The sequence below is a fragment of the Nitrobacter sp. NHB1 genome, from assembly GCF_036964665.1.
GTDB lineage: Bacteria > Pseudomonadota > Alphaproteobacteria > Rhizobiales > Xanthobacteraceae > Nitrobacter.
The window spans coordinates 1,768,842-1,884,184 of sequence record NZ_JBAMDA010000001.1 but is presented as its reverse complement, the minus strand read 5'-3'; the positions used below and the strand labels follow the sequence as shown (position 1 = coordinate 1,884,184).

91 protein-coding genes and 2 pseudogenes (1 of these 93 only partly in view) are annotated in these 115,343 nt (G+C 61.5%); 44 read left to right on the top strand and 49 right to left on the bottom strand.

Going from position 1 to position 115,343, the window contains the following annotated elements:
- Nucleotides 1–330: 330 nt before the first annotated feature.
- Nucleotides 331–591: a hypothetical protein gene (locus V4R08_RS08785; protein ID WP_335579006.1), complete on the bottom strand. Its 261-nt coding sequence runs from the start codon at nucleotides 589–591 to the stop codon at nucleotides 331–333.
- Between the two features lie 151 nt (nucleotides 592–742).
- Between V4R08_RS08785 and V4R08_RS08780 the strand changes: the two genes are divergently transcribed.
- The gene (locus V4R08_RS08780) at nucleotides 743–2,833 is read left to right on the top strand and encodes a M3 family metallopeptidase (RefSeq protein WP_335579005.1); all 2,091 of its coding nucleotides are present in this window, start codon (nucleotides 743–745) and stop codon (nucleotides 2,831–2,833) included.
- Nucleotides 2,834–3,010: 177 nt separating this feature from the next.
- Here the strand turns inward: V4R08_RS08780 and V4R08_RS08775 are convergent, their stop codons facing one another.
- The gene (locus V4R08_RS08775) at nucleotides 3,011–3,406 is read right to left on the bottom strand and encodes an MAPEG family protein (RefSeq protein WP_335579004.1); all 396 of its coding nucleotides are present in this window, start codon (nucleotides 3,404–3,406) and stop codon (nucleotides 3,011–3,013) included.
- An 88-nt stretch (nucleotides 3,407–3,494) separates the two neighbouring features.
- Between V4R08_RS08775 and hemH the strand changes: the two genes are divergently transcribed.
- The gene (gene hemH / locus V4R08_RS08770; RefSeq protein ID WP_335579003.1) at nucleotides 3,495–4,532 is read left to right on the top strand and encodes a ferrochelatase; all 1,038 of its coding nucleotides are present in this window, start codon (nucleotides 3,495–3,497) and stop codon (nucleotides 4,530–4,532) included.
- A 126-nt stretch (nucleotides 4,533–4,658) separates the two neighbouring features.
- Here hemH and V4R08_RS08765 read toward each other — a convergent pair whose 3' ends face one another.
- On the bottom strand, nucleotides 4,659–5,666 hold the full coding sequence (locus V4R08_RS08765; protein ID WP_335579002.1) for a KpsF/GutQ family sugar-phosphate isomerase: 1,008 nt from the start codon (nucleotides 5,664–5,666) through the stop codon (nucleotides 4,659–4,661).
- A gap of 308 nt (nucleotides 5,667–5,974) precedes the next feature.
- Here V4R08_RS08765 and V4R08_RS08760 point away from each other — a divergent pair, with 308 nt between their 5' ends.
- Nucleotides 5,975–7,564 (top strand): outer membrane beta-barrel protein, encoded by a 1,590-nt coding sequence (locus tag V4R08_RS08760; RefSeq protein ID WP_442935642.1) that lies wholly within the window; start codon nucleotides 5,975–5,977, stop codon nucleotides 7,562–7,564.
- A 185-nt stretch (nucleotides 7,565–7,749) separates the two neighbouring features.
- Here V4R08_RS08760 and V4R08_RS08755 read toward each other — a convergent pair whose 3' ends face one another.
- The 4 genes from V4R08_RS08755 to V4R08_RS08740 all read right to left on the bottom strand — a co-directional run bounded on the left by V4R08_RS08755 (nucleotide 7,750) and on the right by V4R08_RS08740 (nucleotide 13,468).
- Nucleotides 7,750–9,327 carry an FGGY-family carbohydrate kinase gene (locus tag V4R08_RS08755; RefSeq protein WP_335579000.1) on the bottom strand — a complete coding sequence of 526 codons (1,578 nt, stop codon included), beginning with the start codon at nucleotides 9,325–9,327 and terminating at the stop codon, nucleotides 7,750–7,752.
- A gap of 133 nt (nucleotides 9,328–9,460) precedes the next feature.
- Complete coding sequence (locus V4R08_RS08750; RefSeq protein ID WP_335578999.1) at nucleotides 9,461–10,024, bottom strand: DUF2478 domain-containing protein; 564 nt, start codon at nucleotides 10,022–10,024, stop codon at nucleotides 9,461–9,463.
- Between the two features lie 275 nt (nucleotides 10,025–10,299).
- On the bottom strand, nucleotides 10,300–10,683 hold the full coding sequence (locus tag V4R08_RS08745) for a winged helix-turn-helix domain-containing protein (protein WP_335578998.1): 384 nt from the start codon (nucleotides 10,681–10,683) through the stop codon (nucleotides 10,300–10,302).
- Between the two features lie 289 nt (nucleotides 10,684–10,972).
- On the bottom strand, nucleotides 10,973–13,468 hold the full coding sequence (locus tag V4R08_RS08740; protein ID WP_335578997.1) for a DUF3772 domain-containing protein: 2,496 nt from the start codon (nucleotides 13,466–13,468) through the stop codon (nucleotides 10,973–10,975).
- 331 nt (nucleotides 13,469–13,799) lie between these two features.
- Between V4R08_RS08740 and V4R08_RS08735 the strand changes: the two genes are divergently transcribed.
- From V4R08_RS08735 to V4R08_RS08725, 3 genes are all read left to right on the top strand, one after another.
- Complete coding sequence (locus V4R08_RS08735; RefSeq protein WP_335578996.1) at nucleotides 13,800–15,032, top strand: acyl-CoA dehydrogenase family protein; 1,233 nt, start codon at nucleotides 13,800–13,802, stop codon at nucleotides 15,030–15,032.
- Between the two features lie 9 nt (nucleotides 15,033–15,041).
- Entirely contained in the window at nucleotides 15,042–15,584 is a 543-nt protein-coding gene (locus V4R08_RS08730; protein ID WP_335578995.1) for a flavin reductase family protein, read from the top strand.
- A gap of 200 nt (nucleotides 15,585–15,784) precedes the next feature.
- Entirely contained in the window at nucleotides 15,785–17,005 is a 1,221-nt protein-coding gene (locus V4R08_RS08725; protein ID WP_335578994.1) for a citrate transporter, read from the top strand.
- Between the two features lie 88 nt (nucleotides 17,006–17,093).
- Here V4R08_RS08725 and pncB read toward each other — a convergent pair whose 3' ends face one another.
- Nucleotides 17,094–18,398: a nicotinate phosphoribosyltransferase gene (gene pncB, locus V4R08_RS08720; protein WP_335578993.1), complete on the bottom strand. Its 1,305-nt coding sequence runs from the start codon at nucleotides 18,396–18,398 to the stop codon at nucleotides 17,094–17,096.
- A gap of 172 nt (nucleotides 18,399–18,570) precedes the next feature.
- Here pncB and V4R08_RS08715 point away from each other — a divergent pair, with 172 nt between their 5' ends.
- From V4R08_RS08715 to V4R08_RS08695, 5 genes are all read left to right on the top strand, one after another.
- Entirely contained in the window at nucleotides 18,571–19,182 is a 612-nt protein-coding gene (locus V4R08_RS08715) for a LemA family protein (RefSeq protein ID WP_335578992.1), read from the top strand.
- A gap of 21 nt (nucleotides 19,183–19,203) precedes the next feature.
- Nucleotides 19,204–20,067, top strand: a complete 864-nt coding sequence (locus V4R08_RS08710) for a TPM domain-containing protein (protein WP_335578991.1) — start codon at nucleotides 19,204–19,206, stop codon at nucleotides 20,065–20,067.
- Between the two features lie 2 nt (nucleotides 20,068–20,069).
- The gene (locus tag V4R08_RS08705) at nucleotides 20,070–20,567 is read left to right on the top strand and encodes a TPM domain-containing protein (protein WP_335578990.1); all 498 of its coding nucleotides are present in this window, start codon (nucleotides 20,070–20,072) and stop codon (nucleotides 20,565–20,567) included.
- A 202-nt stretch (nucleotides 20,568–20,769) separates the two neighbouring features.
- On the top strand, nucleotides 20,770–21,873 hold the full coding sequence (locus V4R08_RS08700) for a hypothetical protein (protein WP_335578989.1): 1,104 nt from the start codon (nucleotides 20,770–20,772) through the stop codon (nucleotides 21,871–21,873).
- 96 nt (nucleotides 21,874–21,969) lie between these two features.
- The gene (locus tag V4R08_RS08695; RefSeq protein ID WP_335578988.1) at nucleotides 21,970–22,137 is read left to right on the top strand and encodes a hypothetical protein; all 168 of its coding nucleotides are present in this window, start codon (nucleotides 21,970–21,972) and stop codon (nucleotides 22,135–22,137) included.
- Nucleotides 22,138–22,180: 43 nt separating this feature from the next.
- Here V4R08_RS08695 and mnhG read toward each other — a convergent pair whose 3' ends face one another.
- From mnhG to V4R08_RS08665, 6 genes are read right to left on the bottom strand one after another with little or no spacing between them, the layout of a single operon-like run.
- Nucleotides 22,181–22,540, bottom strand: coding sequence for a monovalent cation/H(+) antiporter subunit G (mnhG, locus tag V4R08_RS08690; protein ID WP_335578987.1), 360 nt, complete (start codon nucleotides 22,538–22,540; stop codon nucleotides 22,181–22,183).
- A complete protein-coding gene (locus V4R08_RS08685; protein ID WP_335578986.1) occupies nucleotides 22,537–22,815 on the bottom strand; it encodes a K+/H+ antiporter subunit F in 279 nt (92 codons plus the stop codon). Before V4R08_RS08685 ends, mnhG begins: the two co-directional genes overlap by 4 nt.
- Nucleotides 22,812–23,300 (bottom strand): Na+/H+ antiporter subunit E, encoded by a 489-nt coding sequence (locus tag V4R08_RS08680; RefSeq protein WP_335578985.1) that lies wholly within the window; start codon nucleotides 23,298–23,300, stop codon nucleotides 22,812–22,814. Before V4R08_RS08680 ends, V4R08_RS08685 begins: the two co-directional genes overlap by 4 nt.
- Nucleotides 23,297–24,892 (bottom strand): monovalent cation/H+ antiporter subunit D, encoded by a 1,596-nt coding sequence (locus V4R08_RS08675; RefSeq protein ID WP_335580223.1) that lies wholly within the window; start codon nucleotides 24,890–24,892, stop codon nucleotides 23,297–23,299. Before V4R08_RS08675 ends, V4R08_RS08680 begins: the two co-directional genes overlap by 4 nt.
- Before the next feature lie 8 nt (nucleotides 24,893–24,900).
- Nucleotides 24,901–25,245 (bottom strand): Na+/H+ antiporter subunit C, encoded by a 345-nt coding sequence (locus V4R08_RS08670; protein ID WP_335578984.1) that lies wholly within the window; start codon nucleotides 25,243–25,245, stop codon nucleotides 24,901–24,903.
- A complete protein-coding gene (locus V4R08_RS08665; RefSeq protein ID WP_335578983.1) occupies nucleotides 25,245–28,187 on the bottom strand; it encodes a monovalent cation/H+ antiporter subunit A in 2,943 nt (980 codons plus the stop codon). The genes V4R08_RS08670 and V4R08_RS08665 overlap by 1 nt, the downstream gene beginning before the upstream one ends.
- A 416-nt stretch (nucleotides 28,188–28,603) precedes the next feature.
- Between V4R08_RS08665 and V4R08_RS08660 the strand changes: the two genes are divergently transcribed.
- Both V4R08_RS08660 and V4R08_RS08655 read left to right on the top strand, forming a co-directional pair.
- Nucleotides 28,604–29,761, top strand: a complete 1,158-nt coding sequence (locus V4R08_RS08660; RefSeq protein ID WP_442935641.1) for an efflux RND transporter periplasmic adaptor subunit — start codon at nucleotides 28,604–28,606, stop codon at nucleotides 29,759–29,761.
- A 3-nt stretch (nucleotides 29,762–29,764) separates the two neighbouring features.
- On the top strand, nucleotides 29,765–32,908 hold the full coding sequence (locus V4R08_RS08655; RefSeq protein WP_335578982.1) for an efflux RND transporter permease subunit: 3,144 nt from the start codon (nucleotides 29,765–29,767) through the stop codon (nucleotides 32,906–32,908).
- A 24-nt stretch (nucleotides 32,909–32,932) separates the two neighbouring features.
- Here V4R08_RS08655 and V4R08_RS08650 read toward each other — a convergent pair whose 3' ends face one another.
- The gene (locus V4R08_RS08650) at nucleotides 32,933–33,385 is read right to left on the bottom strand and encodes a hypothetical protein (RefSeq protein ID WP_335578981.1); all 453 of its coding nucleotides are present in this window, start codon (nucleotides 33,383–33,385) and stop codon (nucleotides 32,933–32,935) included.
- 146 nt (nucleotides 33,386–33,531) lie between these two features.
- Nucleotides 33,532–36,915 (bottom strand): IPT/TIG domain-containing protein, encoded by a 3,384-nt coding sequence (locus V4R08_RS08645; RefSeq protein ID WP_335578980.1) that lies wholly within the window; start codon nucleotides 36,913–36,915, stop codon nucleotides 33,532–33,534.
- A gap of 315 nt (nucleotides 36,916–37,230) precedes the next feature.
- Here V4R08_RS08645 and V4R08_RS08640 point away from each other — a divergent pair, with 315 nt between their 5' ends.
- The 4 genes from V4R08_RS08640 to V4R08_RS08625 are packed head-to-tail and all read left to right on the top strand — an operon-like array spanning nucleotide 37,231 to nucleotide 39,489.
- Nucleotides 37,231–37,761 (top strand): phage tail protein, encoded by a 531-nt coding sequence (locus V4R08_RS08640; protein WP_335578979.1) that lies wholly within the window; start codon nucleotides 37,231–37,233, stop codon nucleotides 37,759–37,761.
- A 33-nt stretch (nucleotides 37,762–37,794) separates the two neighbouring features.
- The gene (locus V4R08_RS08635) at nucleotides 37,795–38,325 is read left to right on the top strand and encodes a phage tail protein (RefSeq protein WP_335578978.1); all 531 of its coding nucleotides are present in this window, start codon (nucleotides 37,795–37,797) and stop codon (nucleotides 38,323–38,325) included.
- Between the two features lie 44 nt (nucleotides 38,326–38,369).
- Nucleotides 38,370–38,912: a phage tail protein gene (locus tag V4R08_RS08630; protein ID WP_335578977.1), complete on the top strand. Its 543-nt coding sequence runs from the start codon at nucleotides 38,370–38,372 to the stop codon at nucleotides 38,910–38,912.
- A complete protein-coding gene (locus V4R08_RS08625) occupies nucleotides 38,899–39,489 on the top strand; it encodes a GNAT family N-acetyltransferase (protein WP_335578976.1) in 591 nt (196 codons plus the stop codon). Before V4R08_RS08630 ends, V4R08_RS08625 begins: the two co-directional genes overlap by 14 nt.
- Here the strand turns inward: V4R08_RS08625 and V4R08_RS08620 are convergent.
- Nucleotides 39,482–39,775 carry a DUF6916 family protein gene (locus tag V4R08_RS08620; RefSeq protein ID WP_335578975.1) on the bottom strand — a complete coding sequence of 98 codons (294 nt, stop codon included), beginning with the start codon at nucleotides 39,773–39,775 and terminating at the stop codon, nucleotides 39,482–39,484. The two genes, V4R08_RS08625 and V4R08_RS08620, sit on opposite strands and share 8 nt — an antisense overlap.
- A 310-nt stretch (nucleotides 39,776–40,085) precedes the next feature.
- Between V4R08_RS08620 and V4R08_RS08615 the strand changes: the two genes are divergently transcribed.
- The 5 genes from V4R08_RS08615 to V4R08_RS08595 are packed head-to-tail and all read left to right on the top strand — an operon-like array spanning nucleotide 40,086 to nucleotide 48,457.
- On the top strand, nucleotides 40,086–42,242 hold the full coding sequence (locus V4R08_RS08615) for a multicopper oxidase family protein (RefSeq protein WP_335578974.1): 2,157 nt from the start codon (nucleotides 40,086–40,088) through the stop codon (nucleotides 42,240–42,242).
- Nucleotides 42,229–44,229: a tyrosinase family protein gene (locus V4R08_RS08610; RefSeq protein WP_335578973.1), complete on the top strand. Its 2,001-nt coding sequence runs from the start codon at nucleotides 42,229–42,231 to the stop codon at nucleotides 44,227–44,229. Before V4R08_RS08615 ends, V4R08_RS08610 begins: the two co-directional genes overlap by 14 nt.
- A gap of 39 nt (nucleotides 44,230–44,268) precedes the next feature.
- A complete protein-coding gene (locus V4R08_RS08605) occupies nucleotides 44,269–46,917 on the top strand; it encodes a LodA/GoxA family CTQ-dependent oxidase (protein WP_335578972.1) in 2,649 nt (882 codons plus the stop codon).
- Between the two features lie 3 nt (nucleotides 46,918–46,920).
- Nucleotides 46,921–47,337, top strand: a complete 417-nt coding sequence (locus V4R08_RS08600) for a hypothetical protein (protein WP_335578971.1) — start codon at nucleotides 46,921–46,923, stop codon at nucleotides 47,335–47,337.
- The gene (locus V4R08_RS08595; RefSeq protein ID WP_335578970.1) at nucleotides 47,318–48,457 is read left to right on the top strand and encodes an NAD(P)/FAD-dependent oxidoreductase; all 1,140 of its coding nucleotides are present in this window, start codon (nucleotides 47,318–47,320) and stop codon (nucleotides 48,455–48,457) included. Before V4R08_RS08600 ends, V4R08_RS08595 begins: the two co-directional genes overlap by 20 nt.
- Here V4R08_RS08595 and V4R08_RS08590 read toward each other — a convergent pair.
- The 6 genes from V4R08_RS08590 to V4R08_RS08570 form a co-directional block, all read right to left on the bottom strand.
- Nucleotides 48,423–48,608, bottom strand: a complete 186-nt coding sequence (locus V4R08_RS08590; RefSeq protein ID WP_011509566.1) for a hypothetical protein — start codon at nucleotides 48,606–48,608, stop codon at nucleotides 48,423–48,425. The two genes, V4R08_RS08595 and V4R08_RS08590, sit on opposite strands and share 35 nt — an antisense overlap.
- 817 nt (nucleotides 48,609–49,425) lie before the next feature.
- Complete coding sequence (locus tag V4R08_RS08585; RefSeq protein WP_335578969.1) at nucleotides 49,426–49,923, bottom strand: TlpA family protein disulfide reductase; 498 nt, start codon at nucleotides 49,921–49,923, stop codon at nucleotides 49,426–49,428.
- Nucleotides 49,920–51,128 carry a sialidase family protein gene (locus V4R08_RS08580; protein ID WP_335578968.1) on the bottom strand — a complete coding sequence of 403 codons (1,209 nt, stop codon included), beginning with the start codon at nucleotides 51,126–51,128 and terminating at the stop codon, nucleotides 49,920–49,922. Before V4R08_RS08580 ends, V4R08_RS08585 begins: the two co-directional genes overlap by 4 nt.
- Before the next feature lie 16 nt (nucleotides 51,129–51,144).
- Nucleotides 51,145–53,556 (bottom strand): TonB-dependent receptor domain-containing protein, encoded by a 2,412-nt coding sequence (locus V4R08_RS08575; RefSeq protein WP_335578967.1) that lies wholly within the window; start codon nucleotides 53,554–53,556, stop codon nucleotides 51,145–51,147.
- Between the two features lie 96 nt (nucleotides 53,557–53,652).
- Nucleotides 53,653–54,018, bottom strand: a complete 366-nt coding sequence (locus V4R08_RS18210; protein ID WP_442935640.1) for a DUF2946 family protein — start codon at nucleotides 54,016–54,018, stop codon at nucleotides 53,653–53,655.
- A 150-nt stretch (nucleotides 54,019–54,168) separates the two neighbouring features.
- Complete coding sequence (locus tag V4R08_RS08570) at nucleotides 54,169–55,332, bottom strand: GNAT family N-acetyltransferase (protein WP_335578966.1); 1,164 nt, start codon at nucleotides 55,330–55,332, stop codon at nucleotides 54,169–54,171.
- 340 nt (nucleotides 55,333–55,672) lie between these two features.
- Between V4R08_RS08570 and V4R08_RS08565 the strand changes: the two genes are divergently transcribed.
- The gene (locus tag V4R08_RS08565) at nucleotides 55,673–57,187 is read left to right on the top strand and encodes a CYTH and CHAD domain-containing protein (RefSeq protein ID WP_335578965.1); all 1,515 of its coding nucleotides are present in this window, start codon (nucleotides 55,673–55,675) and stop codon (nucleotides 57,185–57,187) included.
- 390 nt (nucleotides 57,188–57,577) lie between these two features.
- Here the strand turns inward: V4R08_RS08565 and V4R08_RS08560 are convergent, their stop codons facing one another.
- From V4R08_RS08560 to V4R08_RS08535, 6 genes are all read right to left on the bottom strand, one after another.
- Nucleotides 57,578–57,709 carry a hypothetical protein gene (locus V4R08_RS08560; protein ID WP_335578964.1) on the bottom strand — a complete coding sequence of 44 codons (132 nt, stop codon included), beginning with the start codon at nucleotides 57,707–57,709 and terminating at the stop codon, nucleotides 57,578–57,580.
- A 42-nt stretch (nucleotides 57,710–57,751) separates the two neighbouring features.
- Nucleotides 57,752–59,959, bottom strand: a complete 2,208-nt coding sequence (locus tag V4R08_RS08555) for a xanthine dehydrogenase family protein molybdopterin-binding subunit (RefSeq protein WP_335580221.1) — start codon at nucleotides 59,957–59,959, stop codon at nucleotides 57,752–57,754.
- A gap of 166 nt (nucleotides 59,960–60,125) precedes the next feature.
- Nucleotides 60,126–61,142 carry an FAD binding domain-containing protein gene (locus V4R08_RS08550; RefSeq protein WP_335578963.1) on the bottom strand — a complete coding sequence of 339 codons (1,017 nt, stop codon included), beginning with the start codon at nucleotides 61,140–61,142 and terminating at the stop codon, nucleotides 60,126–60,128.
- Nucleotides 61,139–61,645 carry a (2Fe-2S)-binding protein gene (locus V4R08_RS08545; protein WP_335578962.1) on the bottom strand — a complete coding sequence of 169 codons (507 nt, stop codon included), beginning with the start codon at nucleotides 61,643–61,645 and terminating at the stop codon, nucleotides 61,139–61,141. Before V4R08_RS08545 ends, V4R08_RS08550 begins: the two co-directional genes overlap by 4 nt.
- Before the next feature lie 85 nt (nucleotides 61,646–61,730).
- Nucleotides 61,731–62,660, bottom strand: a complete 930-nt coding sequence (locus V4R08_RS08540) for a hypothetical protein (RefSeq protein ID WP_335578961.1) — start codon at nucleotides 62,658–62,660, stop codon at nucleotides 61,731–61,733.
- Between the two features lie 148 nt (nucleotides 62,661–62,808).
- Complete coding sequence (locus V4R08_RS08535) at nucleotides 62,809–65,145, bottom strand: Tex family protein (RefSeq protein WP_335578960.1); 2,337 nt, start codon at nucleotides 65,143–65,145, stop codon at nucleotides 62,809–62,811.
- Nucleotides 65,146–65,385: 240 nt separating this feature from the next.
- Between V4R08_RS08535 and V4R08_RS08530 the strand changes: the two genes are divergently transcribed.
- From V4R08_RS08530 to V4R08_RS08515, 4 genes are all read left to right on the top strand, one after another.
- The gene (locus V4R08_RS08530; RefSeq protein WP_335578959.1) at nucleotides 65,386–66,642 is read left to right on the top strand and encodes an Hsp70 family protein; all 1,257 of its coding nucleotides are present in this window, start codon (nucleotides 65,386–65,388) and stop codon (nucleotides 66,640–66,642) included.
- 144 nt (nucleotides 66,643–66,786) lie between these two features.
- Nucleotides 66,787–67,029 carry a hypothetical protein gene (locus V4R08_RS08525; protein WP_335578958.1) on the top strand — a complete coding sequence of 81 codons (243 nt, stop codon included), beginning with the start codon at nucleotides 66,787–66,789 and terminating at the stop codon, nucleotides 67,027–67,029.
- A 192-nt stretch (nucleotides 67,030–67,221) separates the two neighbouring features.
- Nucleotides 67,222–67,392 carry a hypothetical protein gene (locus tag V4R08_RS08520; protein WP_335578957.1) on the top strand — a complete coding sequence of 57 codons (171 nt, stop codon included), beginning with the start codon at nucleotides 67,222–67,224 and terminating at the stop codon, nucleotides 67,390–67,392.
- Between the two features lie 99 nt (nucleotides 67,393–67,491).
- Nucleotides 67,492–67,704, top strand: coding sequence for a hypothetical protein (locus V4R08_RS08515; protein WP_335578956.1), 213 nt, complete (start codon nucleotides 67,492–67,494; stop codon nucleotides 67,702–67,704).
- A 37-nt stretch (nucleotides 67,705–67,741) separates the two neighbouring features.
- On the opposite strand, the gene V4R08_RS08510 is transcribed toward V4R08_RS08515, so the two are convergent.
- Nucleotides 67,742–67,936, bottom strand: a complete 195-nt coding sequence (locus V4R08_RS08510; RefSeq protein WP_335578955.1) for a hypothetical protein — start codon at nucleotides 67,934–67,936, stop codon at nucleotides 67,742–67,744.
- Nucleotides 67,937–68,585: 649 nt separating this feature from the next.
- The gene (gene pabB, locus V4R08_RS08505; RefSeq protein ID WP_335580220.1) at nucleotides 68,586–70,697 is read right to left on the bottom strand and encodes an aminodeoxychorismate synthase component I; all 2,112 of its coding nucleotides are present in this window, start codon (nucleotides 70,695–70,697) and stop codon (nucleotides 68,586–68,588) included.
- A 667-nt stretch (nucleotides 70,698–71,364) separates the two neighbouring features.
- Here pabB and V4R08_RS08495 point away from each other — a divergent pair.
- Together V4R08_RS08495 and V4R08_RS08490 are read left to right on the top strand one after the other, a co-directional pair.
- Nucleotides 71,365–71,634: pseudogene (locus V4R08_RS08495) on the top strand (methyl-accepting chemotaxis protein); the annotation flags it as partial.
- Nucleotides 71,635–72,587: 953 nt separating this feature from the next.
- Nucleotides 72,588–72,983 carry a transposase gene (locus tag V4R08_RS08490; RefSeq protein ID WP_335578954.1) on the top strand — a complete coding sequence of 132 codons (396 nt, stop codon included), beginning with the start codon at nucleotides 72,588–72,590 and terminating at the stop codon, nucleotides 72,981–72,983.
- Nucleotides 72,984–73,028: 45 nt separating this feature from the next.
- Here V4R08_RS08490 and V4R08_RS08485 read toward each other — a convergent pair whose 3' ends face one another.
- Nucleotides 73,029–73,670, bottom strand: coding sequence for a nucleotide-binding protein (locus V4R08_RS08485; protein ID WP_335578953.1), 642 nt, complete (start codon nucleotides 73,668–73,670; stop codon nucleotides 73,029–73,031).
- A gap of 492 nt (nucleotides 73,671–74,162) precedes the next feature.
- Between V4R08_RS08485 and V4R08_RS08480 the strand changes: the two genes are divergently transcribed.
- The 5 genes from V4R08_RS08480 (at nucleotide 74,163) to V4R08_RS08460 (ending at nucleotide 82,227) form a co-directional block, all read left to right on the top strand.
- Entirely contained in the window at nucleotides 74,163–75,311 is a 1,149-nt protein-coding gene (locus V4R08_RS08480; protein ID WP_335578952.1) for a calcium-binding protein, read from the top strand.
- 385 nt (nucleotides 75,312–75,696) lie between these two features.
- Nucleotides 75,697–76,302, top strand: a complete 606-nt coding sequence (locus tag V4R08_RS08475) for a class I SAM-dependent methyltransferase (RefSeq protein ID WP_335578951.1) — start codon at nucleotides 75,697–75,699, stop codon at nucleotides 76,300–76,302.
- Between the two features lie 312 nt (nucleotides 76,303–76,614).
- Nucleotides 76,615–78,849 (top strand): peptidase domain-containing ABC transporter, encoded by a 2,235-nt coding sequence (locus V4R08_RS08470; protein ID WP_335578950.1) that lies wholly within the window; start codon nucleotides 76,615–76,617, stop codon nucleotides 78,847–78,849.
- Nucleotides 78,839–80,188: an HlyD family type I secretion periplasmic adaptor subunit gene (locus tag V4R08_RS08465; protein ID WP_335578949.1), complete on the top strand. Its 1,350-nt coding sequence runs from the start codon at nucleotides 78,839–78,841 to the stop codon at nucleotides 80,186–80,188. The genes V4R08_RS08470 and V4R08_RS08465 overlap by 11 nt, the downstream gene beginning before the upstream one ends.
- Entirely contained in the window at nucleotides 80,188–82,227 is a 2,040-nt protein-coding gene (locus tag V4R08_RS08460; protein ID WP_442935639.1) for a tetratricopeptide repeat protein, read from the top strand. Before V4R08_RS08465 ends, V4R08_RS08460 begins: the two co-directional genes overlap by 1 nt.
- Before the next feature lie 509 nt (nucleotides 82,228–82,736).
- On the opposite strand, the pseudogene V4R08_RS08455 reads toward V4R08_RS08460, so the two are convergent.
- The 3 genes and pseudogenes from V4R08_RS08455 to rfbA form a co-directional block, all read right to left on the bottom strand.
- A pseudogene (locus tag V4R08_RS08455) lies at nucleotides 82,737–83,366 on the bottom strand (nucleotide sugar dehydrogenase); the annotation flags it as partial.
- Between the two features lie 72 nt (nucleotides 83,367–83,438).
- Nucleotides 83,439–84,506 (bottom strand): dTDP-glucose 4,6-dehydratase, encoded by a 1,068-nt coding sequence (gene rfbB, locus V4R08_RS08450; RefSeq protein ID WP_335578947.1) that lies wholly within the window; start codon nucleotides 84,504–84,506, stop codon nucleotides 83,439–83,441.
- 25 nt (nucleotides 84,507–84,531) lie between these two features.
- Complete coding sequence (rfbA, locus tag V4R08_RS08445) at nucleotides 84,532–85,407, bottom strand: glucose-1-phosphate thymidylyltransferase RfbA (RefSeq protein ID WP_335578946.1); 876 nt, start codon at nucleotides 85,405–85,407, stop codon at nucleotides 84,532–84,534.
- A gap of 105 nt (nucleotides 85,408–85,512) precedes the next feature.
- Between rfbA and rfbC the strand changes: the two genes are divergently transcribed.
- Together rfbC and rfbD are read left to right on the top strand one after the other, a co-directional pair.
- Nucleotides 85,513–86,067, top strand: a complete 555-nt coding sequence (gene rfbC / locus V4R08_RS08440) for a dTDP-4-dehydrorhamnose 3,5-epimerase (RefSeq protein WP_335578945.1) — start codon at nucleotides 85,513–85,515, stop codon at nucleotides 86,065–86,067.
- Nucleotides 86,067–86,981: a dTDP-4-dehydrorhamnose reductase gene (gene rfbD, locus V4R08_RS08435; RefSeq protein ID WP_335578944.1), complete on the top strand. Its 915-nt coding sequence runs from the start codon at nucleotides 86,067–86,069 to the stop codon at nucleotides 86,979–86,981. The genes rfbC and rfbD overlap by 1 nt, the downstream gene beginning before the upstream one ends.
- A 15-nt stretch (nucleotides 86,982–86,996) precedes the next feature.
- Here the strand turns inward: rfbD and V4R08_RS08430 are convergent, their stop codons facing one another.
- The 4 genes from V4R08_RS08430 to V4R08_RS08415 all read right to left on the bottom strand — a co-directional run bounded on the left by V4R08_RS08430 (nucleotide 86,997) and on the right by V4R08_RS08415 (nucleotide 93,396).
- On the bottom strand, nucleotides 86,997–89,348 hold the full coding sequence (locus V4R08_RS08430) for a glycosyltransferase family 2 protein (protein WP_335578943.1): 2,352 nt from the start codon (nucleotides 89,346–89,348) through the stop codon (nucleotides 86,997–86,999).
- Nucleotides 89,349–89,350: 2 nt separating this feature from the next.
- Complete coding sequence (locus tag V4R08_RS08425; RefSeq protein WP_335578942.1) at nucleotides 89,351–91,807, bottom strand: glycosyltransferase family 2 protein; 2,457 nt, start codon at nucleotides 91,805–91,807, stop codon at nucleotides 89,351–89,353.
- Between the two features lie 157 nt (nucleotides 91,808–91,964).
- Complete coding sequence (locus V4R08_RS08420) at nucleotides 91,965–92,858, bottom strand: hypothetical protein (protein WP_335578941.1); 894 nt, start codon at nucleotides 92,856–92,858, stop codon at nucleotides 91,965–91,967.
- A 307-nt stretch (nucleotides 92,859–93,165) separates the two neighbouring features.
- Nucleotides 93,166–93,396 (bottom strand): hypothetical protein, encoded by a 231-nt coding sequence (locus tag V4R08_RS08415; protein ID WP_335578940.1) that lies wholly within the window; start codon nucleotides 93,394–93,396, stop codon nucleotides 93,166–93,168.
- 257 nt (nucleotides 93,397–93,653) lie between these two features.
- On the opposite strand from V4R08_RS08415, the gene V4R08_RS08410 reads away from it, so the two are divergent.
- Nucleotides 93,654–95,063 (top strand): glycosyltransferase family 4 protein, encoded by a 1,410-nt coding sequence (locus tag V4R08_RS08410; protein WP_335578939.1) that lies wholly within the window; start codon nucleotides 93,654–93,656, stop codon nucleotides 95,061–95,063.
- A 56-nt stretch (nucleotides 95,064–95,119) separates the two neighbouring features.
- Here the strand turns inward: V4R08_RS08410 and V4R08_RS08405 are convergent, their stop codons facing one another.
- Entirely contained in the window at nucleotides 95,120–95,869 is a 750-nt protein-coding gene (locus V4R08_RS08405; RefSeq protein WP_335578938.1) for an HAD family hydrolase, read from the bottom strand.
- 570 nt (nucleotides 95,870–96,439) lie between these two features.
- On the opposite strand from V4R08_RS08405, the gene V4R08_RS08400 reads away from it, so the two are divergent.
- From V4R08_RS08400 to V4R08_RS08385, 4 genes are all read left to right on the top strand, one after another.
- Entirely contained in the window at nucleotides 96,440–96,850 is a 411-nt protein-coding gene (locus tag V4R08_RS08400) for a hypothetical protein (RefSeq protein WP_335578937.1), read from the top strand.
- Between the two features lie 125 nt (nucleotides 96,851–96,975).
- A complete protein-coding gene (locus V4R08_RS08395) occupies nucleotides 96,976–97,173 on the top strand; it encodes a hypothetical protein (RefSeq protein WP_335578936.1) in 198 nt (65 codons plus the stop codon).
- A 738-nt stretch (nucleotides 97,174–97,911) separates the two neighbouring features.
- Nucleotides 97,912–98,130 (top strand): hypothetical protein, encoded by a 219-nt coding sequence (locus tag V4R08_RS08390; protein WP_335578935.1) that lies wholly within the window; start codon nucleotides 97,912–97,914, stop codon nucleotides 98,128–98,130.
- 373 nt (nucleotides 98,131–98,503) lie between these two features.
- Nucleotides 98,504–98,905 carry a PadR family transcriptional regulator gene (locus V4R08_RS08385; protein ID WP_335578934.1) on the top strand — a complete coding sequence of 134 codons (402 nt, stop codon included), beginning with the start codon at nucleotides 98,504–98,506 and terminating at the stop codon, nucleotides 98,903–98,905.
- 658 nt (nucleotides 98,906–99,563) lie between these two features.
- Here the strand turns inward: V4R08_RS08385 and V4R08_RS08380 are convergent.
- The 4 genes from V4R08_RS08380 to V4R08_RS08365 all read right to left on the bottom strand — a co-directional run bounded on the left by V4R08_RS08380 (nucleotide 99,564) and on the right by V4R08_RS08365 (nucleotide 105,912).
- On the bottom strand, nucleotides 99,564–100,382 hold the full coding sequence (locus tag V4R08_RS08380) for a formate/nitrite transporter family protein (protein WP_335578933.1): 819 nt from the start codon (nucleotides 100,380–100,382) through the stop codon (nucleotides 99,564–99,566).
- 263 nt (nucleotides 100,383–100,645) lie between these two features.
- Complete coding sequence (locus tag V4R08_RS08375) at nucleotides 100,646–103,909, bottom strand: tetratricopeptide repeat protein (protein ID WP_335578932.1); 3,264 nt, start codon at nucleotides 103,907–103,909, stop codon at nucleotides 100,646–100,648.
- Between the two features lie 797 nt (nucleotides 103,910–104,706).
- Complete coding sequence (locus V4R08_RS08370) at nucleotides 104,707–104,994, bottom strand: hypothetical protein (protein ID WP_335578931.1); 288 nt, start codon at nucleotides 104,992–104,994, stop codon at nucleotides 104,707–104,709.
- A 288-nt stretch (nucleotides 104,995–105,282) separates the two neighbouring features.
- Nucleotides 105,283–105,912, bottom strand: a complete 630-nt coding sequence (locus V4R08_RS08365) for a DUF2478 domain-containing protein (protein WP_335578930.1) — start codon at nucleotides 105,910–105,912, stop codon at nucleotides 105,283–105,285.
- A gap of 350 nt (nucleotides 105,913–106,262) precedes the next feature.
- Between V4R08_RS08365 and V4R08_RS08360 the strand changes: the two genes are divergently transcribed.
- Complete coding sequence (locus V4R08_RS08360) at nucleotides 106,263–107,249, top strand: NAD(P)H-dependent flavin oxidoreductase (protein WP_335578929.1); 987 nt, start codon at nucleotides 106,263–106,265, stop codon at nucleotides 107,247–107,249.
- Nucleotides 107,250–107,403: 154 nt separating this feature from the next.
- Here V4R08_RS08360 and V4R08_RS08355 read toward each other — a convergent pair whose 3' ends face one another.
- The 5 genes from V4R08_RS08355 to V4R08_RS08335 form a co-directional block, all read right to left on the bottom strand.
- Complete coding sequence (locus V4R08_RS08355) at nucleotides 107,404–108,720, bottom strand: DUF3422 family protein (RefSeq protein ID WP_335578928.1); 1,317 nt, start codon at nucleotides 108,718–108,720, stop codon at nucleotides 107,404–107,406.
- A gap of 169 nt (nucleotides 108,721–108,889) precedes the next feature.
- On the bottom strand, nucleotides 108,890–109,102 hold the full coding sequence (locus V4R08_RS08350; RefSeq protein WP_335578927.1) for a SlyX family protein: 213 nt from the start codon (nucleotides 109,100–109,102) through the stop codon (nucleotides 108,890–108,892).
- On the bottom strand, nucleotides 109,095–109,862 hold the full coding sequence (gene trhO, locus V4R08_RS08345) for an oxygen-dependent tRNA uridine(34) hydroxylase TrhO (protein ID WP_335578926.1): 768 nt from the start codon (nucleotides 109,860–109,862) through the stop codon (nucleotides 109,095–109,097). The genes V4R08_RS08350 and trhO overlap by 8 nt, the downstream gene beginning before the upstream one ends.
- Nucleotides 109,863–110,118: 256 nt before the next feature.
- Nucleotides 110,119–110,334 (bottom strand): CsbD family protein, encoded by a 216-nt coding sequence (locus tag V4R08_RS08340; RefSeq protein WP_335578925.1) that lies wholly within the window; start codon nucleotides 110,332–110,334, stop codon nucleotides 110,119–110,121.
- Between the two features lie 203 nt (nucleotides 110,335–110,537).
- On the bottom strand, nucleotides 110,538–112,634 hold the full coding sequence (locus V4R08_RS08335; RefSeq protein WP_335578924.1) for a methyl-accepting chemotaxis protein: 2,097 nt from the start codon (nucleotides 112,632–112,634) through the stop codon (nucleotides 110,538–110,540).
- A gap of 510 nt (nucleotides 112,635–113,144) precedes the next feature.
- Between V4R08_RS08335 and V4R08_RS08330 the strand changes: the two genes are divergently transcribed.
- Both V4R08_RS08330 and V4R08_RS08325 read left to right on the top strand, forming a co-directional pair.
- The gene (locus V4R08_RS08330; protein ID WP_335578923.1) at nucleotides 113,145–114,269 is read left to right on the top strand and encodes an efflux RND transporter periplasmic adaptor subunit; all 1,125 of its coding nucleotides are present in this window, start codon (nucleotides 113,145–113,147) and stop codon (nucleotides 114,267–114,269) included.
- 14 nt (nucleotides 114,270–114,283) lie between these two features.
- On the top strand, nucleotides 114,284–115,343 hold the 5' portion of the coding sequence (locus tag V4R08_RS08325; protein WP_335578922.1) for an efflux RND transporter permease subunit. 2,075 nt of this gene lie beyond the right edge of the window; 1,060 of the gene's 3,135 nt are visible here — the first part of the coding sequence; its start codon is at nucleotides 114,284–114,286; its stop codon lies beyond the right edge, outside the window.

The following is a 115,343-nucleotide window of genomic DNA, read 5'->3' as shown; positions in this document are numbered from 1 at the left end:
AGATGCTGGCCTCTCAGTTTCGATCGATCCGACCGACCTGAGCGACCCTCGGCTGCTTCACCCTTGGCGGCTGTCCGGCCTCTTGTCCGGATACCCACCGACTGACACACGACCACAGGCACGTGCGAAATTGGGCAGGAGCGGACATAAGTGTTTTGATCCGGCTTCGCAACAATTTTCTTGGGAGCGCGACGCGGTTTCCCCACGCTGCGGTCGATATGACGCGCAAGCGCGCGCCGGAGATGAACGGATGTTAAAGTTGTTTAATGAAACGACAAGTGAGCTTGGCACGCAGGAAGCAGGGTTAGCCCTGTGCCGCAGCGGTTTCCGTCAGGCGCGCCGCACGAAGGGTTCGACGCGCTGGGCAGCGCGGATGAAGTTGATCATCACGAACACACCGATCGCGAACAGCACCGCCTGGAGGATGTGCGTCTCCGTTACGCTGAGCCCGAACAGGATGGCGAGCGCCCAGCCGCCAGCGAAGGCGGCGCCGAATACTTCCGCGCCGATCAGGATCGCCGCCGAGATGACGGTGACTACGCTGGACCAGACGATCCGGCGCGAGGCGGATGGGGTAGGTTGCGAACTCATGTCAAGAAATCCCGTTGCGGGCGGCAATCTCTCCGAAAATGCCGGCCGCGGCAAGCGCCAAAGGCCCCCAAAGACCTCGTCGCGTGTTATAGTTTTGATGTCTTCCGGATAGCGGCAAAAATATGCAGCAACGGACAAAAGCAGGACGCTCATGTCAGACACACCTCAATCGCCGCCCGCCGCTTCCGGCCCGGACAACCCGCTGCTGGAGCCGTGGCTGACGCCGTTCCAGACCCCGCCATTCGGCGAGATCGCGCCGGAACATTTCCTGCCGGCCTTCGAGCAGGCGTTCACCGACCACGCCGCCGAAGTCGCGGCCATCACACACGATCCCTCGGCGCCGGACTTCGCCAACACCATCACCGCGCTGGAACGCTCCGGCAAGCTGCTCGCGAAGGTGTCGGCGGTGTTTTACGATCTGGTGTCGGCGCACTCCAATCCGGCGCTGCTCGAGATCGACAAGGATGTCTCCTTGCGGATGGCGCGGCACTGGAACCCGATCCTGATGAACGCTGTGCTGTTCGGCCGCATCGCGCAGCTTCACGAGAATCGCGCCACGCTCGGACTGACGTCCGAACAGGTGCGTCTGCTGGAACGCACCTACACCCGTTTCCACCGGGCCGGCGCTGGCCTCGACGACACCGCGAAGGCGCGGATGGCCGAGATCAACGAACGGCTGGCCCATCTCGGCACCAGCTTCAGCCACCACCTGCTCGGCGACGAGCAGCAATGGTTTCTGGAACTCGGCGAGGGCGATCTCGACGGCCTTCCCGACAGCTTCGTCGCCGCCGCGCGTGCCGCGGCTGAGGAGCGCGGGCTGCCCGGCAAGGCGATCGTGACCACATCGCGCTCCTCGATGGAGCCGTTCCTCAAGAGTTCGGATCGACGCGACCTGCGCGAGAAGGTCTACAAGGCCTTCACCGCACGCGGCGACAACGGCAACGCCAACGACAATAACGCGACCATCGTGGAGATTCTCACGCTCCGCGAGGAGAGCGCAAAACTCCTGGGCTACCCGACCTTCGCTGTCTACCGCCTTGAGGATTCCATGGCCAAGACGCCGCAAGCCGCCCGCGGCCTGCTGGAGCGGGTCTGGAAGCCGGCCCGTGCGCGGGCGCTCGCCGACCGCGACGCTTTGCAAGCCCTGATCGCCGAGGAGGGCGGCAACTTCACACTCGCGCCGTGGGACTGGCGTTACTACGCCGAAAAGCTGCGGCAGATTCGCGCCGATTTCGATGACGCCGCGATCAAGCCGTATCTGACGCTGGAGGGCATGATTGCCGCCGCCTTCGACTGCGCGCATCGGCTGTTCGGACTCACCTTCTCCGAGCGCAAGGACATCCCGGTCTGGCATCCGGACGTCCGGGTCTGGGAGGTGAAGGATGTCTCGGGCAAGCATCGGGCGCTGTTCTACGGGGATTACTTCGCCCGCGCCCCGAAGCGGTCCGGCGCGTGGATGACCTCGCTGCGCGACCAGCAGAAGCTCGATGGCGAGGTCGCGCCGCAGGTCGTGAACGTCTGCAACTTCGCCAAGGGCGCGGAAGGCCAGCCCGCGCTGCTGTCGCCGGACGACGCGCGCACCCTGTTCCATGAGTTCGGGCATGGCCTGCACGGGATGCTGTCCAACGTGACCTACCCGTCGCTGTCGGGCACCAGCGTGTTCACCGATTTCGTCGAACTGCCTTCGCAGCTCTACGAGCACTGGCAGGAACAGCCGCAGGTGCTGCGGCAATTCGCAAAGCACTACCAGACCGGCGAGCCGCTGCCGGACGATCTGCTCACGCGCTTCCTCGCGGCGCGACAATTCAACCAGGGCTTTGCTACCGTCGAATTCGTCGCCTCGGCGTTGATCGACCTGGAGTTCCACAGCCAGCCGGCCTCAGAGGTTCGCGATGTCAGGGCTTTCGAACGTACTGAACTGGAGAAGATCGGCATGCCCGCCGAGATTTCGCTGCGGCACCGGCCGACCCAGTTCGGCCACATCTTTTCCGGCGACCATTATGCCGCAGGCTACTATAGCTATATGTGGTCGGAAGTGATGGACGCCGATGCCTTCGGCGCCTTCGAGGAGACCGGCGACATCTTCGACCCGGCCACCGCGAAGCGGCTGCGCGATGACATCTATTCGTCAGGAGGTTCGCGCGATCCGGAAGAAGCCTACGTCGCGTTCCGCGGCCGCAAGCCGGAACCGGAGGCGCTGTTGCGGCGTCGTGGGCTCGTCGAAGAGCCGCAGGCGGCATAGGGCGCTTCAAATTTTGACGAAAACTCATCATCGGAGCACCGCAAACGCTAATGCCGTCATGGCCGGGCTTCGTCCCGGCCATCCACGTCTTTCTTGGCTGACTGGAACAAAGACGTGGATGCCCGGCACAAGGCCGGGCATGACGGTTGGTTTATTAGTTGCGCTTAAGCCGGACTCCTAAGGCAGCCAGTGCCGGATCGCCGGCAGAAAGAAGATCGCGGTGTTGATCGCAAAGCCGATGCTCCAGAGGATCGAGCGCAGCGTCGGCCGGTCGCCGATATAGGTCAAAACATAGGCGGCGCGGACGATCAGGAACAGGATAGCCAGCTCGTCGATCAGGTGCTGGGGCGAAGCGCGAAATTCCGCAAGCAGCACGGCCGCCGCGAAAAACGGAAAGGCCTCGATGCCGTTCAGGTGCGCCCCAAGCGCGCGGGCGCGCAGCGGTTGGTCGTAGAACCCGGGATCGCGGGGGCGGGCGTTGTCGAAGCCGGGAGATCCCAGCGCCTTGAACGGCACGATCGTCAGCAGGTACAGAATGACCGCCCCGAAGACACACCATTCGGCGACCGTCATGGCAAATCCCCTCCGCGGTCAATGTCGCAACAGTATCGGCAGATACGCGGGCTTGACAAGAAGGGGCCGGCGCGCGAATTCAGACGGTATGACGGTCGTTATTCCTATCGGGAAGGCCCGGACCACGGCGGGTGCGCCGCGCGAGCGCGTCGGCGTTTTGCTCGTCAATCTCGGCACCCCCGACACCGCCGATGCCCGCGGCTTGCGCGTCTATCTGAAGGAATTCCTGTCCGATCCGCGCGTCATCGAGAAGCAGGGCCTGGTCTGGAAGCTGGCGCTGAACGGCGTCATTCTGAATACCCGCCCGCGCCGCAAGGCCCGCGACTACCTGAAAATCTGGAACACCGAGCAGAACGAGTCGCCGCTCAAGACCATCACGCGGGCGCAGTCAGATAAGCTCGCGGCTGTGATCGCCGATCACGACCATGTCGTCGTCGATTGGGCGATGCGTTACGGCAATCCGTCGATGCGCTCGCGCATCGCGGCGCTGACGGCACAGGGCTGCGAAAAACTGCTGGTGGTGCCGCTCTATCCGCAATATTCGGCCGCGACGACGGCCACGGTGTGCGACGAGGCGTTTCGCGTACTCGGCGAGATGCGGGCGCAGCCGACGCTGCGGGTGACGCCGCCATACTACGACGATTCTGATTACATCGACGCGCTGGCGGTTTCGATCGAGAGGCATCTCGCCTCGCTCTCGTTCACGCCCGAAATCATCATGGCGTCGTTCCACGGCATGCCGCAGGCGTATATCGACAAGGGCGATCCTTATCAGGCGCAATGCGCTGCGACCGCCGAAGCCCTGCAAAAGCGGATGGGGCTTGATGCGTCAAAATTGATGCTGACGTTCCAGTCGCGCTTCGGCTTCGATCAGTGGTTGCAGCCTTACACCGACAAGACCGTCGAGAAACTGGCGAAGGACGGCGTGAAGCGTCTGGCCATCGTCACGCCCGGCTTCTCGGCCGATTGTCTGGAGACGCTGGAGGAAATCGCGCAGGAGAATGCGCATATCTTCCACAACAACGGCGGCGAGGAGTTCAGCGCGATTCCTTGCCTGAACGACAGCGATCCGGGCATGGATGTGATCCGGAAGCTGGTGCTGCGCGAGCTTCAGGGCTGGATTTAGAGCGTTTTCGGGCGAAGCACGTCCTCCGGCTTGACCAGGGAATGGGATGGATACCGGTTCGCGTGAAGAAAATGCGTCAAAACAAAAGCTGGAGCCCCGCTTTGATTCCATCAAGCCGGATTGGCTCTAGGCTACGCCGGCGCGCAGCAGGTCGTGCAGATGCACGATGCCGACCGGTTTCTTCCCGTCGGTCACGATCAGCGCGGTGATCTTCGACGAGTTGAGGATTTCCAGCACCTCGCCGGCCAGAAGGTCGCGTCCGATCGTCTTTGGATTTCTGGTCATGACGTCGTCGACGCGGGCGGTCATCAGGTCGGGGCGCATGTGACGGCGCAGATCGCCGTCGGTGACGATGCCGACGAGGTGCCCGTGGCCGTCGATGACGCCGACGCAACCGAACCCCTTCGATGTCATTTCGACCAGCGCATCGGACATTTTGGTGCCGAGTGGCTTCAGCGGGACGGCGTCGCCGCTGTGCATCAGGTCACGGGTGTATTTCAGCAGCGCGCCGAGTTTGCCGCCCGGATGCAGAACGCTGAAGTCGACCGAGGTGAAGCCGCGGCCCTCCAGCAGCGCGATAGCGAGCGCATCGCCCAGTGCGAGCTGCATCAGCGAAGACGTCGTCGGCGCGAGGTTATGCGGGCAGGCTTCGCGCGCCCTGGGCTGCACCAGCACGATATCGGCGGCGGTGCCCAGCGTGGAGTCGCGGTCAGCGGTCATGGCGATCAGGGCGATACGAAAGCGCTTGGCATAGGTGATGAGGTTTTTCATCTCCGGCTGCTCGCCGGACCACGACAGTGCCATGATGACATCGTCGGCGGTGATCATGCCGAGATCGCCGTGACTGGCTTCCGCCGCATGAACGAAGAAGGCTGGCGTCCCGGTCGACGCGAAGGTCGCCGCGATCTTGCGGCCGATGTGGCCGGACTTGCCGAGGCCGGTGACGATCAGCCGCCCTTTGGCGTTGCGGATCGTGTCGGCCGCTGCGGCGAATGCAGGGCCGAGATCGGATTTGAGCGCTGCGGCGAGCGCAGTCACGCCGCCAGCCTCCGCCTCGAATGTCCGCAACGCGGACTCGATCGCGGCGTTGGCCTGATCGGTCATGGCCGATGTCACGATTTTTGATGAGGTCATGCCTGATTCCGTGGTGGGACGGAGAAGCGCCGTTCCGGTCCGCTGGCTGTGCTTAGCACGGCTGCTTGTGCGATGCGATGCAGGCTGCCGCATTCTCAACGGCCCGTTAACCATAATTGTTTTAACTCCATTAACGATAGGGTCCGCCGCGCCTCCGGCGATCTTTTGTAAATATATGTTCCTGTTGGAGTTTCCGGATCGTGACTTGGGGTCCAGCGACGGGCCGTCGGCAGCGCGCATCGAAGTGTCGCGCGGTTTTGGCCTGCCTTGCCCTCATCGTTCCACCATGCTCGGCCGCCGAGGCGCAAATGCTCACCGGCGATCGCATAAGTCCGCTTCGCGGCGGATTTTTTCAGCCGCAGGATTCTGGCCTGCGCCGGACCAGCGATGCCGGTAGCGACGACGCCGCGTCGGATTCGCCAACAATAGCCCCGTCGCGCATCGGCAGGATCCCCACCTACGGCGTGCCCGCGGCAGCGGGTGCGGGCGATACCGGTTACGATTCGCTCAATCGCCGGCGCAAGAAGCCGAAACCCTATCCCGGCGCGCCGAAACCGAAGCAGCCGCCGGGGCCGGGCAATTTCGTCGCCGTTCCGCCGCCACCGCCGTTGTCGGTTCCGCCATCATCGACTGCGAACAAGGCTCCGCTCGCACCGGCGATGGCGGGGAGAGTGGAGGGACAGCCCGCGCGCCGCCGCCTGAAGCGGGATGACGATCCGTTCGCCGACGTGGGCAATTATGTCGGCAGCTTCCTCGTCAAATCGGCGGTCGAGTTGTGGGGCGGTTACGACACCAATCCCGGCCGGTTCAACAAGCCGAAGGGTTCCGCGTTCTATATGGTGTCGCCAGAGTTCGTGGCGAAGTCAGACTGGGAGCGCCACTCCCTCCTCGTCGATCTGCGCGGATCGTTCACAGGGTATGGCAGAACATTTCCGCCTGATATCGACAGTTCCGGTCGGCCGATCGTGTCGCCGGTACCGACGAACGTGGATCGGCCGGATTTCACCGGCAAGATCGACGGACGTCTCGACGTTACCCACGATACCCGCATCAATTCGGAATTACGATTGCGGATCGGCACCGACAATCCCGGCAGCCCCAATATCCAGGCCGGCCTTGAGAAGTATCCGCTCTATGCGACGACCGGCGGGACGGCCGGCATCGAGCACGACTTCAACCGGCTACAAGTCTCTCTGAACGGGACCGCAGACCGCACCACCTATCAGAACTCGCAATTGACGGACGGCACATCGACGCCCAACGACGATCGCGACTTCAACCAGTATGGCGCCGTGGCGCGCGCGAGCTACGATCTGCTGCCCGGCGTCAAGCCGTTCGGCGAAGTCGAAGCGGACACGCGCGTCCACGACACGCGGTTCGACCGCAATGGCTTCCAGCGCGATTCCAACGGCGGCTACGCCAAGGTCGGGACCAGTTTTGAGTTGACACGCCTGCTGACCGGCGAAGCCTCCATCGGCTATGCCGCGCGGAGCTATGCGGACCCGCGCCTCAACCAGTTGACCGGCCTGCTCACCAGCGCGTCGCTGGTGTGGTCGGCGACGCCGCTGACCACGGCGAAGTTCATCTCCGTCACCTCGGTCGATGAATCCACGCTGGCCGGCGTCTCCGGTGTGCTGACCCGCACATATACATTCGAGGTCGATCACGATTTACGCCGCTGGCTGACCGCGGTCGGCAGGTTCACCTATGGTACGCAGGATTATCAGGGCTCGACCCGCTCCGACGAGATCTACTCGCTTTCGGGCGATCTCGTTTACAAGCTGACCCGCGAATTCCAGATCAAGGCCCAGGTGCGCCGCGACCTTCTGGCCTCGAACATTCCCGGCGCGAGCTCGGCGTCGACCGTGGTGATGCTCGGCGTCCGGTTGCAGCGCTAGAGTCTTTCCGCTTTCGACGGAATCAATGCCGTCATGCACGGGCTGGATCCGCGCATCCATCTTTTGACGAAGGATGGATTGCCGGGTCAAGCCCGGCAATGACATTGCAAAGCGTGTCTGTCACACATCGGCGTTTGGCACATGGCGACGGGAGGCGTCGATCGTTCATCGCCGTTGCCAGCCCATCACACGAGCCGCGATAACGCCCGGCGATGCTCGTGCATCAATAGAAACGCGCGGTAACGCCGGTCGAAGAAATCGCGCGCCGCAGCGGCTGGCTGCACCGTTCGGCCGATCCGGGTCGTCGCCGCGGCCGCCGTCGTGACCGACGGATAAAGCCCACAGCCGGCGGCGGCGACGCACGCGGTTCCCAGCAGCACGCCGTCTGGTTGTTCGGGCAGAGATACCGCGACACCGGCGGCGTCGGCGTAAAGCTGGACCAGCAGTGGGCTTGCCGCATGGCCTCCGGTCAGGCGGAGATGCGCGATGGCGTAGCCGGCGTCGTTCAGGGCATCGATGATGTGCCGCGTTCCCAGCGCGATGCCCACAGCGGTCGCGAAATAAAGCCGGGTCAGCGAGGCGGGCGAGGCATCGAGACGCAGCCCGTGGATCACGCCGACCGAATCGGGATCGGCGAGCGGGGAGCGATTGCCGTGAAAGTCCGGCAGCACATGCAGGTCCTCGACGAATGCGAATCCGTCGGCGGCGAGCGCCGCTTCGATCCGTGCGGCCATCACCGCATGCCGGTCCGCGCCGAGCGACTTGCCCTCGGCATGGAGGTCGAGAATGTGATCGAGCAACGAGCCGGTGGCGGACTGGCCACCTTCGTTCAGCCAGTAGCCCGGCAGCATCGCGCCGTAATAGGGACCCCATATGCCGGGAATTTGCCTGGGATCGGGCGAGGCCGCCATATGACACGAGGAGGTGCCGGCGATCATGGCGAGGGTCTCGTTGAGGCCGGTTGCGTCGAGCCCGCCGAGCACGCCGATGCCGCCGGCATGGGCATCGATCGCGCCGACGCCGACAACGCAGTCGCGCGGCAGACCAAGCTGGCCGGCGCTTTCTGCAGTCAGCGGGCCGGCGCTTGTTCCGATCGGTCGTGTCGAGGCGGGAAGCGATGCCCGATCCTGCAAATCATCGAGCCCGACGCGCGACAGGAAATCGCTTTGCCAGCCTGGCTTCTCGTGGGCGAGATAGGTCCATTTGCATGTCACCGTGCACGTGGAGATCGCGGCGCGGCCGGTCGCCTTCCAGGTCAGGAAGTCGGTGAGGTCGAGCACAAGCCCGTAGCGGCGCCAGGCATCGGGGCAATGCCGCTTCAGCCAGAGCAGCTTCGGGATTTCCATTTCCGGCGACATCACATTGCCGACGTGATCGAGCACGCGATGGCGGGTGGCGGTGATCTCGTCGGCTTCCACGGTGGCCCGATGGTCGGCCCACATGATCACGTTCCAGCGATCCTCGCCGGTCAGGGAGGCTGTGACCGGCTGGCCGGCGCGGTCAAGGGTGACGAGCGAGCAGGTGGCGTCGAAGGCGATGCCCTTGATCGTTTCGGCGGCGATGTGTCCGGCCGCAACGGCTCCGCGCACCGCCTGGCAGACCGCCGTCCAGATTTCATCCGAGCTATGTTCGGCATGATCGGTTTGGGGATGTGCGGTCGCGAACGGAGCGTCCGCGCGCGCAAGCAGACAACCGCACTTGTCGAACACGCCGGCGCGTGCGCTGCTCGATCCGACATCCACCGCGATCACGAGGTCTGGCATCCGGCATCTACCGATGAAACGCGGCTGTTGTGCTGTGACTGTTGTGTCAAAGGTCGTGCGGGTAGACAAGCGGTGCCGGCTGGCAAACGCGCGCCCTCGGGCCGGCGGTTCGCGGCTTTCCGAAACGAGCAACCTATTTGATAACTTCGCAGACCGTCAAATGATCGGGTCGGCGCAGGCTGCCGGCACGGGCCGACACGAGGCTCCACCACGCATCCAGCGATTCGCGGTCGCAATGCAATTTGACGGTCATGCCGCCGGCGAATGTGATCCAGTCAGCAAAATGGTGGCTCGGCACCGCGATCACGACCGGAATATCGGCGCCAAGCGCGCGCTCGACCAGATGGGCAAGGCCCTTGCCCTCGCGCTCCTGCCGGCCAAAGCGGTTGACGATCAGGATGTCCGCACCTTCGTCGAGGGTCCTTGCAATCCGTTCGCCGGCGCCCGTCAACTGGTCGAGGTCGAGCCGGCACCCCGCCGAACAGGCGTCCATATCCTGAAACAGCCGAAGTTGCTCGCCGGTAGGCACCAGCGTTGCTGACAGGCTCGCATCGGGGTAGTGGCGGCCGAGCTGAACGATGCCCACGGCCCGGTGGCCGTTTGCGTTCAGACCGGAGGCGAATTCATGCAGGACCTGGTCGGGATCCTGGTCTTCCGCATAAACCAAAGCGGCAAGGTCGCATTGAGCGTCGAACACGGTCCGCCTCCGTTCAACAGCGCAGCAGCGCTCGCCGTGATCCCCGGCCTTTATTCGATATATTCAATTGCATATCACGAATGAAAAGACAAAGCCAGAGTGGAGCGCCTCGGACTATGAAAGTAGGGGCATGAGCGTCAGGGCGGGCCGGCTGGTCCGGCGTGACGCCCGTCGACCGCTCCAGCCCTGGCGCCTTTGTCGATGGCAAAAGCGGCCGCCAGAGCATTTTGCGGAATATGCGCCAGTCTGCCGCAGTCTTGCCGCGCGCGGGCTTGCTATCGTTCCGCGCTTCTCTTTGCGTGCTTGATATCGTTCCGCAGCGCCTCAAGGTCCTTGCGGGCCGCACTGGCGGCGTCGCGCTCGATCTTGCGATAGCGCGCGACCAGGGAGATGCCGAATGGGGTGAGGACTGCACCGCCGCCGTTCTTGCCGCCGGTCTGCCGGGCGACCGCCGCCTGCCGGCAGATGCGGTTTATTTCATCGACGAGATCCCAGGCGCGCTTGTAGGACATGTCCATGGCGCGTCCGGCGGCCGAAATCGAGCCGCAAGCCTGTATGCTCTCGAGCAACTCGATTTTGCCCGGTCCAATACGGCCTTTTGCGTCAAGATCGATCCGCACGCTCAATGAGGGTAGTGATCTGTTGGATGAGGCCTGCATGACACGCTCAATGGAATCTGGAGAATGAAACCATACATCATTCCATATTGAACGTCAGCTTTCTTGAGCGCAGTCGGCTTGAATCTGACCCGCGGAGCGGTCCGCCGGAAAGGCGGCTCTCCCTGGCGGTTCTTCTCAACAACGCGCGCGGCCGTGGATACGCTAACCTGTTCGGAAGGAGAGTGGGCGGCGTTCGTCCACGATCATTTTGCCGTGATTGGGGCGCGATCCGGGCGCGACAGGTTCGACCGTGCCGCCAGCTTTGCCCCGGAGGGGGCCGAATCAAGCGCTATGATGGGCTGGAGCGTTCGGCTCCGACCAGTTCGCGCACGAGAGCTTCGATGCGATCGAGATCCCGCACATGCAGGTCCCGTTGAGGGTTTGGAAGGTCGATTCCCTCGTGGCGGAAGCGTTTGAGAATCTCGAGCCTGACCTCATTGGCGGCGCCGGCGTCGATGCCGATATGCGCGACGTGAAAGAACACCATGAACTCCAGCCCGTCGGCGCTGAAATTGCCGAGAATGGCAAACGGCTCGGGCGACTTCAGTGCGCGCGGATGGTGCGCGACGATATCGAGCAGGATTTCGATGACCTTGTCCGGGTCGGCATCACAGCAGGTGCCAACCGTCACCGACAGACGGGCCGAATAGCTGCCGTGCATCCAGTTGACGACCTGTCCGCTGATCAGCTCCGCGTTCGGCACGATCACCGAGAGGTTATCGTATGTCGCGATCTCGGTGGCGCGCACGTTGATGCGTTTGACGACGCCCATGCGGGTGCCGACCTCGATGCGATCTCCGACCTTGATCGGGCGCTCCACGAGGAGAATCAGACCGGAAACGAAGTTGTTGATGATGGATTGCAGTCCGAAGCCGATGCCGACCGACAGCGCGCCGGCGACGATGGCGACGTTTTGCAGGTTGAGGCCGACATACGACAGCGCGATCAGGGTCGCGAGAATGACGCCCGCATAACCCGCGCCGGTGCCGATCGAACTGCGAACGCCGACATCGAGATTGGTTTCCGGCAGGAAACGCTCCTCAAGCCATCGCTTGATCGCGCGCGTGGCCACGATCCCGATGATGAGAACCGCAATCGCGCCGAGAATCGCGGACGGCGAAATGGTGATGTTGCCGATCTGAAAGCTGAAGAATGCCGAAGACATTGACGTGACAACGTCGTCGGAACGGATCCCCCACGTCGTGAGCACGACGAAGGCCGTCAGCCCGATCAGGGACAGTTGGGTGAGGCCGCCGAGCACCGCGGCGATCTGCCGGACCGCGCCGCTCCCGAGGCCCGCGGTTTGCCGCAGAAAGCGGCCGATCGCGCCATGAAAGGCAAACGTCGTATTGATGAGAACCGCGGCGAACCGGCTCAGCAGCACGAAGCTCATCAGCGCGGTGATCACCACACCCATTTCGATGGTAACAAACCGGGCAAACGCGACATATCCCCCGAGCGGTGCGAGAACGGCGGCCGTGGCCATCACCCAGCCCACCGGAATCAGCAGGCGCCACGCGGACTTTTTCGCGGAGGAAGCAGCGGTGGTTTCGTCGTCGGCTTCAGTGGCGGCCGCGACTCGCAGAGCGCCCATGAAGAGGAGCGCCTTTGCAATGGCGATCATACCCCGACTTGCAATCGAAAGTTCGAGGGGCGCCCCGATCGCGAGGTTTGTGGCGTCCACAACCACGCCGAACGCGATGACCATGGCGAGCAGAACCGAGAAGGATATCATGCCGTCGGCCGCGGCATTGTCCAGTTCGATCAGACGCCACGTCGGACGGCCCGGTGCGAGGACCGCAATGGTCAGGCGGACAAAGAAGAAGCCGAAGGTGATGCCCAGGAACAAGGCGCGAATGACGGGGCTCACGTCGTCGGGCAGGACCCCGAGCATCATGAGCGCCTGGTAGAGCACGAGCAGCGCGACGGCCGTGAGCGCGGTGTCCGCAAGGACGATGACGGCGGCGGAGCCGGTCTTCCGCAGCGGGCTGGGATTGGCAATCTCGGGATCGCGTTTTGTCCAGCGCGACCACCAGCGCCGGCCCGGTGACAGGAAGAACCCGAGCACCACGATGGCTGCGATAACGAAGCCGGACGCGGCGCGAAGCGGTTGTGACGCCAGCACCCGGCCCCACTTGGAGAGGAGCTCGACCAGGTGGCCCGCGGCAACCGGAACGGCGGTTGCGGCTGTGATCCAGAAAGTGGGGCTGACCAGGCTTGGAGAGCGTTGCAGCACGGAATCGTTGAATATCGCGCGCCGCCGATCGGAGATCGCGTCGATTGTTTGCTGAGCCCGCACGTTGATGAGCTTGGCCTGCTGAATGATACCCTGACGGGCGGCAACTTCGGCCACCAGTTTGGCGCGCTCGAGCTTCACGTCGTCCGGCGGCGGAGCCGTCGCTTGGGGACTTGGCGCGAGTTCGGCGGCCCGCGCGGTCGCCGCTTCGAGCGGAGGCGTCATTCCCGATATCAACTCGCGCGCTTGGCTCTGCGCCGCTGCGGCCCGATCCCGGAGATCGTTCAAAATGACATCGTCGATACCGCGGGCGCGCAGCGCCGATTCGACCTGATCGAGCGTCTGCTTCCAGCCGTCGAGTTTCGACTGTGCTTGAGGAAACTGCGGCGCCGGAACCGGCGGCAGATCTTCAGCCGGCGCCGCCGCGGGTGCGGCAACCGGGCTTGTCGGTTTGGCATTCCCGGCATTACCGGGTGCAGGCGTCGCGGCGTGCAATGGCATCCACGATAAAAAGACGATGAAGCAAATTGCCGCGCGGATTGTCTTCATGGCTCTCTTGCCTATCGAAACGGTGCGGGAATTGACGATGCAGCCTTCCGGAACGGAATGGCGGAGCCGGCCGTGACGGTTTTTCGCCGCTGGACCGGCTATGCGATGCGCGTGAGCGCGCCGTCTTGATTTGCGAAACGATAGGCAGAAATCCGCCTATTGTATGTATTTCAGTTTAACCGCTTTCCTTCAATTCCAACATTCGCAAGAAGGCTCGCTGAAACGGGATGCGAATGGTAGAATTGGACCACTAGGCCATGCCGGGCCGGATAGAATCAGCCAGCATCGCAACGTAGTCCGTTGCCCAGCGGACAGTGAGGGGGTTTGTCAAATGGCAGGAATCGGTTGCAGCCCGCCTGCGGATCCGTTGTCAGACCCTGATCCGAACGATAACGCCTATGCCGTCATGATGGCCCGGGCCCGGGCGCTGGTGCCGGAATTGCGTGACCGGGCTGACAGGACCGAGGAGTTGCGGCGGCTGCCGCCGGAGACCGAAAAGGACTTTCAGACGGCCGGATTGTTCGGGATCCTGCAGCCGAAGCGGGTCGGCGGCTCTGAGTTCGACTATGTGGCTCTCGTCGACTTCACTGAAGCGATTGCCATGGCCGACGCATCCGCGGCCTGGACGCTGGCCAACCTTGCGAGCCACCACTGGATGCTCGGCATGTTCGACAGCCGGGCGCAGGATGTGGTCTGGACCAGGGATGCGAACGCGTTGACCGCGTCGTCTTTTGTGTTTCCTTCCGGTCGTGCCAGGAAAGTCGAGGACGGGTACCGCCTGCAAGGCCGCTGGTCGTTTTCGTCCGGGGTGGATTGCTGCGCGTGGAACATGCTCGCCGGAATCGTTTCATCCGATGATGAAGCCGATGGCATCGAATACAGGATTTTTCTGATCCCCCGCAAAGATTACCGGATCATCGACATGTGGAAGGCCGCCGGCTTGAAAGGAACGGGCTCGAACGACGTCGCGGTCGACGATGTCTTCGTCGACAGTTGGATGTCGCTGTCGGTCGCGGACATCGCCGGCGGTCCGTCGCCCGGAAGTGTTGTGAATCCGAACCCCCTTTATGCTCTGCCGGTATTTGCGCTGTTTCCCTTCGTGCTGTCCGGTGTGGCGCTCGGTAATGCCCGGGGCTGCCTCGATGACTACATCGAGGTCGCGCTCCACCGCGCAACCACCTACGGTCGTGCCAAGCTCGGCGATCTTCAGTCCACGCAGATCAAGATTGCCGAAGCGTCCGCGAAGATCGACGCCGCGCGCCTCATCATGCGCTCGACCTGCATCAAGGCGATGCGTGATGCGCGGCGCGGGCTTGTCCCCAACATGGCGGTCAAAACCGGATGGCGTCGCGATGGCGCCTATGCGGTGAACCTGTGTACCGAGGCGGTGTCGTTGCTGTTTGCAGCGAGCGGGGCGCGCGGGTTGTTTTCCGGCGCACCGCTGCAGCGCCAGTTCCGCGATGCGAACGCGATCAATTCCCATATCGCGTTCAGCTTCGATGCGGCGGGCACGGATTACGGCCGGGTTGCCCTCGGCCTGCCGTCTCAAAATCTGACGCTGTGAGGTCGTCAGATGGTTGGCGATCCTGAATTCCCCGGCGCGCCGGATCCGGCCAACGAACTGGCGAGCGGCCAGTCGTCCCTCGATCCGCGCAACTTCCGCAATGCGCTCGGAACCTATGCGACCGGCGTCACCATCATCGCGGCTGCCGACGATGCCGGAAAGCCGCACGGGCTGACCTGCAACTCGTTCGCTTCGGTCTCGCTGAACCCGCCGCTGGTGCTCTGGAGCCTGGTGGTCTATTCCCGGAACATGAGTGTATTCCAGAACGCCAGCCACTTCGCGGTCAACGTGCTCGGCGCCTCACAGCAGGCGCTGGCGGTCAAATTTGCGACGTCGTCGCGCCGCAAGTTCGAAGGGGTCGATTGGACGCCGGGTCTCGGCGGCGCTCCGCTGCTGTCGGGCAGCGTTGCGAATTTTCAATGCCGAACCGTCGATCGCTATTACGGCGGAGACCACGTCATCTTCCTCGGCGCCGTGGAGGCCTATAGCTACGACCGACACGAAGCGCTGTTGTTTGCCCGCGGCGAGTATGGCCGCTTCGTCGGCGAATGACGGCTCGCCGGCTCGGTGGCGGCAACCGCCGGACTGGTTACCCTCGACGTCTCGGGTCGGCATGGGATCATATGCCGCACGGTCGGAGGCGAACAGCGATCGAATGTCGTTGCGGTATCGATCCGCCTCCACTTTCCTTCGGCCCGGTGTGAGTTTGTCGTCAGGTCTGGATCCTGACAGTTTGAATATTTGGGAGCACGATGGCCGATCCGATTCTGATCCTTGGTATCCCCCTCGATTTCATCCTCTTTGGATTTATTCTGTTCGGCATAGCGCTGTTTCACCGGCATACGCTGCCGATCGCCCTGATCGGCCTTGCCGCGATCGTCGGTTACAAGATCGGCTTTACCGGATTCAAGTTCGGCACGGGAGTGGCCGGTCTTGGCCATCACATGGAACACGAGTGGGTCACGCTGGCCAACCTGTTCCTGCTGCTGATGGGATTTGCACTGCTGTCGCGACACTTCGAGGAGAGCCGGATTCCGGATGAGATGCCGGCCCTGCTGCCCGATGACTGGAAAGGCGGGGTCGTCCTTCTCGTCATCGTTTTCGTGCTATCGAGCTTCCTCGACAATATCGCGGGAGCGCTGATCGGCGGCACGGTGGCGCGCCACGTCTTTCGGGGAAAGGTGCATATCGGCTATTTGGCCGCGATTGTCGCAGCCTCCAATGCCGGCGGTGCGGGTAGCGTGGTCGGCGATACGACGACGACGATGATGTGGATCGACGGGATCAGCCCGCTCAGTGTCCTGGAAGCATATGTCGCGGCCATCGTCGCGCTCGTGATTTTTGCGGTTCCGGCGGCGATGCAGCAGCATCGCTTTTCGCCGATCGTGAAGAAGGCCCCAAGTGGTTTGCGCGTGGACGGCACGAGGGTCTTCATTGTCGCGGCCATTCTGGCCGCGGCGCTGGTTGCAAACGTGACCGCGAACCTGAAATTCCCGGCGCTGCTCGACACGCTCCCCGTGCTCGGGCTCGCCGTTTGGGCGGCGATTTTGATGACGGCGTTCTTGCGCGCGCCGGATTGGAAGGTCATGCCCGAGACCTTCAAGGGCACGATCTTTCTTCTGGCGCTGGTGACCGCCGCCTCCATGATGCCGGTGGAAAAATTGCCGGCGGCGTCGTGGCACACGGCGCTCGGCCTCGGCATTGTTTCGTCGGTCTTCGACAATATCCCGCTCACCGCGCTGGCGCTCAAGCAGGGCGGCTATGACTGGGGATTTCTCGCTTATGCCGTCGGCTTCGGCGGCTCGATGGTCTGGTTCGGCTCCTCCGCAGGCGTGGCGCTGTCGAACATGTATCCCGAGGCGAAATCGGTGGGATTGTGGGTCAGGAACGGCTGGCCCATCGCGGTCGCCTACGTTGTCGGTTTTTTCGTGATGCTGGCCGTCGTCGGCTGGCATCCCGACGCGCCCCATTAGCGCGTATTCCGCAAAAGTGGATACCGGTTTTGCGATCAGAGAACAGGATTCCACTTAGCCGAAAATGCTCTCAGGCGCCATTATCGGCTCAGACCTGAACGGGGAAGCGGACACGGCCGGCATTTCCGAACACGCGCAGGTAGCGTTCGATCTCCGACGGCTCGCCGGTCGCTTTCTCGGGATTATCCGACAGTTTCACGGCGGGACGGCCGTTGACCGACGTCACCTTGCAGACGATTGAAATCGGGTCGAGGTCGACGGTGCCGTCGGGTGAGCATCCCACGAAGTCATTGGTCAGGTTGGTGCCCCAGCCGAAACTCAACCGGACGCGTCCGGCAAAATGCCGATGCGTTTCTTCGATCGAATCGACATCCATGCCGTCGGAAAACACCAGCAGCTTCTCTTTTGGATCGCGGCCCTTCTGCTGCCACCACTTGATGATTTCCTCGCCCGCGGCGATCGGCGGCAGGCTGTCCGGGCGAAATCCGGTCCAGTCCGCCACCCACTCCGGCGCGTCCCGCAGAAACGCCCGGGTGCCGAAGGCATCGGGCAGGGCGACCAGCAGATTGCCGCCGTAGGTCTGCCGCCATTGGTCGAGGATACGATAGGGCGCTCGGCGCAACGCGGTGTCGTCGTCGGCGAGCGCTGCCGCGACCATCGGCAGTTCATGCGCGTTGGTGCCGATGGCCTCGAGATCGTTGTCCATGGCGAGCAGAACGTTCGACGTGCCGGTGAAGGCGGGCCCCAGTCCTTCCTTCGCAGCTTCGACGCACCAGCGCTGCCACAGAAAGCCATGCCGCCGCCGTGTTCCGAAGTCCGACAGCCACAAGCCTTCCAGCTTGCGCAACCGTTCGACCTTGGTCCACAGCTTTGCCTTGGCGCGCGCATAAAGCACGTCGAGGGCGAAACGGCCCTGACCATTGGTCACCTGACGCGACCGCAACTCGTTGAGAATGGCGAGCGCCGGAATCTCCCACATCGTGGTGTGGGTCCACGGACCGTGGAAATGCAGTTCGTACTGGCCATCGACTTTTCGCAATTCATATTCGCCAAGCCGGAACGTCGCCAGCCAATCGATGAAATCCGGCGAAAACATCTGGGTCTTGCCGTAGAAGGTGTTGCCCGCGAGCCAGATGAGTTCATTCTTGGTGAAGCGGATAGAGCGGGCATGATCGAGCTGCGCGCGCAGTTCACCCTCGTCGAGAGCTTCGGCGAGGCGGACGTGGCGGCTGCGGTTGATGACGGAGAATGTAACGTGCTCGTTCGGATAGAATTCCCGGATCATCTGCAACATCAGAAGCTTGTAGAAATCCGTATCGAGCAAGCTGCGCACGATGGGATCGAGGCGCCAGCCGTGGTTATAGGTCCGCGTCGCGATATCCGTAACGGTCATGCCTTAAACTATAAGGCAGCGAAAGGTTTGCGAACAGGCCGGTTCCGTGGGACAGGGGAATTGACAGGGTCAGCGCGGCCACGACATCTGCTACCATTCGGGTTGCCCGGCCGAAGAGGTCGCGCGACTTTTCCTTAAAACGCAGTCTTGATTGCCGGGCAGGAGAGATGTGATGCGAAAGCTTTTGACGGTACTGGCGGCGCTCGCCACCCTGAGCCTGACCAATTGCGGCTACAACGCCATCCAGTCGCAGGACGAGCAGATCAAGTCCGACTGGTCCGAAGTGGTCAATCAATACCAGCGCCGCGCCGACCTGGTGCCGAACCTCGTCAATTCCGTGAAGGGCTTTGCGCAACAGGAAAAGGACGTCCTGCTCGGCGTCACCAACGCGCGCGCCAAGGTCGGCAGCATCCAGGTGACGCCGGAAGTGCTCAACGATCCCGCGGCGTTCCAGAAATTCCAGGCCGCCCAGGGCGAACTCTCCGGCGCGCTGTCGCGCCTGTTGGTCGTCACCGAGAATTATCCGCAGCTCAAGTCGGATGCGTTGTTTCGCGATCTGATGTCCCAGCTCGAAGGCACCGAAAACCGCATCACCGTGGCGCGCAACCGCTACATCAAGGCGGTGCAGGACTATAACGTCACCATCCGCTCGTTCCCCACCAACCTGACCGCCATGGCGTTGGGATACAAGACCAAGCCGAACTTCACGGTCGCCAACGAGAAGGAGATATCGACCGCGCCGAAGATCGATTTCAATCCGGCGCCGGCCGCGCCGTCGAAGTAGCCGGCCTAGCTGGTGGCGGTGATGCGCACCCTGAAGGCCACGCTGCTGGCGCTGACGTTGTGCTGGACCTTCGCGGCATTCGCCGATGTCGCGGTGCCGCCTTTGACCGGGCGCGTGGTCGACCTGACCGCGACGCTGAGCAGCGATCAGAAGGCGTCGCTCGAACAGAAGCTGAAAGCGTTCGAGGACCGCAAGGGCAGCCAGGTCGCGGTGCTGATCGTGCCGACAACCGCGCCGGAAACCATCGAGCAGTATTCGATCCGCGTTGCCGAACAATGGAAGATCGGCCGCAAGAAGGTCGATGACGGTGCGATCCTTCTCGTCGCCAAGGACGACCGCAAGCTGCGGATCGAGGTGGGTTACGGCCTCGAGGGCGCGCTGACCGATCTCACCTCGAAGCGCATCATCGACGAAGAGATCGTGCCGAAGTTCAGGAACGGCGATTTCGCCGGCGGCATCTCGGCCGGCGTCGATCGCATGTTGCGCGTGATCGACGGCGAGCCCTTGCCCGCGCCGAAACCGCAGGCGCAGTACGCGAACAATTTCAACATCGGCGATCTCTTCAATCCGTTTGTCATTGTCGGCGTCCTCGTCCTCGGCGGGATATTCCGGAGCGTCTTCGGCCGGCTGTTCGGCTCGGCGGCGGTCGGCGGGATCATCGGTCTCGCGGCCTGGCTGTTCATCGGATCGCTTGCCGTCTCGGGTGTCGCCGGTGCGCTCGCCTTTGCCTTCACGCTGTTCAGCGATGCGGTTGTCTCGGGCGCGGGCCGGGGCGGCGGCACCTGGGTCGGCGGCGGCCGGGGAGGCGGATCGTTCTCGGGCGGCGGCGGCTTTAGCGGCGGCGGCGGCAGCTTCGGCGGCGGCGGCGCGTCGGGGAGCTGGTAGGCATGGGCATCGGGCGCATCGGCAAGCATCTGCTCGGGCATCGCTGGCGGGTGCGAAAGCATTTCCCGCCTGAGGCGATGGCCGCCATCGAACGGGCGATCCGCGCCGGCGAGACGACCCATTCGGGGCAGGTGGTGTTCGCCGTGGAAGGCGCGCTCGACGGCATCCCCCTGTTCCGCAATCAGCCGGCGCGCGAGCGGGCGCTCGATGTGTTCGCGCATCTGCGGATCTGGGACACCGCGCATAACAACGGCATCCTGATTTATCTGTTGCTCGCCGACAGCGATGTCGAGATCGTTGCCGATCGCGGCATTCACGCCAAGGTCGGAGCGGCGGTTTGGAAGACCATTTGTGCCGCGATGGAGGCTGAGTTCAAGCAAGGCCGTTTCGAGGCCGGAGTTGTCGAGGGCATCGCAGCCGTCTCGCGGCAACTTGCAAACCATTTCCCGAAGCAGGGGGCCGGTCCGAATGAACTGCCGGACGCGCCGGTGGTGATTTGAGCTGGGCGCCGCTCAAAGGCTTCGTGGACGGCCGTTCCCCGGCGCGATGCCTCGCTGATATGAGGCTGGCGTTTTTGCCGGCCTTGGTTAAGCCGTTTTGTGGGTCGGAAAAATCCTAAAATTTCCGCAATAGTCCCGAAAGTAAGGATTTCGCAAGCAATGAAAAGTTACCAAATGCTCAACCTTTATTGGAGGTTTTAACGTGAGCGACCATTCGTCTGATCGGACCAATAGTGGCCCTGCCGACAAATTTGCCGGGATGGACATGTCGTTGAGCGCCAAATCTCCAGAGCTTGCACCGGAGCAGGAATTGTCTGCGCCGCCGCCGGACGACGTCAAGCCCGAGGCTCCGAAGACGGACGTACCCCGGATCGAGCCCAAGGTTGAAGCTGGGGCCCCGAAGGCGGACGCATCCCGGATCGAGTCCAAGGTTGAGGCTGAGGCTCCGAAGATGGACGCTCCCCGGATCGAGCCCAAGGCTGAGGCTGAAGCTCCGAAGGCGGACGTACCTCGGATCGAGCCTAAGGTTGAGCCTGAGGCTCCCAAGATGGACGCGCCGCGAGAAACCGGCAAGCTCATGATCGTGGCGCCGTCACGCGACCAATCATGGGATCGCGCGACCATCGATCAGGGTCCGGCGGCCGCCAGCGGTGCGCAGGCGTCAAGCCGGTTCGGCAAGCGGCGTCTCGCCGCAATTGCGGCGGTCGCGGTATTGGTAGCGATTGCCGGTGCGATCGGCGGCTCGCTCGCGACATCCGGCCTCGGCCACGGCGTTGCGGATGAACAGTCGTCCGCGACGGCGAGCCACACCCAGGCCCTGGAGGCCACGATCAAGCGGCTGGAGTCCGAGGTTGCCACGCTGAAGACGGGCATCGATCGCTCCGCCAAGGGCGACGCCGGTAAGTTCGCCAAGGTCAACGAGCGCCTGGACAAGGTCGAGAAGGCGCATGCCGAGTCGGCGGCCGAGCTGACCAGGCTCAATGAGACGTTGGACAAGCAGCGTGTGTCCTCCGCGCCGGCTGCGCCTCCAACGACCGCCGCGACGAACGTGACAGGGTCGATTCCAACCGCTGCCACGCCAGTGCCGCTGCCGGCGGCGAAGCCGGCAATAGCGCGTCTGCCCGCGGTCGAGGGCTGGGTATTGCGCGACGTCGCCAACGGCGGTGCGCTGATAGAAGGGCGCAGCGGCATCTACGAGGTCTACGCCGGCGATCCGGTGCCCGGGCTCGGTCGCGTCAATGCGATTCGCAAGCAGGACGGTCGCTGGGTCGTCGTCACCAGCAGAGGTCTGGTCGTCGCGCGCTGACGACGGTTTCCGCAGCTTCTGACGGACAGAGCGCGCCGGAACTATTTCGTCCCTCGGGATTTGATGGCGCGACCATTCATCCGCAGGCGGTGGGCGATGAGCGAGCCGGAGCAGAGCGAAAAAGAGCGCAATCGCGAGATCGCTCAAAACGAGAGCGAGCGCGCGGCGGTCAGCGCAGTGCGTCTCAGCTCCTGGGCTATCGGCATTGCCGTCATCCTGGGCCTGATCGCACTCGGGCTCGCCTGGCCATGGCTGCTTCGCTAGAGCATTTCCCGGTGAATCGGTGTCCACTTCACCGGGAAATGCTCTAGCGATGCTGGTCTCCTGCTTTTCCTGAAGACGCTCCGTCGTTTTCGGATTTGTCCCGAAACAGCGCAGCGTTGACCAGTACCATCAAGCTGATCGGCGTCGTGACGATGACGAGAACAATGATGAGCAGCTCATGCAGCACCGGGCGCGTTCCTAGCGCCGAGAAATAGATCATGGATGCGATTGCGATGCAGGCCGTACCGAGCGTGGTCCCCAGGGTGGGCGCATGGACTCGCTCGTAAAAGCTCCCGAGCCGTAGCAGTCCTAACGATCCGATCAGAGTGATGACAGCACCGCCGACCAGGAAAACCGCCGTCAGGATGGCTGGCAGCGCTGAAAGTTCGCCTGCGGCATTCACTCGATGACCTCCCCGCGAAGCAGGAATTTGGCAAGCGCCACCGTGCTCACGAATCCGAGCAGGGCAACGATCAGGGCGGCTTCGAAGTAAAACGTGCTGCCTGTTCTGATGCCGAAGGCGAGAAGCAGCAGCATCGCGTTCACATACAGGGTGTCGAACCCGACGACGCGATCCTGCGCCCTTGGTCCCCGGAGGATGCGGAAGGCCGCGCATGCCATCGCGCAGCCCAGCAGGATCTGCGCCGCGGTGACCGACCAGGCGAGCATCATGCTCATGTGAAAATCTCCATCAACCGCCGCTCGTAACGTCCCTTTATAGTGCGGACCCATTCGGTTTTATCGACCAGATCAAGGACATGGATGGTCAAAATGCCGCTGGCTTCGTTGAAGTCCACCCATAGAGTGCCCGGTGTCGACGTGATGATGCAAGCGAGCGCCGCCAGGCCGTAGGGATCGCGGAGTTCAAGCGGGATCTCCACGAAGCCCGGAGTCCGTTCTGTTCGTTTCGGCCCGAGAATGATGCGTGCGACGGCGATGTTGGAGCGCACGATATCCGTGAAGACGACAGCAGCCAGGCGGACGATCGCGCCCGGCCGCCGTGGATGCGCTTTCGGCGGCTGCAACGCTGCGAGCCCCCATCCGCCGATAAGGGCCACGGCGCTGCCCAAAAGAATATGCCCCGGCGAAAGTGTCTGATTGAGCAGCAGCCAGAACGCAAGCAGGCTGGCGCTAACGATGGGAAACGGCAGCAGGCGGGTCATGTCGGCCCCCTCGTGTTACCGGGCTCAACCGGAGAACCGAGAACCCCCCGGATATAGTTGTGAGGAGCGTGCAGCGATTGCGCCGTCGCCTGCATGAAGCGCATGATCGGGCCCGCCTCGACCGTCTGGATTGCGCAAAGCAGCAGGAGGGCCGCGATCGGCGCCATCTCGATAAGGCGCACGCGGGGTACGGTGCGATCCGGTGAAGCCCAGAACGCACGGATGCCGGCGCGCGTCATGGCGATCAACGCCGCCAGCCCCGACACGATCAACAGGAGAAGAAAAATCCAGCTTGCGGTCGGAATGGTGCCGACCGGAGAATTGAGCGCGGCCGTCAGGATCGCGAATTTGGCGACAAAGCCGGAGAGAGGCGGGAGACCCGAAATGACAAGGGCGCAGCCGATGAAGGCCAAACCAAGGATGCCGATCGTCGCCGGGATCGCAATGCCGGTTTCCGGCGAAATTTCCGAATCATCCTCGTCGCCATAGAGTTCCCGTGTCACCGCAAGTACGTCAGCACCGGGCTCACGGCCGCGCTCGACAAGCTCGATCAAAAGAAAGAATGCACCCAGGCCGAGCGTCGAACTGATGAGGTAGAACAGAGCGGCCCCGGTTACACCGACCTGCTCCAGACCGATGGCGGCCAGTATCGTGCCGGAGGATACAAGCACCGAAAAGGCGGCGAGCCGCGGCATATCCTGCGAAGCGAGGCTTCCGATCGTGCCGAATGCCACGGTCGCCATGCCGCCCAGCAGCAGCCATTGGCCGCCGAATTGAGCAGACGCTCCCGCTCCATCACCGAACAAAAGCAGCGATAGCCGCAGGAGGATGTAGACGCCGACCTTCGTCAGCACGGCGAAAATCGCGGCCACGGGAGGCGGCGCGGCGGCGTAGGTGCTGGGCAGCCAGAAGCACAGCGGCCACATTCCGGCCTTGACGAGAAACGCAACGCCCAGGATGCCGGCTCCCGCCTCCAGCAGTCCCCGATCCTCCGCGCGGATCGCCGGAATGCGCACGGCCAGATCCGCCATGTTCAGCGTGCCGGTCACGCCATAGATCAGACTGACCCCGATCAGAAACAACAGCGACGCCGCGAGGTTGACGACGATGTAATGCAACCCGGCCATGACCCTGGCAGATCCTGAGCCGTGCAGCGCCAGACCGTAGGAAGCGGCGAGCAGCACCTCGACGAAAACGAACAGGTTGAACAGATCGCCGGTGAGAAACACACCGTTGATGCCCATCAGCAGGAACTGAAACAGGGGATGGAAAAGCACCCCCGCGCGGTGCCAGCGCGCCAGCGAGAATACAGCCGCCGCCGCCGCAAGGAGACTGGTCAGCAGCAGCATCAGTGTGGCCAGCCGGTCCACAACGAGCACGATTGCGAACGGGGCAGGCCAGTCGCCCAGACGATAGACCCCGGCCACGCCGGTCGGAGCGGCATCGGCGGATCGCAGCAGCACGATGGCAATCGCCACCAGTGCGAACGTGCTCGCGATGCTCAGTGCGGCGTTGAGGTTGCGGCGCTGTTCTCCCCCAAGAACCAACATGATCGCGCCGGCGAACAGCGGCAGCACGATTGGCGCGATCATCAGATGATTCACGATCCCGGCTCCCGTCCGTCGACATGGTCGGTCCCCGTCAGACCACGCGATGCGAGCAGCACGACCAGAAATAGCGCAGTGGTCGCAAAGCTGATGACGATTGCAGTCAGGACGAGTGCTTGCGGCAACGGATCCGGCAGGCTGGCCGGATCACCGGCCGCATGTGAATCCAGGATCGGAGCGGCATCGGTCCTAATTCTCCCCATCGCGATAATGAAAAGATTGACGGCATAAGAGAGCAGCGACAGGCCGATGATCACCTGGAACGTGCGCGATCGAAGCAGCAACCACACGCCCGAACCTGCAAGCACGCCAATGCCGAGAGCAAGCACGATCTCCACTACTGCACCCCGGCCGTTGGAGACGCCGCGGGCGCGCTGGCCGCGCGGCTGGCTGGCGTCCGGTGACTACGCATGGTCTGATGCGCGATCGCAATCAACATCAGGACCGTGGCGCCGACGACCAGTGCAAACACGCCAAGATCGAAGAGCAGCGCGCTTGCCAGCGGGACCGAGCCAATCCACGGGACCTCGAGGTAGGAGAATGACGAACTCAGGAAAGGCCGTCCGAACACCCAGGCGACCGCTCCAGCACAGGCCGCCAGGAGGAGGCCAGCGCCCATCCAATGCACAGGCAGGATGCGCAGATGCGCCTCCGTCCAGGCCGTTCCGCGGGCGATGTATTGGAGAATGAAGGCCACGGCCATCGTGATGCCGGCGACGAATCCACCCCCGGGCAGGTCGTGCCCGCGCAGGAGGAGGAAAATCGCTGTCGCGCAAATCACCGGGAAAAGCATTGCCATCATGAGCGCGGGGACGGACATCGCGCTCTTGAGCGTGTCACCCTTCTGACGGCTCGGTTGAGCCTCGTCGTAGAGATCCTGGCTGTGCTGCTGCTCCGGCACGGGAATGCTTTCGGCAGCAGGACGAAATCGCCGCAGCAACGCATAGACGGTCAGCGCGACGATGCCGAGCACCGTGATCTCGCCGAACGTGTCGAACGCACGGAAGTCTACGAGAATGACGTTCACGATGTTGGTCCCGCCGCCCAGGGTGTAGGCGTTCTCGACAAAGAACCGCACGATGCTATCGGGCTCCGGGCGAGTCATGACCGCATAAGCCAGCGCTCCCAATCCCCCGCCGGCGGCAGCCGCGATGCCGATGTCGCGGAACTGATACCAGCGGATGCCGCGCTCCGGCGAGCCGGCCGCATGGGTTTTCTCGACGCGTTTCGGCAGCCAGCGCAGCCCCAGCAGAAGCAGAACCGTGGTGACCGTCTCGACCACCAGCTGGGTCAGCGCCAGATCGGGCGCAGACAGCCAAACGAAACTGACGCACGTCACCAGACCGGCGCTGCCGACAAGGATGAGGGCCGCGAAGCGATGAAACTTGCCATGGTAAGCTGCAGCCAGTGCGCAAGCGCCCCCTACGGCCCAGATAAGCGCAAACCCGACATCGAAAGCTGTTCGCGCCGTCCCCCAGGAGCCGATCCCTCGCGTCAACACGGGCGCTAGGCCGACCAGCAGCGCTGCGCAAATCAGCAACCGCAACTGCGGCTGCAAGCGGTGTGTGCCAAGCAGCTCCTCCAGTCGTCTTGCGAGTTGCCACGAGACCGCGACGAGCACGCGGTCGAAAATGCGCTGACCCTTGATGTGGCGCAGCAGCGGCGGTCCTTCAGTGACAAGCAGATATGAGCGCAGCATCAGGTAGATGGCTATGCCACCGGAAATCGCGACCAGGCTCATGAGAAACGCGGGAGTGAAGCCATGCCAGACCGCGAGGCTGTACTCCGGAATAGCGTCGCCGAGGACGGCGCGGAGCGCGGTTGCGAGCAGAGGACCGATGGTAAGGCCGGGGACAATGCCGATGAGAAGGCACGCGAGGACGAGAAGCCCGGCGGGGAAGCGCATCAGGAACGGGGGTTCATGCGGCGTGCGCGGCAGGTCCCGCGGCGGCGGACCGAAAAACACCTCGGCTATGAACCGGAGCGAGTAAGCGACCGTGAACATGCTGGCCATCGTGACGATGTAGGGCAGCGCCTGATCCAGCAGCGAGTTGTCGTGCGTTTCGATGGTCTCGGCAAAAAACATTTCCTTGGACAAGAACCCGTTCAACAGGGGGACGCCAGCCATAGCGGCGGCGGCGACCATCGCGAGCGTTGCCGTGATCGGCATAAAGCGCCGCAGGCCGCTTAGGCGGCGCAAGTCGCGGGTGCCGCTTTCGTGGTCGATGATGCCGGCCGCCATGAACAGCGACGCCTTGAACGTCGCATGGTTCATGATGTGAAAGATGGCGGCGACCTGCGCGAGCGGTGAGTCGAGGCCGATGAGCAGAGTGATCAGTCCGAGATGACTGATGGTGGAGTAGGCGAGCAGCCCTTTCAGATCCTGCTGGAAAAGAGCAATGAACGCGCCGAGCATGAAACTGATAAGTCCCGCAGAACCTACGAGCCACAACCACTCGTTTGTTCCGCCCAGCGCAGGCCAAAGCCGCACCAGAAGGAACACCCCGCCTTTGACCATCGTGGCGGAATGCAGGTAGGCCGAAACAGGCGTCGGCGCCGCCATCGCCTGCGGCAGCCAGAACTGAAACGGGAATTGCGCGCTTTTCGTCAAGGCTCCGATAAGAATGAGGGCGAGCGTCGGGATGTAGAGGGGATGCGAACGGATCGCGGTGCCGGATGCGAGAACCCGATCGAGGTCGTAGCTGCCGACGATATGCCCGAGGATCAGGACGCCCGCGAACAGGCAGAATCCGCCGATCGACGTCACGATCAGCGCCATGCGCGCGCCATCCCGCGCCGGCGCGGTCTGGTGCCAATAGCCGATCAGCAGAAAGGAAAAGAGGCTGGTCAACTCCCAGAAGAAGACCAGCTGGATCAGGTTGCCCGACAGCACGATGCCGAGCATCGCACCCATGAAGGCGAGCAGGAATGAGAAGAAGCGCGGTACGGGATCGGATGGGGACATGTAGTACCTGGCGTACAGCACCACCAGGAACCCGATGCCGGTAATCAAGACGGCGAGCATCCAGGCGAAACCGTCCATCCTCAGAGAGAAATAGAGGCCGAGTTCCGGCACCCAATCCACGGTATGCCGGATGACCCCGCCATTGACGATGCGGGGGTAGCTCACAACCAGGAGCGCCAGACCAATGAGTGAAACTGCGCCGGCCAGCCACGCTTCGGCGTTGCGGGCATTGGTCTGAAGGAGTGCGGCAAGACAGGTCCCGACGAAGGGGAGCGCGAGAACGACGATGAGGATCGTTTCATATGGCATCGTCATTCGTGGCCTTTTCGGGAAGAAAACTCCAGACGGTTATGGTGTCCAGGATATGGTCGATTTGCAGGGGACAAGGCAAGCTGGCGTCGAGTCGCGGGCAAGCCAAGGCTTGGCGACGCGGGTCGGTATGAAGAAGGCCGGGGCGCCATTGCCCGCAAGATCGCCATCATCCTTCCTGGCGACTCCAAAATTCTCGAAAGCGCGGCTAACTTTCGGTGTCATCGTCTGAATGAAGCCAGGCGTTGCCATGAGTTCCGACAAGGTGTGTAGGCTAGTACGTTTCTTTCCGTAGACGTTTATGATTATTTTGTTGTTTGGCAATCAATCGGGATACATGCTTAAGTCGCATAGAGCCTCGCGTTGCGAGAAGCCATTCGGACATTGTCTTTTGGTGATCGTGCACAAGGATGGGAAAAGCGATGCGCACCTCGGTTTTGCTCCGCGCCTCCTTCTTTTTCTTTGCTGCCACAGTTCTGTGGCCAGCCTCGGCAATGGCGCAAGTGAACCCTGGCGCACCCCCGGCGGTAGGAGTTGTCACGGCCGAATTCAAACCGATGGCGGAGAGCACGGAAATCAATGGCCGCATCCAGGCCCGGGATCGTGTTAATCTGGTTGCGCGCGTGACCGCGTTCATGAACGAGCGGCTTTTTGTGGAAGGCGCGGACGTCAAGAAGGGGCAGCTTCTGTATCGGCTTGAGCGGGCGCCGTTCGAAGCCGACGTCGAGGCTAAAAAAGCGGGGGTTGCTCAGGCTCAGGCTCAACTGGAGAATGCCGATCTCGCGCTTTCCCGCGCGCAGGAACTGTTGCGGAAAAATTCCGGTACCCAGGTCACCGCCGACAGCGCGCTGGCGGCGCAGCGCACGGCGGCAGCGCAGGTGAAGGCCGCGCAGGCGCAGCTCCACCTATCGCAGATCAATCTCGATTACACCGAAATAAAGTCGCCGATCGACGGCCGCATTGGCCGAACCTCGATCACCGTCGGTAACGTCGTTAGCCCCACCAGCGGTACCTTGGCGACGATCGTCAGCCCGGATCCCATGTACGTGGTCTTTCCGGTCTCGGTGCGCCGCGTCCTTGAACTAAGGGATCGATATGCCGGCAAGGGTGGCTTTGACGCCGTCAAAATTCGCGTGCGCCTGCCCAATGGGAAAATGTACGGCCAGACCGGCAAGCTCGAGTTCGTCGATATCGGCGTTGCGAAGGATACCGACACCATCACCTTGCGCGGTACGATCGCCAATCCGGTGATTCAGACGGTTGGAGAGAGTAAGCTTCACGAGTTGACGGACGATGAGTTTGTCACCGTATTGCTTGAGGCTGTCGAACCGCTCAAGGTGCTGGCTGTCCCGCGCGCCGCGATTTTGTCCGACCAGCAGGGCGACTATGTCTTCGTGGTCAACGACAAGAACGTGGCCGAGCAACGCCGCGTGAAACTGGGGCAGTCGACCCCTGACGTCGCGGGGATAGTCGATGGTTTGAAGCCGGGCGAACGGGTCGTCGTGGAGGGAATTCAGCGGGTGCGGCCAAATCTCGTGGTAGCGCCGGCGCCGGCTTCGCCAACGCCTGCCGGGAGATAAGCCATGCTCTCCGCATATTTCATCGATCGCCCCCGCATGGCGATCGTCATCGCCATTGTCATTTCGCTCGCGGGCCTGTTGGCGCTCTCGCGCATTCCTGTCGCTCAGTTGCCCGACATCGTGCCGCCGCAGGTTCAGGTCTCGGCGGTCTATCCGGGTGCCTCTGCCTCGGTGCTGGAATCGACCGTGGCGCAGCCGATCGAGTCCAAGGTCGTCGGCGTCGACAAGATGATTTACATGAAGAGCAGCAGCGGGGCTGATGGAAGTTACAATCTCACCGTCAGTTTTGCCCTTAGCACCGATCCGGACATTAACACCGTCAACGTCAACAACCGCGTTCAGACCGCGATGGCGAACCTGCCCACCGAGGTGCAGGCCCAGGGATTGACCGTCCAGAAGCGGTCGTCGTCGTTGCTTCAATTCATCGCCCTCTACAGCGAAGGCGGCAAGCTCGATCCGCTGTTTATCACCAATTACGCCATCATCAACGTGATGGACGAGTTATCGCGGACGCCGGGCGTCGGACAGGCGACGCTGTTCGGACGCGAAGATTATTCGATGCGCATCTGGTTCGACACGTCGCGGCTGACCAACCTGGGTCTCGCGCCGTCTGACGTCATCCGCGCCGTGCAGGCGCAGAACGTCCAGGCGCCGATCGGTCGTCTCGGAGCCCGTCCGGTTCCCAAAGACCAGCAGTTCCAGTTGAACCTGCAGACCCAAGGGCGTCTCACCACGCCGGAAGAATTCGGTGCGATCGTCATCCGCGCCAATCCGGACGGTTCGGTGCTGCAGGTCAAGGATGTGGCCCGGATCGAACTGGGGGCGCAAAATCAGGATACCTTCAGCCGCCTCAACGGCGACCCGTCGGTGGCGATCGGCATCTATCTCGCGCCCGGCGCCAATGCCATCAGCGTAGCGAAGACCGTGAACGCAACGCTGGAAAAGTTGCGAGGGCGCTTTCCCGCGGGCCTGCAAGCGCGCGTCGTGTACGATTCCACGGTTTTCGTTACGAATACGATCAGCGCCGTCGTTCACGCCCTTATCGAGGCATTTGTTCTGGTCGCTATCGTCGTGTTCCTGTTTCTCGGCAATCTGCGCGCAACCATTATTCCGATCATTGCCATTCCGGTCAGCCTGGTTGGTAGTTTCGTCATTCTCCTTGCGCTTGGCTATTCTGCCAACACTGTCTCGTTGCTGGCGCTGGTGCTCGCGGTTGGCATCGTGGTGGACGATGCGATCGTCGTGGTCGAAAACGTCGAGCGCGTGATGGAGGAAGAGCCGGACCTCTCGCCAGCGGACGCGACCAAGAAAGCCATGACGCAGGTGACCGCGCCGATCGTCGGCATTACGCTGGTACTGCTGTCGGTGTTTGTTCCGATCGCCTTTATCTCAGGTATTTCAGGCGAGCTGTTTCGCCAGTTCGCCGTGACGATCAGCGCATCGGTGCTGATCTCGGCGGTCAACGCGCTGACACTTTCTCCAGCGCTATGTAGGGTTTTCCTTCGTCACTCCCCGCGTCGCGGCATCATGGGGCGTATCGGGCAAGGGATCGATAAAGTGCGCGATGGTTATGCCACCATCGTGCGCAAGACATTGCGGTTGTCGATCATGTCAATGGTGCTGGTCGCCGCATTCGGTCTGGGTATTTTCGGTCTTATGAAGATCACCCCGACCGGCTTCCTGCCGGAGGAGGATCAGGGCGCATTCTTCATCAACGTGCAACTGCCGGATGGTGCCTCGGTCAACCGGACCAGCGAAGCCGTAAAGCAGGTGGAAAACATTCTGAAGTCGATGCCGCAGGTGCAGGATACCACCGCGATCATCGGTTATTCGTTGCTCGACAGCTATTCCGCCAGCAACAATGCGTTTCTGATAGCCACCCTGAAGCCATTCGAAGACCGCACCAAGGCGGCCGATTCCGCGCAGGCCTTGATCGCGCACGTCTTCGGCGCGGCCCAGCAGATTCTCACGGCGAATGTCTTGCCGTTCAATCTTCCCCCGGTCATGGGTCTGTCGACTACGGGCGGCTTCGAATATCAGCTTGAGAATCTGGAAGGTGCCGATCCGAAAGCAATGGGTGCGGTGGTTCAGGGACTCGTCGCTGCGGCCAATCAGGACCCGCGGCTTTCTCGCGTCTTCTCGACCTATGGCGCCAATGCGCCGTCCATCTTCCTTGATATCGATCGCGAGAAGGCGCAGTCGCTCGGTATCACCCTCAGCGATGTTTTCACCACGCTGCAAGCCACGCTGGGGGGGTACTTCATCAATAATTTCAACCTGTTTGGCCGCACCTGGCAGGTGATTTTGCAAGCCGAGGCGGCGGACCGGCGCGACGTATCCGCGCTCTGGAAGATATTCATTCGAAATTCAAAAGGTGAGATGGTGCCGCTACAGTCGATTGCGTCGGCGCGCACCGTCACCGGGCCGCAAGTGATCACGCGGTACAACAATTACCGCTCGGTGACCATCAATGGCGGCCCGGCTCCGGGCGTTGCATCGGGTACCGCGTTGGCCGCCATGGCCGAAGTGTCGGCCAAGACGCTGCCGCCCGGCTATGCGTTCGAATGGACCGGTACCGCCTATCAGGAGCAAGCCGCAAGCGGCCAGACCATGATCGTGCTGGGCATGGCGTTGCTGTTCGCATTCCTGTTTCTGGTCGGGCTCTACGAAAGCTGGATCATCCCGATTCCGGTGCTGTTCTCCGTTGTGGTGGGCGTTTTTGGTGCCATTGGCGGCGTCCTGATCGCGAGCCTCACGCTCGATCTTTATGCACAGATCGGGCTCGTCGTTTTGATCGCGCTGGCGGCGAAGAACGCCATCCTGATCGTTGAGTTCGCCAAGGAACAGCGTGAGCAGGGGTTGAGCCTTGAACAGGCCGCAGCTCTCGGTGCCGAGATGCGGTTCCGCGCCGTGCTCATGACGTCGATCGCGTTCATCCTCGGACTGGTGCCGCTGGTCTGGGCGACCGGCGCATCGCAGATCGCGCGGCACGCCGTCAGCACGCCGGTGTTCGTCGGCATGATCGCAGCGAGCAGTATCGGACTGTTCCTGATTCCGATGCTCTATGTCTTCTGGGAGTCTATCAGAGAGCGAACGAGTGGATTCTTCAATCGAAGGAAAACGACTGATCCTGATCCGGCGGAATAGCTGAAGCGGTCCCGATGCGGCGAGTTAGGAGCAGGCATTGTCGAGATCTCTTTTCATCGTGTCGGTCATTAATTTGGAGATTTGAGAGCCATCCACGATCGTCGAAAATTGGGTCTTGGTATTGTAGATCATGACCTTCGGGGCGGCGTACTCACCTGCGGTCGTCTTGGCTTCGACCGTCCCGCAAATGTAATCACCCCGCGGGTGGAGTTGGCTGAATTTAGCAGAGTCGGGAATAAAGAGGTGAAGGCGGACAGACGCTTTCGCATCATCGATAACGCCCGCACTCGCATTCGTCGCGGCGAAGGCGGTCAAGACAGCAAAAACTCCCGCTTGTTTAATCCACATAATTTCTCGTTTCTCGGTCGGTCCGAACCAGCGCCGCAAATCTATCGCTGCTGCGCCTTCAATCCTTGTTCCACGAACCGCCGGATGGCCTTCGGCCGGCGTGGCCGGTCGTCTTGGCGGCGGCGCCAATCGTCAATCGTTTCGATTGCACTTATAGACAGTCGGACATTGACGGCGCCATAGTGTCAACAGGTGGTCGGCGCCGTTTGCGGTCATGATTTCGCGACCGGCGACCTTCCAGCCATTGCTGGGGAGCGAATGTCAAATTCGTTCCATTAGAATTTGGCGCCGAATCGCAGCGCGAAGTTGTGAGCCTGGGTCTTTCCTTCAAAGCCGAGCGCGGTGGTGTAGTCGAAGCCGAGTGTGGCGCCGTTGCCGACAGTGGCGTCGAAGCCGAGACCGACCGCGACATAATCTCGGGTGAAGGTGTCAATGTTCAGCGCATAGGGCAAGCCGTTCTTGAGGTCGGCATAACCCATGCTCGCCCAACTCGAGCCGGAAAAATCGTGGGTGTATTCGAGCCGGCCGCGCGCTTTGAACACGCCCCAGTCTTGCGGGAAGGCGTATTCGGCGCGCAGGCCCATGACCCCCGCCAGCATGTTCATGCGCTGGTCGCCGAAGGTGAGGTTGTAAAGGGACGCGCCGCTTTCCGTAAAGGCATTCAGTTGCGTCCACGCCGCTTCGACGCGGCCGTAAGGCGACACGATGTAACGGACGCCCTTGTATTCGTAACCGGTGCTGAGCGAGCCGAACGCCTGGTTGCCCGACCGGTTGCCGGTCGCGAAGCCGCTCGTGGGCGTGACGAAGCGCGTGCTGCCGAAGTCCAGCGCGCTGTAGCCGAGCAGGCCATCGATGAAGACGTTGTTCCGCGGATGATAGCTGCCATAGAGCGCTGTGCTGAAGGCCTGGCCGTTGCTCTGCGTGCCGTTGGTGCCGACATCGACGGTATCGCGCCCATAGCCGAGGCCGATACCCGCGGTGAAGCTGGGCGAGAACCGGTAATCCATTCCGCCGCTGACGCCGATCAGCGTGTGGCCGAGATCGATATTGTATCTGTTCGATGTGCCGAAGTTGACGAAGCCGCCGGCCCAGAAGGCGAGATCGCTTGGCGATCCGGTCTTGGGCGGAGGTGTCTTCCCGGAAAGCCTTTTTGAATTTCCGGCATCGCTCGGCGCGTAGGCGAACGCATTGCGGGTCGGGTCGGAGGGCCTGGTTTCCCGGGCATAGCCCAGCGCGTTGGGGTCGGTCGGGTCTTGAGGGGCGCCGAGCCGCACGTTCATCGAAGTCGCTTCACGGTTTGAATCGTCGTGAAGCTGTTCGAGCCGGTCGCGGAAGTTGGTGATCTGCGACGTTGCAAAGCGCTGGGCGCTCTGAGCCTGGGCGTTGAGCAAACCGATGACCTCCCGGTCACGCGAGGGGTCCGGGCGCGTAATGACGGTGAACGTCACCGTGCCGGGCGCCGACGTGCCCGATGCATTGGAAAGCGTATAGCGGACGACGACGCTCGAAGCGGCGGTGAGCGCCGAAGCATAGACAAGCTGCCACTGCGCACCATTCTGCACGATGCTTGCCGTGCCGTCTGAGGCCGGCGGTGGCGTGGCCACCGTGGCCGCGGTGAAGGGACCCCCGGTCGCTCCCTGCGTCAAATTCACCGTGCCCGATGCGCCGGCAGTGAGTTGAAGCGTATGGCTTGTGACCGTCGGCATGGGAGCCGAATAGGTGAAGCTGCCCGCCTTGCTGCCGGTGCCGCCGGACGCCGTCACCGCGACGGTCACCGCTCCCGCTGTATGGGCGGGCGTCGTCGCGGTGATGCTGGTGTCGCTGACCACGGTGATGGCTGTTGCGGCCGCGCTGCCGAACGTCACCGCCGTTGCCCCGGTGAAGCCGGTGCCGGTGATGGACACCGCCGTGCCGCCCGCCGCAGGGCCTGTGTTCGGCGCGACCGACGTGATCGTCGGCACCGGCGCGGAATATGTGAAGCCGTTCGGCAGGCTGGCGTTGCCGCCGGGAGCGGTCACCGCGACCGCAACCGCTCCTGCCGCGTGCGCCGGTGTTGTCGCGGTGATGCTGGTGTCGCTGACGACGGTGATGCCCGTCGCGGCCGCGCCGCCGAACGTCACCGCCGATGCGCCGGTGAAGCCGGTGCCGGTGATGGTCACCGCCGTGCTGCCCGCCGCCGGGCCTGTGTTCGGCGCGACCGACGTGATCGTCGGCACCGGCGCGGAATATGTGAAGCCGTTCGGCTTGCTGACGTTGCCGCCGGGCGCGGTGACATCAACGGCGACCGCGCCCGCCGCATGAGTTGGCGTTGTCGCTGTGATCGAGGTGTCGCTGACCACGGTGATACCTGTTGCCGCCGCGCCGCCGAAGGTGACCGCCGAGGCGCCGGTGAAGCCGGTGCCGGTGATGGTCACCGCCGTGCCGCCGGCCGCCGGGCCTGTGTTCGGTGCGACCCCGCTGACCGTCGGCACGGGAGCCGCATAGGCGAAGCCGTTCGGAACGGGGGCACTGCTGCCGCCGGGAGCCGTCACCACGACCGCGACCGCTCCGGCCGCGTGGGGGGGCGTCGTCGCGGTGATGCTGGTGTCGCTGACGGCGATGACGGCTGTTGCCGCCGCGCTGCCGAACGTCACCGCCGTTGCGCCGGTGAAGCCGGTGCCGGTGATGGTTACCGCCGTGCCGCCAGCCGCCGGGCCGCTGCCGGGTGTCACCGTGCTGATCGCCGGTGGCGCTGGTACGATTTTAACCGTCACGGGCACGTCATGAAAATAGGTGCCGCTCCCGGTGCTACTATCCTGGACGGTGATATTGAACGGATAGGTGCCGGTCGCCGTCGGCGTACCGCTTAGCGTCAGTCCGCTGAGCGTAAGACCAGGTGGCAGAGGCTGTGCCGGCTGGGGTTGGAACGCGCTGTACGGCGCAACACCGCCGCCGCCAGTGAAGGTGACAGCGAACGGCGTGCCGACCGAGCCCTGCGAACTGGTCGGCGTCAGCGTCAGGTTTGGATCGGCGACACTGCCCGAGTAGGACTGGAGACCGGTCGCGGAGGTCGAGTCCGTAGCTTTGACGGTGAAGCTGAAGTTCCCGCGTTGCGTTGGCGTACCTGAAATAACACCGCCGGACGATAGAGTGAGTCCGGGAGGCACCGAGCCCGCATCGAGCGAGAATGTATAGGGCGCCGTGCCGCCGCTGGCGGTGAGTGTTTGATTGAATGCGGTGCCGGCTTGTAGGGACAGCGAACCCGGCGTGATCGTGATCGACGACGTGGGTGGCGTGATCGTGACGTTGACGTCGATGGGGGCGTCATCAGTGTCCCGTATCCTGAAGAAATCGCTTGTCGCGCTGTCGCCATTATGCGTGTAGGTGAATGTGTTGGGCGAAGCGCCCTTGTTGATCGTCAGCGTTCCATGTTGCGGGAGGTCGCCAACCGGTATCGAGGATACAGGGTTGAAGCCATCAAAACCGACTGTGCTGCAATGTGGCGTCGTGACCGAACCGCCATGAGGCACCGTGATGTTAAAGGTCGGGCATTGCGCGGCGAAAGCGGGGTTTGACCAAAGCAGACCGATGAAGAGTAGTGCGACCAGCGCCAGCAGGTAAGAGACGCCCTTACTCTCCGCCCGCGACAAGCCGAGGTGTTGCGATCGATCGTCAATCATTGCCCCGCCCCTGCCTGCACCGCAGGCGCCGCACTGAGGGAGGCATTGCGCAAAATGTCCGCCGCAATCTTGGGACGATCAGCTCAACGCCGACTGGACCACGCTAAAGTTGCGGTCCATCAAGGTCGGCCCCTCGTGAGACGTGCGGCGGTTGTACACAAACCAAATATCGATTCAAAGAAATTCTCGCGCATTTGTAGCAATATCCAGAGGACAAACGTTGCGCTTGCACGGGTCCCGCATTTGCGCCAAAACGGCTCAAGCGCGTTGGCGCGCATGTGGGGATCGGATCGCCAATGCGCGGGGGAGGGCGGCATGTCTGATGTGTTCGTTGGCCAGGTGTTGCCGGTTGGATTTCCGTTCGCGCCGCGCGGCCTCGCCAAATGCGACGGTCAGATCCTGCCGATCGCGCAGAACCAGGTCCTGTTCAGCCTGTTGGGCACGATCTATGGCGGCAACGGGACGAATACGTTCGGCCTGCCGGATTTGCGCGGGCGCGCGCCGGTGGGCTTCGGTCCCTCCGCCGATCCGGGCTGGTCGATTTCCCCCTACGAACTCGGCGAAAAGGGCGGTACGGCAACCGTCATGCTGACCACCGCGCAATTGCCATCGCACGCCCATCAATGCGGCGGCACCACCACCCAGGGCGACAAAGGCAATCCAACCAACGCGCTCTACGGAGCAAACAGCGCGCCGATCTACGGCACTGCCGGCACCGGCGAAGTCATCCTGTCCGAGGGAAGCATCGCGCGCGTCGGCGGCAATCTGGCGCACGACAACATGCAGCCTTTTGCCGCCATCAATTTCTGCATCGCGCTGACGGGAATATTTCCCTCCCGAAGCTGACGGGCGGACGTTCAACCGATCGGAGGTCGGACAATGAGTGAACCCTATGTTGGAGAAATCCGGCTGTTCGGCTTCTCCCGCGTGCCGCAGGGCTGGCTTCCCTGCAATGGCTCGCTCCTGCCGATCTCTCAGTACGAGGTGCTTTATTCGTTGGTCGGCACGACCTATGGCGGCGATGGTGTGACGACCTTCGCCACGCCGAACCTCAGCGGCCGCGTCCCCGTTCACTCCGGGGTCGGTCCTGGCGTACCGCCTCGCATTATCGGCGAGACCGGCGGCAGCGAAAAGGTGACTCTGCTATCGGCACACATGCCTTACCACGATCATCCGATGGTCGCGACGACCGGGCCGGCCGATTCCAGCCAGATCGCACCGAGCCTCGAGCCCGGGGCGGTCGCGGGCGATACTATGTACACCAGCGACGTGAAGGGCGTGGGCGGCGCAACCACGGCGCCGGCGTCGACCTCGATGGCAGGCCGCAATATCCCGCACGACAATCTCATGCCCACGCTGCCGGTGCAGTTCTGCATCGCGTTCAGTGGGATTTACCCGACGCAGAGCTGATCCGACGCTTCAACGCAGTTCAAACTTTCGAAGGCAAAGCCGCCATGGAACCATTCATCGGCCAGATCCAGATATTCGGCTTCAACTTCGCTCCCCGCGACTGGGCTTTCTGCAACGGAGCGACATTGGCCATCCGGCAGAATACGGCGCTCTTTTCGCTTCTCGGCACGATGTATGGCGGGGACGGTGTCACGACATTCATGCTGCCGAACTTCGCCGGCCGCACCGGCTGCAACCAAGGTCAAGGCGCCGGTTTGACGCCGCGCTCCATCGGTGAAGCCTTCGGCGAGAACAGCATGACGTTGATTTCGGAGGAAATGCCGTCGCATTCGCATCCGTTTACGATCTATAACCAGACCGACACGAGCAAGCGCACGAGCGCACCTGCCAACGGCTCCTCGCTGCTCGTTCCGCAAAACAGCACACCTTTCAGTTCGGGCGGAACGGCGAATACCCAGTTTTCACCAGGCATGGGCGGCCTGACTGGCGGAAACCAGCCACATGAGAACCGGCAACCCTATCTTGCCATGAACTTCTGCATCGCACTGTCGGGCGTCTTTCCATCTTTCGGCGATGCCGTTGCCTGATGCGCCACCGCTGCCGGATTTTCCGGTGCGCGATGGCGACATTCCCGTTTGCGCCGAGCCAGCCGCTGCTTTTCGGCGTGCCACGAACAATGATCTGACGTTCCTGCGCGCGTTGTATCGCTCGTTCCGCGCCGACGAGTTCGCGTCGCTCGCCTGGTCCCCCGAACAGATACGCGTATTTCTGGACCAGCAGTTCGATCTCCAGCATCGCTCTTATGTCGTGACTTTTCCGCAGGCGGATTTCCTGCTGATCTTGTGGGAAGGGATGCCGGTCGGTCGGCTCTATCTCGACGCCAGCCACGACCATTGGCACATCGTCGACATCGGTCTCACATCGGAGCGGCGCAATGGCGGTCTTGGGTTCGCGGTCATGCAGGCAGTCAAGCGACACGCGCAAGCCTCGGCCGCCGCCGGCATCGCGCTGCACGTCGCCTGTGACAATCAGGGGGCGCAGCGGTTCTATCGCAGGCTGGGCTTTCGCGAGGTTGCGCGCGAAGAACCGACTTGCGCGCGGATGGTATGGACTCCCGAACCGGACGCTGTTGCAGGTCAGGTTGCGTTGCCTGCCGTCAATTGAAAATCGCCTGGTAGACGATCCCTTGCCGGTCGCGCGCCACCGGCACGATGAATATTTCGACCGACCCGACGGTCGCGTTCGTCATTCGATAGGTCTTCTGCGGAAGGACAACAGATGATCCGCTGCGAAACAGCAGAGAGAAAGGCTGACGCATCGCGGTCGCGAAGCCGTTTTGCGGCAAGGGACGCGCTTCCGACAACGTCAAGGCAACCGATGTCGCTCCAAGATCGACGTCGAACCCTTGCCCCAGGCAACCGGCGAAGCGCTCCAGTGTCATCAATTGCATGCCATGAGGCCCCCTCTGCCTGCCGGTTCATGAACCGCTTAAGAACTATCCCTTCGAGTATCGGAGTGTGAGACGTATGTCTCGCCGGACCCGCCATCAATCGAGCGATGACGAGCAGATTCGAGCGGTCAACCGCTAATATTCTAATATTTCAAAGTATAAACAAGTTTATAATTTCTGCATTGTTTTCATCAAAAGTATATTTATAGTTATTCCACCTTTCAATCTGGACAAAGTTCCATATTTTACGCACTATACTTGTGGGCGGCAATCAAGACAGTTCAAACCACAGACAGTTGAAGGGGGCCCCATGTTGCATGGTGGATCGGCGACGCTCGCCAGATTTTTCGCGGGCGTTTTCGTCAGTGGCTTAGGGGTCGTCGGATCGGGGGTCGTCGCGGCAATTCCCGCAGCCGCCGAGATCATCAATCCCTCCGTGCTGCAGGATGAGCGGGCGCCGATCGCCAAGCCTGCCCTCAGCAAGCCTACTCTCAAGAAGCCTGCCCTCAAGAAGCAGGCGCCTGCCGCGCCACTGCCCGGCAATACCGAGCCTGTGCGCGGCGACCGCCAGCTCGATCTCAAGATCGAATATATCGACAACCGGATCTACAATCCGTCCACGGGTGGATACGACAAGGTCCATTTGCGCGGTTACACCGGCAAGGGCGTCGATCCCAAAGCGCCTTATGTGTCGCCGACGATCGAGGCGATTCCCGGCGACACGGTGCGCATCACCCTCGACAACAAGTTGCCGGCAGGGCCGCAACCCGGTGACCCCGGCTGTATGCCGGGTGCGCAGATGCCCGATATCCCGCACTGCTTCAACGGCACCAATCTCCATACCCATGGGCTGTGGGTAAGCCCAACCGGCAACAGCGATAACGTCCTGCTGTCGATCAATCCGCAGACGCGATTCACCTACGAATACAATATCCCGTCGGATCATCCTTCCGGTACCTTCTGGTACCACACCCACCGCCATGGCTCGACCGCGCTGCAGGTCTCAAGCGGCATGGCCGGCGCCCTGATCATTCGCGGCAACCGCTTCCCGACCTCAACCGCGCATGGCGACCTCGATACGCTGATCCCGACCTCGGCGATCCCGGAGCGGGTGCTGGTGATGCAGCAGATCCAGTATGCCTGCCGCGGGCCTGCCGCCAAGCCGGGCGAACTCGGCCCGATCAAGCAGGACGTCAACGGCCGCTATATCTGCGATCCGGGCGATGTCGGCGGCATCGAGGGCTATGACCAGTTCGGCCCGGGCACCTGGCCTGCGTCAGGTCGCTATACCTCGCTCAACGGGCTTGTATTCGATCCCGACAACCCGCTGAAGGCGAAACAGGGCCGGATCGAACGCTGGCGCATGATCCATGCCGGCGTGCGCGATACGATCAGCCTGCAGTTCTTCAAGGTGCGCGACGGCAAGCTGAAGCCGGGAACGAAAACGCTGCTGAAAGCCGACGCCACTGCGGCCTTCATCAAGGATACGTGCGGCACCACGCCTGTGCCCTACATGCAGGTCGCGGCCGACGGCCTGACGATGGGCGCGGGACAAATGACCAAGCTTGCTACCCTCCAGCCCGGCTATCGCGTGGATGCGCTTGTCGTGTTCCCGGACGCCGGACGGTACTGCGTGATCGACTCCTCGGCGCCGAAATCGGGTGTGGTCAACGGGCTCGATGTCGGGCCACGGCTGCTGGCGGTGGTCGATGTCGCCGCGGGAGCGCCGGTCAACAATGTTGAATCCTATATCAACGGCAAGCTGCTGGCGCTGGCCAAGGCCAACATGCCGGACGACGTCAAATCGACGGTGATTGCAGATCTGAAGAACGGAACAAAACTGACGAGTTTCACGCCGCACCCCGACGTCACAGACGACGAGGTGAAGGGTAACGGGACGCAAGAGCTGACCTTCTTTATCGACACGACGGGGCCGGACGTTAAGTTCGAGGTTGGCAACACCCTCAACACGGCCGATGTGAAACCTTACGATCCAACCCGCATCGACCGCTCGTTGCCGCTCGGCAAGGCGCAGGAATGGACGCTGCAGTCGCACTTCGTCAGCCATCCGTTCCATATCCACGTCAACCCGTTCCAGGTCGTCTCGATCCTCGATCCCAACGGCAAGGACGTCAGCGCGCCGGGCGCGATCGACGATGCCGGCGGCACGCCCCCCGATCCGCAATATCCCGGCCTCAAGGGTGTCTGGAAGGATACGCTGTGGATCAAAAGCCTGATCCCGCCGTCGTCGCCTCCCGCCGGCATCTACACGATCAAGGTCCGCACCCGCTACGAGCGCTACATCGGCGAGTACGTGCTCCATTGCCACATCCTCGATCATGAAGATCAGGGCATGATGCAGAACGTTGCCGTGGTGCTTCCCGATCAAGTGGGCGATCCCGCGCAGGGCGACGCGGCGCAGAAGGGCGGGAAGATGCAGCCGGGTGGTCACAGTGGCCACAAATGAAGCGCAGCGGCCAGGTTTGCCCGCGCCATTTACATGGAGCGATGTCGAAGCGATCCTCGCGGCGGCGGGCGGCGCCAAGGGACCCGGCAGCCTGACCGGGCTGACGCTGCCGGAATTCCTGACGCTCCAGCTACATGGGATGCCGCTGGTCGCGCCGCTCGCCACCACGTGCTGCGGCGAAAACAATGCCAAGGGCCGTGGTGCGCGATCGGCGCTGATCCGCGGGCTGCGCGGACTGCCACCGTTCGACGGGAAGCAGTTTCCCCGACTGCCCTGGGGCGGCTCACCGGTCGCCGATGAGGACATCGACCGGATCGAAACCTGGATCGAGGAAGGCTGTCCCGAGGGACTGATCGGGTCGGTTGCGCTCGCCGGCGAAGTCAGCGTGACGGCCGAGGCCCGCGTCCAGGTCAAGGGGCTTGCCGGTCCCGTGTTTGGCCCGGCATCCGATCCGGCGGCGTGGCGCTACGCCAAAGGCGAGTTGCGGCAGCGAATGGATGTCGATGTACTGGGCGAGCCGCAGAAAGAGCGGCTGCGCTACGCCTTTCGCGAACTCTACAAGCTCAACAAATGGGTCGGTGACAAGCGCAGCTACAACAATCTGGCCTTGATCCATCAGAACCACTGTCAGCACGGCTGGGAGCGCTTCCTGCCGTGGCATCGCGTGTATCTTTATGAGTTCGAACAAGCCCTGCAGGACTTTTGCCCGGATGTGACCATGCCGTGGTGGGATTTCCCGGCTCCGCGCTACAAGCCGGAGCATCCGGCTGACGGCGCGATCCTTCCCGATGCATTCAAGGGCTTCCTCACCGATGCCTCGGTTCGCTTCCTGCGCGCTCATGGTTTCCCGGCCGAGGTCGACACGCTGGTGGGCCAACTATGGGCCAATCCGACGCAAGTCTATGATGCGGTCAGCGCCGCTTGCGGCAAGGACTATGTGGAGGGGGAGAACCGCAAAAGGCTGATCGACGCGTTGCTCGAAGCCAATTCGCTCTGGTATCCGCTGCGCTATTCCGGCCAATTCGGCAAAGGCACGATCAACACGGCCATCCACTACCACTATCCGGCACAGGAAGACATCGACGAGATTCTCAGTCTGCGCACCTTCCGCGATTTCGGCGGCGGCAGCCTCTATGTCGACAGCTTCGGATTCCTGGACCAGAACCCGCACAACACCATGCATATCTGGACCGGAGGCATGAACCCGGCGTTCGCGACCGATGCTCCCGCCAACCGCAACAGCGCGGTGCGTGTTGCCGGCCGCAAGTTCCACCAGCGCGACGATCTCTATTCGGAGCCCCAGTTCGGCGACATGTTCTCGAACCTGACCGCGTCCTACGACCCGATCTTCTGGCCCGTGCACGCGAATATCGACCGGCTCTGGTGGCGCTGGCAGCAGGATCATCCGGACGGCCTGCCAGCCGATCTCGATTCCGCTGTGACGCCGTGGAGCTACGCCGTTCGCGATACGCTCGACATGAACCGCTTCGGCTATGAGTATGTTCGCGGCGGATGCCTCATGCCGGTGGGATTGACCAATCCCGTCGGACGCTTCGTCTCGGCGCCGATTGCCGTACCCGATGCAACGAAGACCTTCCGCTCGGCGGAAGTGCGGCTGCACCGCGTGCCGCAACTGCCGCGCTCATGCTTTATCCGCGTGTTTCTCAACACGCCGGATGCCGACGCCAGCACGCCGCTGAACGTGCCGGGCTACGCCGGTTACGCTGCGGTCTTCGGCCATGGTGAATGTTTCGGCGGGCCGGGGCATTGCGACATTCCGCCAACGGAGAATCGCAAGTTCGATCTGCGCGAGCGCAGCATGAACACGCCGCGCAACCACCGCATCGATGTGACCCGCGCGGCACGGCGGCTGATCGCGGCCGGTGCCACCCGCCTCACGGTGAGCCTGGTGGTGATCGGCGCCTCCTATGAGGAAGACCGCGAGTTGCTGAGGCTGGACGGGGTCTCGCTCAACTTTCTCGATTGAACGGAAGACGCGGCCGGTACGGGCGCAGGGGGAAATCAATTGGCCGACCCAACAGTCTATCGCATCCACCCGGCCATCGGCATCGCCCGGCTCGGCGACAGCCTAGACGCCTTCTGTATCTCGCCGGAAAAGCCGGCGCAGTTGCCGATCGAATGCGACGCCAGCGGCAACGCTGCCGAAGGCGATGCACCGATCAAGCACTTCAAGGACAACAAGGGCCGCATCAAGCGCCAGGCCGCGCGTTTCCAGATCTTCGTCTATGACGCGGCCAATCCGCAAGGCAGCCCGCTCAAGATCGGCGATCATGTCGAGGGCGGCGGCAATCGCGGCAAGCTGGTCGATATTCAGTGGCGCGTTCAGCTCGCCAACAAGAAGGCGGCATGGTTCACGTTCGACGGCCTGCGCGGCGAGGCCGGCTACCCCGCCGACACGCCGCTGCGCAATGCCGCCATCACCGATCCGGTGGAGCGGCAAAACCTGATCATCGACGCCGGCCCCCAGGCTGTTGACTGCACGGCGCGGCGCAAGGCGCGCTTCGGGCGAGACACCACCAATCCGGCCTACGCCGCCACCTTCCCGCCGACCGGGATGGCGCCGCACGACATCGACACGCTGGGCGACATGATGACGGACGACAACGGACGGCTGCTGGTGCTTGGCGGGCACGGCAACAGCGGCTCGTTCCTGAGCGGGTTCGGCCATCCGCGCATCGAGACCTACGCCAACAGCGACGGCTGGTTCGACGACATCTCGGACGGACCGGTGATGGCGCGGCTGGTGATGATGGAGGAGCGCGTCCAGGCATTGCGCTACATCGATGTCGAATATCCGGCCTGGGTGCTGGTCGGCTATCCGCGCTATGCGCCGGAAGTGCTCGACATGATCACGCTTGAAGATGTGGTCGAGGACATGTCGATCCGCGAATTTGCCTATCGCACCGATATGTACGGCACCACCGGGACGTTCGACGCGCCGCAGACGATCGATCCTACAGATACGGCGGCCTTGCTTCACTGGAAGGCGGGATCGGTTGAGTGGAATCCGGCCTATCGGCCGTGGTTCTGGCGCGACATCTGGCCGATCCTGTTTCGCGCCGACGAATTCTCCTATTTCGCCAACATCCTCCAGCTATCGAACTTTCCGCACAACCAGTCGAGCCGGGGAACGTTCGATCCCTATCGCCTATGCATCCCGCCACGGATCGCGCCGCGCGCGCTGGCGCAGAAGGAGGCGCGTTCAAGGGACGATCATGTCAGCGGACGTCTCCTCGAGGTTGCAGTCGAGCCGAGCCTGATGCTGCTCGATGCGACGCAGGCCCCCGGCGCGGCGGATGATGCCGTGGTCGGCGATGCCGGCGCTGCGCTCAGGACGGCAGCAGCGGCGTTCACCGCGGCGGTCTGCCCGCCTGACAATGGCGAAGCGCCACGCGCCTACGCCGCGCGCTGGCAAAAGATCTTCGTCGACAACGACGCGGCAACTGATGCCGCCTACGTGGAGGCACGCAACGCTTTCGATGCGGCGGTCGCCGGTGTGATCGAGCGCATCGCCGCAGCTGCCGCGCCGCCGCCAAAGCGGATGCTGACGCTCGCCCGATCGTCGTCGCGGCAGGAGCCTGCCGAGCCGGATCGAACTACAGATCCTGACGAACCGATTGAAGCGGCGCTGCGCCGGCTGGCGCTCGAATACCGCTCCGGCCAGTTGCTTGAGCGCGCGCTTGCCGCGGCGGCGAAAGATGCCGTCACCGATCCCGGCCGCTCCGCGCGGCAATATCTGTTCGATCTGCTGCGCAAACCCGGCGAGGAGAACCTGTTCCATCTCGACGCCAACCCCGCGACGCGCACCTATCACCTGCCGCTGATGCCGCTGCTTGCCGGCGATAATCCGATCACCAACAAAACGGTGAGCAAGTTCCTGCGGCTGACGGACACGCAGCTTTTCCTGCTGCGACAATGGGCGGCCGGCGTCTTCATCGACGAAGTGGATGCCGGCTTCGCGCCGGCGATCGATCCGTGGCAACCCTACAAGGACTGGAATGTGCCAGGTGGCCGCGGTCTTGACCAGGGCGTGCTATCGAACGGGCTCGGCGGCGCTTTCTGCCCGGGTGGCGAAGTGACATGGATCATCCGCAACCCGGCGATCTGGCGCGAGCCCTACCGGATCAAGGCCGATCCTGAATGGTACAGTTTCGCTCTGACCGCGGCGCAGGAGAACGCCAACCGGTGGGGGGCAGGCGTCAGCGAAGAGGGCTACATCGCCTATGCTTCCGACCCGCTGTCGCAAGGCAGTAATTTCGATATCGGGCTGCAGCCCGGCGATCTCACCAAGCTCAGCGGGCTGCCGTGGCAGGCCGATTTCAACGAATGCTCTACTCAGACGATCGACGTCACCTACGAGGAATGGAACGTCCTTTATCCCGACAGCGTCGGCAACACACTGCTGGAGCGCGAGCGGCGCGTTTGGGAGACCCTGTGGTGGCCGGCGCACCGGCCGATGCAGGTCTATTATCCCGTCGGCAGCGATTTCCAGTTGCGCAATTGGGCGCGCGGCATTCCGCAGACGCTGGCCGGTGACCTGAAGATGGTGACCGAATGGTCGAAACTCGGCTTCGTCGTCCGCAACCCCGGGGAAGACCTCGATCAGCCATCGCCCGGCAACAAATACATCTGTGTCGAAGACTCGGGAGGATGAACGATGACCAATCCCTTTGTCGGCAACTGGAGCTATCGCAGCTTCCTCAACGATCCCGATCTCGGCAAGGCCGCCAACGACCTGCTGTTCGGCGAGGGCACGATCGCGATTGTGGAGCAGTCCGAAACCGAGCTTTCGGGAACGATTGGTGGGCCCGGATGGTCGCTCAACCTGCGCGGCAGCTTTGCCTACGGCTCGCCCATGCAGGTGCGCTTCCAGGGCAAGGGCGTGGTCGGCGGCGAGCAATGGATCTACGATTATATTGGCTGGCTTGTGCCGGTGTGGCCGAACAGCACTGACCGGCTCGAAGTGCCCGCGATCGTTGGCTCGGTGGTGCGCACTATCCCGCATTCGGGCAGCGGCGGCGGCACCAACCCGGCGGGAGTGGTGGCATCCTTCTATGCCGTCCGAGCAGGTTGATTTCGCCGTCATAGGCGGCGGGCCGGCGGGCGCGGCGGCGGCTCTGACACTGCGCCGCCACGCGCCCCAAAAGCGCGTCGTGCTCTTGGAGGCGGGGCGGCACGAAAAGCCAAAACCAGGCGAGATTTTGCCGGCAGTGGCGCAAGGGTTGCTGCGCCAGCTCGACGTCTGGACACCGTTTACGGCCGAGGCCTTTGTAAGGAGCCGCGCGGTCGTTTCGGCATGGGGTGATGAAGCACCCGACGAGCGGCACAGCATGTTCTCCGCTCAGGGCGCCGGCTGGCAACTCGACCGGGCGCGGTTCGATCGGCTGCTGGTACAGTCGGCGAGGGCGGCAGGCACCGAGGTGCGAATTGGGAGCGCGGTACGTTCGGCGGTTCGCGAAGACCGGGCGTGGCGGCTGGGTCTGGCCGATGGAGAGATTGTCGCCGGCGCGGTGATCTGGGCAACCGGCCGCAACTGGAGGCTCGCCAGGTCCTTTGGCGCGAAGCTTCGGGTGCACAGCCACCTTGTGGCCTATACCCGCTTCTTCGACCGCGCGCCGGGCGATTGCCGAATGGTTGTCGAGGCACGCCCCGAGGGCTGGTGGTACAGCGCCGATTTGCCCGATCAATGCCGGGTGGTGTCATGTCTGACCGATCCGGATCTGGGCGGCGAACTGCGCCAGTCGAAGCACTGGTACCGCGCATTGGCGGCAACACGGTTTATCGCACCGCTTGTGCCGCCTGATGCACGCGAGACCGCAAGGTTGGTAAAGGCAGCGGGAACAGCCACAGTCGATCAGGCCGCGGGCGAGCGTTGGGTCGCAGCGGGCGACACCCTGTTCACCGCCGATCCGCTGTCGTCGCGCGGGATCGTTCATGCGCTGCGCTCGGGCATCCTCGCCGCCTATGTCGCGTCGGATATGATCGACGGCCGGGATGAACTCGCTCGCAGGCGCTACGCGATGATCGCGGCGCAGGGTTTTGCCGATTACGTGCCAGCCCTTGCGGCTCGCTATGCGGCCGCCGCGCGGTGGGACACAGCTTTCTGGAACCGGCGTCGCCCTCAACTCGAAAGCCGCGCGGCGAATCACGCCGTCAGTTCTACCTCATATGTCCAAGACCGATCCCAAGCTTGATTGCCTTCTGACGAAGCGAGCCTTCGGTGCGCTTCATCTGCTTAGCGATCTTTGCGACCGGCGTCCTGGCTTTTGAATGAGCCTTGAGCGTCTTCACGTCGTCTTTTGTGAAAAGCTTGCGAACAATCTTCTTCTTGGCCTTCTTCGCCATTTCTTGGGTGTCCATCGTTTGTTGAGGATGGCGCGTCATACGAAGATGGTCACGTGATGTAAAGCTGGTATGGGACGTAAAGAGAACAACGCTAATAGCGGGAACGCCGGCAAGCGCGCCAGTTCGGTAGTAACAACGTAACGAACGATCGAAGTCCCGCTATCACGTTCAAGGATCGGTTCTGCGATGCCGTGACGAACGGTTCTGCAGGAAAGCTCCGATCCGGGCGATCCGCTGCCGACGCCGTACAGTTTTGCTTATGTCGGAAAATACAGCGCCTATTATCGCGCCAACTCTCTGGTCCGACCGCAAGGTGGGGTTGCGATACCAAGGAAGTGTTCGGGGAGCGGGCGAGGACAGCGGAGCGCCGTCCGTCGCCATGCTTCTTCATGCTGGCTTCATACGACCGTCCGGATTTCTGGAGCGGCACGGTCGCGATCGATGCAGTTCAGCGAGCTTACTTTTGCGGGTGTTCACGGCGATAAGCCGTGGTCTGACGCTGGCCATAAGCTATAGTCAACGAGAGTATAGTTATGATGGCGACAACAAACCCGGCCACAATGATTGTCTCGGTTGGCATGATGGTCTCCTTTCCTAACGAGTCAAGGATGCACATCCCTTGCAAGAGTTCTTTGATCTGGAGCAAAGACGCTGCTCCTCCCGGCGTTTTTAGGATACAAGTTACCGCGATCAGCCGTTCAAAGATCCGCGCAATCTTGGACAATCCCTGGACAAAGCCGGGACTGCCGGCAGCGCGACTTGAAATCGCGTTAAATGGCCTGCCTGGTAGCAGGCCGAACGGCCAGGCCGAAGCTTTTCATCTCGCTTCGATCGCTTGAGCGCCGAACCATTTCCTCACGTCGGTAAAGTCGGCGATGCCTTCGATGGTCGTGACTTTGCCATTGCGCGCAATCAACATCGTGCGCGGGATGTCGCCCTGCCAGTTGGGATCGATCTCAAAGCGCAATCGTTCGACAAAACCGTCGCTGAAGGTCCAGTTCTCAACCGACGATAGTCCGGCCTTTGCAAGCATCGACAGCGTTGCTTCGGGCGCGTTCGGAACGAGGTCGGCATTGACCGTTACGACGTCGACACCCGGATTGTCTTTGACGAACTGCCCGAGCAGCGGCAGTTCGACCTTGCAAGGGCCGCATGTGACGCCCCAGAAATTGACCATCGTGGGACGGCCCGCATGTGCATGGAGGATGGCTTGCCAGCTTCCGCGCTGGAATGCGTGCAATTGATCGTGCGCCGCAAGATGTTGCGGGAGAAATGCCCATACAAACGCGACCGCAAATAACAATTGACGCTTCATGGTGCGTCCTCGATCGGCACGATGCGGTAGCCGTCAGCCTTGGTCATCCACGACAGAAATATCTTGGGTCCGTTACTTACGAGCAAAGGATGGTCCGACGCGTCGGTTGTCGCAGCGATGACCCTCGGTTGCGACCAGGTTTTCCCGTCGTCGCCGGACGTCATAAGTTTCACGGTTGTCTTCTCACCGTCGAATTCTTTCCAGACGATCGTGGTGTCCGAGGCGCTCGCCAGCACGTAGGGGCGTGATGCGTTCCGGTCCGGCCTGCCGACGGCCATTGGCTCGGAAAACCTCTCGCCGCCGTCGGTCGAACGCGCATAGAACAAACCCTTTCGAACTCCGCCGCCGGTAAACCAGACCGCGTGATAGGTCCCCCTCGGCGAGATGGCGAGGCTCGGCCCCTGATGCGGGCACGCCTCGGTCTTCCAGTCGTCATGGCTGACGCGGTAGATCGCTCCCGGCGTCGCCGCATCCTTGAAGGTGACGATCGCGTGGTCCCGAACGCTGCCCGGGAAGATATTGCGAAACAGAATGGCGGGCCGACCTGGGCCGGAGAATGCGACGGAAATCCGGCAGCACTCGCAGGTGTTGTCCTTCACCATGCGGGCTTCGGAGTAAGTTCCACCACCGTCCTTCGACCATGCAAAGAACAACCCCGCCCCGTTATAGCTTCGATTGTCGGCGCGCGCCTGCGCCCGGTTGCGCTTGTCGAGCCAGGCCACGAAGACCGAGCCGTCGGCATCCAGCGCGAGTTGCTCGAAGCGTTGACTTTCCGTGTTAGGCGTAATGGGAACGGGCTTGGCGAAGCTGTGACCTCCATCCACCGAGCGCGTGTACAATACCTCGCCGTTGAAGTTCTTGTCCCTGAAAATCGAGAAGGCGATGGCGATCCGGTTGTGGCGGTCAACGACGATCTTGGGGCGCGCATCGGGTCCCCAATCCAACTTGAGCGGTCGATCAACGACTGCGACCGGCGTTGAAAAGGTCTTTCCGCGATCTTTGGAACTGGCCACCGAAATACGGCCGCCTGCCATCCACGCCAGCCACAAGGTTCCGTCCGGGGCGAATGCCGGCGTGACCTTGGTGGCGCATCGCAATTCGGCCGTATCGCAGGCGGCCTCCGATACGTGGTGATGGCTCATTTGCGCGCTTGCGGCACCCTGCAAGAGAAGCGCGATCGCAGCGAGGGTTGCTGTTCTGATCATGGTCACACACCTCATGCTATCGAAACGCAAGCCTCATTCCGGCGATGAACGTGCGCGGCGATCCGGCATAGATGGAGCCGCCGGTGTTGGCCAGGACGCTCGCGGGGTTTTGAATACCCGCGCCGGTTACCGAATTCGCGATATTGTTGGCGGATGCGACGTATGTCTTGTCGAAGACGTTCCGCACTTCGAAGAAAAGATGAAGCGACTTCAGGTAGTCCGATTGCAGCGGCCTGTCGTAGTGCAGGTTGAGGTTGACCAGATCGTAGCCGGGAGCCTTCAGGAGATTGGCGTTGTCCATGTAGAAGGCGTCCTTCCACTGGAGCTCGACGAACGCGCCGACGCCTTTCAAGGATCCAGAGAGTTGGTCATAGGACAGCCGCGCCGTCAGTTCGTTCGGCGAAACGCCGGGAATTTTGTTGCCCGCCCGATTGAAGCTGAAAGTGGCGCCGTTGTTGATATTCTCGGTGTAGCTCGTGTAGATTTCGTCGAGATAAGTATAAGCGGCTGTCACCCGCCAGTTTGGCAAGAAGCGCCAGTCTGCCAATAGTTCGACGCCCCGGTGCTCGGATTTCGGGGCATTGAACGTGTAGCTCGAATTGGGCGCGCCGAGGGGCGTTGCCTGTGAGACCAGCTCATCGCGGAAGAACTCGTAGAAGCCGGTCGCGCTCACCCTGAGCGTGGGATCCGGTGTCCAGTCAAGGCCGAGGTCATAACCGAGGTTCTTTTGGGCATTGAGCTGCGTGTTGTTGCCGTTCTGGCCATTTGGCAGCACGAACAGGTTACCGACCTGTGGCGTCCCGTAGCCGGTCGCGACCCTGGCATGGAGGAGCCAGTCCTTGTTCGCGCGGTATTGCAGCGCGAATTCCGGCGCGGTGTTCTGGAATTGGCGATCCGCGCTTTTGATCGCCGTGGCCGCGATTCCCGTTGGTCCGGCATAGGTGTAGGCTGTATTGATGCCCTTTAGATGCGTCGTCTCCCACCCGATTCCGGCGATGGCCGTCCATGAATCGGTGAGCCTGAGTTCTTCGCGCGCGCGGACACCGTAATTGGTGTGCTCGCCGGTGACATTCGACGATAGTGCGCCAAGCGTGGCGTTCCCGCCGGGCATCACGTTGCGCGTGTCACCGGACCAGCTCAAAGTGTTGTAGAACACGCCAGCATAGCTGGTCGCGTCCATACCAAACAACTGGCTTCGCCTGACGACGTCGCTCATGAAATTATAGGACGGATAATCGCCGATCGCGCTCGTGGTGCCGGTCGGCTGGTTGATGTTGCGATCGTCGAACACGAACTGGTTGCGCCAGGTGGTCTGGTTGTCGAAATCATGCTCCCAGCGTCCGCCGACGATGGTCCGGCGATCGGTGCGGCCAAGCCCGGCCTGCTCGGCCGTTTCGCGGTCGGTCCCGGCGGTCGCGTTGAAGCCGTTGTTGAACAGCGTGATCGTGCCGCAGCCGGGAGCAGCCATCGCGGCGGTCGCACAACCCCGCTGGAAAGGGTTGGTGTAGAATTGATTGAGCGAGGATCGGATCGGGATACGCGCATCCAGCATGTTGTTGATCAGCTTGAAGGTGAAACGATCGTCCGGCGTCGCCTGCAGCGTCCCCAGGAAGTTCACGGTCTGGGTATTGAACCAGCTGTTGCCGAAATAGCCGTCGCCGCGCACGTCGCTCGCGAACAGCGAAGCCTCGAAGTTTCCGATCTTCTTGCCGGCCGTCAGATAGTTGTTGAGGTAGCCGTAGCTTCCGGCATCGAGACCGTACTCGAATCCGTTGATCTCGCCGCCACGACGGGTCCTGAAGTTCAGCGCGCCGCCGGTCGCGTAATTGCCGTAAAGCGCGGACGACGGACCTCGGATGACGTCGATGGCCCCGTAGGCGCGAGGATCGATCAGGTCGCTGCGGGACAATCCGTCAGGCTGGGTGACCGGGAAGCCGTCGTCAAAGATCACCAGGTTGCGAATGCCATAGCCGTTTCGCGCGTTCGATCCGCGAATCGAGATGCCGAAGTCCCGAGGCCCGTTTCCCTGTTTGACGGAAATGCCCGGGCTGTCACGCAACACGTCGGCCACGGAGAAAGACGGCCTGTTGTCGAACTGATCGCGGCCAATGGACGTTTGGGTCTGCCCGCCCGGTGCCTGGTAAAGAGTCGCAAGGCTCGAATCGATGGGCACGGGCGACGGCTTTGCTGCCACGACCGGCTGCGGCTTTGCCGCCACAGCCGGCTGCGGTTGTGACGGTCTCGGAGCGGCGCGGCGGGCGACCGATTGCTTTTTGCGCGGACTGGTTCGGGCAGGGTGTGGAGCCTCGATCGTAATGCCCGGCAGTGTCTGGCCGGCGGTCTGTGCGGTAGCATCGTCGCAAACAGCGAGCAACGCGAGCGCGCTCACGCCCGAAAGGACGCGAGAAAGGATGCGAGAGCGAAACATGGGATATTCCTGATACCGGGGATGCCCACCGGTTGATGCAATGGAAATGGCGCGGACAAGCTGATGGCCCGCCGGTGCACGATCAAAAGCCTTTAATCAGGACGCAGGCGGGGCGCGCGCCTGCACAGGACTATGCAACCTGTGCAGTAAGAGGTCCGAAGCACGATCGAGCCAAACGACGCGCTGTGGCTCACGCTCAACCTTAAGAGAATGGATCGGCTGGTCGCCGAGCAGCGCCTGTCCGATGCCCGCATGGACCAAGCATAGTGCATAGCAGCAATCATGGATAGGTGCTTGAGTCGGTAGATCGCGCTGGTCCGATGACGGATGACTGGAGCATATTTCCGAGTGAAACGGGTCGGCCGCGGCAGCCGTCAGCAAATACGGCACGATGGGCGCAAGGATTTGCGCCCACAGCGCGAACAATATAACAGGTAGAAACTTGCTAAATGCCCGCCGCATTACTGAACCTCAGCCCATCCCTGCCGGTAACATGATTGAGTACGGGCGTCGAGTCTAGCTTTCCCAGGAGCGACCACTGTGATAGGCGGCAAACTGGCTTGACGAATGCTTTCTGACTACCCCGGCCGCTGTTTTCGTTGTTAGCGCACGTCACCACATCTGACGATAGTCGGTAAATTTCCGCAGCGTCGCGTCGTAGCGCACCGGGACGATCCATGGCAACGCCAGCCGCATGATCCAGTTGGCGATCGGCGAGACGTGCCGCACATAAAGATCGATCGGGTCGAGCCGATGGCACAGGTGCAGCTTGGGATCGTAATTCAGTCCGCTGCTACGGAAGCGCTTGTAGCCATGGGCCATCGCCCAGCGGATCACGTCGCGTGAAATGTAGTGATAGAGATGGAGGTCGAGCGCGAAGTCGTAATCGAGGCCGATATACTCGGCAAAGATATCGTCGCCCTCCACCATGCACAGAGCGAACGCCATCAGGGTATTGCCGCGATACCAGATGAAGAAGCGGGTCTTGTCACTCATCTCGCATCCGAGACGGCGGAAGTAGTCCCTGGTCAGTTTCTCGAAATGAAAGTTGGAGCGCTCGTAGGTCTGCAAATAAAGCGGATAAAGCTCGTCGATGAAGCTCGCCGCATTATCGGTTACCGTCATTTCAAGATCGGAACCTTCGGCGGCACGGAATTTCTTGCGCAGATTACGGCGTGTGTTCGCGCTTAATGCCTTCTGCATGTAGTCGTCGAAACTGTCGTAGTCGATGTCGAGCGTAGTCATCGGCATGCTCGGCGCACGACCGAACCCTTCGCGCTCGAAACACGCAAGATCGCGGCGATCGCCGCGTGGAAATTCCTTGAGCACAATCATCTGTGCACCCAACGCACGCGCCTGGGCAACGATACCTAGCGCCAATGTCCCAGCGACGACCGCGGCCGAAAGATGCGCGCTGGTCGCGAGATGCCCTTCGCCTGCCGTGCAGCCGAGCATCAGCGTACGCAGTTTCAGGAAACGTGGATAGCGGCGGCGGATGCGCGCGACGAGTGGCGACCGATCAAGCTTGATGCCTTCCAGCACGTCCTGGTCGAGTAAAAAATATGGCTGCACCGCCAGCACCCGTCCTGACGCATCGCGGATTGCGAAATAGCCGTACTCGAAGTGATCGCCGATCGTGTCCGCAATGATCTCGTAATAGCGGTGATCCTTGCGCCGGCCGGCGAAGGCAATCCGCCACGCCTCGCAAGTTCGCAATTCGTCGCGGCTGATCGGCGCGACCGAAAGAGAATCAGAGGCCGGACTGTGCTGTTCCATGCGCCGTTCTAACTTTCGTCCGGCTGCTTTGCGCAGTCGTCCGTCTCAGTTTGTAGTCAGGAACCAACGCGCCGGCAAGAGAGCAGTTCCGGGTTTTGCCTCGGAGCGAATACCGGGTCACAAACGTCCAGGATGCAGACGCCGCCTGCCGGAGGCATCGAACGGGTGCATCCAGGCGCGGTTGTCGAGTGCGGTCAGGAAGGCGTAAGCTAACGAAAACCCCAGAGCCATCGTGAAGCATTCATGCATGACCTCGACGGAGATATCGTTGAACGCGCAGCTTCGAGCTGAAGATGATTCTGGTGCTTCCAATCTTGCGCCAATAGCTGGACATGCGGGAATGGAGTTGAGGCTGCTTGCATCGCGAGGAGCCTTCGAAAAGGTGCGCGAGTTGCCTGTCGTTATACAGCATACGCGCAATTGCGCCACGTTCCGTCGGCTCGAATCGGTCTACTACGACACCCCAGAGCAATTGCTGTTTCGGCATGGCATGTCATTGCGCGTGCGGCGCAACGGCCGGCATTTCGTTCAAACGATAAAGCTGCCACCTGCCGACGGCTGGCCGCTGGGACGACGGCAGCAGGACGTGCCGGTTGCCGGCATCGCTCCCGACTTGGCGAAGCTTCCCGTCGACGAAATCGGCCATCCGATAACGGCGCGGATCAAGAATACGCTGGTGCCGGTTTTCACGACGAAGGTTCGCAGGCACGTGCAGCGGCTCGATTTCCCCGATGCGTCGGCGGAAATCGTGTTCGACGAAGGGACGGTCGAAACCGGTGCGCGACAAGATGCTCTATTTGAAATCAAGCTCAAGTTGAAGAGCGGCAATGCAGGTGTTCTGCTCGATCTCGGGGCGCAACTGCTCGGTGCAGTGCCACTGCAATTGAGCGCCTGCAGCACGGCGGAACGGGGCTACCTGCTCGCATTTGATCTCGAGCGGTCAGCGACGAAGGCCAAGCTGCCCGATATTGCCGCGGACCAGGTCATCGACAACGTCATCGCGCTCCTGATGGGATCATGCTGGCATCATCTCTTGAAGAATCGCGAGGTGGCGCAGGAGAAGACGGATCCCGAGGGGGTGCATCAGATGCGCATTGCGCTGCGCCGGTTGCGGACGATCTGTACGATATTTCAGCACGACATTCCGTCGCCTTTATTTCAGGCGGTCAGCGCCGAAGCAAAGTGGGTGATGCAGCAGCTCGGACGAGCGCGGGAATGGGATGTGTTCGCCGAGACCGCCACTCGCCTGGCCATAGCCACACCAGATATCGACCTGAGCGGCTTGCGCGAGGCGGTCGACCGGCAGCGTCAGTCGAACTACGGCGCCGTTCAGGCTACCCTCGCTGATCCCCGTTGCGGCCGTTTTCTGTTCACGCTGGGCCACATGATAGAGCGTCGCAGTTGGCGCGATGAAATCGACGGCGAGGCGCTGGTCGTCCTGTCGCAGCCGATGGTGTCGCTCGCTGACAAGATTTTGGCGCGACTTCATCGCAAGGCGCTCAAGCATGGCCTGCATTTCAATCGCCTCGACGCCGCCATGCAACACGGGCTCAGAATCGACGTCAAGAAACTGCGTTACGCGGCGGAGTTCCTGTCACCGCTTTATGCGGCTCGCGCACCTGTAAAGCGCTATGTGAAGCGCCTGGCCGGGCTTCAGGTCGCGCTCGGTGGCGTATGCGACATCGCCAGTAGCCGCATTCTGATCGATGTAATCCGGCGGAACGATCAACCCGCGCTCGATTTTGCCGCCGGCGTCGTCGCTGGCTGGCAGGCTCGCGACCAGTTGGTGGTGGAGAAAATGCTGCGCAAGAGATGGCGACGGTTCAAGGCGGCAAAGACATTCTGGAATCGGTGAGTTCGTCGCTTGCCTCGTGCAAACCGTCCGGCGCGGATTGGCCACGGCTAACCCCGTCCCGGCTCCGAAGGGATATTGCCGAAGGGCGGCCGGTCGAGCTTGCCATTGACGAGGCGCCGCCCGGAGGACTGCCTCTTCCCATGTTCGCAGTCTATCGGGAAGGCTAGCCTCCGGGGCCAGCCGGGCGATGGATGATCGAGCGCTTGAAGAACTGCTCGGAAGGCATCGCGGCGCAGGAGGCCTCGCGAACGTGCTGAACGGAGCGCGTCGTTAGGGCGCAAAACCCGCTACGCCCGGTTTAGTGAGCGGCGAGGCGGTATTGTCGTCTTCCGAAAGCAGCCCGAGTGCAGCGCCGAGTGTTGGGCCCGGCGCGGCGTATCGGTCATCTCGCTACTTCTTGCGAGACTTTGCCGCTTCCGATTGCATAAGACCCTTCATGCTCGGAGCCGCCGCGATCACTTTCGGCTTTTCCTTCTTCGGCTTCTTGGTTTCGCGGTTTCCGCGTTGCTCGCCTTTTGCCATGGTTCAGTCCTCCGGCCCGGAGCGGGCCTTCGCTCACACAAGCTAGGTGTCCCGTGTTAACTTGTCGAGAGTGATAGGGAGATCCCGCACCCGTTTGCCTGTGGCATGATGGACCGCATTGGCAATTGCCGCAGGAACGCCGACGATGCCGATCTCGCCCAACCCCTTGATGCCCATCGGGTTGACGATGTCGTCCTGCTCGTCGACGAAAATCACCTCGACGTCCTGGACGTCGGCATTCACCGGCACATGATACTCGGCGATATTGGCATTCATGATCCGGCCGAAGCGGTGGTCGATGAGCGTTTCCTCGTGCAGCGCCATGCCCATGCCCCAGATCATGCCACCCATCACCTGACTGCGCGCAGTCTTGAGGTTGAGAATGCGTCCCGCGGCGACCGCGCCGACGAGGCGAGTGACGCGGATCACGCCGATTTGCTCGTCCACCTTCACCTCGGCGAAGATCGCCGAATGGGTGTTGTGAGCGTGCTTGCCGTCGTTCTGGAACTGCGTGGCCTTTTCCTGCGCGATGCGTTCGACGCCGGCGTGCCGCATGACGTCCGCAATCGGAATCGTGCTGCGCGGCGGCTTTTTGGAGATAATGCTGCCCTCGGACAGTGTCACGTCGTCAGCCGTCGCGCCCTTCAGCGGCGAATCCGGCATTGTCTGCGCCAGCCGCAGCAGTTCATCGCGGATGGCGTTGCTAGTGGTGAGGATGCCGTTTGAGACCGACGCGGCAATCCATGACCCGCCTTCGACCGGCGATTGCGGCAGCGTCGAGTCGCCGAGCTTGACGGTGACGTTGTCGATCGGCAGGCCGAGCATGTCGGCGGCGACCTGCGCCATGATCGTATAGGTGCCGGTGCCGATATCGGATGTCGCGCACGCGACTTCGGCGTGGCCGTTGGCCGTCAACGTGATCCGCACGGTGATCGGGACCTGCAGCGCTTCCCAGACGCCGGTGGCCATGCCCCAGCCGATCAGATCGTTACCGTCGCGCATCGAGCGTGGTGCGAGATTGCGCTTGTTCCAGCCGAACGCCGCCGCGCCTTGGCTGTAGCATTCGCGCAGATTCTTGCTGCTGAAGGGCAAGCCGGTGATCTGGTCGGTGTCCGAATAGCATTTCAGTCGCAATTCGAGCGGGTCCATCTTCAGTGCGACCGCTAGTTCGTCCATCGCCGCCTCCAGCGCATAGACGCCGGTTGCCGCACTCGGCGCGCGCATGTCGCACGATGTCGGAAGATCGAGATGCGCCAGCTTGTGCGCGTAGCTTGCCGTCTCGCTCTTGTAGAGCAGGCCGGACCATGTGGTCTCGTTGCGGTGGAAATCCTCATATTGCGACGTAATGGTGGTGGCGTCATGGATGATCGCATTCAGCGTGCCATCCGGTTTCGCGCCGATCTGAATGCGCTGGATCATTGCGGGCCGATAGCCAACCTCGTACATCTGCTGTCGCGTCAGCACGAGGCGGACCGAACGTTTGAGCGCGCGAGCGCCGAGTACGGCCAGCACCACCTGATATTGCGGGCGAAGGCCCGAACCGAAACCGCCGCCCATATAGGACGACATCACACGGATTTCGTCCGGCTTGGCCTCGAACACGCCGCACAGATAGCGCTGAACGTTCTGCACGCCCTGGGTCTTGTCGTAGACCGTGAGCTTGCCGTCGTGCCACACCGCCGTCGAGGCGAACAACTCCATTGGATTGTGATGCTCGACCGGCACATAATATTCGGCATCATGCCGGATATCCGAAGCCGCAAAGGCTTGCGCGGCATCGCCGCGAGGTTTGGCCGGCGCATCGAGCGGGACCGCGTTGCTCCGCTGCCGTTCGATATCGGTGATGTGCGGCTGCTCGTCATATTCGACGCGGACGAGGGAGGCGGCAAAGGTTGCTGTCTCGAAATCCTCTGCCAGCACCAGCGCGACCGGCTGACCGCTGAACTTGATCTCGCCGTCGTAGAGCGGGCGGTAGGGTGAGCCTTGCTCGGGTGCGACGTCGTCCTTGTAGGCTTTGTCGTTGTCGGCCATCGGCGGCCGGTTCTCGTGGGTGAGGACGGCGATGACGCCATCAACCTTCGCAGCCGCGCTGGTATCGATCCGCTTGATCCGGCCTTTGGCGATGGTCGAAGTGACCACGCTGCCATGCGCAAGGTCGGGCGCGCCGTGCTCGCCGGCGTAGCGCGCGGCGCCGGTGACCTTGTCGCGCCCGTCGATGCGGGACGTCGCTGTGCCGATATAGGTCGTCATGGTTTTGCTCGGTTGATGGGTTTCCGGTGTCAGCGGCGCTGCCGTGCCTTCGCGTGGTGTTCCAATTCCCATAGTGCTGATGGCGACGACACCTTGCAGGACGCCGCGGCGGCTGATGCCATTGGTGTCGTGAGAATTGGATCGGGTGAGGCGCGCCATGACCAACTCATGCGATTGTCTTGTCCGATTGCGATTGCGGCGTGCCGTTGGCGGCTTGCGTCAGCGCGCGGACGATGACGCGCCGAGCGAGGTCGATCTTGAAGGTGTTGTGGCCGAATCCCTTGGCCTCGCGCAGAACGACATCAGCCGCGCGAGCGAAGGTGTCGGGAGTGACGGGCTGTCCGTTCAAGGCTGCTTCGGCTTCCGGATTGCGCCACGGTTTGTGGGCCACGCCGCCGAGCGCCAGCCGCGCGTCGCGAATCGTGCCGTTATCCATCTTGAGCGCCGCCGCGACTGAGACCAGCGCGAAGGCATAGGATAGGCGATCCCGGATCTTCAGATAGGTGTAGTGCTTGTTGAAGCCTTGCGCCGGCAGTTCGATGGCCGTGATGATTTCTTTCGGATCGAGATTGGTATCACGCTGCGGCGTATCGCCGGGCAGGCGATGGAAATCCGCCATGGCAATGATGCGCTCACCGTTGGGGCCGGCGATATGCACCTTGGCATCGAGCGCCGCCAGCGCGACGCACATGTCGGAGGGATGGGTGGCGATGCAGGCATCGCTGGTGCCGAGGATGGCGTTGATCCGGTTGATGCCGTCTTTCGCCGAACAGCCGGAACCGGGCTCGCGCTTGTTGCATGGCGTCGCGACATCATAGAAATAGAAGCACCGGGTCCGTTGCAGCAGGTTGCCGCCGGTGGACGCCATGTTGCGCAGTTGGCCCGAGGCGCCGGCGAGGATGGCACTCGACAGCAGCGGATAGCGTTCCATCACCAGCGGATGCCAGGCGAGGTCGGAATTCGGCACCAGCGCGCCGATGCGCAGGCCGCCGCCGGTCGTTTCCTCGACCTTGGCCAGCGGAAGGTGCGAAATGTCGATCAGGCGGCTGGGGTGTTCGACGTCGTATTTCATCAGGTCGACGAGATTGGTGCCGCCAGCAATGAACTTTGCCGAGGCATCAGCCGCAATCTGGTTTAGGGCGTCAGCAACATCGGTTGCGCGCGAGTACTGGAAATTGTTCATGACGCATTCATGGCCTGCTCAATTGCAGCGACGATGTTCGGATAGGCCGCACAGCGGCAGATGTTTCCGCTCATCATCTCGCGAATGTCGTCGGGTGTCTTCGCCTTGTCTTCGGCGATCAGGCCGACCGCGGAGCAAATTTGGCCCGGCGTACAATAACCGCACTGGAGCGCATCGTGATCGATGAAGGCCTGCTGCACGGGATGGAGGACGCCATCGGTCGCAAGACCCTCGATGGTGGTCACATCGGCGCCGTCCTTCATCACCGCAAGCGTTAGGCAGGAATTGATCCGTCGGCCGTCCACCAGCACCGTACAGGCACCGCATTGGCCATGGTCGCAGCCTTTCTTGGTGCCCGTGAGGCCAAGGCGATCGCGCAATGCATCGAGCAACGTTGTCCAGGGAGCAATATCGAGCTTTACCTTGGTGCCGTTGACGGTCAGTTCAATGCTTATCAGGCCGGGAAGCGAAACGATTGCCGGAGCGGTGTTTGACCGGGCCATGCCGATACCCTGCTAGTCAGGAAGGATCGGCAATAACGCGGTCCCGGCGCAGATGTTCCATAGGGGGCCGCTCCCCCTTGCGTCGTTATCGCAACGGCATCGGCGGCCGGGGAGCGCTGTCGTCGCCAGGCTGCGGCGGAAGTCGGGCCTGTCCGGGCGGCTGCGACGGAATGTAGGCTTCGCGTTGTATCGGTCCTTGCGGGTGTATCTGCCTTGCAGTCGTTGGCGGAGGCGGAGCGGGCGGATTGTATGGAACTGCCGCTTGAGGCGAGGTGCGCTGTCGCCGTGGCGGAACAGGCGTCGCCCGGTGTTGTACAGGCTTGGGGTGCGTTTCGCGCTCTGTGGCCGCAGCGCTCTCTCGGCGCAGTTGCTGTTGGCTGGCTTTCAACTCCTCGACTGACTGTTTCAGCGCGGCGATGTCGCTCGCCATTGCCTCAAGCGAGTGTGCAGTTTCGGCCGGAAGCGCGGCTTGAGTTGGTGGAGCTTGTGCCGGCGTCGCAACTGGATCCGTCGCCGGTGTTGACGGCTGGGGTGCGACCGTCGCGGCCTGTTGCGCGGGTACCGCTTCGGCGATTGGTTCAGGCACGGCCGTTTGAGCCGCCGTGTCCTGCGCTTGATCTGCATTTGCGCCTTGTGGAGAGGCGAGTGTCTCCATTAGAATTTGCGGCATAAAGCGTGAAAGCCTCTGCTTCGCCTCTTCACCGTAGGAATGCCAAGCCGTCGTTGCGGCAATGCCGGCACAGATGGCCAACAGCACCTTTAAGATGCCGCGATGAGACCGTGCGCGCGGGATTGTCGGGATTGCATTGACGTGCGCGTCGGCATCCGCATTGTCGTTCGACGGCGCAACCTGCGACAAAGATTCGCCGATCGGCTGAGATATCTCCGTCGATAGAGACGTCTCTTCTTTATTTTGAGATGGATCATGTGTGACGCGTGCCAGGTCGCGAAGCTGCGCGGCGATAGCGTCGTGCGGATCGGCCTGAGAACCGGCGGGTTGTGATCTGAATAACATTGGAGCCCCAAGTTGCTTGTTGCACGGCCGGGTTCCGGCCGGGTCTGCATGTCGAGAAGGAGGCTCTGCGCTTTGACCTCAGCAAGGCGGCAAGATGAAAAGTGTAAGGCAGCGGAACTGATGATTATGTCAGCCATACGGGGTCCTACTAGGACTTAGCCTTACCGCTCCCGCTCTTCTCGGTGGCGCGCCGCAGGGCTTCAGCAAGCGCTCCGCCGCCGGACTGCTGATGCGGCTTGCCCGGCGTCGATGTCATCGGGCGAGTTTTGTCTCGTGGGAGGCCTTGCGCCGCACGCTCGCTCTTGCCGCCGAGTTCGTCATCGAGACGGAGCGTCAATGCGATCCGCTTGCGGGCGACATCCACCTCCAGCACCTTCACCTTGACGACGTCACCTGACTTTACGACCTCGCGCGGGTCTTTGATAAAGGACTTCGACATCGCCGAAATGTGTATCAGGCCATCTTGATGGACACCGATATCGACGAAGGCGCCGAACGCCGCCACATTGGTTACCGCACCCTCGAGGACCATACCGGGTTTAACATCCTTGAGTGTCTCGATTCCCTCTTTGAACACCGCAGCCTTGAAGGCTGGCCGCGGATCGCGACCGGGTTTTTCCAGCTCGCGCAGAATGTCGACCACGGTCGGCAAACCGAAGGTGTCATCAACGAAGTTCTGCGGTTTGACCTGACGCAGGATATCCGCGTTTCCGATCAGCGCCTTGATGTCGCTCCTGGTTGCAGCAAGAATTTTGCGCACGACGGGGTAAGCTTCCGGGTGGACTCCCGAGGCATCGAGCGGATCGTCGCCGCCAGTGATCCGCAGGAAGCCCGCGCATTGCTCGAACGCTTTTGGCCCTAGCCGAGGCACCTGCTTCAGCCCCTTCCGTGTCTTGAACGGCCCATTGTCGTCGCGGTGTTTGACAATGGTTTGCGCCAGCCCCACGCCGATTCCCGATACGCGTGCGAGCAGCGGCGCAGACGCCGTGTTGGCATCGACTCCGACCGCGTTAACACAATCCTCAACTACCGCATCGAGGGAGCGAGCCAGCTTACTCTCGCCAAGGTCGTGCTGATATTGTCCCACGCCAATCGCCTTCGGATCGATCTTGACCAGTTCGGCCAATGGGTCTTGTAGCCGTCGAGCAATCGATACCGCGCCGCGCAGCGTGACGTCGAGTTCTGGCAGTTCCTCGGACGCAAAAGCCGACGCCGAATACACCGAAGCGCCGGCTTCCGACACCACGATCTTCGACATCTTCATATCGGGCAGGAGTTTCACCAGATCCATGGCGAGCCTGTCGGTCTCGCGCGACGCCGTGCCGTTGCCGATCGCGATCAAGTCGACGCGATGTTGAACGGCGAGCTTGCCGAGCGTGGCGAGCGCCGCATCCCATTGCCGCTGAGGTTCGTGCGGATAGACGGCTGTGGTCGCCACCACCTTGCCGGTCGCATCGACAACAGCGACCTTGACGCCGGTGCGGAATCCCGGATCGAGACCCATGGTCACGCGGGCGCCCGCCGGCGCCGCCAGCAAGAGGTCGCGCAGATTCGACGCGAACACGCGTACCGCCTCCTGCTCGGCCGCGTTCCACAGCCGCATCCGCAAATCAACATTGAGATGAACCTGAATCTTGGTTCGCCAGGCCCAGCGCACCGTTTCTATCAGCCATTTGTCGCCGGCCCGGCCACGATCGGAAATCGCGAAACGCCGCATGATCTTCAATTCGCAGGGGCTGACCGGAGCCGGTGTAGCGGCAACCGGTTCGGGCAACATTTGAAGGTCGAGGATATCCTCTTTCTCACCGCGAAACATTGCGAGGATGCGATGCGACGGCAACTTGGTGAGCGGCTCGCTAAAATCGAAATAGTCCTTGAACTTTTCGCCCTCGGTCTTCTTGCCGCTCCGCACGGTGGACGACATCAGACCGTTCGACCACATCTGTTCTCGCAGCGCGCCAATCAAGTCGGCATCTTCCGCGAAATGTTCCACCAGAATGGCGCGGGCGCCGTCGAGCGCAGCCGCAACATCGGCGATCGACTTTTCGGCGTTGACGAACGGCTCTGCTACCGTCTTTGGATCGTTCTGCGGTTCGGCCAGCAGCAAGTGAGCCAGCGGCTCCAGCCCGCGCTCTTTGGCGATCTCGGCCTTGGTACGTCGCTTCGGCTTGAACGGAAGGTAAATGTCCTCCAGGCGCCCCTTGCTGTCGGCAGCGAGGATCGCCGCTTCCAGTGTGGCGTCGAGCTTGCCCTGTTCGCGAACCGAATTGAGAATCGTGGCACGACGGTCTTCGAGTTCGCGCAAATAATTCAAACGCTCTTCCAGCGTCCGCAATTGAGCGTCATCCAGCGAACCCGTGATTTCCTTGCGGTAACGGGCGACGAAAGGAACAGTCGCGCCACCATCGAGCAACGCGACCGTCGCTTCGACTTGCTGCTCGCGAACGCCGAGTTCTTCCGCGATCCGTCGATTGATGTTTGCCACGCGCGATCTCTCTGAACCATCCGCGACGGGTAAAATGGCTCGCCGCGAAATGACGCTTATGGACCACCGCCGATTGATTTATCAACCCGCCGGACCAAACAAATTGATCTGTGGACTGGCTTCGATCGCAACCCGCGAGTGCGGCCATTTTTCAGAACGCCCTCGATACGTCATGCAACGAGATAAAGGTGGATCAGTGGCGCTTAAATGTGTAGACGAACGCTCCTTCCTGGAGTGCCTATGTCAATTTGCGGACTTGATTTCGGGACATCAAATTCCACGCTTGGCACCATTGCCGACCGTGAGCCGGTTCTGACGGCACTGGAGGCCGATCAGACCACGATTCCCAGCGCGATTTTCTATGAAACCGGCGGCGCTGTCTCGATTGGACGCAGGGCGATCGAGGCCTATGTCGAGGGGGTGCCGGGCCGCCTGATGCGCAGCCTTAAATCTGTGCTTGGCACCGCGCTGATCGACGAAACCACACGACTTGGGCGCCAGCGGACCAGCTTTCGCGACGTGATCGCTTATTACGTGGGTGCAGTGAAACGGCGCGCTGAGCAAGCCATCGGTTGCGAACTGCGACACGTTGTGCACGGCAGACCGGTTCATTTCGTCGACGACGCTCCGGATGCCGACCGCAAAGCCGAGCGGATATTGCGCGATATCGCTCGCGAGGTTGGCTTCGATCAGGTTTCCTTCCAGTTCGAGCCGATTGCTGCGTCGCTCGACTACGAGCGGCAGATATCGGCTGAAGAAATCGCATTGATTGCCGATATCGGCGGCGGAACATCTGACTTCTCGATTGTGCGCCTCGGGCCGAAACGTCACGGCAAGGTAGATCGTTCGGGGGATATTCTCGCTAATGATGGCATACGCATTGGCGGCACAGACTTCGACCGCCAACTCAGTCTCGGCGTCATCATGCCGTTGTTAGGCTTTGGCAGTGCCATGAAGCGCCCCGGACTGGAGGTGCCTTCGAGTTATTTCCACGACCTGGCAACCTGGTCGAATATCAATCGGATGTACGAGCCGCGAATGGTGTCGGATATTCGTCGGGTTCGCCGCGAGGCCGATGAGCCGGCCTTGCTCGATCGGCTACTGCGCGTCGTCGCGGAGCAGCGCGGTCATACGTTGGCGATGGAGGTGGAAGAAGCCAAGATTGTTCTGTCCGGTCTGCCTCGCGCAAAAATCCAGTTGGAGTGGGTCGCAGCAGGCCTCAGCGCTGCCGTCAGTCGACCGGATCTCGTGAATCATACGAAACAATTAGCCGGTTGTATCGGCGCCCGCGTCAAGATCTGCCTCACGCAAGCGAACTTGACAGCGAGCCGCGTCGATGCCGTGTTCCTGACCGGCGGGTCGGTGAGGCTGGCCCATGTCCGCAACGCAATCACAAAGGCGCTCCCCTCAGCCCGTATCGTCGAAGGCGACACCTTCGGCGCAGTCGGCAAGGGCCTCACCCTTGAGGCCCTCCACCGATATGGGCCGGAGAAATAAACCAGGAAGCTGGCCGGCGATCTGACCGCCCCCTCTTGCCCCGAGTGCGACGATGCCGACAAGATCGGGTGAATAAGGCTTTGCCGGTAAAACGAAAGCCGAATTTGAGGTTCATAAGAATTAGCCGTAGCGCAGGAGTTTTTGATGACAAACGATAGTTTCGAGATGGAAGCCGAAAGTTCCGCAATCGCAGCGTTCACGCTAGCCCAGTTCGCGTTTTGGGGTCTTATCGAGAGCGGGATTATCTCGATTGAAAAGGCCTCAGAGATGCTGGAACAAGGAATAGCAGCCCATTCTAAAGGAGATTTGGTCCATCAGAACGCTGCACAAATGCTGCAAACCATCCTTGACATGGTGCAGCGAGATCAAAGATCTCCCGTGAACTGAGCCCGTCCGTTGGTGGAGCGGGCGCCGGCCGTGGGCCCGTAATTCCTTGCAAGAACGTCCCGCCAGCAAAACCGTCCCGCCAGATGGGTGAGCACGTTTTCGCCACGCCATCGGCATAAGCCTTGCGTTATGTCATCGAACATCGAACCGCTTGCCCGAGCGATGGCCGAAAGGATCTGCCGGTCTCACCGGATGAGCGAATCTGACATTCAGGGATGGGTGGATCGCCACTGGGAGGTCGCAGCCGCAATGCTGGAATCCGGCGCCATGGACGAAACCGGCGAATGGCAGCCTGGACAAGATTGGCGGCGCGGACTGGAAGCATATCGCGAGCGACTGGCAGCGAAGCCCAAGCCCCGATAGAAACCTCCGCACTCGCTCCCTCTCGACTCCTCGCCGAAGGAAAAGGCATGATCGGCCCAATTTGGCTGCCCGCTCCGCTGTCCCATCAGAGGATCCCCGATGGACGTCATGTATCACCCCGACAAACTGAGTGTTGTCACCGTGACCGCTTCGCGCCCGTTGATCCGGCCTGATGGTCGCTACGCCATAGAGCTGTCGACGAGCGAACTGGGCGCCATCGCATTCGAGGTGGATGAGCGGGCGCTTTTTGCATTGCGCCAAGCCATCGGTGAAATCGAAACCGAGATGAAGCGCAGGCCCGGCAGGGCCTGATTGAATCCCGGAGGCAACCCGGCCCCAAGGGTCTTCTTTACGATACGACTATTGCGATACTACGGATTTCTGCCGCACGCCGGGTCAGTTCCTGATGCTGATGCCACATACTGCTGGTATGGGTAGCCCCATGATCTGTCTTGTAAACAGCCGACACCAGCGCGTTGACGCCCAACAATGTTGCGATGATTAGAATTGCTGCCAGGATAATCTGAATTTTCAGCTCGCTCATGTCGCCCTCTCCTTCCATAGCCCAACGGAGAAAACAGTGCGCATGTTCCTGTCGTCCCATCTTAATGTGCGTTGAGATTGGAAAATTTTAAGATCGATTCCTAAATAGAAAACCACCGCCGGTGCTTTCGTTGAAGACCTTCAATGTAATGAGCGTCAAGCCTTGGTCCATGTTAATAGTCGATAAAAATGGCGAACGACCTCAATTGAAGCCGTTCGAGATCGACTTCAGACCTTGCATCTCATCGCAAACAAGGCGCTTGCCTGTCCAGCACAAGCCGGGGAAGACATAGCAAGCCCCAGCCGGGGCTGTCAGAGCCAGCGGTTGACCGCGATGTTTACCGGGCCACTGTGTTTTCGGCCCGAAAGCCGTACATCGTTTCGATGTGAGAGTGCCCGATCATAATTTCAAGATCCATGGAACATATTAACCCGGCCTTAACCGCACTTGCGTCCGGCTGCAGTGAGGATTTTAACGGATCGGGATTCGCGGTGGCGCAAATCAGACTATTAGCGTTTTCGAGCGAAGCTCCTCGAGCTTGATCCGAGATGGGTATCGGTTCGCGTGAAGAAAACGCGCAACACAAAAGGCTGGAGCCCTGTTTTGATTCCACCAAGCTGGGATAGCTCTACCTTAGAAAGGCATATCATCAGAAAGGCATGTCATCGCTGGACTCCAGGAGATGATAGCGATCTTCGCTAAAGCTTCCAAGTGCGGCGATGACGATCGATTTGATCGAAGCCTCGGCCTTTAGGAGCATTTCCTCAAATTCGCCGTCGGGTGTCGATTCTGCAACGACCCCACCTCCCACACCGATAAAGAACCGTCCATCGGCCGACACGATGGATCGGATCACGATGCTCAGATCGGCAACGCCGTCGTCACCCAGCCAGCCAAGCGCGCCGGAATAGATGCCGCGGGCACGCTGTTCCAACTGATCGATATGCTCGAGAGTGCGAGATTTCGGCGCGCCGGTCATCGATCCTCCCGGGAATGCGCCGCTGCGAAGCAGGTCAACGAGCGTGTGCTCCGGGCTCAGAACGCCACGTATCGTGCTGACCAATTGGTGGACCGTCTGATACGTTTCGACGTCGAACAAGCTCGGCACGGATACGGTCCCGGTCTCGCAACAGCGCGATAGATCGTGACGCAGGAGATCGACGATCATCCCGTTCTCTGCCCGATTTTTTCGGCTGGCTCGCAGCATTTCGACCAGCCTCTCGTCTTCATGCGGATCGGCGTCGCGCCGGACCGTTCCCTTGATCGGCTTTGCTTCGACGTTGCCGTCTGCATCGACTGCAAGAAATCGCTCCGGCGACGCACTGAGGACGGCCCCGCCTGGCCATTTGAGAAAAGCCGCAAACGGAGCGGGATTGACGTGTCTCATTGTGCGATAAACCCGCAAGGGCTCGACTGTGGCGGCACAGGAAAGTTCGTTGGTCAAACAGACCTGATAAGTCTCGCCTTGCGCGATCAAGTCGAGACAGCGCGCGACCTTGGAGCGATAGCCGGCTTTTCCATCCCGCATGAGGAACTCAAGCGGATCCCGGCCGGTTGCGGGTAATTCCATAGGCGGCCTGTGTGCCGATTCGATTCGCTTGAGTGTCGATTGAATCCAATGCTGCGCGCGGCCGGCTTCGTCGGGCCTGTCGATCGCGCACACATACGTTTTCCCGTCCAGATGGTTTACGGCGATGAATCTGTCGGAGTGGATCAACAATGCGTCGGGTGTTGCGGCGCGCCGCATGGTCGGCGAGCCACAATCATGTCGCAGCTCGTAACCAAACCAGCCCACATGCCCGCCGACGAAAGGACATGGCGGCGCCGACTGCGGCCGGCTGGGATGCTCCCTTTGAAGATATTCGAATATATCGACGTTCTCGGTTCGGTGACCGTTAGCATCATCGATAACGATCGTTCGGTCGTGGCTGCGATACTGGACCGTCGCCGCATGTGGCCCCGATGCGTCTCCCATGTAAGACCACTGCGACAGCGCCGACCCGGCAAGATTGCTGTCGAGCCAGAAGGCGAAGGGTTGGTCGGCAAAGAGCGAACAGAACACCGCTTCGGTGTCGATCGCACGCGGGATTTCGCACCAGAATGCCTTGCGGGTCGCAGCGGTCGGCACTGTCGCACGTCGCTTGTCCGCATGTGCCCGGGGTGGCGTTGATATTCTTCCCGAGGCGCGAAACGACAGGTCGCGAAAATTTTGTAGCAAGATGCGACCATCGTCTGTAAGGATCGATTCCGGGTGAAATTGAACGCCCCATTGCGGCCGACCACGACGAGCGACGCCCATGACGAGGCCATCTTCGGTCCGGGCAATTTCCTCAAGAGTGGAGGGGAGGGGGCGCTGGACCACAAAAGAATGATAGCGCGCCGCGTTGAACAACGGCGGCATGTCTGCGAAGAGGCCGGAGCCCTGATGCACGATTCTGGACGTGCGTCCGTGGACGAGGGAGGGGGCCCGCCCCAGAGTCGCACCTGCCGCAGTGGCAAGGCCCTGATGTCCCAAACACACACCAAGCAAGGGAACTGCGGCCGCTTCGATGGCGGCTTTGCACAGGCCGAAATCCGCCACCCGGTCTGGTCGTCCGGGCCCCGGTGAGATGACGATATTATCGAAGCGTCTCCCCGAGAGTTCGTCCCAGGTCGTTGTATCGTTGCGGACGACGATGGGCTCTTCCTGATTAATGTCTGCGATCAAATGCACCAGGTTGTAGGTAAATGAATCGTAGTTGTCGATTATCAGCGTCCTCACCAAATGACCTCGACACGCACTGGCGCCCGCACGATGCGACGGGCGTGGATAGATTCATACCGGAATTGGTCCGCAGGACTCGGATTAAGTATCAACTTTAACCGCCGCCGTCGATCCGCGAAGCAGGGTTTCTATCCGATGCGGTCGAACGCGCCCGACCGGCTCCAACGGATGAAGCGGTTGTAGAGCCTCTTGTGCGGGTCGCAGCCGGAAGATGCATCCTTCCGCTGAAGGCGATGCTTGATAGCGTGCGCGAACGGCCAACCATCTTTTTTAACCGAATTGCTCCATCCTGTTTCCGATTCGACATGGATCAGAATGGATCGGACAAGAGCCGAGTCCCCGGTAAGCCACAGAAGGTGCCCCCGCGATGGTTCGCTTGCCCCAGTTGTCACCAGCCTTGACCTGCGTTCGTCCCAGGTAAGCTTTTGAGGGCATCGCTACCGAGTTCCGCTCACGCAATTCCTGGCGAATCGCGTCATGGTAGCGCATCGGTCATGCCGCTTGCTTCAATCACAACAGATCGACGAGTTTTCCCGTGCGCAAAAATTTTCCGGTTACCGATGACGAATACCCCGTCTCCGACGAAACGCTGATCGTTTCCAGGACCGATCTCAAAGGCCGTCTCTCCTACGTCAACGAGGACTTCATCGACGCAGCGGAATTCACGTCCGAAAAGCTTTCGGGAATTTCCTCCGCGATCGCGTCCGCCGTCGAGGAACAGGGCGCGACCACCCAGGAAGTCGCCCGCAACGTGCAGCGCGCCGCCCAGGGGGCGCAGGAAGTTTCCTCGAATGTCGGCAATCTCCAGCGCGGCGCTGCGGAAACCGGAACTGCGTCGTCCCAGGTATTGTCCGCTGCGCAAACGCTGTCGCGCGACAGCACCCGGCTCAAGGCAGAGGTCAACAACTTCCTGAACTCCGTTCGGGTTGCATAAAGCATCGACACATGATGAGGCGTCGGAAAGGCGCAACCTGGTGGTCCTGCTCCCGCCGCCCCCTGCGAAGGAGTGGCGAGGGTATGCAGCACTGACCAGCAGCATGTCTGGTAGTCCGGTTCTAACATTTGTGTCCCGTTTCAGCGGGCGTTTGTGCAAATGTTAGAATTAAAAGACCACTGGCAAATATAGCAAATACAGGTTTCTGGCGGAGTTTTGGATTTGACATTCGCTTCTCGTGTTCGCTGCGAGACGGATTGAATATCCGGGGTCTGGGTTCTGCTCTGCGTCCGTTTTCCAGTCGGTACGGCCTTTTTTTGCGCGAGCGGAAGGTAGAGGATCCCCGGCGGGACTGCGGGCGCGTCTGTGGAACTGCGAAGAACCGTAACCTGGTGATGTGAAGCGCGGGAGATTGAGGAGCCGCCCGGAGGTCGTTCACCATTGGTCCGTGCAAACAATCGTTACAATCACGTACCGGTCCGAGGTTGACCGGCCGTTCTGCTGCGATTACGCAGGATGTGGGAAAATGGCTTTTTGCAGGAGATTTAGCGAGCGCGAGAAGTGTGGCGCACCGCGATATGGAGGAATTGGATCGGACGCACGCGGTGCTGCCCCATAGTTTGAAGAACGGATATACTGTTAGACAGCAATCCTCTCACGATGTTTCGTTGTATAGTAGCGATGTGGGCAATGTTCTAGCAGATGTTGATAAAATGAGATTCGGACCGCGACGATTGTTGGCCGCTTGCAGGCTTACGTTGCACTGCAGCTAACACTAATGGCTAACTTGCGCGGGTTGCGGATGATGATTGACACTCAGGCTGGCGCGCGGGCTTACCAAATATTTCTGCTGTAGCGTTGTTTCTGACGGCGAGTATTTACATTGGTTGTGGTGTCGGCTCGAGGCGTCTCGTCGCCGGTGAACGATGACCTGAGCGCATTTAGGCGGGAAGATGAAGAAGCATTCGCACGAGGAAATTCTTTTGAAACTGGCCCGGGCAGACGAACTTGCTCGCACAGGCAAATCCCAGGTGGACGTATGCAAGGCGCTTGGTGTGAGCGTCATGACGCTTCACCGGTGGCGGAAACTGCCCCTGCCCAAGCCAGAAGCAGACATTCCCCAGGATCGTGCAGACGCCGGCAAGGCGCTCGCCAACCCGCTGGCGATGGACGAGACCCGCCGGGTTCTGGAGGAGCTTAAGCTCGAGAACCAGCGGCTTCGGAAGATAGTCACGGATCTCTTGCTTGAGAAAATGAGGCTGGAGGAAGCCGCGGTTGCCGGCTCGTCTCGTCAATCTGGCACGCAAGGTGTGATCCAGGCTCTGCTTGGTCCCGCCAATTCCAGGTAGTCGTCTGTCAAGGTCGAGAAGTCCCGATCGACGGCGGAGGTCACGCTATTCCTCTCGGTCGATCCGTTCGATCGCGTCCGCGAGCTGCTGGATTTCCCGATCGGCGGCATCTCCAGGCATGAAACTCGCGACCGATTGACCGCTGGTGAAGCAGCGGACGAAGGCCGCACGGCTGGCGATCGGCGGCGCAACGATCTCGCCGAATCCGCTCAACTCATCGATCAGTTGCCGTCCCTCAAGCGTGCGGCGGTCTAGTCTGTTGGGCACCAGAATCACCTTGATCCGATCCCGCCGCTGTTCCCGCGCTGCGTCGACGATCGCCAGAGTCTGCAGTGTCGCGTCGAGATCGAGGCCGGACGGAGTGCAGGGTACCAGGATCAGGTTGGCTAGGGCGATTGAGGCTCCCATTTCACGCGCATTGGGAGCGGTATCGATGACCACGATGCCGGCTGGAATGCTGCGCACGTCCTGGGCCCAGGCGGACACCGACATTTGCTCCAAAGCCATTTCATAGACGGGAAATTCGAGATTGCCCGGCTCCGCCCACTGCGCGGCGGAACGTTGAGGGTCGCTGTCGACCAGCGCAACGTCATGGCCGCGGCGAGCGAGTGCGGCGGCGACGCAGACTGCAATCGTGGTCTTGCCGACACCGCCCTTGCGCTGGGTAACCGTGATAATCCTCCGCATCGGTCCGGGAACGTTCATGCGGGCGCCACGATAACAGGTTCTCACATTTCCAGATAAAACGCCTGCGAACGTTACCATTTCTTAACCGGCAACCACAATTGGCAATCAATCGGACGGCGCTCGGTCGCGGCAATGTCCGATCCGCATGCATGCCTCGTCGGCGAATTTCGAATGGCCGGCGGAGGGCTCGGCAAAACTGACCGAATACGCCCGCAAAAAGAAGCCGTCGGCCGTCCCTGGCTACGCCGTCGGCGACGTTATCAGTCAAATGTGAATGAAGGGCGTGAGGTTTTGATCCTTGACTCGCACCACCCGGAGATCATAACATGTTGCATAACAATACGCTTGACGAACCATAACATTGTATGTTACGTCAGATGATATTCGGTTTCGACGTGACGACTTCGCGCTTGTTCAAGCTTTAGCACCTTTGAACTGCAGCATATTTGGTCTCGATTGGCGTCGGCCGGGTATCTGCTTTCGCCATGAATCTTGAAAATCCAGTCAGGGGGTGCCATGGCCGTTTCCTATTTGACGAAAACCGAGCTAGGCGAGTTTCTCCATCATAACGGAAACATCGAGGCGGGTGTGCGATCGGCGCTGATCGACTCGCTTGAGCAAAGCGGTGTGTTCAAGGATGACGACAACAGCGCGAGAGGATGGCTCGAGTCCGGGCCGTTTCACGGCGGGGCGGTCCCGCCGACCGTCCAGATCTTGGACGTGTCTCGCTCGACGAGCGTCGAAACAAATCCGAATCTGAAAGCGATCGTCCTGGATGACCACAGCGGCAAGCTTGACGTGACCGGCGGCGCCAATAACGTCTTTGTCGCCGCAGGCAGGGGTTCGGACACAATTAACCTGCATGACAGCGGCGATGACACGGTCTACGGCGGTGGCGGTAACGACGTGATCCGCGGAGGTCACGGTGACAGTTCGCTGTTCGGTGGCGCCGGCAACGACAGCATCTTCGGCGGCACCGGTAACGACACGTTGGACGGCGGCTCCGGTAATGACTATCTGGTGTCGGGCGGCGCGCTGGCGTCGGGCGCGGGCGGCGGTCAATCGCCGAGTGCCAATGCGGGCGGTCATCAGCGCGTTGCCAGTGCGGACGACCAAGCCTTCGGGAATGGCCGTGGCGGCGATCATGGGGACGACCACGACGGTGATCATGGCGGCGGTCGCGGTCACGGCGGTGATCATGGCGGCGGATCTGGTGGCGGTCCTGGCGGTGATCATGGTGGCGGTTCCGGCGGCGCGGAGGGGCACAGCACGCTTATAGGCGGCGCCGGGAATGACACGCTGGTTGGCGTGCAGGGCGACGTTATGCAGGGCGGCGCGGGCAACGACCAGTTCGTGCTCAAGGGCGGCTCTTCGGATGCCAATTCCACGCTGCAGGGCGGGGGTGGCAATGACACCTTCCGCATCGAGTCGCATAGCGGCAACGATACTATCTTCGGCGGCGATGGTAGAGACTCCGTCGACTTCGTCGGTCGTTCGTTCTTCGATGTGGCCAAGATTGACGTCGACTCGAGCACGTCGACCTACACCCTCCACTTCACCGATGACCAGACGGTTGCGGTCAACGGCGTTGAGGATCTTCACTTCACCGATCAGACCGTCAATCTGCCGAAACTCTCGTAATTCGGCCGTTGGAGAAAACAGCATTTGTGAAAGCCCCGCTCTACCGGCGGGGCTTTTGCTTTTGAATCATTGTCGTTTTAACTTGAATCAAATGTCATTTTGCCGACTTGATCGGCGCATCATGCATGATGGCGCTGTTCGCATAGGCAAGCGGAAGCGACGCCGTTCTTCGAACGGCTATGCCGGCAACGACATTTCGAAGCGCGTCAAACCACGTAACGCTCCGGTTTTAGTGATGTGAAGATGACTTGAGAGGCTTTATGCCTTTGTGAGGCCACATCGATAGCGTGATGATAGTCGGCTCCCGGAGCCGTATTGTTCAACCCGCTTCCGATAGCTCCGATCGGGACGTTAGGAGCCGATCTTGCCCCCCGGTATCAAGCACTTGCTCAATGCGGGCTCCGGACCCGGATCCGCGCGACGAATTGCTCGAATGGTAGATGAGCAAGACCTGAAAGAGGTGCGCTTTGACATCGATCCCGGTGTCGAACCCGACGTCGTGGGCTCAATCCTCGAACTCGAGAAGTCGTTCGATCCGCAGTCGTTTGATGTGATATGGTCGTCGCACGTGCTTGAGCATCTCTACGCCCATGAGATTTTTCCCACGCTGCGCCAGTTCCATCGGATCCTGAAACTGGACGGATTCGCCTTGATCATGAGCCCGGATCTCGAAGCTGTAGCTCATTTTATCGTCGAGCAAGGTATTGCGGCCGTCGCCTATAATTCTCCAGCAGGTCCGATCAGGCCGCTCGACATGCTTTACGGCCATTCCCGCGCGGTCGAGGAAGGACACCTGCATATGGCCCATCGCACCGGATTTACGGCCGAGCGGCTTGGCAATCTGCTGTTGATGGCGGGCTTTCCCACCGTGTCGGTGGCGACGGAGAATTTCGAGGTCTGTGCGCTGGCGCTGATGCCCGAGGCCGACGATGCGGCCATCAAGAAGGCTTTGTTAGAAAGCAGCTTTAATTTTCAGGAAGCGCTGACATAAAGCCTTTCCGCTTCTGACGGGAGCGAGGCTCTATGATTTTGTTTTCGACGCGTTTTCTCCGCGCGAACCGGTATCTATCCCCGGGTCAAGCCCGAGGACATGCTTCGCTCGAAAACGCTCTTGTTCCGTGACGACGCCGGCTCGGCCTCCGATGAATGCGGCTCGGAACCACTGCCGGACGACCGACTATCACTTTGAATGTTCGTGTTTCCGTCACTTTTATCGTATGTAATGTTATCGACAAGTAGGCTATCACTCCTCCCGGAGATCGCGATGGCCTGTCATTGATAATAACAGACAGACCGAGCTTTCATGATCGCGCAAGCCGTCGCCGAGAATGCCGATGTCGATCCGATGCTTCCGTCCGGGCTGGAATGTCTGGTCATCGTCGCACGGCCGCACGGCCTGGATCTGACCTCGACGCAGCTTATCAAGGATAACCTTCTTACCGACGGGGAAGTGGCTCCCGGCCAGCTCGTCCGCTGCGCCGAGAAGGCCGGTCTGCGATCGAAGCACGTTAAGCTCGATTGGGACGGGCTTTCTCATCTGAAAAAGGCGCTCCCGGCCATCGTCGGCCTACGCAATGGAAGCTACATGGTGTTGCTGCGCGTCGATGGAGACGCCAACAATACCCGCATCGCGCTGAGGGACCCGAACGCTGCGGAAGACGCGTTGCTCGTGATCGATCGGCCGCGCTTCGAAGACATTTGGTCCGGGGATGTCGTTCTCGCCAAGCGCAACTACGAAATCTCGGACGAATCGCAGCCGTTCAGTTTCGGTCTCGTGGCCGCATTGATATTCCGCGAGCGTCGTATCGTCCGGGACGTCGCAATCGCAGCGCTGGTTCTCGGATTCCTCGGCCTTGCGCCGATCATGTTCTGGCGCCTGCTGTCGGACAAGGTGATCTTCTATCACGCGTTCAATACTTTCTACGTGCTCTGCCTGGCGATGCTGGTCATCATCGCCTTCGAGGCGACGTTCGCGTTCCTTAGGCAAATCCTTGTTCATCGCCTGACGACCAGGCTTGACGTCAAGCTGTCCACCTACGTTTTCGAAAAGGTCCTCAATCTTCCCATCGACTATTTCGAGCAGACCGCCGTGGGTCTCGTCGCGCGCGACATCCGAGAAGTGTTCCGCATCCGCTCGTTCCTGATGGGTCAGTTGTTCGGTACGGTGCTGGATTCGACGACCCTGATCTTCTTCCTGCCGGTCATGTTTTTCTTCAGCCCGACCATGACTTTGATTGTCCTGGGGCTGTCGGGCATGATCGTCGGGTGGCTTATCCTGATGCTGCCGGCATACCGCAAGGCGTCGAACACCGTCATGGCCGCGGAAGGCGAACAGGGCGCATTTCTGGTTCAAACGCTCAACGGCATTCGGACGGTGAAATCGCTGGCGCTCGATGCGCGGCAGCGCCATTTGTGGGATGTGCTGGTTGCACGTGTCGCCAGGGCGCGGTTCGCGGAAGGGATGACCGGGAACGCGATTCAGGCGGTGGTGCGTCCGCTGGAGCGGCTGGCAGTGAGCGGTTCTTATGCGGTCGGCGTTTATCTGGCGCTTACAAACGATGATCCGGTCTTTATCGGAGCGTTGTTTGCTTTCCTGATGCTGTCGCAGCGGGTATCGGCCCCGTTGATGCAGATGGCCCAGTTGATCAATCAATACGATGAAGCGCGCAGTGCGGTCGCCACGGTCCGCAAGCTCGTGAACCAGCCCGCCGAAGAGGGACGTTCCGGGCATGGCGTCCGCTCGGCGATCGAGGGCAAAGTGGAATTTTCCAACGTCACCTTCAGGTATAAAGGCGCCGTTTCGCCAACGTTGAGTGGCGTTTCCTTTGAAGTAACCAGGGGAACCACGCTTGGCGTGATGGGCAAAAGCGGTTCCGGCAAGACCACGATCACGCGACTCTTGCAACGATTGCATTCCGATTATGACGGACTGATCAAGATCGATGGAATCGACGTTCGCGAATACGATATCGATCACCTGCGCAGGAATGTCGGCATCGTGCTGCAGGAAAACTTTCTCTTCAGTGGGACGATTCGCGAGAACATCTGCGCAGCCGTGCCGGACGCCACCTTTGACGACGTCGTCAAGGCGGCGCGACTGGCGGGCGCGGAGGAATTCATCGACAAGCTGCCGCGTGGTTATGAAACCCGCGTTTATGAAGGATCACCGAACCTTTCTGGAGGGCAGCGGCAACGGCTCGCTATCGCGCGAGCGCTGATCGTCGATCCGCCGATTCTCATCCTTGACGAGGCGACGAGCGCGCTCGACGCCGACAGCGAGGCCATCGTGAACAGCAACATCACGCGGATAGCAAATGGCCGCACGCTGATCATTATCTCCCATCGGCTGTCGTCGCTGACGAGGGCGGATGCAATCCTCGTGCTCGACCGCGGGGTGGTCGACGATATCGGGCGGCACGAGGAGTTGCTGGAGCGGAATGACATCTATAGCTCGCTTTGGTACCAGCAGAACACGCATCTCGCGCCCGCGGTCCGCAGCGACAAGCTGAAACTCCGGAGCCCGACCCTTGTCCCCTAGCCAGGCCTCGCTCGCGACCGTTCGCCAGTTCCAGTCGGAGACCGATGCAATTCGGGAGGCCGCCGAGCCCCTGGTCGCGCGCGCCACCCTGTTCGTGCTCACCGCGTTCCTGGTTTCGATCGTCGCGATCCTGTGCCTGACGCGGATCGATCGTGTCATCACCAGCCTTAGCGGCAGAATCGTACCGGTCGGTCATGTCAATGTCTTGCAGGCGCTGGATCCATCGATCATCAAGACGATCGACGTGCGCGAGGGCGAGCAGGTGAAAACGGGGCAGTTGCTCGCCACGCTCGATGCAACCTTCACCTCCGCGGACCTGACGCAGGCGAAGTTGCAGGTCGCGAGCCTCGAAGCGCAGGCGGCGCGCGATGAGGCAGAGCTGAAGCAGAAGCCGCTCGTATTTGCCGACAACCCGGATCCTGACTTCCAGAAATATGCGGCCCTGCAGAAGGCACTCTACGGTCAGCGCGTGGCCCAGTATACCGCCCAGCTCAACAGTTTCGAGTCGAAGATCAAGGAGACCCAAGCGACGATCGAAAAGCTTCATGACGACGATGTCCGATATCAACAGCGCGACGAGATTTTGCAGAAGATCGAGACCATGCGCACGACGCTTGCCGAGCGTGGCACGGGATCGCGGCTCAACATGTACATCTCCCAGGACGCCCGACTGGAATTGCTGCGGACATTGGAGAATGCACACAATGGCCTGATCGAGGCGAAAAATACGCTGGGATCGATAACCGCCGATCGTGACGCATTCAAACAGCAGTGGTTCGCGCAATTGAGCCAGGATTTGGTGACGACGCGCAACAAACTCGACGAAGCAAGGGCGACCTATGAAAAGGCGCTCAGGCACCAGAAACTCGTCCGCTGGACGGCTGCCGACCCCTCGGTGGTGTTGACGATGGCACGGCTCTCGGTCGGTTCGGTCCTCAAGCCGGGCGACCCCTTCATCACGCTCATGCCGATCGACACCAAGCTTGAAGCGGAAATCAGGATCTCTTCGCGCGATGTCGGGTTCATCCGGGCTGGCGATCCCTGCACCATGAAGGTCGATGCCTTTAATGCAGCGGTGCATGGCACGGCCAGCGGAAAAGTACGCTGGATCAGCGAGGGCGCATTCACCACGGACGATGACGGCAAGCCGCTCAACTACGCCTACTACAAGGCGCGGTGTTCGGTGGACGCGTCCAATTTCAGGGATGTGCCGAGCAATTTTCGTCTGATTCCCGGCATGACCCTTCAGGGGGACCTCAATGTCGGAACCCGCTCCGTGGCGATGTATCTGCTCGGCGGGATGCTGAAGGGTTTCCACGAGGCTATGCGTGAACCATGATGCTTTCATCGCGATCGCTTTTCGAGTGGTTTCGACCGGCTTCCGCGTCTTCCCGCGCGGCCCCTTTTGCGCATGGAATGGCTGCATACGAGCGCGGTCAGTATCTGGAGGCGATCAAGCTCTGGAAGCTCGCGTCAGAGGCCGGCGAGGCCGAAGCGGGCTATCGGATCGGAATGCTCTATGTGAGAGGCGAGGGGGTCGTCAGGAGCATACCCGATGCCGTCATCTGGTATGAGTGGGCGGCCCAGCTTGGCAACGTCGAAGCGCAGTTCCAACTTGGCCTGATCTTTCTTCATGGGGACAAGCCGCTGCTCGGTCCCCATCGCCATGAAACATGGCGCCAATCTTCCGCCGTTCGGCTCGGCGACAAGGCGTCGACTATTCACCAGCTCGTATTTCCGCATGGAACGAGCGTTGAACGGGATATCGGCGCTGCCTTCGGCTGGATAGCAGCCGCGGCGGCAGGAGGCAAAGCCGAGGCGCAGACGGTCCTCGGCAACATGTATTGCGAGGGGGTCGGCTGCGAGAAGGATTTCCGTGCGGCGCTCGCATGGTATCGGGTTGCAGCCGACCAGAATTGCGCTGCGGCCGAATTCGCGCTTGGCGACGTCTACTATCAAGGTAAAGGCGTTCCTGTGGATTTCGAGCAGGCGGCGGTCTGGTACCGCAAGGCGGCCGACCAGGATCATGTCAGGGCGCAGGTTGCGCTTGCATTCATGACCTTGAAGGGAACGGGCCTGCCGGAGGATATCACAGAAGCCGCCCGCCTGTTCCAGGGCGCTGCCAGACATGACGATACGATCGCGCTCTACAACATCGGGCTGTTGCGCTTGAACGGCCATGGCGTCGCGAAGGATATCGACCGGGCCGAAACCGCATTGCGCAAGGCGGCGCGCAAGGACTACTTCCCCGCGATCCAGGCGCTGGCGGATTTTTATTCGCACGGCGCAGGCTCCGAGCCCGATCTGCGGGAGGCGGCGGTCTGGTACGAGAAAGCCGCCGAGCGGAACGATGTGCAGGCGCAGTTTTTCATGGGCCGTTTCTATGCGACGGGCACCGGTGTCGGTCCGAATATTCGTCTAGCCGCAAAATGGTTCGAGCGCGCGGCAGGGAACGGCCACGCGACCGCCGCGTTCAACATCGCCATCTTCTATCTCAACGGCTCCGGCGTTGAACGCAATGTGGAAGCCGCAATCGAATGGTTCGAGCGCGCATCCGAAGGCGGCATCCGAGCCGCGCAGTTGCAACTCGGGAGACTTTATTCGGCGGGCAACGGGGTTCCGCGCGATCACAAGCGGGCGGGAGAATGGCTTAGCAAGGCCGCCGTGGGCGGAGATCCGGATGCCAAGACGGCCTATGCGTTTTTCCTGCTTCACCACGATGATTCGACTGAGCGGCTTGAGAAGGTGCGGTCGCTGTTGAGCGAGGCGGCTGAAGCCGGTCACGCGCCGGCTGCATTCCAGCTCGGTGTGTTGCAAATGGGCAAGTTTGGCGGGACTGCGGATGTCGAAGCTGCCGTGTCGTGGTTCTCCCGTGCCGCCGGCGCAGGTCATGTCGAGGCCCAATACACTTTAGCGCTTCTGTATCTCGATCCGGAGAGCGCCATGAGCGACGCGAAGGCCGCGGCGTCCTGGATGACCAGAGCCGCACATGCAGGCCATGCGGGCGCGCAGTTTCAGCTCGCCGTGATGTATTGCACCGGCGCAGGCGTAGCCAAGGATGTCGCGCAGGGCGCGCGCTGGTATGAGGCCGCCGCGCGACAGGGGCATAAGGTTGCGCAGTTCAATTTCGCGGTCATGCTTGGAAAAGGGCAGGGATGCGAGGCCGATGCCGGGAAGGCGGTCGAATGGTTCGAAAAAGCGGCTGAGCGGGATATGGCGGAAGCGCAGGTTGCGCTCGGCGATGCGTTGATGTCGGGAAGCGGCGTTGCGCAAGACAAGGATACGGCGGTGCACTGGTATCAGCAGGCCGCGCGGCAAAACCATGAAGGTGCCGTGCGCCGTCTGGACGCGATCGGCGTGACGCTAGTCGATGGCTGAAGTATCGCTCGGCCAGCGCTCGATCGTTGAAGATTGGATGCGGAGCCGTGCTCTAGCAGTTTGCTGAAAAACTCGGAACGGATGCGATCTTGAGCAACAATCGAATCGAAAGCGGTCTCGTCTTGAATCTATCGTGCGTTCCGGGCTCGGTTCTTGATTCAATGTTGCTCGTGGGCCCCCTCGAAAAACCTTTTTCAGCAAACTGCTAGAGCGTTTTCGAGCGAAGTGGGCACCGGTTCGCGTGAAGAAAACGCGTCAAATCAAAATCATAGAGCCTCGCTTCTGATTCCATCAGAAGCGAAAAGGCTCTAGGTCCGATGGGCTGTCAGAAGATCGGGGTACGATGAATAAGATTGCGGAACGCGGCGTCAGGAATGCGAAGAACACGCAACTCGTTGCCAGTCCTATCCCATAAGAGGAAAACCTTCTGGATCCCGGTCTGGGCGATCTGGAGGCGGGTGCGCGCCTGCGTGGCGCGGGATCATTCGGTGGGACGCATGGTTTCCTGGATTGGCGGCATACTTGATCAGTTCGGCGGTGCGCCGGCTGGTTTGGAGGATCGGCGCCTGGTTGAGATAAAGCGGGCGGTAGATCTGGCCCATCACTTTTCTAGCGCGCTCGTCCTCGGTGCCGACCACGATACGGTCCGGATGCTGGAAGTCGCGGATCGCGGCGCCCTCGCGCAGGAATTCCGGGTTCGCGACGGCTGCAAAGTCGGCCGCCGGATTGGTCTCCCGGATGATCCGTTCCACTTCGTCGCCGGTCCCGACCGGCACCGTCGATTTGGTGACGACGACAGTGAAACCTCTCAGACGCGCGGCGATCTCGCGAGCCGCGGCGTGCACATAGCTTAGATCCGCATGGCCGTCGCCGCGTCTTGACGGCGTTCCGACCGCGATAAATACGGCGTCCGCGTCGCTGATGCCGGAGAGATCCACCCCGAACATCAGTCGACCAGAACTGACGCCGGACTCGACAAGCTTGTCGAGGTCTGGCTCGAAGATCGGAATCCTGCACTGGTTCAGTGCGGCGATCTTGTCGGAATTCTTGTCGATGCAGGTGACGTCATGGCCAAAATCGGCGAAGCAGGCCCCCGACACCAAGCCGACATAGCCGGCCCCAATCATCACGATGCGCATCGTGGTACGGACCCAGGTTGCCGATCGCAAGTTAGAAAAGCCATGCCGTTCCCGGACGCGCCACCGGTTGTGTTACTGGCTAAGTCCCACGCGTTTTGCTGCATAGCCTCGCGCCAGTATCGCGCGCCACCAGGGCTGCTCGTCGACATACCAACGGACGGTCTTCTCGATGCCGCTCTCGAAGTTCTCTTCCGCCTGCCAGCCGAGCTTGCGCTCCAGCTTTGACGCGTCGATGGCGTAACGGCGATCGTGGCCCGGGCGGTCGGCCACGAAGGCGATCAGGTCGCGGCGCCTGCCCGTTGGCGCCGGAGCGATCTCGTCGAGCAGGTCGCAGATGCTCTCGACCACATGCAGGTTGGTGCGCTCGTTACGTCCGCCGACGTTGTAGGTCTCGCCGACCGCGCCATGCTCAAGCGCAAGCGTGAGCGCCTTCGCGTGATCCTCGACATAGAGCCAGTCGCGGATATTCTTGCCGTCGCCATAGACAGGCAGCGGCTCGCCGGCCAGGCCCTTGATGATCATGTGGGGGATCAGCTTTTCCGGAAAGTGATAGGGCCCGTAATTGTTCGAGCAATTGGTTATCAGCGTCGGCAATTCATAGGTTTCGCGCCAGGCGCGCACCAGGTGGTCGGAGGACGCTTTGCTCGCCGAATACGGTGAGTTCGGCGCATACGCCGTGGCCTCCGTGAAGAAGCCATCATCGTCGAGCGAACCGAACACCTCGTCGGTGGAAACGTGAAGGAAACGGAATTTCTTGCGCTTCTCAGGCGACAGCGTGTGCCAATGCCGCAACGTTTCCTGCAGGAGCGTGAAGGTGCCGACGATGTTGGTCTGGATGAACTCGCCGGGGCCGTCGATCGAGCGGTCGACATGGCTTTCGGCGGCGAGGTTCATTACCGCGTCCGGCCGGTATCTCTCGAAAAGATGGCGCAGGCCAATGCCGTCGCAAATGCACTGCTTCTCGAAGGCGTAGTTCAGGTTCTCGTTCGTGCCAGGCAACGAGTCGAGGTTCGCGGCATAGGTGCACTTGTCAATATTGACCACGCGGGCGTGGGTATTGTGCAGGAGATGACGCACCACCGCCGAGCCGATGAACCCAGCGCCGCCTGTGACAAAAATAGTCGAAGCCTTGAAGCGCATAGTGGATCGCCTCCGTGGACCGGAATCAACACTCGTATGAAAGGGCAACTGACTTCAGATATTCGCCGTAGCTGCTTTTCCCGTTCTTCTCGGCCGCTTTCTCGAATGCCTGAAGCGAGATGTAACCCTGTCGCAGCGCGATCTCCTCGGGGCAGGCGATGCGCAGCCCCTGGCGCTGCTCCAGGATCTGGACGAAGTGGCTGGCCTCGACCAGCGAGGAATGCGTACCGGTGTCGAGCCAGGCAAAACCGCGCCCGAGCACCTCGACATAAAGGTTGCCGCGCTCGAGATAGGCGTTGTTGATGTCCGTGATCTCGATTTCGCCGCGTGCGGACGGCTTGATGCCGGCTGCGATCTCAACGACGTCGTTGTCATAAAAATACAGCCCGGTGACGGCTATGTTGGACCTCGGTTGTTTCGGCTTCTCTTCGATGGAGCGCGCGCGCCCGGTGTCGTCGAGCTCAACCACCCCGTATTGTTCGGGGGTGTTGACGACATAGCCGAACACCGTGGCGCCCTTCTTGCGGGTGGCCGCCGCCGATAACATGCGGGGCAACCCGTGACCGTAGAAAATGTTATCTCCTAACACCAGTGCGACCGCGTCCGATCCGATGAAGTCACGGCCGACGATGAAGGCGTCCGCCAACCCGCGCGGTGTTTCTTGTGTGGCATAGGCAAAGCGCATGCCGATCTCGCTGCCGTCGCCGAGCAGCCGATGAAACAACGGCTCGTCCTGCGGCGTCGAAATAATCAGAATGTCGCGGATGCCGCCCAACATCAGCGTCGAGAGCGGATAGTAGATCATCGGCTTGTCGAAGACGGGCAGGAGCTGCTTTGAGACCACCGTCGTCACCGGGTAAAGGCGCGAGCCCGTCCCGCCGGCAAGAATGATGCCCTTCATAGCTCCTCACATCCTATCGTCGATAACATAACATATAGTGTTAAGTGTGCAAGTTTGTTATCAATGAGGAGGTATCATGAGTTAATAAAATCAAAGTGACATGAGATGAATGTTATCAAGACTGAAATTCCGGACGTCATCATCATCGAGCCCAGGCTGTTCGGCGATCAGCGCGGCTTTTTCATCGAAACCTATCAATTTCCCCGTTACGCCGAACACGGCGTCGGTCGCCCGTTCATCCAGGACAACCTGTCCCGCTCCGCCCGGGGCGTGCTGCGCGGGCTGCACCTGCAAAATCCTCTCACGCAGGGGAAGCTGGTGACCGCGCTCCGCGGCAAGGTGCTGGACGTCGCCGTCGACGTGCGGGTCGGCAGTCCGAATTTTGGCCGCCACGTTGCCGTCGAGCTGAGCGAAGAAAACATGCGGCAGCTCTGGGTTCCCCGCGGCTTCGCGCACGGCTTCGTCGTTCTTTCCGAGACCGCCGACTTTTTCTACAAATGCGACGATCTCTACAGTCCGAAGGACGAGTTTTCGATTCGCTGGAACGATCCCGCGATCGGCATCGACTGGGGCGTCGAGACACCGTCCTTGTCGGCCAAGGATTCGGAGGCGCCGCTGCTCGCCGACGTCAAGAACCTTCCGGTCTATGGGCAAGTCTGATGCGGATAGTATTGACGGGTAGCAACGGTCAGGTTGGCGGGGCGTTGCGGCCGCTGCTGGAAAAAAGCGGCACGGTCGTGGTCCCGTCACGCGCTGAATTCGACCTGTCGAAGCCCGTGACACTTGCCGGGGCGCTCGAGGCTTTCAAACCCGATCTCATTATCAATCCCGCGGCCTATACCGCGGTGGATCGCGCCGAGGACGAAAGCGAGCTTGCCTTCCTCGTCAACGCCACGGGGCCTGCGGCGATTGCGACGTGGTCGGCACGGCATCGCGTGCCGCTGATCCATTTCTCAACCGACTATGTCTTCGATGGCTCGAATGACAGGCCGTGGCGCGAGGACAGTCCGACCGGCCCGCTCTCGGTCTATGGCGCGAGCAAGCTCGCCGGCGACCTCGCCATCGGCGCGGCCGGCGGTCCGCATCTGATCGCGCGCACCTCCTGGGTCTACGCGGCGAGCGGAGCCAATTTCCTGCGGTCTATCGCGCGGCTGGCCGGTGAACGCGAGGAATTGCGCATTGTCGCCGACCAGGTAGGCGCGCCGACCACGGCAAGCGCGATCGCCGATGCCGTTGCCGGCATCGTGCTGTCGAACGCTTCGAACCTGGAAGGGTTGTTTGTGCGCAATGCCGGCGTGGTCAATCTTGCTTGCGCCGGTGAGACCAGTTGGTACGGCTTCGCAACAGCCATCGTCGCCGGGTTGAGGTCGCGCGGTGCGAAGCTCGCCGTGAAGACGATCACTCCGATTGCGACAGCCGATTTCCCGACCAGGGCCAGGCGGCCCAGCAATTCCAGGCTCGACCTGTCGCGCCTGAGAGACCGGTTCGGGGTGACCACGCCGACCTGGCAGCAAGCATTGTCGTCGGAACTCGACAGCCTCGTCGCCCTGCAACGCGAGCAGGCGGCCTGCTGAGTCGAGGCCGCCTCGTCAAAATCCCAAGGGCAAATCGCCCGCGCGCGGCGGCCGATTGTATCGGGGGACCCGTCGTGCCGGAGGCCAGGCCAGGCCGTTATACGGAACACCATCGCGCGACAGTTGCGGATTGTAAGCCGGATCGTCGTTGAGCACCTCACCCCAGCGCGCACGGAGCAGATTGAGCTCATGTTCAAACCGGTCCCGCCGGTCGGCACGATTGTCGCTGCCCCGGCTGACAGATTCGGCGTGGACCAGCTTTGCGTGCGGCGTCAGGACAATGCGCTTGCCTGCCTCGCGCAGGCGGAGGCAATAGTCGACATCGTTGAACGCCACGGCGAAGCGGGCTTCGTCCATTCCGCCGACCGCAAGATAGTCGCTTCGTCGGGTCGCAAGGCAGGCCGCGGTCACCGCGCTGCATTCGTGCGCTACAAGGAGTTGATCGAGAAAACCCGGGTCATCGCTGAATCGGTCGGTGAAAGCGTGGGCGACTGAAAAGTTTATGCCCAACACCACACCGCCATGCTGAACGACGCCGCCGGGCCAGGTCAACAGCGCGCCGACGGCACCTACGTCCGGCTCGCTCAGGCGCGTAAGCATCTCTTCGAGCCAGTCATCGGAGCTTGCCTCGATGTCGTTATTGAGAAGACATAGAACATCGCTGTCGAGCATTGCCGCGGCCTGGTTGTTGAGCCTTGCGAAATTGAACGGCCCCTCGATCCGCAATGTCCGGATGCCGCGTCGCGGCAGATCGGACAGAAAGCCGATCGTCTCCGGATGGGCGCTGTCGTTGTCGACGACAAGGATATCGGCGCGACAGCGTTCGACCGCGGATGCGATGCTGTCAAGACATCGGCGCAGGAGAGAAACGCGGTCGCGCGTCGGGATAATCACGGTCACTCGCTGCTGCGAAAACGGCCGCTTGATTTGAACAGCGGGAAAGAAATTGCCTTGCTGCTCGGTCACCTCCGCATCAATTCCGCGTGCCCGCAGGTGCAGATGGCTTGCGGCGGACAGCAGGGCGCCGGCTTTTGTCCGATCGAGCTTCGGCATGGTCGCCAACGCTCCGGTCAGGTGAAGGATATCCGCTTGCAACGGACCGGCTCGATCCAGCAGGCAGTTGAAGAGACGGTAGAGGTTGTCCGGACGCGCCTTAATGGCCGCTATCAGGGCGTCGCGCCGGGCCGCGAACAGATGCGCGCAATACCCTTGCTCCAGCATCCTTTCGTAATCGAACGCCGGAAACGCCAGCGGCCAAAGACGGCCGTCATCGGCGAGAAAGTCGAGGTCGCCGTATATGGCTACCGCATCGGGGTTGGCGTCGAACGCGGCGGCGATGCGTGCCAGGGCGTTCCGTTCGAGCGAGACGCCCGCCATGGTCACGACGATGTGGCGCGCATCGGATGCGGCGTCCTCGAGAAATTCCAGCATGGCATCGCTGTCGATCAGGAGCGGCTGACCGTCGATCGCGCCCGCGGTCCAGTTCTCGTGGCTTTGCGTCTCCAGCGTGGACAGCGTCTGTTGCGCACCATTGCTCCCGGCGATCACGACGGCCAGCCGAAGCGCGCTTGGCTGCGGCTCCGGCAGCGGGAAGCGATCGCGCCAATCGGCATAGTCGTGCAGGGGCAGCGAAGCGGGAATGAGCCGATCGTACAGTTTGCCGCGCAACCGCTCGGCCGCATAACCGCCGATGACATCGATCATTCCGATGAGGCCGTCGGGAAATGCAACGAAGACGGCCGTGGCCGGAATTTGTTCGCCATCCTCTTTCCGCAGCAGGATTCGATGGACACGCCCGTCAGCAAAGCGTTGCGGGGCGTGAAAATCGAAGGCGCGAACGTTGCGTGAGGCGTCTCCCTCGGTATCGCCGCCGACGTGCGTCCAGGCCGCGGCGCGGACCTGCGCGACGGATTCTCCATCGACGATCGCTTCCAGCGTGACGGCGGCTTCGCTGTCGATCCAGCCCTGAAAGTGCAGGCCACCCAGCCAACGCAGCTTGCAGGTCGGGCGCAGATCGAGCGGAGCCGCGCTGTCATCCTCAAGGTCGATGGGGTGGCCGACGGGAGTCTCGAGATTGGCGAGGCGCGCCGAAAGAAGACGCGCGGCGCGGAGCAGATCGGGCTCAATGGTCACCGCAAAGCCGCAAGTGTTGTTCTGGTCTTGCCGGGAGAGTTCGGGGACGAAGGCATCGGCGTAGGCGGTCTTCAGCACCAGGCCATCGAGCAGGATGTCGACGGTAAAGCGGCGCTCGGGAGCCGCCGGATCGAATACCAAACCGGACACCGTGCCATCGTCGCCGAGCGCGAGCCGGCTGACCAGCTTCGGTTCGGCAATTGGTTGCTTGCGGGCTCGGGTGACGCGCGCCATGTTCAGGATCGCCCGACCCATGCGATAACGGCATCGACAAGTCCCTGGTCGTCCGCGTCCGCCGGGATGGCGAGATCGCACTTGCGCGGTTTGGCCGATCCGGCGGACCAGTCGCGGTAGGCAACAGGTATCGAGGCCCGTCTTGCGGTCTCGATGAGAGGATGTCCGAATGCCGGTTCCTCGAAGTCCGTGAGCAGCCAGCCTGGATTATGCGGCGCCAGGACATCGCCGATCTCGTCGGCTGCGACCGTGCCGGTTATGAAAACATTCGCGTGGGACATCAGACGATCATCGTCGCAGGTCGCGCCGGCGATGACGATCGATCTGGATGGCTCTCGCCGCCGCAGACGCTCTGCCAATCGTCGTATCAAGCGGAAGGATGCGGGCGAGGGTGCAGACGGTACGATAGCAAGCGATTTGTTTGCACCGGAGATCGGCGTCAGGGTCAGCGGGCGGGTTGGCCAGTTTTGGAGAACGACTTTGCGGTTGGGCCAGCGGGCCTGCGCAAACGCTTTCGCCGTCTTGTTAGGAACGAGAAGCGGCGGCTCGTCGGGAAGCGAAGTGATGGCTTCGCTCAGAGTCCGTGCCGTCAGCCACGGATTGATGGGAAGGCCAAGTCTCCGTATCAGTTCGACCAACTGCGGCAACGGACTAGGCTCGACGATCTCGACGCGATCGGGGTGCAGCCGTGCGATGATGTCGGTGGCGTCGGCGATGGCCCTCTGGTTGCCGAAACTCAACCGGACGGCTTGGGGGCTGCTACCGTCGGCGACCCTGAGGTCGACGACGTCGCGCTCCCGCAACAGTAGGACCGCACGCTCGCCACGCTCACGGATATGGCGCGCCCGCTCCTCGGCGACGGCGGCGAATCCCCGTCGGTCGCCGAGAATCAGCACCGAAGGCTCGGAGAGCCAGGTCAGCGCGCGATCAAGCCTCGCACGCGCCGGTCGTAACGGGTCCGCGATCTCGAACGCGCGACATTCCCGTCGGTAGTCGGGGAATCGCCGGTCCAGAACCTCCAGATTGCGAAGCACCAAGCCTCGCTTCTCGTGCCGGAAGGATTTCGATCCGTGATGTCCGACATAGACCGACGGCGCGCAGACATTGCGAAACCTCTTGGCGCGAGCGCGCAAGCAGAGATCGACATCCTCGAGATAGCCTCGCTCAAAATTTTCCGAAAGCCCGCCAATAGCTGCAAGACAGTCGCGTGTAACATAGAGACAGAAGCCGATGCCGCTCGGCACCTCGGTGACACCACCGGCATTGGCGATGCTCGCGACCCGGTCGATCTCGAGAATATTCTCATAACCTTGCATCGGATTGAAATCGTTCGGTGTCGGAAACGAAAAAATGTCGCCGTTGTTTGACAGCGGAGTGACCGTCCCGATGCCAGGTGCGGAACGCGCCGCGGCCGCCAATCGCTCAACGAAGTTAGGTGGCACAATGGTGTCGGAATTAAGCAGCACGACGTCGCCAACTGGTACGGTCTCCAGCGCGCGATTGATCGCGCCGACGAAGCCGAGATTGGTCTCGTTCACGAGACAATCGATGGTCCCGGCAGCAGCAAGCTCGTTCAGATAGCGCCGCAACTCCGGTTCGGGGGTGGCATCATCGACCGCCAGAATGCGGAAGGAGTGTTGTCCGGCCGCATTCGACGCGCGCGCCTTGATGAGGCTGGCAAAGCAATCGAGCGTTGCCTCTACGTCCCGGTACACTGGAACGATAACGGTGGGTGGTGAGGTGTCGGATCGTGGCGCGATTGAGCGGGGTGTATCGGTTCGGATGTCCGGCGGAGTGGACAGGTTGGGAGCCAGCCGTCGAACCTGGATGATCTCGCCGTCGCATGTCAGCGTCAGCGTTTGCGGCGCTCTCGATGGCGGACGCCGAACCAGGAAGGCTGTTGCCTGAACGTCCATGCTGGCCAGGGGGTGAAACGAATTGGGTTCGAGCACGCTGGTGAGCGTGCCGTTTTCAATTGCAAGGCTGACTTCGATCGTGTTTGCGGTGGTCCATGCGATCCAGCCCGTCACGTGATTGTCAAACACCGAACAGGCGGCCCAGTGCCGATCCCCTGCGCGCCGGAGTTCCTCGATGGCAACACGCAGGATCGCCGGATTGCTGTCACAGCCGATCAGATTGGCAGCCGCGGTTCGCTGTCGATCGCCCGTTGCCCAAGCGAGCATTCTGCGGTTGGCGGCAAGATCGGATGGGTCGACGAGAAGCGCTTTGGCGAGGTCGGTCAGGGACGCGTCCCTGCGTTCCAGCCGCCAGTTCGCTTCCGCGCGGAGAACGAAGCAATGTGCAGCCGATGGTGGCCCGACCCGGCAACGTCTGTCCGCGTATTTGAACGCCGCAAGAAAGTCCCGAGCCTTCAGCGCTTGCGCGGCCATGCGCTCGAGCATGACATGCGAGCGAAATCCGACAGGTGCCTGGGTGTCACTGACGGTGCCGAGAACCATCTGGCGGTGTCCTGACCAGTTGGTGCTTGGTCGGCGCTTTGAAGCTACTGCTGGCATTCGCATCATGATCCGAAAAACGGAAATAGGCTTTCCGAAAGCGTGATGCCCGAACAAAGAGATGCGCTTATGATTCGATTTCGTCCGATTGGATCATGATCTATCGGATGGCACTCGCCTGACGCTGCTGACTGCGGAAGACCCGCACCCGTGCCGAACCGGCAGACTTGCGCGGCATTGCAGGTGCCGCAACCTGTTTCGTCGTTTCGATACGCTCGATGCCGATGCGAATACCGACCAGCGGTTCGCGGTTGGTCGGACCCGACAACACCACGCGCTTGCCCACCGCGCGGAGGGTCGGCGCATTCAGGAATCCTGCCTCGGCGACAAACTTCAATTCATCGGTGCCGCTCATCTCGAGAACGACGGCGGTAAGAGGCAGGGCCCGGCCGCGCGTGCCGGCATAGGTGCCGAGCGACACCATCCTGCCGCTGCCGGTCTGACCGTTGGCGAATTGGACCGCATACCGGATATCGATGCTTGCGGGCCTGTCCGGCCATTCCAGAGCCACGCCTTCCACGCGAGATGGCGCGGCCGGACCCGCGATCCATGCATTGGGACCGACAATGATGTCGCCGCGACCGGCCACATGGCCGAGCACCTTCAGGCCTTCCGTTGCAACATGCGTGTGCTGTCCCATGCCGTTGCCCTGACCGGCGGTAGCGGGGGTTTGGCCGGCCTGGATTTGCTCGACGCGTACGATGGCAGCCCGCGATCCTCCAGGTATCCTCGGCTGAACCTGAACCTGCAAAGTACCGGGCGTGTTGACCCGCACCACCAGGCTGGAATTGGGTTTCCACAACGTTGGCTCGGTCGCATCGGGGTGCATGATAATTTCCATGCGCTTCTCATGCCCTTCGGCCGGGGCGACCATCACGCGAGGCGGCGAGAGGGAGTCCTCGGCGCTCTTGTAGTTTATAAAGAACAGTCCGCGATCGAGACTCAGAACTTTCTGTTGCTCAGCGTCGTTCGTCGTCCCCCGAAACAGATCCACTGGTCATCTCCTTCAGCCGTGCCAACCCATCATGCGCCGCCGCCTTGTCTCGGAAGGTCCGCTGTGTCTCGGAAAGGCCGCTATCGCGAAGCCCGCGGACTGACGATCAACCCGTTACGCAACCATGGTCGGCGTTTCCTGTTTCTCATCTTAAAGTCGCCGCTGCCCCACACCCGACTGTGTCTGCTCTCGGAGAAAATGCAGCGGACACGGATGAAGCCAATCAAGATTCTCTCTAAGGCACCAATGATGACCGTGTTCTGATCGGTGTGGCCGTCATGGCGAAGCACATGTCCCGAGCTAAAGATCACACCAACAAGGCGGTCGATTTCGCCGGCGAGAGAGATCGCCGGATGTCTTCAGCCTCCACGCTCAACGATGCAGCCATCTTGCGTAACCTGTCGTTCTCATCCCTCAGCAGTATGATGGAATCTGCGATGCTCTCGGCGGAATCCGGGACGTTCTCAACGCTGCTTAAATCCGGATGCTGGATTTGCGGCAGGTAGTCTGAACGACGTTGTGTCAATTTGAGTCTCATCGCGAATGCCTCCGCGCTCACCTTCGTATTCTACATAATACAGCGACTTTGGAATTCGTGTCCACGCAGTCCCAACTACTCGACGATTTTTAGGGCAGGAAGATGTCAGACGGAAGCGAAAGCTGGATGAACAAAGTCTCGACTCATTTGGAATTTGTCAACATGCGAATAATTAGACAGGATTGCCATTGCAGACTTCTCTGACGAAAGATTTTTACTAAAAAGGAAACGCGTAAACCGAGTCCTCAATTGAGATCATGTCGATGAAGATTTTATTCGTTCACAATAATTTTCCGGCGCAGTACCGCAATCTGGCGGCGGTGTTGGCCAATGAGCCAGGATTCGAACTCGCCGCGGTTGGCGCATCGAATGCGCAACCGATGCCTTCGGTCAAGTTGATTAAATATGCTCTTCCCGACGCGGACGTCTCCGGAACGCATCCATTTGCGAGACGTTTCGATCTTGAGTGCCGTCGGGCTGAGCAGGTGCTCTATAGTCTTTCAACGCTGGCGGCCTCCGGATTTGCGCCGGATGTGATCCTTGCCCATCCCGGCTGGGGCGAAACATTGCCGTTGCGCACCATGTTTCCTAAGGCGAGGCGTCTGGTCTACTGCGAGTTTTTTTACGGCGCCGAGGGGCGCGACATCGGATTCGATCCGGAATTTCCGATATCCGGGTTGGATGGTGATATCGGGCTGCAGCTCAAGAATGCGACAACCTTGCTAGCACTCGCCGACTGCGATGTCGGAATTTCGCCCACATGTTGGCAGCAGTCGACTTTTCCAAGGCATTATCAAAGCAAGATCGAAGTCATTCATGAAGGAATCGATACGTCGCGCGTGCGACCTGACCCGCGGGCGCGCCTGATGCTTCCAAACGGCCGACAGGTCGGCCGCTCGGATGAAATTGTGACATTTGTCGTGCGTAATCTCGAGCCGCTCAGGGGCTACCACATCTTTATGCGCGCGCTTCCCGAAATACTGAGACGCCGGCCCAACGCACAGATTGTCATTATCGGCAGGGATGGATTGTCTTACGGACTTCCTCCGCCGGTGGGCAGCAACTGGAAGTCGATCTTCCTGGAGGAGGTGCGCGATCGGTTGGACATGTCGCGCGTTCATTTCATGGGCGGTGTTCCATACGACACTTTTATTGCGGCACTTCAGGTGTCATCGGCGCATGTCTACCTGACGTACCCCTTCGTGCTGTCCTGGTCGGTGCTGGAAGCGATGAGCGCCGGTTGCCTGGTGATAGGATCGGATACGCCGCCGGTGCGCGAAGTCATCAGTTCCGGAGACACCGGCGTGCTGGTTCCTTTTTTTGCGGTTGATGAGCTTGCTGAAAGGGTCGTTGAAGCGCTTCAGGAACCGGATCAGTTTAACGCAATCAGAGAGTCCGCCCGCCGCTTCGTTATCGACCACTACGATGCCTCGCGGATCTGTATTCCGCGAATGCGGCAGCTTCTCGACCTGAACGCACCCACGACGCCCGCCCGTCGAACCGTTTGGACGGGACGTCCGGCGTCGGAATGGCCAAGAGCCGTCAGGCGCTCGTCACGAAAGTCGGTCGTTCCGACCGAAAAGAAAATGTCAGACGAGGGCGACTCCGGTCCGTCTGATGAAGCTACGGTCAAACAAGACATCTCGAAGAAAGGGGCGTTACGCTGATCTGGATTTCATCCACTCTTGAGAATCAGACCAACCAACGTTTGTAATCTCGTCGATCAAGCTTCCGGGCCATTTTCAGGAATGCCCGTCAGTTCTGTCAGATCATCGACCGTACAAACCGCACCTGAGAAATCATCGTCGCTAAAATAGGCGCTGCGCGAGATCAGGACAGGAATTCCAGCGCCTGTCGCCGCAGCCAGACCGATGCCGGAATCTTCAACAGCGAGGCATTGCCGCGCGGGCAGATTCAGTTTGGAGAGTACCTGTATATAAACGTCCGGCGCGGGTTTCTTCCTTGTCACCTCGTCGCCGGCGGCAATAGCTGCGAACCACTGCTCCCAGTTCTTGCCCAGCGAGACCGACAGCAATACGTCGATATTCGGGTACGAGGTCGTCGTTGCGATCGCCAGTTGCTGGCCGCGCTGCCGCGCCGCATCCAACAAGGCGCGAACGCCCGGCCGAAGCGGGCAACCGCCCTTGGCTATCAATTCGGCGTAGAGCCTGGTTTTGATTTGGTGCAGTTCGGCGATCTCGGAATCCGACAACAGCGGCGGCTGCCCGTCTCGCGAGTTGTCGAAGGCGCGGATACGCTCCTTGCCTCCCGCCACTCGAAGCAATTCCTTATAAACGGCGCGATCCCAGCGCCAATCGAGGCCGGCTCCCGCAAAGGCAGTGTTAAACGCCTGACGATGAGCCTCCTCGGTTTCGGCAAGCGTTCCATCGACGTCGAGAATCAGGGCGCGCGCCTGAACGATCAACGCTCTGATACGATCCAGCGGCAAGTTTGCGGCAATCATTTCGCTCATTTTCCTCACACACCGACGAACAGATCGACAGATGGATGCTGCCGAAATACCTGTATTGCTTCAACCGTTGTCACGCCATTGACTCGTGCAGAGGTCTGACTCGTGCAGAGGTCGGAAGTCTTCCCGACGAATGCTGACTCGGCGGACGCCAATTGTTTGCGCATCAAAATCCAAATCTGGAGGTTTGCGCAATTTAATCATCTTGGACAAGCCAAAAGCATTTCTTATGCCGCCACGCAAGGGCCCTTGTATCCTTATCGCAGGGAAGCCACGTCAATCCGATTCGGAACGGAGTGTCGTGATCTTCTGCGAGCCTAATGGCGACAGTCGCGCGCTGAGCGGCAAGGCATCTCCTGCAATACGACGTCTCTTGCAATCGTCCCCGGCGTTTAAGCGATACCCGATCCCACAAGTCGTATTATTCTCGCAACACTATGGGCAGAGAACGCGTTTAAAGAGCTTCTAACCCGCTTTAAAGAGCTTCTAACCCGCGCAGGGGGTGCGCACCTCTCTCTGTCTTCTTCTTTATGGAGCCTGCTCTATAGAAACCCGACAGGCCGGAGGGGTGGCGTGGAAATGCAAAATTGTCATAACAAAATTGTCATAAGCAGTGCGCGGAAGAACTGGTTGCTACGATCAATGTGTTTCGGATTTGCCGGGTGGCTCACGCTTGAAGGCGGCGTCGAAACGGTCGTCGCGCAAACCAGCCTGCATGCTTCTATGGCGACCGCCGCCGCATCACTGGAAGCATCGCCTATAAGTGGTGATCCTCCTTTGCCAAATGATATGCGCCTGCGCGGCCATCAAATTCACTTCACTAGGATGGGGTTGGCGGACGATGCTGTTGCGACCGGATCATGCGAGGCGCTGCGATTTTTGTTCGACCGGCCGAATGCGATCCGGACGACACAACATAGTGCCTCGAGCTATTTGATTAAATTCCCAATCTTGTTTGAATCACTCCGTTCTATTCGTGAATAATTGACTCGCATTCCGTCAGCGGGAGGCGCACACTTTCTCGTACCACCACGATGGTTGTGGCTTCTAATGAGGGATCAGGAGAACGCTGCTCGCGCTCCTCTCCTTCAAAACAAGGGAGCAACGGCATGAAGGTGCGGCGTTTTACTCAGCTAAAGTCTTTGAAAGATCGTCTGGTCGAGTTTGCGGCAAATGCCCGTAAGGCTGCCGACGAACTGCCTCCGGGTGCTCGCAGGGATGAAGCGTTAAAGAGGGCTCGTCGGGCAGACACGGCGGCCCACATCGATGCGTGGGCGAATTCGTCGGGGCTGCGGACGCCAAAGTAAACACGGTTTCGGTGGCGCACGGTTTCAGGCCAAGGCGCGTGGATCGCATAGTCGTCATCCAGGATGCGCGAGCCCCTACGGTTCGATCACCAAAGTAGCGGGCTGCACCGAGAGTTCGGCATGGAAGGGCCTTGCCCAACAGGCAATCCAATATCGGCCGCTGTTCTCTTGTATCGGGAGTGTGATGAAAGACGGTCTCGAATGAGATCAAGGAAAGAGCCATCCTCTTTCGAGAATGGCTCGAAGGCGAAGCTGGAAATCTTTCAGCCCTGTGTACTGCCGTTACCTTGTTTGCAGCCATACGTCGCAAGGATGATCATGTTGGAGTGATTCGGCTGTAACCTGATCAACACAGCGTCCTTTTCCCGTGAGCCCTCAAGTGCATCAGCGATATCAGCTGCGCAGTATCCTGCGGCGGCGCGGGGTATGGTCGCCGTTGTTGGTCGCGTGCGGTTCTGGTCCCCGATGCCCCGCCACGCCATTCAGCGTGACCGGGAAACAAACGGACGCCCGCAAAAGAAGCCTGCGTTAATTATAGCGTTTTCGAACGAAGCCTGTCCTCTGGCTTGACCCGAGGATGGATACCGGTGCGCGTGAAGAAAACGCGTCAAAATTCTAGAGTCTCACTTCTGATTCCAGCAGAAGCGGGACTCCAATGGGATCGCCTCCGGCCTCATTCGGAACGGAACGGCTACCCCTTCCGCCGGTTGATAAATTGGGCAGTCCGGGAGGAACACGATGCCTTACGCACTATTCGATCGCGACAGACGCATCGGTAAATCGGCGTCGACCGAACTGGACGTCTGGAAAGAAGCGCTGCGGGCGGGTCGCATTTCAGATCTTCCGGTCGCCGACGAGGAGGGCGGTCAGGTCTTGCCGCGTGGCCTCCATGTAAAGCGGGTGGACGAGGATTTTGCGCCGCGGCCGGAGTGGAATCTCCCGACCGAAATTTCATGAAGCCATTGCACGAATGGGCTGGAATATGGCGATCGTGTCGCCGGCGGCCATGCGGACTGACTCGGGTTTCCAGGCTTTCCCCTCGGCCGGCAACCAACCCGTGCAACTTCTGAACAACGGTGAGTTGCGGAACGGCCTCCGGGTGCCGACCGCAGTGACGCGCGGTCGGGGGCGATTCATCCGATGCAAAAAGGTGGTCGCAGAGACGCTGTCCATCCGGCTGCGCGCGTGTCAAAGCATACGATGGGGTGCGCCTAGCGGCGCGGTCCGGCCACCCGGAGAAATATGTCTTGCGTTACAGCATAATATGGGTTTCTTTCGAGCAAAGATACCTTCACGGAGAACAAAAATGACGGCTCCATCATCAAAGGGTGTGGCCGAAGGCGATCTGCGTCTGGTTGCACTCTCGCTCATTTCCGAGACGCCTCGTCATGGTTACGAGGTCATTCAAACGATCGAGAAAATGACGTCCGACTGGTTCTTGCCCAACCCCAACGTCATCCATCCGATGCTGGCCAGTCTTGTGGACGAGCGCTGTCTGACCGCGTCTGCCGATCCGCCGAGGCTTTTCACCATCACCGACGAAGGACGCGCCTATCTCGAGCTGAACTGCGATCGTGCCGACGCCGTCGTCGGCCGCCTGAAGGCGCTAGGCGAACGCGTTGCCCGCTGGCGCAACGCTCTCGGAATGGCGGAAAGGCTGAAGGACGCCGACGCGGACGCTACAGAAGGCCTGCTGGATGTCCTCGCCCGCGCGTCCATGCAGAGAAAATAAGCCCTGCGAGGGGCCGACACGTGCGCGGTCGCCATCAACCTCTCCGCTCCGGAGTTGAAACCGGCAGCGGAGATGGATGCGACTGCGGCTCGTGGAACGGGTGATGCGAGCCTGCTTCGGGCCGCCGAAAATGGCCCCGCTCGGTCTTCATCGAAAACCGATCAACTCCGGGCCGGGCGGCCCGTTGCCTGTTCAGTGAGGTTTCGGCTGAGCGGTTCCTGGTCGAAAATCCGGTCGGGCGGATGATCGGGGACGTCGGGAAGCTGGTGGGGCCGGCTCTCGGCGTTGCCGGGGACTCGCCGGAAAGGCGGCGTGCTATCTCTCAACGATGGACGTGAGCTGCCGGTGTGTTCCATGCCTCAACGGAAACATCTCGATGATCCGTCATTGCCGGGCTTGACCCGCACATCCATCATCTTCGGAAGAAAACGGATGCACGGGTCATAAAGGCGGTCGAAAGTGACGCTCGTTCTTCGTATTGGCTATGCCCGCCCGTGACACCGGAGCATGGATTGAGTCCGTGCAATCGGCAGCCGCCCTCGAGCATTTTCCGGCTAGAGCCTTTCCGCTTCTGATGGAACTCAGAAGCGGGGCTCTATGATTTTGATTAGACGCGTTTTCTTGACGCGAACCGGTATCCGCTTTTGCGGAATACGCGCTAATCTTTCTGCAGAGTGTGAGTGAAGTACCACAGCGTGCCGTTAAGCACCATCGCACCCAGGATGTTGCCGATGGTGACCGGGATCTGATTCCACACCCACCACTCGTAGATGCTCACGTTAGCACCGGAGAGGATAGCGGTCGGGAACAGCCACATGTTGACCACGGTGTGCTCGAAGCCTAGCGCAAAGAACATTCCGATCGGGATCCACATCAGGACAACCCGGCCCACGGTGCTGCGCGTGGCTTTGGACATGACGGACCCAAGGCTCACCAGCCAGTTACAAAGCACGCCCTTGCCAATGGCGGCGCACCAGCCAATGGCGCCGTAATGGATATAGCTCACCTTGGCCTCAGCGGTGTGGGCGATGACTTTGAGCATGCCGTCCGGCGGGATGGCCCCACCCTTGGTCAATGAGAACCACAGCAGCCAGCCGAAGAAGATGCCTCCGAGCAGATTGCCACCCAGAGTCCAAATCCAGTTACGAATTAATTGTAACGGCGTGATCGTCCCGGCGTACATGCCGATGGGCATCGTCGCGAAGCTGCCGGTCGCCATCTCCAGGCCGAGGAAGCTCAGCGTGACGTAGCCTGCCGGGAAGACAAGTCCGGCCACGGCGAGCGGTATGCCCGCGGCGACCATGGCGAATACCACACAGGCTCCGTAGGCCAGAAAGGGCGTGCATAGAAAGCCGCGAATGAGCAGGTGTAGGGTGCCGAACTTGGCTTTCTTGGCGGCATCCGCGGCTATCGCGGCTCCCATATCCGACGGTGGCACCGTTTCGATTACAACGCTGGCATTCGCATAATCGGCCATTGCGCGTTCCCCCCTGAATTTTGATTTTTCCGGTCACCGCCTTTAGGCAGCGCCGTTAGCGCGCAAACGCATATCAGATATCTGCATACCGTGCAACGGAATGTCCTGATCCGCGCGCGAAATTTCGCACGCGGGGTTTGACAGGCGTGGGGGAACAGCGACCGGGCGGGCCGTGGCACAACGCGCGTGGCCGGATCAGATCGCGAGCGACGTCGCAAAGCGAGTCGCTGCCGATCTTCCGCTTGTCCGGATAGGCGGACCGATTATTCCGCCATGGTCTCGATCTGCTCGTTGAACCAGTCCAGATCTTTCTTCCAGCCGGCATTGTCCGGCGCGCGCATGACGACGCGCTCCATGGCGGCTTGTCCTTGCCGCAGCGCAACCAGCGCATTGTCGTGGTCATTGGATCGACGATACATCTCGGCAAGATGCCCTTGGCTCACGGCAACGCTGCGCTGCAAGTCGACGTTGCCGGGATTGGCGAGTGACAGCCGCTCGCTGATCGCGAGCCCTTCGTTAAAGGCTTTCAGCGCCTCGGCCTGATTGCCCAACCCTTCCAGCACTTCGCCGATACGATCGTGGGATGCCGTAAGATCGCGCTGCCAGGCGACGTTGGCGGGGTCGCTTTGCGCCAGTCGCTCCCTGATCGCAAGAGCGTCGCGGAAGGCTTTCAGCGCCTCGGCCTGAGCGCCCTGCGAATCCAGCACGTCGCCGATACAATCGTGCGACACCGACAGACTGCGCTGCCAGCTGGCGTTGCCTGGATCGTTGCGCGCCAACCGCTCTCTGATCGCAAGGGCGTTGCGGAAGGCTTTCAGCGCGTCGGCCAGATTGCCTTGCGCCACCAGCACGTCGCCGACCTTTTCGTGCGACACCGACAGATCGCGCTGCCAGCCGGTGTTGTCGGGATGGGCCTGCGCCAGTCGCTCGGCAATTGCGAGCTGGTCCTCGAAGGCCTTCAGCGCCTCACCCAGATTGTCCTGAGCCATCAGCACATCGCCGAGACGATCGTAGGACACCGCCAGGCCGCGTTGCCAGTCAACATTATCCGGGTCGGCGTTTGCCAGCCGCTGTCTGATCGTCAGCCCGTCATGGAAGGACTTCAACGCTTCGGGCAGACTGCTCTGCGCCACATGCACGTCGCCGACCTTGGAGTGGGACACCGACAGATCGCGCTGCCAGCCGATGTGGTCGGGCTCGGCACGCGCCAGCTCCTCGGCGATCGCGAGTCCTGTGCGGAAAGCTGTCAACGCATCGGGCAGCTTGCCTTGCGTCACCAACACGTCGCCGACACGATCGTAAGAGAGCGACAGACTGCGTTGCCAGCCGGTGTTGTCGGGATGGGCCTTCGCCAGCCGCTCCTTGATTTTGAGCCCGTCGCGCAAGGCCTCCAGCGCCTCGGGCAGCTTGCCCTGCGCCATCAGCACGTCGCCGATGCGATCGTAGGACAGTGTCCGGTCGCGCTGCCACTCGTTGTCATCGGTGTCGGCGGCGCGCGCCAGTTGCTCGGTGATATCGAGCTGGTTGCGGAAGGCTTCCAGCGCCTCGGGCAGCTTGTCCTGCGCCATCAGCGCTTCGCCGATCTTTTCGTGCGACAGCGACAGACCGACCCGCAGCTCCGTATTGTCAGGGTCGGCGTTCGCCAGCCGCTCGGCTGCCGCAAGCTGGCTGCGGAAAGCTTCCAGCGCCTCGGGCAGCTTGCCCTGCACCGCCAGCACGTCGCCGATCTTTTCGTGCGACAGCGACAGATCGCGCTGCCGGGCGGCGTTGCCGGGATCGGCACTCGCCAGGCGCTCCCTGATCGCGAGCCCGTCGCGGAAGGATTTCAGCGCCTCGGGTAGCTTGCCCTGCGCCACCAGCACGTCGCCGACACGGTCGCGTGAAACCGACAGGTTGCGCTGCCAGCCGGCGTTGTCGGGATCGGTGCGAAGCAGCTGCTCGAACGCTCCTTCGATCGCGTTCAAGACGATCATGCGGGCATCGGGAGGTACATGCCGTTCGGCCACGTCGTCGAGATTGAAGAGGAATCGCTCAGCCGCGAGTGAGCGGACAGAATTATCGGGGTTGTCGAGCAAACGGCAAATCTCTTGCGCCGCGCTCGCCGGCGTGCCTGTCGCCGGCGAAATCATGGCGTCGGCGAGCGCGCGCGTGGCGCCTTGCAGCTCCGCCTCGCTCAACGATGAATCGCCATAATACCGGGCCGCGCGGATATAGTCCTTGCTCGCCAGCAGATGGACCATGGTTTCAGTCGCGCGCAGCCGGTCGTCCGGCGCCAGGGTCAGAAGGTGATCGGCGATCAACAGGTGCAGTTGGGGATTCGAGAGCCGCAGCGCCGCGAGGCGTGAGCGGGCGGCAGCCCGCGCCTGGGCGTGATTGAAATTCCACTGCGCAAGATCGCCATGCTGGTGAATCTGGCCGTGGAACAGGCGACGCAGTGCGGCGAAACGCGATTCGTCCCAGGGCTCGCCGCTGACCTGCGGCAGCAATTGACGAAAATCGCTCTCTCGCCATCCCGCCCGGCTCGCGGAAATGAGGCCGATAAAGGCCGACGTAACGGCGGGGCCCAACTGTTCGGACGCGCTGTCGAACGTTGCGTGATAAAGGCGTACAATATCCGTCGGCATGGCGCCGACGGTGTCGAGCATCAAACTCGCGAGGCGTTCCTCCGGAGGGCCGGCAGATTCGCGCTGCATGTCGGCAAGATCGTCGCTGTCGAGCCGTTCCAGATCCTCGAGGGCGAGCACCAGCCACAACGGATTGCCCCACGCCGGCGCGCCCGCATGCTTCTTCGCGAGCAGCGCATCGATCACCGACGGTGCCAACTCGCGGTGATTGCGCTTGCATACGGCACCGATGATGCCGCTCGCCTCGGTCATGTCCAGCGGCGGCAAAGCCAACGCTTCCGCGCCCGAACGCTCGGCCAGCGCCTTGGAGGCGCCGCCGGCAATGGCGGTTGCGACAAGTCGCGTATTGGCCGGCCACATCCGCGGCAGCCAGGTCGTAAACTTTCCGCGCGGGGTCTTCTTGAACTGGTCGATCGCGTCGATCAGCATAACCACGCGCCGCTGCGGCGCCATCCGCGCGAGCAGCGAGGCGAAAGCCTTCTCGACAATCTCCGGGTCGATATTAGCAGCGAGGTCAACGTCGCCGACGCCGAGCGCGCTGCCGAGTTCGCCGATCCAGCGGCGCAGCATGGCATCGACCGATGAGGCCCGCGGGCTGGCGCCGGCGGCGTGCGCGAGAACGAAAGCGTCGCTCTCCTTCATGCGGCGGAGAAGTTCGCCGAACAGCGCGCTCTTGCCCGAACCCGGATCGCCGGTAATGCAGATGCCCCACGGCGTGGCTTCTTTCGTGGGCAAGAGGTTTTCTTTCACGGTGGAAAGGCAGAGGTCGGTGACATGCGCAATGATCGACTGCCTGCCAACGAAGTCGCGGGCGCGCTCATTGGCAAAGTTTTCGAGCGAGCTGCGCTCCGCCTGCATGTCCTCGATCGTGCTGCTAACGGATACCGGACGCGATTGCGACATCGTGGAGACCTCACTGAACAACTGATTTTATAGCATCGTCATGGAATTGGACAAATCCGGCAACTTCGTCGCGACATCAACCAGGAAACGTTCAGGTCGAATCCTCGCTGACGCGCCGCACCGCCGGCACGCAAGGTCTTGATTGGCGACCTCGTGAAAGACCTCCGCATGGTCGCATTCGAACGACCGCTTGGAGTGTGTCGTGCAGAGGTGGCGCCTGCCAGCGGGCGTTCAAGCCCCGACCGGCGACGCTCCAGCCCGAAGCAACCGGAGCCATCATGGAGATAACGAAGTAACTGACGCCTCTGGTTAGAGTGCCACGAAACGGCGACAGCGCGGATGTGCGGGCCGTAACGCGGGTGAGCGCCGACCAAGCCTTGTACGAGCTTTCCAAGTCAAGCACTATTTCACGGCATTCTTCATTCTCTATACCCGGTTTTCGGTTTGACCTGGAAACCCCTTAATCTTGCTCCGACCACATGGTGGGAGCTGGTGTGCAAGTGGTGTCAAGGGCTGTTGCCACTCTGGATTAACCCCATGCTCCGTCGCCTGGAAACCGGCGCCGGACCGGGCTTGAACAGATCGGCAGGCCCGTGGAACGTGCCGAGAGCGCGCCCTCTGTACGGGCTTGAAACCACTGCGTCAACGTGCCGGCGTACCGGTAAGCGGGAAATCGCCGAGGCAGGTGGGGTTTACCTGATGCAGTCCGCGCCGGCGGAAGGGGCAGTCCGACAAACCGCTCGTTCTGAACCATCGGGGCGGCTGTCACAGCGACAGGGATTGGAACCGGCCGGGTATTAAAACTCCCGTCCGCTCATTATCGCCGCGTCGAGCAGTTTCGTCGCGTTTTCGACGGCCTGCCTGAAGACTTCGGCCTCTTCCTCCAAGGACATTCCGGTCATTGTGGAGTTCTTCAGATCGCGGATGCAGTTGTCGCGGAGCATCATAAGAGAAGTATCATCAAGCAGATGGCCGCTGAGGACATGCCTGATGAGCTGGGCTGTAAAATTCTCGAACACAAGCGTGATCATACCCGCTTGGGCTGCGCTGCGAGTTGCATTCTGGAGGATCTGCTTTTCATCCATCGCGTCGCTTCATCTGTTTGCGCCGGAGAAGAGGAGCTTGCTGTTTTGGTGGTGCCTTTCGGAGCCATGAAGGAGCAAGGCGGTGGCGGCATGAAGGGGTAGGGCGGCTTGACGCCCTTCGCGTCTCTGTCGAAGCCGCGACGCGTCAGAATCGAGACTAGCCTTTTCCAGCTCATCCGGCCAACAGCTTTTTGCCGATCCGCCGGTGGCCCTCGCGAGACCGCATGCAAACGAAAGCCCGAGTGGTTTATGACGGCCCGGTTGGTTACCAACCGGGCATCGGCCGCCTCATGCCTGCACGGACGGCAGTCCCGGCTCGTACCGATCCTGAGCCCGGCGTTCGATCGCGTTCCGGCACCAAGCCGTCATTGCCTCGATGTCGGGCTTCAGACGCGTCGCGGAATCTCCGGCGAAGGCCAGAAAGTCCCCGAGGTTTTGCGTGGAAACGCCGATGAGAAGCGGGATACCGGCAATCAGGGCCTCGGCAATGACGGCTCGTAGCCCCCGGCCTTGCGCTTCTTCCCTGCCGAACTTGTTGATGACCACCAGATCGACATGTTCGAGCACCGCGCGCTCGATCCAGGCGTCGATGCGCGCGAAGGCGTCCTGATCGAGCCGGCAGCCCCTCGCTTCGTTGCCACGGTCGAACGAGATCTTGACCTCGTCACCGCCCAACAGATCCTTGACATACATATCGCATCGACGCCGGCCTTCACGGTGCGGGTTTGACTGGACCACGCCACCGAGCTTGTAACCGGAGGCGGCGAGAGCGGCTGCGCATTGAGCTATGAGAGCATCCCTGACAAGACCGTCATCATAAGCGACGACCCCGATCGGGCTCAGGCCGGGGTCCGTATGCCCGGTGGAAATTTGGGGAGCAGGACGCCGCTCCATCGTTTCCTCGTCTGCATCAGCCATGTCTTAAGTCAGCCACTCTTGAATCCGCTACGATCTCGATCGCTGCTCGGGGGTGTCCATCTGCGGCGGCGTTCAATCTCCGGCACGCCGTGTCCGGCGCAGAGAAAGCCGCGGGTGCTTCTTTTGAGCGGCGCCACGGTTCATTCCGCAGCGCACGTTGCCTCTTTTTCTGCGGCGGGCTGGCCACAGAATGGCACATGTGGCGAGTGAAACCGACCCAAAGCGGCATGTCAAGAGCGCCCATTTCAAGACGGTGCAAGGTTTTGGCGAGGTTCATGGCGCCGAATCCGGCTTGCCGAGTAGACGGCGGAATGGGAGTTTGCCCGGAGCGTTTGCCACCGGGGTTTTCCGTGAAAACAGCCATCACCGAATTGTTCGGGATCCAGCATCCGATCGTCCAGGGCGGTATGCATTATATCGGCTTCGCGGAGCTGGCTTCCGCGGTCTCGAACGCGGGCGGTCTCGGCATCATCACCGGGCTGACGCAGAAAACGCCGGACCTGTTGGCGAAGGAGATCGTGCGCTGCCGCGGCATGACCGACAGGCCGTTCGGCGTGAATCTGACGTTTCTACCCGCGTTCACCGCGCCGCCGTATCCCGAATATATCCAGGCGATCGTGGAAGGCGGCATCGGGATCGTCGAGACGGCGGGTCGCAACCCGGAGCAGTACATGCCCGCGCTAAAGACCGCCGGCATCAAGGTGATCCACAAATGCACCTCGGTGCGGCACGCGCTGAAAGCGGAACAGATCGGTTGCGATGCGGTCAGCGTCGACGGCTTCGAGTGCGGCGGTCATCCCGGCGAGGACGACATGCCGAACATGATCCTGCTGCCGCGCGCGGCCGACGAACTCAGGATTCCATTTGTGGCTTCGGGCGGCATGGCCGATGCGCGCAGCCTTGTCGCCGCGCTGGCGTTGGGCGCCGCCGGCATGAATATGGGCACGCGCTTCATCGCGACCAAAGAGGCGCCGGTGCATGACAACGTGAAAAAGGCGCTGATCGGGGCTTCCGAACTCGACACCCGGCTGATCATGCGCGCGCTGCGCAACACCGAGCGCGTGCTCAACAACCGCAAGGTCGAGAGACTGATGGAGATCGAACGGGAAAAAGGCGAGAGCCTCAAGATCGGCGACATCATCGAGGAGGTCGCCGGCGTCTATCCCAAGGTGATGATCGACGGCGACATGGATGCCGGCGCGTGGAGCTGCGGCATGACGGTGGGCCTGATCCACGACGTGCCGAGCTGCAAGGAGCTGATCGACCGCATCATGGTCGATGCCGAGCGGATCATCCGCCGGCGCCTGACCGGCCTGCTCGACGGCAAGGCGGCGTAAAGCGAATTGCGGAAACTATAGCGTTTTCGAGCGAAGTGGCTACCGGTTCGCGTGAAGAAAACGCGTCGAAACAAAAACATAGAGCCCCGCTTCTGATTCCATCAGAAGCGGAAAGGCTCTAAATCGTCGAGTGGTTGCGGCGCTTTCAAAAGCGTCAGCCGTCGCGGCCGATATGTTTGTGGCGAATGCGGCGCACGACCGACCAGATCGACAGCGCCGCCACCGGAATGAAGGCCGCAGTCAGATAACCCGGCTCGACGGGGACCATCCCGGATTCGTGGAGCGCCTTGGCGACATAGCCGAACAGGCTGACCACATAATAAGTGATGGCCGCGACCGACAGCCCCTCGACGGTGGTCTGCAGCCGGAGCTGCATCCGCGTGCGGGCGTTCATCGATTTCAAGAGTTCCTGATTCTGCTGTTCGAGCTCGACGTCGACACGCGTGCGCAGCAGGTTCGCCGCGCGCGACAGCTTGAACGACAGGTTCTCCTGACGCGCCTCGGTGGTCACGCAGGTCCGCATCGCCGGCGCCATTCGCCGCGCCAGGAACGACGTCCACGTCGGCAACCCGGACACCTTGCGCTCGCCGATGGTCGCCAGCCGCTGCTGCACGATCTCGTAATAGGCGCGGCTGGCGCCGAAGCGGAATACGCTCGCAGCCGCGCCAGCCTCGACCTCGGCCGCCAGCGCCGTCAATTCGTCGAGCAGATGGCGGTTGTCTGCGAGATTGCCGTTGTTGCGCATCTTGTCGGTCACTTCCGCGAGCCGTTGCTCGACGGCGCTGATCGAAGGCGCGAGCCGCTGCGCTTCCGGCAAGCCGAGCAAAGCCAAAGTGCGATAGGTCTCGATCTCGATCACGCGTTGCGCCAGCGCGCCGGCGCGATCCGGATTGAGTTTGCGGTCGACTATCAGAATTCGCACGAAGCCGGACGGATCGGGCTGGAAGTCGGTGGCGTAGATCGCCGCGCCGTCGCTGTTTTCGGCAAGCGCGAGACTGTTGCGATCGAACAGCCGCTCCGGCGGTTGGACGGCGGGCCCGTCGGCGAGCACGTGCATATCGATGGCGACAATAAGTGGACCGGGTTGCGGCACGAGCTGCATCGGGGCAGCGAGCGCCGCGGCCGCTGGATGAAACGGAATTCCGTCAGGTTGGGAGGGCAGCTCCCAGGTATAGGTCGTGAATTCGGAATGCTGCTCCCATCGTAGCACGGTCGTACCCAACGTGACGCGATAGTGCCGCTCGGCAAAGGTCGGCACCGGCAGGCCGCGCGCCTCGCAGAATTTCGCCAGATTGACGCGGTCGGCCTGGGCGCGTTCTCCGGCTGTCTCGAACGCGAAATGCAGGATGCGGGCAGGAACGGACAGCGCTGTGAACGGCCGCGCATGCAGTTCACCCAGGATCGCGGTCCGCAGTGGATGCGGCGTCAGCCTGGCGGCCTCTCCGTCCCCAATCGAGACTTCCGCGGTCATGCGATCCTCTCCGGCGATGTGTTGCCTTGTTGTCGTGGCTTGTAGCGGCTTGGCGATGACGTGCGCAACGACCGCGCATCACGCGACGCTCCTGATAGGCCGATAACGATTGCCGATCAACGGCGATGCCGCCGGCGGCAGACGCGGAAGCGGGGCGTGACGCCAAGCTTCAATAATGCGGCGGTGGCTCGTTGGCGGGGCCGGGTCGGTTGGCTTCGGCCTCCCGCACGCGCTCGCCGAGCTCGGCGAGCTGCCGCGTCAGCGCGTCGATCTGCTTCCACTGCGCGGTGACGGCCTGGTTCAGGGTTTCGATGGTCTCCTCCTGATAGGTCAGGCGCATCTCCAGCGCATCGATGCGATCCGCGAAAGTCTTGTCAGTCATCGCCGGGCGCTCCGTCCATGAGCCGGCCCGCGCGTCGGGATTCCGTCAGCCCGTGACCGAGCGCGATCCGGTCGTCGAACACAAAACATTCGCCCCGCCAGCGGCTTTCGCTCTCGGGAATGCCTTCGAGGTATTTCAGGATGCCGCCCTTGAGGTGATAGACCTCCTTGAAGCCGCGCGACAGCAGATGGGAGCTGGCCTTTTCGCAGCGAATGCCGCCGGTGCAGAACATGGCGATCCTGCGATGCCTGTCCGGATCGAGCGTTTGCGCGACGAAATCCTTGAACTCGCCAAAACGCGCGAGTTGCGGATCGACCGCGCCTTCGAAGGTGCCCATCGCCACCTCGAAGGCATTGCGGGTATCGATGAGAAGCGTGTCGGGCGCAGCGATCAGGTCGTTCCAGTCCTTCGGTTCGACATAGATGCCGACCGCGCGGGTCGGATCGGTTGCGGGGTCGCCGAGCGTCACGATCTCCTTCTTGAGCCGAACCTTCAGCCGCGCGAACGGCATCGTCGAGGTGCGCGAGAATTTCAGCTCGAGATTGTCGAGCCGGCCGGAGAACAGCGTGCCGGTTTGCAACTCTGCGATCAGCGCGCCGATGGCGTCCGGCATTCCGGCGACGGTGCCGTTGATGCCCTCCTCGGCGAGCAGGATCGTGCCTTTGACGGAAAGCCCGGCGCAGAGCGCGCGCAGCGGCTCGCGCAACGCACGAAAATCCGGCAGCGGTGCAAATTGGTACAAAGCGGCGACCTTGAGCATGGCGGGGGTTTATCAGTCCGCGCCGCGTCGCGAAACCCATGCATTGATAGCGCGTCGATGCCGTTTTTCTGTCGTCGCCTTCCGCGTGCAGATAGGTCATCCCGACAGCTTCGCGGCAAGTGGCCGCTGCACACGACAGTCCGGTTCTCCACAAAGGCCGGCTGAACGCTTGGCTATGAGGGACGTCTTGCCGCACAAAAAAGACCGGCCCCGCAAGGGCCGGTCCGTCAGGTTAAAACGCATCGTTCGGTCCAGATCAAAGCTTCTTGTTGACCGCGTCCGCCGCCTTGTCCGCAGCGTCCTTGGTCGCTTCCTTGGCGTCGCCAAGCGCTTTCTGGCCTTTGCCCTTCATTTCCTGCATCGCGCCTTCACCGCGCAACTTGTCGGATCCGACGGCTTCGCCGACACCCTGCTTCGCCTTGCCGATCGCTTCGTTGGCGGCACCCTTGATCTTGTCGGTGGTGGAACCCATAAGTCGTCCTCCTTTGCGTTGAGCCCGGACAACGCGCCGAGCTTTGAAGGGTTCCTGCGACGGCAAAGGAGTGATCCGGAATCTGATTCAAGAAAGTTCCCGGGAGGAAAGTTCATGAGCGAGTCGCAGGGAACAACTCGCTCATGATGGATTCGATTCTAGTGGTATTCCGCGACCCGCGGTTTCAAATTCACTCCACTAAATTAGGCGGCTCTGACCGTTGTGAGGAATTTTTCGACCTCAAGCTTGAGGCGATCGGTATTGCCGGCCAGGGTCTTTGCCGCTGCCAGAGCCTGTGAAGAGGCGCTACCTGTTTCGGACGCTCCGTTGCTGACCTCGATGATATTGGAGGAAACTTCCGAGGTTCCGGCCGCGGCCTGCTGGACGTTGCGTGATATCTCCTGAGTTGCAGACGCTTGTTCTTCGACTGCCGAGGCGATCGTCGCGGAAATCTCCGCGATCCTGCCGATGACAACGCCAATCTCCTTCACGTTAACGACGGAATCATCCGTCGCCGTCTGAATGCTTGCGATCTGCTGACCGATTTCGGCGGTCGCCTTGGCGGTTTGCTCGGCCAAGGCCTTCACCTCGGACGCCACCACCGCGAAGCCGCGGCCTGCCTCGCCTGCGCGGGCGGCCTCGATCGTGGCATTGAGCGCCAACAGGTTGGTCTGGCTGGCAATCGTGCTGATGAGTTCAATCACGTCGCCGATCTTGGCGGATGCCTGCGACAGCGAAGTGATCCGCTGGTCGGCGCTATGCGCCTTTTGCGCCGCGTCGCTCGCGATTCTCGAGGCTTCCTGGACCTGCCGGCTGATTTCGTTGACGGACGCCGCCATCTCCTCGCTGGCCGAGGCCACGGACTGAACGTTGACCGTTGCTTCCTCGGAGGCCGCGGCCACAGCGGAGGAAAGCTGGTGGGTCTGTTCGGCTGTGCGGGTCAGGGAGGTCGCCGAGCCTTCGAGTTGGGTTGCTGCCGAGGATACCGTCTGGATCACTTCGCCGACCGCCGCCTCGAAACTGTCGGCGAGCCTGTGCATGTCCGCCTTGCGCTGCTGGGCAGCAAGTTGATCCTGCTGCATCTTGGCTTCCGCTTCGTCGCGCGCTTTCTGCTCGGCCTTGACTTTGAAGGTCTCGACCGCCCGCGCCATATCGCCCATTTCGTCCTGGCGGTCGAGTCCGGGCAAGGCTACGCCAAAATTGCCTTTTGCAAGTTCACCCATCGCGCCCGTCAGCGCAGACAGCGGTCGCAGGATTCGCGAGAACGCAATCCAGAAGCTGACCAGCGCCAGGATGATACAGCCGAGCAATATCAATCCGGAGATGAGCAGTTTGGACCCGTTGTTTGCGGCTTCCTTGGCAGCTTCCTGGTCGGCAGCTTCACCGACCGCATCGGCCAGCCGAAGGATCGAATTGATCGCGGTGGTCGCCCGCGCGACATAGTCGTTGCCGCTGATGTTGTACTCACCCGTCTCGGCTGTCGCGAGCACGCCGTCGCGTGTCTGGCCGTAGACCTGGAAATAATCCTTCTCGACGTCCGCGATCGCATTATCGACCTTTTTCGGCAAGTCGGCTCGCATTCGGATTGGTAAGATTGTTTCCCATGCTAACTCAACTATTCCGCGGAAACCGGCAATCTTCTGAAAGCCGCTCGTTGTGAGCTTGGCGCGAGAGCCAACCATTCCTCCGAGGAATGCACGTTCCCTTCCGGCGTTCTCGGCCATCTCCGCCGTCAAATTGCGCAAGCTGACCAGTTGCGTTAGAGCCGCAGTCGGCGGACGCGTCAGCGTTTCCAACGTCAGTCGCAGCTTGTTGCCGGAGACGTCGATCAGCTTGGTGATTGCCGGCGAGAAGCCCTCAACGACCTCCGGGCTGCGTTCCGATCCCCGTTTGGGAAGATTCTCATCGAGCCTGGTACGAAAGCCGACGAACGCCTGGAACGTGCTCTCGGCCTCCGAGATCTGCGTCTCTGCAGATTTCATCGCCGGGATCCCGTGCAGCAGTTGAGCAGCCTCTGAAAATGCGTGGTCGGCGGTTTGCCGCGTGCTCATGATCCGGGGGCGGAGTTCAGCAGGTAGGGCATCGGGCGACTTCAGCGGCGCATTCGTAAGCCCGCGCTCGATCGCCCATTGCCCTGCGCTTCGCAACAGCAATTGCGAGATGTGGTTCACTTCGAGAAATGCTTCGGATTTCTGCCGCTGTTCGTAAGCCTGATAGGCCGCCATTCCGGCGGAAAGGGCGCCTATCACCACGAGCGCAGAGACGATTGCAGGCAGAGTAACGCTGATCTTCGCCTTCATTTTTGGATTCCTTCCAAAATACAGATGAATTCTCACCAATCCACAGTTCTAGTCGGACGGGAATCAGCCTCCTGCCTCTGACGGTTACCTCTGCCGATTCGGCTTACGGACGTTTTTTTGATGCGCGTGGCCCGCAGTGCCCGCGCAGTCCGTGTTGAAGCCTGCGGTATCTTTGAACGGGCATGATTAAAATTTTATCTACCTTTGAGTGGCGCGGTCCGTGACCGTGACTTGCACTCGGCGGCCAATCCGACCGCTCCTGACCAGCCTCTCCGTCTGCATGATCGCTTCGGATTAAGCTCGGTGGATTGCTTTCTTTAGAACCGCTGACTTGTTGGGTGGCTGATTAGCCGCGCTCCGCCGCCGTCCAGCGCGCCTCCCATTTTCCCGGAACCCGGACCTTGACCGGACAACTCATCGTTCACGGTTTTATGATCTATGATGAATATTGACAATCGTTAGTAAACACTCCACAGTACGAAAGGATCGGCCTCCTGAAGGATTCTCCCGATGCTGTCTCATCCCTCTTTCTCCCGGTTTTCCAGGTTCTCTCGGTCTCCCAGATATTTGCCGCTCGTTCTGGTCGTCCTTCCGGCGCTGGCGCTGGGGGGCTGCAATGAATCGGCCGCCGAGAAAGCCGAGCCGGCCCGCCCCGTTCTGACCGCCACCGTGCATTACGAGGCGGAAACGCCAGACCGCAGCTTCGTCGGCACCATCAAGCCGCGGATCGAGACCGACATGGGTTTCCGGGTGCCCGGCAAGGTCGCGAAGCGTCTCGTCGAGGTCGGCCAGATCGTCCAGGTCGGCCAGCCGCTCGCCACCCTCGATGAAGTCGATCTCAAGTTGCAGGCCGAGCAGGCGCTGGCGGAATTGGGCGCGGCCAAAGGCGTGCTGGCGCAGGCCGCCGCCGCCGAAACGCGCGCGAAGGAATTGCGCGCGAAGGGTTGGAGCACGGATGCTCAACTCGATCAGGCCAGGGCCGCCGCCGACGAGGCGCGGGCGCGGCTGAACCGCGCGCAGCGCTCGGTCGAACTGACCAAAAACTCTTTGTCCTATGCGACGCTGACCTCCGACACCCACGGCGTGGTGACTGCGACGTTGGTCGATGCCGGGCAGGTGGTTGCCGCGGGTCAGGGCGCGATCCGCATCGCGCGCCTCGGCGAAAAGGAAGCGGTGGTCGCAATTCCGGAAACGTTGATCGGCCGCGCCAAGACTGGCGCCGCGAGCGTGTCGCTGTGGTCGGAGCCCGGCAAAACCTATACGGCGAAACTGCGCGAGATCGCGCCGACCGCCGATCCCGCGACCCGGACCTACCTCGCCAAGTTCTCGCTGCCGGACGCCGACGACAAGGTGTCGCTCGGCATGACGGCGACGCTGACGCTCGCCGACGCCGCCACCGCGCGTGTGGCGCGGGTGCCGCTGTCGGCGCTGTTCAGCCAGGGCGGTCCGTCGTCGCTCTATGTCGTCGATGACAAAGGCGACGTCGCGCTGAAGCCGGTCACTGTCAAATCCTACGAGAGCGACGACGTCATCATCACCGGCGGTGTTGACGAGGGTGCCAAGGTGGTCGCGCTCGGCGTCCAGAAGCTCGATCCGGCGCAGAAGGTGCGTGTCGTGTCGTCGCTGTCGTTCTGAACGCGGAGAGTGACATGAAGCGCTTCAACCTGTCGGCCTGGGCGGTGAGCCATCCGGCGCTGATCTTGTTCCTGATCGTCGCGCTCGGCGTTGCCGGCTTCTTCTCCTACGAGAATCTTGGCCGGGCGGAGGATCCCTCTTTCACGGTCAAGGTGGTGAACGTTTCGGTGATGTGGCCCGGTGCGACCGCGGAGGAAATGCAGACCCAGGTCGCCGACCCCATCGAGAAGAAGCTGCAGGAACTGCCGTATTTCGACAAGGTGCAGACCTATTCCAAGCCGGCGTTCACGGCGATGCAGGTGTCCTTCCGCGACTCCGCCCCGCCCAAGCAGGTGCCCTATCTGTTCTATATGCTGCGCAAGAAGCTTGCCGATGCGCAGGGCAGCCTCCCGGCCGGAATCATCGGGCCGGTGGTCAACGACGAGTTCAGCGACGTCGATTCCATTCTTTATACGCTGACCGGCGACGGCGCGGATTACCGGCAGTTGAAAAAGGTCGCCGAAGGTCTGCGCCAGCGGCTGTTGAGGGTGGACGGCGTCACCAAGGTCAACCTCTACGGCACCCAGGACGAGCGCATCTACGTCGAGTTCTCCCACGCCAAGCTGGCGACGCTGGGCATCGCGCCGCAGGCGATCTTCGATTCGCTTGCAAAACAGAACGCGGTGACGCCGGCCGGCACCGTCGAAACCTCGTCGCAGCGGGTGGCGCTGCGCGTCACCGGCGCGCTCGATGGCGCCAGGGCGGTGGCGGAGACGCCGGTCGAAAGCAACGGGCGTGTGTTTCGCCTCGGCGATATTGCGACCGTCACCCACGGCTTCGTCGATCCGCCGACATTCAAGGTGCGGCAGGAGGGCAAGCCGGCGCTCGGCATCGGCGTCGTGACCGCGAAGGGCGCCAACATTCTCAAGCTCGGCGAGGACGTCACCAGGGCCACCGACGAGTTCATGCAGGCGGTGCCGCAGGGCATCAACATCGAGCGCATCGCCGATCAGCCGAAAGTGGTCGAGCACGCGGTCGGCGAGTTCGTGCATTCCTTCATCGAGGCGCTGGCAATCGTGCTGTTCGTCAGCTTCG

Bases quoted from the DNA above. Each gene is read 5' to 3' on its own strand.
- V4R08_RS08380 (WP_335578933.1), bottom strand. From the start codon at position 100,382: ATGGCCGATTATGCGAATGCCAGCGTTGTAATCGAAACGGTGCCACCG.
- V4R08_RS08655 (WP_335578982.1), top strand. From the start codon at position 29,765: ATGCTCTCCGCATATTTCATCGATCGCCCCCGCATGGCGATCGTCATC.
- V4R08_RS08525 (WP_335578958.1), top strand. From the start codon at position 66,787: ATGACAAACGATAGTTTCGAGATGGAAGCCGAAAGTTCCGCAATCGCA.
- V4R08_RS08585 (WP_335578969.1), bottom strand. From the start codon at position 49,923: ATGAAGCGTCAATTGTTATTTGCGGTCGCGTTTGTATGGGCATTTCTC.
- V4R08_RS08665 (WP_335578983.1), bottom strand. From the start codon at position 28,187: ATGACGATGCCATATGAAACGATCCTCATCGTCGTTCTCGCGCTCCCC.
- V4R08_RS08615 (WP_335578974.1), top strand. From the start codon at position 40,086: ATGTTGCATGGTGGATCGGCGACGCTCGCCAGATTTTTCGCGGGCGTT.
- V4R08_RS08355 (WP_335578928.1), bottom strand. From the start codon at position 108,720: ATGACCGCGGAAGTCTCGATTGGGGACGGAGAGGCCGCCAGGCTGACG.
- V4R08_RS08620 (WP_335578975.1), bottom strand. From the start codon at position 39,775: ATGCAATTGATGACACTGGAGCGCTTCGCCGGTTGCCTGGGGCAAGGG.
- V4R08_RS08340 (WP_335578925.1), bottom strand. From the start codon at position 110,334: ATGGGTTCCACCACCGACAAGATCAAGGGTGCCGCCAACGAAGCGATC.
- V4R08_RS08520 (WP_335578957.1), top strand. From the start codon at position 67,222: ATGAGCGAATCTGACATTCAGGGATGGGTGGATCGCCACTGGGAGGTC.
- V4R08_RS08745 (WP_335578998.1), bottom strand. From the start codon at position 10,683: ATGCAGGCCTCATCCAACAGATCACTACCCTCATTGAGCGTGCGGATC.
- V4R08_RS08705 (WP_335578990.1), top strand. From the start codon at position 20,070: ATGGGCATCGGGCGCATCGGCAAGCATCTGCTCGGGCATCGCTGGCGG.
- V4R08_RS08540 (WP_335578961.1), bottom strand. From the start codon at position 62,660: ATGTTATTCAGATCACAACCCGCCGGTTCTCAGGCCGATCCGCACGAC.
- V4R08_RS08560 (WP_335578964.1), bottom strand. From the start codon at position 57,709: ATGGCAAAAGGCGAGCAACGCGGAAACCGCGAAACCAAGAAGCCGAAG.
- V4R08_RS08570 (WP_335578966.1), bottom strand. From the start codon at position 55,332: ATGGAACAGCACAGTCCGGCCTCTGATTCTCTTTCGGTCGCGCCGATC.
- V4R08_RS08635 (WP_335578978.1), top strand. From the start codon at position 37,795: ATGAGTGAACCCTATGTTGGAGAAATCCGGCTGTTCGGCTTCTCCCGC.
- hemH (WP_335579003.1), top strand. From the start codon at position 3,495: ATGACGGTCGTTATTCCTATCGGGAAGGCCCGGACCACGGCGGGTGCG.
- V4R08_RS08735 (WP_335578996.1), top strand. From the start codon at position 13,800: ATGGCAGGAATCGGTTGCAGCCCGCCTGCGGATCCGTTGTCAGACCCT.
- V4R08_RS08350 (WP_335578927.1), bottom strand. From the start codon at position 109,102: ATGACTGACAAGACTTTCGCGGATCGCATCGATGCGCTGGAGATGCGC.
- V4R08_RS08390 (WP_335578935.1), top strand. From the start codon at position 97,912: ATGCCTTACGCACTATTCGATCGCGACAGACGCATCGGTAAATCGGCG.
- V4R08_RS08725 (WP_335578994.1), top strand. From the start codon at position 15,785: ATGGCCGATCCGATTCTGATCCTTGGTATCCCCCTCGATTTCATCCTC.
- V4R08_RS08645 (WP_335578980.1), bottom strand. From the start codon at position 36,915: ATGATTGACGATCGATCGCAACACCTCGGCTTGTCGCGGGCGGAGAGT.
- V4R08_RS08410 (WP_335578939.1), top strand. From the start codon at position 93,654: ATGTCGATGAAGATTTTATTCGTTCACAATAATTTTCCGGCGCAGTAC.
- V4R08_RS08785 (WP_335579006.1), bottom strand. From the start codon at position 591: ATGAGTTCGCAACCTACCCCATCCGCCTCGCGCCGGATCGTCTGGTCC.
- V4R08_RS08335 (WP_335578924.1), bottom strand. From the start codon at position 112,634: ATGAAGGCGAAGATCAGCGTTACTCTGCCTGCAATCGTCTCTGCGCTC.
- V4R08_RS08660 (WP_442935641.1), top strand. From the start codon at position 28,604: ATGCGCACCTCGGTTTTGCTCCGCGCCTCCTTCTTTTTCTTTGCTGCC.
- V4R08_RS08765 (WP_335579002.1), bottom strand. From the start codon at position 5,666: ATGACCTCATCAAAAATCGTGACATCGGCCATGACCGATCAGGCCAAC.
- V4R08_RS18210 (WP_442935640.1), bottom strand. From the start codon at position 54,018: ATGCGGCGGGCATTTAGCAAGTTTCTACCTGTTATATTGTTCGCGCTG.
- V4R08_RS08580 (WP_335578968.1), bottom strand. From the start codon at position 51,128: ATGATCAGAACAGCAACCCTCGCTGCGATCGCGCTTCTCTTGCAGGGT.
- V4R08_RS08695 (WP_335578988.1), top strand. From the start codon at position 21,970: ATGAGCGAGCCGGAGCAGAGCGAAAAAGAGCGCAATCGCGAGATCGCT.
- V4R08_RS08625 (WP_335578976.1), top strand. From the start codon at position 38,899: ATGCCGTTGCCTGATGCGCCACCGCTGCCGGATTTTCCGGTGCGCGAT.
- V4R08_RS08565 (WP_335578965.1), top strand. From the start codon at position 55,673: ATGGAGTTGAGGCTGCTTGCATCGCGAGGAGCCTTCGAAAAGGTGCGC.
- V4R08_RS08365 (WP_335578930.1), bottom strand. From the start codon at position 105,912: ATGGCTGATGCAGACGAGGAAACGATGGAGCGGCGTCCTGCTCCCCAA.
- V4R08_RS08370 (WP_335578931.1), bottom strand. From the start codon at position 104,994: ATGGATGAAAAGCAGATCCTCCAGAATGCAACTCGCAGCGCAGCCCAA.
- V4R08_RS08575 (WP_335578967.1), bottom strand. From the start codon at position 53,556: ATGTTTCGCTCTCGCATCCTTTCTCGCGTCCTTTCGGGCGTGAGCGCG.
- V4R08_RS08680 (WP_335578985.1), bottom strand. From the start codon at position 23,300: ATGACCCGCCTGCTGCCGTTTCCCATCGTTAGCGCCAGCCTGCTTGCG.
- V4R08_RS08330 (WP_335578923.1), top strand. From the start codon at position 113,145: ATGCTGTCTCATCCCTCTTTCTCCCGGTTTTCCAGGTTCTCTCGGTCT.
- V4R08_RS08430 (WP_335578943.1), bottom strand. From the start codon at position 89,348: ATGGCGCGCGTCACCCGAGCCCGCAAGCAACCAATTGCCGAACCGAAG.
- V4R08_RS08640 (WP_335578979.1), top strand. From the start codon at position 37,231: ATGTCTGATGTGTTCGTTGGCCAGGTGTTGCCGGTTGGATTTCCGTTC.
- V4R08_RS08780 (WP_335579005.1), top strand. From the start codon at position 743: ATGTCAGACACACCTCAATCGCCGCCCGCCGCTTCCGGCCCGGACAAC.
- V4R08_RS08425 (WP_335578942.1), bottom strand. From the start codon at position 91,807: ATGGTTCTCGGCACCGTCAGTGACACCCAGGCACCTGTCGGATTTCGC.
- V4R08_RS08630 (WP_335578977.1), top strand. From the start codon at position 38,370: ATGGAACCATTCATCGGCCAGATCCAGATATTCGGCTTCAACTTCGCT.
- V4R08_RS08710 (WP_335578991.1), top strand. From the start codon at position 19,204: ATGCGCACCCTGAAGGCCACGCTGCTGGCGCTGACGTTGTGCTGGACC.
- V4R08_RS08775 (WP_335579004.1), bottom strand. From the start codon at position 3,406: ATGACGGTCGCCGAATGGTGTGTCTTCGGGGCGGTCATTCTGTACCTG.
- V4R08_RS08460 (WP_442935639.1), top strand. From the start codon at position 80,188: ATGCTTTCATCGCGATCGCTTTTCGAGTGGTTTCGACCGGCTTCCGCG.
- V4R08_RS08510 (WP_335578955.1), bottom strand. From the start codon at position 67,936: ATGAGCGAGCTGAAAATTCAGATTATCCTGGCAGCAATTCTAATCATC.
- rfbC (WP_335578945.1), top strand. From the start codon at position 85,513: ATGAATGTTATCAAGACTGAAATTCCGGACGTCATCATCATCGAGCCC.
- V4R08_RS08515 (WP_335578956.1), top strand. From the start codon at position 67,492: ATGGACGTCATGTATCACCCCGACAAACTGAGTGTTGTCACCGTGACC.
- V4R08_RS08675 (WP_335580223.1), bottom strand. From the start codon at position 24,892: ATGATCGCGCCAATCGTGCTGCCGCTGTTCGCCGGCGCGATCATGTTG.
- V4R08_RS08600 (WP_335578971.1), top strand. From the start codon at position 46,921: ATGACCAATCCCTTTGTCGGCAACTGGAGCTATCGCAGCTTCCTCAAC.
- V4R08_RS08490 (WP_335578954.1), top strand. From the start codon at position 72,588: ATGAAGAAGCATTCGCACGAGGAAATTCTTTTGAAACTGGCCCGGGCA.
- V4R08_RS08730 (WP_335578995.1), top strand. From the start codon at position 15,042: ATGGTTGGCGATCCTGAATTCCCCGGCGCGCCGGATCCGGCCAACGAA.
- V4R08_RS08715 (WP_335578992.1), top strand. From the start codon at position 18,571: ATGCGAAAGCTTTTGACGGTACTGGCGGCGCTCGCCACCCTGAGCCTG.
- V4R08_RS08550 (WP_335578963.1), bottom strand. From the start codon at position 61,142: ATGAACAATTTCCAGTACTCGCGCGCAACCGATGTTGCTGACGCCCTA.
- trhO (WP_335578926.1), bottom strand. From the start codon at position 109,862: ATGCTCAAGGTCGCCGCTTTGTACCAATTTGCACCGCTGCCGGATTTT.
- V4R08_RS08760 (WP_442935642.1), top strand. From the start codon at position 5,975: ATGCTCACCGGCGATCGCATAAGTCCGCTTCGCGGCGGATTTTTTCAG.
- V4R08_RS08485 (WP_335578953.1), bottom strand. From the start codon at position 73,670: ATGCGGAGGATTATCACGGTTACCCAGCGCAAGGGCGGTGTCGGCAAG.
- V4R08_RS08740 (WP_335578997.1), bottom strand. From the start codon at position 13,468: ATGAAGACAATCCGCGCGGCAATTTGCTTCATCGTCTTTTTATCGTGG.
- V4R08_RS08755 (WP_335579000.1), bottom strand. From the start codon at position 9,327: ATGCCAGACCTCGTGATCGCGGTGGATGTCGGATCGAGCAGCGCACGC.
- V4R08_RS08595 (WP_335578970.1), top strand. From the start codon at position 47,318: ATGCCGTCCGAGCAGGTTGATTTCGCCGTCATAGGCGGCGGGCCGGCG.
- V4R08_RS08685 (WP_335578986.1), bottom strand. From the start codon at position 22,815: ATGAGCATGATGCTCGCCTGGTCGGTCACCGCGGCGCAGATCCTGCTG.
- pncB (WP_335578993.1), bottom strand. From the start codon at position 18,398: ATGACCGTTACGGATATCGCGACGCGGACCTATAACCACGGCTGGCGC.
- V4R08_RS08395 (WP_335578936.1), top strand. From the start codon at position 96,976: ATGAAGGTGCGGCGTTTTACTCAGCTAAAGTCTTTGAAAGATCGTCTG.
- V4R08_RS08545 (WP_335578962.1), bottom strand. From the start codon at position 61,645: ATGGCCCGGTCAAACACCGCTCCGGCAATCGTTTCGCTTCCCGGCCTG.
- V4R08_RS08375 (WP_335578932.1), bottom strand. From the start codon at position 103,909: ATGTCGCAATCGCGTCCGGTATCCGTTAGCAGCACGATCGAGGACATG.
- rfbA (WP_335578946.1), bottom strand. From the start codon at position 85,407: ATGAAGGGCATCATTCTTGCCGGCGGGACGGGCTCGCGCCTTTACCCG.
- V4R08_RS08555 (WP_335580221.1), bottom strand. From the start codon at position 59,959: ATGACGACCTATATCGGCACAGCGACGTCCCGCATCGACGGGCGCGAC.
- V4R08_RS08405 (WP_335578938.1), bottom strand. From the start codon at position 95,869: ATGAGCGAAATGATTGCCGCAAACTTGCCGCTGGATCGTATCAGAGCG.
- V4R08_RS08590 (WP_011509566.1), bottom strand. From the start codon at position 48,608: ATGGCGAAGAAGGCCAAGAAGAAGATTGTTCGCAAGCTTTTCACAAAA.
- V4R08_RS08530 (WP_335578959.1), top strand. From the start codon at position 65,386: ATGTCAATTTGCGGACTTGATTTCGGGACATCAAATTCCACGCTTGGC.
- rfbB (WP_335578947.1), bottom strand. From the start codon at position 84,506: ATGCGCTTCAAGGCTTCGACTATTTTTGTCACAGGCGGCGCTGGGTTC.
- V4R08_RS08470 (WP_335578950.1), top strand. From the start codon at position 76,615: ATGATCGCGCAAGCCGTCGCCGAGAATGCCGATGTCGATCCGATGCTT.
- V4R08_RS08415 (WP_335578940.1), bottom strand. From the start codon at position 93,396: ATGAGACTCAAATTGACACAACGTCGTTCAGACTACCTGCCGCAAATC.
- rfbD (WP_335578944.1), top strand. From the start codon at position 86,067: ATGCGGATAGTATTGACGGGTAGCAACGGTCAGGTTGGCGGGGCGTTG.